Origin of the sequence: Kitasatospora sp. NPDC008115, from assembly GCF_042957205.1 — a bacterium.
Lineage (GTDB): Bacteria > Actinomycetota > Actinomycetes > Streptomycetales > Streptomycetaceae > Kitasatospora.
This window is the reverse complement of the sequence record NZ_JBIBHU010000027.1, coordinates 1-113,068: the sequence shown is the minus strand read 5'-3', so window position 1 is coordinate 113,068 and position 113,068 is coordinate 1. Positions and strand designations below refer to the sequence as shown.

General features: G+C 74.7%; 105 protein-coding genes and 2 pseudogenes (1 of these 107 cut by a window edge). 53 read left to right on the top strand and 54 right to left on the bottom strand.

Features of this window, described 5'->3' with window-relative positions; translation table 11 throughout:
* The 6 genes from ACFZBX_RS29245 to ACFZBX_RS29220 form a co-directional block, all read right to left on the bottom strand.
* Positions 1–487 carry the 5' portion of a response regulator gene (locus ACFZBX_RS29245; protein ID WP_391536810.1) on the bottom strand. 245 nt of this gene lie to the left of the window's left edge, so only the first 487 of its 732 coding nucleotides appear in the window; the start codon lies at positions 485–487; its stop codon lies beyond the left edge, outside the window.
* A gap of 122 nt (positions 488–609) precedes the next feature.
* Entirely contained in the window at positions 610–1,050 is a 441-nt protein-coding gene (locus ACFZBX_RS29240; protein WP_391536809.1) for a nuclear transport factor 2 family protein, read from the bottom strand.
* Positions 1,051–1,167: 117 nt separating this feature from the next.
* The gene (locus ACFZBX_RS29235; RefSeq protein ID WP_391536808.1) at positions 1,168–1,701 is read right to left on the bottom strand and encodes a hypothetical protein; all 534 of its coding nucleotides are present in this window, start codon (positions 1,699–1,701) and stop codon (positions 1,168–1,170) included.
* Positions 1,702–1,815: 114 nt separating this feature from the next.
* The gene (gene ctaD, locus ACFZBX_RS29230) at positions 1,816–3,621 is read right to left on the bottom strand and encodes a cytochrome c oxidase subunit I (RefSeq protein ID WP_391536807.1); all 1,806 of its coding nucleotides are present in this window, start codon (positions 3,619–3,621) and stop codon (positions 1,816–1,818) included.
* 379 nt (positions 3,622–4,000) lie between these two features.
* A complete protein-coding gene (locus tag ACFZBX_RS29225) occupies positions 4,001–4,456 on the bottom strand; it encodes a pyridoxamine 5'-phosphate oxidase family protein (protein WP_391536819.1) in 456 nt (151 codons plus the stop codon).
* Positions 4,457–4,539: 83 nt separating this feature from the next.
* A complete protein-coding gene (locus ACFZBX_RS29220) occupies positions 4,540–5,358 on the bottom strand; it encodes a sigma 54 modulation/S30EA ribosomal C-terminal domain-containing protein (RefSeq protein ID WP_391536806.1) in 819 nt (272 codons plus the stop codon).
* A 513-nt stretch (positions 5,359–5,871) separates the two neighbouring features.
* Between ACFZBX_RS29220 and ACFZBX_RS29215 the strand changes: the two genes are divergently transcribed.
* From ACFZBX_RS29215 to ACFZBX_RS29200, 4 genes are all read left to right on the top strand, one after another.
* Positions 5,872–6,264 carry a class I SAM-dependent methyltransferase gene (locus ACFZBX_RS29215; RefSeq protein WP_391536805.1) on the top strand — a complete coding sequence of 131 codons (393 nt, stop codon included), beginning with the start codon at positions 5,872–5,874 and terminating at the stop codon, positions 6,262–6,264.
* A 280-nt stretch (positions 6,265–6,544) separates the two neighbouring features.
* Positions 6,545–9,562, top strand: a complete 3,018-nt coding sequence (locus tag ACFZBX_RS29210; protein ID WP_391536803.1) for a type 2 lanthipeptide synthetase LanM family protein — start codon at positions 6,545–6,547, stop codon at positions 9,560–9,562.
* 189 nt (positions 9,563–9,751) lie between these two features.
* A complete protein-coding gene (locus tag ACFZBX_RS29205) occupies positions 9,752–9,943 on the top strand; it encodes a hypothetical protein (protein ID WP_391536802.1) in 192 nt (63 codons plus the stop codon).
* Between the two features lie 272 nt (positions 9,944–10,215).
* Positions 10,216–13,260 carry an AAA family ATPase gene (locus ACFZBX_RS29200; RefSeq protein ID WP_391536801.1) on the top strand — a complete coding sequence of 1,015 codons (3,045 nt, stop codon included), beginning with the start codon at positions 10,216–10,218 and terminating at the stop codon, positions 13,258–13,260.
* Between the two features lie 202 nt (positions 13,261–13,462).
* Here the strand turns inward: ACFZBX_RS29200 and ACFZBX_RS29195 are convergent, their stop codons facing one another.
* Positions 13,463–14,338: a virginiamycin B lyase gene (locus ACFZBX_RS29195; RefSeq protein WP_391536800.1), complete on the bottom strand. Its 876-nt coding sequence runs from the start codon at positions 14,336–14,338 to the stop codon at positions 13,463–13,465.
* 135 nt (positions 14,339–14,473) lie between these two features.
* Between ACFZBX_RS29195 and ACFZBX_RS29190 the strand changes: the two genes are divergently transcribed.
* The gene (locus ACFZBX_RS29190) at positions 14,474–15,049 is read left to right on the top strand and encodes a hypothetical protein (RefSeq protein ID WP_391536799.1); all 576 of its coding nucleotides are present in this window, start codon (positions 14,474–14,476) and stop codon (positions 15,047–15,049) included.
* Here ACFZBX_RS29190 and ACFZBX_RS29185 read toward each other — a convergent pair.
* The 7 genes from ACFZBX_RS29185 to ACFZBX_RS29155 form a co-directional block, all read right to left on the bottom strand.
* Positions 15,040–16,185 carry an AI-2E family transporter gene (locus ACFZBX_RS29185; RefSeq protein ID WP_391536798.1) on the bottom strand — a complete coding sequence of 382 codons (1,146 nt, stop codon included), beginning with the start codon at positions 16,183–16,185 and terminating at the stop codon, positions 15,040–15,042. The two genes, ACFZBX_RS29190 and ACFZBX_RS29185, sit on opposite strands and share 10 nt — an antisense overlap.
* A gap of 132 nt (positions 16,186–16,317) precedes the next feature.
* Positions 16,318–16,749 carry a hypothetical protein gene (locus ACFZBX_RS29180; RefSeq protein WP_391536797.1) on the bottom strand — a complete coding sequence of 144 codons (432 nt, stop codon included), beginning with the start codon at positions 16,747–16,749 and terminating at the stop codon, positions 16,318–16,320.
* A 126-nt stretch (positions 16,750–16,875) separates the two neighbouring features.
* Positions 16,876–18,000: a winged helix DNA-binding domain-containing protein gene (locus ACFZBX_RS29175; RefSeq protein WP_391536796.1), complete on the bottom strand. Its 1,125-nt coding sequence runs from the start codon at positions 17,998–18,000 to the stop codon at positions 16,876–16,878.
* Positions 17,997–18,824 carry a glycerophosphodiester phosphodiesterase gene (locus ACFZBX_RS29170; protein ID WP_391536795.1) on the bottom strand — a complete coding sequence of 276 codons (828 nt, stop codon included), beginning with the start codon at positions 18,822–18,824 and terminating at the stop codon, positions 17,997–17,999. Before ACFZBX_RS29170 ends, ACFZBX_RS29175 begins: the two co-directional genes overlap by 4 nt.
* Entirely contained in the window at positions 18,800–19,249 is a 450-nt protein-coding gene (locus tag ACFZBX_RS29165) for a hypothetical protein (RefSeq protein WP_391536794.1), read from the bottom strand. Before ACFZBX_RS29165 ends, ACFZBX_RS29170 begins: the two co-directional genes overlap by 25 nt.
* 66 nt (positions 19,250–19,315) lie before the next feature.
* Positions 19,316–19,732, bottom strand: coding sequence for a molybdopterin-binding protein (locus tag ACFZBX_RS29160; RefSeq protein WP_391536793.1), 417 nt, complete (start codon positions 19,730–19,732; stop codon positions 19,316–19,318).
* Positions 19,733–20,106: 374 nt separating this feature from the next.
* Positions 20,107–21,315: an ROK family transcriptional regulator gene (locus ACFZBX_RS29155; RefSeq protein ID WP_391536792.1), complete on the bottom strand. Its 1,209-nt coding sequence runs from the start codon at positions 21,313–21,315 to the stop codon at positions 20,107–20,109.
* A 151-nt stretch (positions 21,316–21,466) separates the two neighbouring features.
* On the opposite strand from ACFZBX_RS29155, the gene ACFZBX_RS29150 reads away from it, so the two are divergent.
* From ACFZBX_RS29150 to ACFZBX_RS29105, 10 genes and pseudogenes are all read left to right on the top strand, one after another.
* The gene (locus tag ACFZBX_RS29150) at positions 21,467–22,720 is read left to right on the top strand and encodes an MFS transporter (protein WP_391536791.1); all 1,254 of its coding nucleotides are present in this window, start codon (positions 21,467–21,469) and stop codon (positions 22,718–22,720) included.
* Positions 22,721–22,813: 93 nt separating this feature from the next.
* Complete coding sequence (locus tag ACFZBX_RS29145; RefSeq protein ID WP_391536790.1) at positions 22,814–23,611, top strand: dienelactone hydrolase family protein; 798 nt, start codon at positions 22,814–22,816, stop codon at positions 23,609–23,611.
* Entirely contained in the window at positions 23,608–24,168 is a 561-nt protein-coding gene (locus tag ACFZBX_RS29140; protein ID WP_391536788.1) for an RICIN domain-containing protein, read from the top strand. Before ACFZBX_RS29145 ends, ACFZBX_RS29140 begins: the two co-directional genes overlap by 4 nt.
* A 67-nt stretch (positions 24,169–24,235) precedes the next feature.
* The gene (locus tag ACFZBX_RS29135) at positions 24,236–24,772 is read left to right on the top strand and encodes an RICIN domain-containing protein (protein WP_391536787.1); all 537 of its coding nucleotides are present in this window, start codon (positions 24,236–24,238) and stop codon (positions 24,770–24,772) included.
* Positions 24,773–24,886: 114 nt separating this feature from the next.
* Positions 24,887–25,237: pseudogene (locus ACFZBX_RS29130) on the top strand (RICIN domain-containing protein); the annotation flags it as partial.
* A 17-nt stretch (positions 25,238–25,254) separates the two neighbouring features.
* Positions 25,255–25,761, top strand: coding sequence for an RICIN domain-containing protein (locus tag ACFZBX_RS29125; protein WP_391536786.1), 507 nt, complete (start codon positions 25,255–25,257; stop codon positions 25,759–25,761).
* A gap of 71 nt (positions 25,762–25,832) precedes the next feature.
* Positions 25,833–26,546 carry a VTT domain-containing protein gene (locus ACFZBX_RS29120; RefSeq protein WP_391536785.1) on the top strand — a complete coding sequence of 238 codons (714 nt, stop codon included), beginning with the start codon at positions 25,833–25,835 and terminating at the stop codon, positions 26,544–26,546.
* A gap of 351 nt (positions 26,547–26,897) precedes the next feature.
* Positions 26,898–27,290: a cell division protein SepF gene (locus ACFZBX_RS29115; protein ID WP_391536784.1), complete on the top strand. Its 393-nt coding sequence runs from the start codon at positions 26,898–26,900 to the stop codon at positions 27,288–27,290.
* A gap of 147 nt (positions 27,291–27,437) precedes the next feature.
* Complete coding sequence (locus ACFZBX_RS29110; protein ID WP_391536783.1) at positions 27,438–27,992, top strand: TetR/AcrR family transcriptional regulator; 555 nt, start codon at positions 27,438–27,440, stop codon at positions 27,990–27,992.
* Positions 27,993–28,039: 47 nt separating this feature from the next.
* Positions 28,040–29,632 carry an MFS transporter gene (locus tag ACFZBX_RS29105; protein WP_391536782.1) on the top strand — a complete coding sequence of 531 codons (1,593 nt, stop codon included), beginning with the start codon at positions 28,040–28,042 and terminating at the stop codon, positions 29,630–29,632.
* 78 nt (positions 29,633–29,710) lie between these two features.
* Here ACFZBX_RS29105 and ACFZBX_RS29100 read toward each other — a convergent pair whose 3' ends face one another.
* The 8 genes from ACFZBX_RS29100 to ACFZBX_RS29065 form a co-directional block, all read right to left on the bottom strand.
* The gene (locus ACFZBX_RS29100) at positions 29,711–32,176 is read right to left on the bottom strand and encodes a SpoIIE family protein phosphatase (RefSeq protein ID WP_391536781.1); all 2,466 of its coding nucleotides are present in this window, start codon (positions 32,174–32,176) and stop codon (positions 29,711–29,713) included.
* Positions 32,177–32,321: 145 nt separating this feature from the next.
* Positions 32,322–32,942, bottom strand: a complete 621-nt coding sequence (locus ACFZBX_RS29095; protein WP_391536780.1) for a TetR/AcrR family transcriptional regulator — start codon at positions 32,940–32,942, stop codon at positions 32,322–32,324.
* A 134-nt stretch (positions 32,943–33,076) separates the two neighbouring features.
* Complete coding sequence (locus ACFZBX_RS29090) at positions 33,077–34,669, bottom strand: 4-coumarate--CoA ligase family protein (protein WP_391536779.1); 1,593 nt, start codon at positions 34,667–34,669, stop codon at positions 33,077–33,079.
* A 311-nt stretch (positions 34,670–34,980) separates the two neighbouring features.
* Positions 34,981–36,153: an acyl-CoA dehydrogenase family protein gene (locus ACFZBX_RS29085; protein WP_391536778.1), complete on the bottom strand. Its 1,173-nt coding sequence runs from the start codon at positions 36,151–36,153 to the stop codon at positions 34,981–34,983.
* A gap of 13 nt (positions 36,154–36,166) precedes the next feature.
* Positions 36,167–38,095, bottom strand: coding sequence for an acetyl/propionyl/methylcrotonyl-CoA carboxylase subunit alpha (locus ACFZBX_RS29080; RefSeq protein WP_391536777.1), 1,929 nt, complete (start codon positions 38,093–38,095; stop codon positions 36,167–36,169).
* Positions 38,096–38,123: 28 nt separating this feature from the next.
* The gene (locus tag ACFZBX_RS29075) at positions 38,124–39,722 is read right to left on the bottom strand and encodes an acyl-CoA carboxylase subunit beta (RefSeq protein WP_391536776.1); all 1,599 of its coding nucleotides are present in this window, start codon (positions 39,720–39,722) and stop codon (positions 38,124–38,126) included.
* On the bottom strand, positions 39,719–41,368 hold the full coding sequence (locus ACFZBX_RS29070) for an acyclic terpene utilization AtuA family protein (RefSeq protein ID WP_391536818.1): 1,650 nt from the start codon (positions 41,366–41,368) through the stop codon (positions 39,719–39,721). Before ACFZBX_RS29070 ends, ACFZBX_RS29075 begins: the two co-directional genes overlap by 4 nt.
* Before the next feature lie 160 nt (positions 41,369–41,528).
* Positions 41,529–42,173 (bottom strand): SMI1/KNR4 family protein, encoded by a 645-nt coding sequence (locus ACFZBX_RS29065; RefSeq protein WP_391536775.1) that lies wholly within the window; start codon positions 42,171–42,173, stop codon positions 41,529–41,531.
* Positions 42,174–42,480: 307 nt separating this feature from the next.
* On the opposite strand from ACFZBX_RS29065, the gene ACFZBX_RS29060 reads away from it, so the two are divergent.
* On the top strand, positions 42,481–42,852 hold the full coding sequence (locus ACFZBX_RS29060; protein ID WP_391536774.1) for a hypothetical protein: 372 nt from the start codon (positions 42,481–42,483) through the stop codon (positions 42,850–42,852).
* 40 nt (positions 42,853–42,892) lie between these two features.
* On the opposite strand, the gene ACFZBX_RS29055 is transcribed toward ACFZBX_RS29060, so the two are convergent.
* The 3 genes from ACFZBX_RS29055 to ACFZBX_RS29045 are packed head-to-tail and all read right to left on the bottom strand — an operon-like array spanning position 42,893 to position 47,814.
* Positions 42,893–44,650: an ABC transporter ATP-binding protein gene (locus tag ACFZBX_RS29055; RefSeq protein WP_391536773.1), complete on the bottom strand. Its 1,758-nt coding sequence runs from the start codon at positions 44,648–44,650 to the stop codon at positions 42,893–42,895.
* Entirely contained in the window at positions 44,647–46,386 is a 1,740-nt protein-coding gene (locus tag ACFZBX_RS29050; RefSeq protein WP_391536772.1) for an ABC transporter transmembrane domain-containing protein, read from the bottom strand. Before ACFZBX_RS29050 ends, ACFZBX_RS29055 begins: the two co-directional genes overlap by 4 nt.
* Positions 46,387–46,419: 33 nt before the next feature.
* Entirely contained in the window at positions 46,420–47,814 is a 1,395-nt protein-coding gene (locus ACFZBX_RS29045) for an FAD-dependent oxidoreductase (RefSeq protein ID WP_391536771.1), read from the bottom strand.
* A gap of 240 nt (positions 47,815–48,054) precedes the next feature.
* Here ACFZBX_RS29045 and ACFZBX_RS29040 point away from each other — a divergent pair, with 240 nt between their 5' ends.
* From ACFZBX_RS29040 to ACFZBX_RS29025, 4 genes are read left to right on the top strand one after another with little or no spacing between them, the layout of a single operon-like run.
* A complete protein-coding gene (locus tag ACFZBX_RS29040) occupies positions 48,055–48,819 on the top strand; it encodes an SOS response-associated peptidase (RefSeq protein WP_391536770.1) in 765 nt (254 codons plus the stop codon).
* Positions 48,820–48,864: 45 nt separating this feature from the next.
* Positions 48,865–49,530 (top strand): helix-turn-helix transcriptional regulator, encoded by a 666-nt coding sequence (locus ACFZBX_RS29035; RefSeq protein ID WP_391536769.1) that lies wholly within the window; start codon positions 48,865–48,867, stop codon positions 49,528–49,530.
* A 31-nt stretch (positions 49,531–49,561) separates the two neighbouring features.
* On the top strand, positions 49,562–50,059 hold the full coding sequence (locus ACFZBX_RS29030) for a DUF3291 domain-containing protein (protein ID WP_391536768.1): 498 nt from the start codon (positions 49,562–49,564) through the stop codon (positions 50,057–50,059).
* Between the two features lie 15 nt (positions 50,060–50,074).
* On the top strand, positions 50,075–50,623 hold the full coding sequence (locus ACFZBX_RS29025) for a recombinase family protein (RefSeq protein WP_391536767.1): 549 nt from the start codon (positions 50,075–50,077) through the stop codon (positions 50,621–50,623).
* A gap of 40 nt (positions 50,624–50,663) precedes the next feature.
* Here ACFZBX_RS29025 and ACFZBX_RS29020 read toward each other — a convergent pair whose 3' ends face one another.
* The 4 genes and pseudogenes from ACFZBX_RS29020 to ACFZBX_RS29005 all read right to left on the bottom strand — a co-directional run.
* Entirely contained in the window at positions 50,664–50,801 is a 138-nt protein-coding gene (locus tag ACFZBX_RS29020) for a hypothetical protein (RefSeq protein WP_391536766.1), read from the bottom strand.
* Between the two features lie 144 nt (positions 50,802–50,945).
* Positions 50,946–51,305, bottom strand: coding sequence for a hypothetical protein (locus ACFZBX_RS29015; protein WP_391536765.1), 360 nt, complete (start codon positions 51,303–51,305; stop codon positions 50,946–50,948).
* Between the two features lie 3 nt (positions 51,306–51,308).
* Positions 51,309–52,307 carry a transcriptional regulator gene (locus ACFZBX_RS29010; protein ID WP_391536817.1) on the bottom strand — a complete coding sequence of 333 codons (999 nt, stop codon included), beginning with the start codon at positions 52,305–52,307 and terminating at the stop codon, positions 51,309–51,311.
* 87 nt (positions 52,308–52,394) lie between these two features.
* Positions 52,395–52,577: pseudogene (locus ACFZBX_RS29005) on the bottom strand (helix-turn-helix domain-containing protein); the annotation flags it as partial.
* 433 nt (positions 52,578–53,010) lie between these two features.
* Between ACFZBX_RS29005 and ACFZBX_RS29000 the strand changes: the two are divergent.
* The 11 genes from ACFZBX_RS29000 to ACFZBX_RS28950 all read left to right on the top strand — a co-directional run bounded on the left by ACFZBX_RS29000 (position 53,011) and on the right by ACFZBX_RS28950 (position 60,101).
* On the top strand, positions 53,011–53,262 hold the full coding sequence (locus tag ACFZBX_RS29000) for a hypothetical protein (RefSeq protein WP_391536764.1): 252 nt from the start codon (positions 53,011–53,013) through the stop codon (positions 53,260–53,262).
* A gap of 4 nt (positions 53,263–53,266) precedes the next feature.
* Positions 53,267–53,419: a hypothetical protein gene (locus ACFZBX_RS28995; protein WP_391536763.1), complete on the top strand. Its 153-nt coding sequence runs from the start codon at positions 53,267–53,269 to the stop codon at positions 53,417–53,419.
* Between the two features lie 132 nt (positions 53,420–53,551).
* Positions 53,552–53,977: a hypothetical protein gene (locus tag ACFZBX_RS28990; RefSeq protein ID WP_391536762.1), complete on the top strand. Its 426-nt coding sequence runs from the start codon at positions 53,552–53,554 to the stop codon at positions 53,975–53,977.
* 77 nt (positions 53,978–54,054) lie between these two features.
* Complete coding sequence (locus ACFZBX_RS28985) at positions 54,055–54,630, top strand: hypothetical protein (protein ID WP_391536761.1); 576 nt, start codon at positions 54,055–54,057, stop codon at positions 54,628–54,630.
* Positions 54,594–55,442: a hypothetical protein gene (locus ACFZBX_RS28980; RefSeq protein ID WP_391536760.1), complete on the top strand. Its 849-nt coding sequence runs from the start codon at positions 54,594–54,596 to the stop codon at positions 55,440–55,442. The genes ACFZBX_RS28985 and ACFZBX_RS28980 overlap by 37 nt, the downstream gene beginning before the upstream one ends.
* Positions 55,439–56,311 carry a GNAT family N-acetyltransferase gene (locus ACFZBX_RS28975; RefSeq protein WP_391536759.1) on the top strand — a complete coding sequence of 291 codons (873 nt, stop codon included), beginning with the start codon at positions 55,439–55,441 and terminating at the stop codon, positions 56,309–56,311. The genes ACFZBX_RS28980 and ACFZBX_RS28975 overlap by 4 nt, the downstream gene beginning before the upstream one ends.
* Positions 56,312–56,422: 111 nt before the next feature.
* Positions 56,423–56,686 (top strand): hypothetical protein, encoded by a 264-nt coding sequence (locus ACFZBX_RS28970; protein WP_391536758.1) that lies wholly within the window; start codon positions 56,423–56,425, stop codon positions 56,684–56,686.
* A 79-nt stretch (positions 56,687–56,765) separates the two neighbouring features.
* Positions 56,766–57,311: a hypothetical protein gene (locus ACFZBX_RS28965; RefSeq protein ID WP_391536757.1), complete on the top strand. Its 546-nt coding sequence runs from the start codon at positions 56,766–56,768 to the stop codon at positions 57,309–57,311.
* Positions 57,312–57,457: 146 nt separating this feature from the next.
* Positions 57,458–58,525 (top strand): hypothetical protein, encoded by a 1,068-nt coding sequence (locus ACFZBX_RS28960; RefSeq protein WP_391536756.1) that lies wholly within the window; start codon positions 57,458–57,460, stop codon positions 58,523–58,525.
* An 88-nt stretch (positions 58,526–58,613) separates the two neighbouring features.
* Complete coding sequence (locus tag ACFZBX_RS28955) at positions 58,614–58,976, top strand: hypothetical protein (protein WP_391536755.1); 363 nt, start codon at positions 58,614–58,616, stop codon at positions 58,974–58,976.
* Positions 58,977–59,108: 132 nt separating this feature from the next.
* Positions 59,109–60,101: an aldo/keto reductase gene (locus ACFZBX_RS28950; protein WP_391536754.1), complete on the top strand. Its 993-nt coding sequence runs from the start codon at positions 59,109–59,111 to the stop codon at positions 60,099–60,101.
* Between the two features lie 13 nt (positions 60,102–60,114).
* Here the strand turns inward: ACFZBX_RS28950 and ACFZBX_RS28945 are convergent, their stop codons facing one another.
* Positions 60,115–60,957, bottom strand: coding sequence for a class I SAM-dependent methyltransferase (locus tag ACFZBX_RS28945; RefSeq protein ID WP_391536753.1), 843 nt, complete (start codon positions 60,955–60,957; stop codon positions 60,115–60,117).
* Between the two features lie 319 nt (positions 60,958–61,276).
* Here ACFZBX_RS28945 and ddaH point away from each other — a divergent pair, with 319 nt between their 5' ends.
* The 4 genes from ddaH to ACFZBX_RS28925 all read left to right on the top strand — a co-directional run bounded on the left by ddaH (position 61,277) and on the right by ACFZBX_RS28925 (position 65,775).
* Positions 61,277–62,095, top strand: coding sequence for a dimethylargininase (gene ddaH / locus ACFZBX_RS28940; RefSeq protein WP_391536752.1), 819 nt, complete (start codon positions 61,277–61,279; stop codon positions 62,093–62,095).
* Positions 62,096–62,292: 197 nt separating this feature from the next.
* Complete coding sequence (locus ACFZBX_RS28935) at positions 62,293–63,738, top strand: hypothetical protein (RefSeq protein WP_391536751.1); 1,446 nt, start codon at positions 62,293–62,295, stop codon at positions 63,736–63,738.
* The gene (locus tag ACFZBX_RS28930; protein WP_391536749.1) at positions 63,735–64,898 is read left to right on the top strand and encodes a hypothetical protein; all 1,164 of its coding nucleotides are present in this window, start codon (positions 63,735–63,737) and stop codon (positions 64,896–64,898) included. The genes ACFZBX_RS28935 and ACFZBX_RS28930 overlap by 4 nt, the downstream gene beginning before the upstream one ends.
* Before the next feature lie 190 nt (positions 64,899–65,088).
* Positions 65,089–65,775, top strand: coding sequence for a Tat pathway signal sequence domain protein (locus ACFZBX_RS28925; protein ID WP_391536747.1), 687 nt, complete (start codon positions 65,089–65,091; stop codon positions 65,773–65,775).
* Between the two features lie 96 nt (positions 65,776–65,871).
* Here the strand turns inward: ACFZBX_RS28925 and ACFZBX_RS28920 are convergent, their stop codons facing one another.
* A complete protein-coding gene (locus ACFZBX_RS28920) occupies positions 65,872–66,399 on the bottom strand; it encodes a hypothetical protein (RefSeq protein WP_391536746.1) in 528 nt (175 codons plus the stop codon).
* Between the two features lie 106 nt (positions 66,400–66,505).
* Between ACFZBX_RS28920 and ACFZBX_RS28915 the strand changes: the two genes are divergently transcribed.
* The 8 genes from ACFZBX_RS28915 to ACFZBX_RS28880 all read left to right on the top strand — a co-directional run bounded on the left by ACFZBX_RS28915 (position 66,506) and on the right by ACFZBX_RS28880 (position 74,861).
* The gene (locus ACFZBX_RS28915) at positions 66,506–67,864 is read left to right on the top strand and encodes a BTAD domain-containing putative transcriptional regulator (RefSeq protein WP_391536745.1); all 1,359 of its coding nucleotides are present in this window, start codon (positions 66,506–66,508) and stop codon (positions 67,862–67,864) included.
* Positions 67,865–68,008: 144 nt separating this feature from the next.
* Entirely contained in the window at positions 68,009–69,379 is a 1,371-nt protein-coding gene (locus ACFZBX_RS28910; protein ID WP_391536744.1) for a M14 family metallopeptidase, read from the top strand.
* A gap of 236 nt (positions 69,380–69,615) precedes the next feature.
* The gene (locus ACFZBX_RS28905; RefSeq protein WP_391536743.1) at positions 69,616–70,071 is read left to right on the top strand and encodes a hypothetical protein; all 456 of its coding nucleotides are present in this window, start codon (positions 69,616–69,618) and stop codon (positions 70,069–70,071) included.
* A gap of 73 nt (positions 70,072–70,144) precedes the next feature.
* Positions 70,145–71,083, top strand: coding sequence for an NAD-dependent epimerase/dehydratase family protein (locus ACFZBX_RS28900; RefSeq protein ID WP_391536742.1), 939 nt, complete (start codon positions 70,145–70,147; stop codon positions 71,081–71,083).
* A 116-nt stretch (positions 71,084–71,199) separates the two neighbouring features.
* Positions 71,200–71,625 carry a hypothetical protein gene (locus tag ACFZBX_RS28895; protein ID WP_391536741.1) on the top strand — a complete coding sequence of 142 codons (426 nt, stop codon included), beginning with the start codon at positions 71,200–71,202 and terminating at the stop codon, positions 71,623–71,625.
* Positions 71,606–72,160 carry a hypothetical protein gene (locus tag ACFZBX_RS28890; protein WP_391536740.1) on the top strand — a complete coding sequence of 185 codons (555 nt, stop codon included), beginning with the start codon at positions 71,606–71,608 and terminating at the stop codon, positions 72,158–72,160. The genes ACFZBX_RS28895 and ACFZBX_RS28890 overlap by 20 nt, the downstream gene beginning before the upstream one ends.
* The gene (locus ACFZBX_RS28885) at positions 72,160–74,403 is read left to right on the top strand and encodes a putative T7SS-secreted protein (protein ID WP_391536739.1); all 2,244 of its coding nucleotides are present in this window, start codon (positions 72,160–72,162) and stop codon (positions 74,401–74,403) included. Before ACFZBX_RS28890 ends, ACFZBX_RS28885 begins: the two co-directional genes overlap by 1 nt.
* 17 nt (positions 74,404–74,420) lie before the next feature.
* Positions 74,421–74,861, top strand: a complete 441-nt coding sequence (locus ACFZBX_RS28880) for a hypothetical protein (protein WP_391536738.1) — start codon at positions 74,421–74,423, stop codon at positions 74,859–74,861.
* A gap of 56 nt (positions 74,862–74,917) precedes the next feature.
* Here the strand turns inward: ACFZBX_RS28880 and ACFZBX_RS28875 are convergent, their stop codons facing one another.
* The 5 genes from ACFZBX_RS28875 to ACFZBX_RS28855 form a co-directional block, all read right to left on the bottom strand.
* Positions 74,918–76,483 carry a hypothetical protein gene (locus ACFZBX_RS28875; protein ID WP_391536737.1) on the bottom strand — a complete coding sequence of 522 codons (1,566 nt, stop codon included), beginning with the start codon at positions 76,481–76,483 and terminating at the stop codon, positions 74,918–74,920.
* A gap of 69 nt (positions 76,484–76,552) precedes the next feature.
* The gene (locus ACFZBX_RS28870) at positions 76,553–77,452 is read right to left on the bottom strand and encodes a Gfo/Idh/MocA family protein (RefSeq protein WP_391536816.1); all 900 of its coding nucleotides are present in this window, start codon (positions 77,450–77,452) and stop codon (positions 76,553–76,555) included.
* A gap of 69 nt (positions 77,453–77,521) precedes the next feature.
* The gene (locus ACFZBX_RS28865; RefSeq protein ID WP_391536736.1) at positions 77,522–78,706 is read right to left on the bottom strand and encodes a 3-hydroxybenzoate 6-monooxygenase; all 1,185 of its coding nucleotides are present in this window, start codon (positions 78,704–78,706) and stop codon (positions 77,522–77,524) included.
* 283 nt (positions 78,707–78,989) lie between these two features.
* Positions 78,990–79,571 (bottom strand): hypothetical protein, encoded by a 582-nt coding sequence (locus ACFZBX_RS28860; protein WP_391536735.1) that lies wholly within the window; start codon positions 79,569–79,571, stop codon positions 78,990–78,992.
* 114 nt (positions 79,572–79,685) lie between these two features.
* Entirely contained in the window at positions 79,686–80,828 is a 1,143-nt protein-coding gene (locus ACFZBX_RS28855) for an MFS transporter (protein ID WP_391536815.1), read from the bottom strand.
* Between the two features lie 392 nt (positions 80,829–81,220).
* On the opposite strand from ACFZBX_RS28855, the gene ACFZBX_RS28850 reads away from it, so the two are divergent.
* From ACFZBX_RS28850 to ACFZBX_RS28830, 5 genes are read left to right on the top strand one after another with little or no spacing between them, the layout of a single operon-like run.
* On the top strand, positions 81,221–82,375 hold the full coding sequence (locus ACFZBX_RS28850) for a branched-chain amino acid ABC transporter substrate-binding protein (RefSeq protein WP_391536734.1): 1,155 nt from the start codon (positions 81,221–81,223) through the stop codon (positions 82,373–82,375).
* A gap of 13 nt (positions 82,376–82,388) precedes the next feature.
* Positions 82,389–83,318, top strand: a complete 930-nt coding sequence (locus ACFZBX_RS28845) for a branched-chain amino acid ABC transporter permease (RefSeq protein ID WP_391536733.1) — start codon at positions 82,389–82,391, stop codon at positions 83,316–83,318.
* Entirely contained in the window at positions 83,315–84,664 is a 1,350-nt protein-coding gene (locus ACFZBX_RS28840) for a branched-chain amino acid ABC transporter permease (protein WP_391536732.1), read from the top strand. Before ACFZBX_RS28845 ends, ACFZBX_RS28840 begins: the two co-directional genes overlap by 4 nt.
* A complete protein-coding gene (locus ACFZBX_RS28835) occupies positions 84,661–85,515 on the top strand; it encodes an ABC transporter ATP-binding protein (protein WP_391536731.1) in 855 nt (284 codons plus the stop codon). The genes ACFZBX_RS28840 and ACFZBX_RS28835 overlap by 4 nt, the downstream gene beginning before the upstream one ends.
* On the top strand, positions 85,512–86,264 hold the full coding sequence (locus tag ACFZBX_RS28830; protein ID WP_391536730.1) for an ABC transporter ATP-binding protein: 753 nt from the start codon (positions 85,512–85,514) through the stop codon (positions 86,262–86,264). The genes ACFZBX_RS28835 and ACFZBX_RS28830 overlap by 4 nt, the downstream gene beginning before the upstream one ends.
* A 320-nt stretch (positions 86,265–86,584) precedes the next feature.
* Here ACFZBX_RS28830 and ACFZBX_RS28825 read toward each other — a convergent pair whose 3' ends face one another.
* From ACFZBX_RS28825 to ACFZBX_RS28770, 12 genes are all read right to left on the bottom strand, one after another.
* A complete protein-coding gene (locus ACFZBX_RS28825; protein ID WP_391536729.1) occupies positions 86,585–87,637 on the bottom strand; it encodes a RimK family alpha-L-glutamate ligase in 1,053 nt (350 codons plus the stop codon).
* Positions 87,630–88,271: a GAF domain-containing protein gene (locus ACFZBX_RS28820; protein ID WP_391536728.1), complete on the bottom strand. Its 642-nt coding sequence runs from the start codon at positions 88,269–88,271 to the stop codon at positions 87,630–87,632. The genes ACFZBX_RS28825 and ACFZBX_RS28820 overlap by 8 nt, the downstream gene beginning before the upstream one ends.
* Positions 88,261–89,145 carry a S8 family serine peptidase gene (locus tag ACFZBX_RS28815; RefSeq protein ID WP_391536727.1) on the bottom strand — a complete coding sequence of 295 codons (885 nt, stop codon included), beginning with the start codon at positions 89,143–89,145 and terminating at the stop codon, positions 88,261–88,263. The genes ACFZBX_RS28820 and ACFZBX_RS28815 overlap by 11 nt, the downstream gene beginning before the upstream one ends.
* Positions 89,142–92,441 (bottom strand): AAA family ATPase, encoded by a 3,300-nt coding sequence (locus ACFZBX_RS28810; protein ID WP_391536726.1) that lies wholly within the window; start codon positions 92,439–92,441, stop codon positions 89,142–89,144. Before ACFZBX_RS28810 ends, ACFZBX_RS28815 begins: the two co-directional genes overlap by 4 nt.
* Complete coding sequence (locus ACFZBX_RS28805) at positions 92,438–93,853, bottom strand: MFS transporter (RefSeq protein ID WP_391536725.1); 1,416 nt, start codon at positions 93,851–93,853, stop codon at positions 92,438–92,440. The genes ACFZBX_RS28810 and ACFZBX_RS28805 overlap by 4 nt, the downstream gene beginning before the upstream one ends.
* Complete coding sequence (locus ACFZBX_RS28800) at positions 93,850–94,872, bottom strand: DUF6895 family protein (protein WP_391536724.1); 1,023 nt, start codon at positions 94,870–94,872, stop codon at positions 93,850–93,852. Before ACFZBX_RS28800 ends, ACFZBX_RS28805 begins: the two co-directional genes overlap by 4 nt.
* Entirely contained in the window at positions 94,869–96,062 is a 1,194-nt protein-coding gene (locus ACFZBX_RS28795; protein WP_391536723.1) for a radical SAM protein, read from the bottom strand. The genes ACFZBX_RS28800 and ACFZBX_RS28795 overlap by 4 nt, the downstream gene beginning before the upstream one ends.
* On the bottom strand, positions 96,059–97,012 hold the full coding sequence (locus ACFZBX_RS28790; RefSeq protein ID WP_391536722.1) for a DUF6895 family protein: 954 nt from the start codon (positions 97,010–97,012) through the stop codon (positions 96,059–96,061). The genes ACFZBX_RS28795 and ACFZBX_RS28790 overlap by 4 nt, the downstream gene beginning before the upstream one ends.
* Positions 96,918–98,198 carry a glycosyltransferase gene (locus ACFZBX_RS28785; RefSeq protein WP_391536721.1) on the bottom strand — a complete coding sequence of 427 codons (1,281 nt, stop codon included), beginning with the start codon at positions 98,196–98,198 and terminating at the stop codon, positions 96,918–96,920. Before ACFZBX_RS28785 ends, ACFZBX_RS28790 begins: the two co-directional genes overlap by 95 nt.
* Positions 98,199–98,356: 158 nt before the next feature.
* Entirely contained in the window at positions 98,357–98,482 is a 126-nt protein-coding gene (locus ACFZBX_RS28780) for a hypothetical protein (RefSeq protein WP_391536720.1), read from the bottom strand.
* 120 nt (positions 98,483–98,602) lie between these two features.
* Positions 98,603–100,585: a BTAD domain-containing putative transcriptional regulator gene (locus ACFZBX_RS28775; protein ID WP_391536718.1), complete on the bottom strand. Its 1,983-nt coding sequence runs from the start codon at positions 100,583–100,585 to the stop codon at positions 98,603–98,605.
* 1 nt (position 100,586) lies between these two features.
* Positions 100,587–101,165 carry a helix-turn-helix transcriptional regulator gene (locus tag ACFZBX_RS28770; protein ID WP_391536717.1) on the bottom strand — a complete coding sequence of 193 codons (579 nt, stop codon included), beginning with the start codon at positions 101,163–101,165 and terminating at the stop codon, positions 100,587–100,589.
* Positions 101,166–101,311: 146 nt separating this feature from the next.
* Here ACFZBX_RS28770 and ACFZBX_RS28765 point away from each other — a divergent pair, with 146 nt between their 5' ends.
* Positions 101,312–101,842 (top strand): hypothetical protein, encoded by a 531-nt coding sequence (locus ACFZBX_RS28765; RefSeq protein WP_391536716.1) that lies wholly within the window; start codon positions 101,312–101,314, stop codon positions 101,840–101,842.
* Between the two features lie 37 nt (positions 101,843–101,879).
* Here the strand turns inward: ACFZBX_RS28765 and ACFZBX_RS28760 are convergent, their stop codons facing one another.
* The 5 genes from ACFZBX_RS28760 to ACFZBX_RS28740 all read right to left on the bottom strand — a co-directional run bounded on the left by ACFZBX_RS28760 (position 101,880) and on the right by ACFZBX_RS28740 (position 107,509).
* Entirely contained in the window at positions 101,880–102,797 is a 918-nt protein-coding gene (locus ACFZBX_RS28760; protein WP_391536715.1) for a LysR family transcriptional regulator, read from the bottom strand.
* Between the two features lie 527 nt (positions 102,798–103,324).
* The gene (locus ACFZBX_RS28755) at positions 103,325–104,518 is read right to left on the bottom strand and encodes a glycine C-acetyltransferase (protein WP_391536714.1); all 1,194 of its coding nucleotides are present in this window, start codon (positions 104,516–104,518) and stop codon (positions 103,325–103,327) included.
* A 62-nt stretch (positions 104,519–104,580) separates the two neighbouring features.
* The gene (gene tdh / locus ACFZBX_RS28750) at positions 104,581–105,609 is read right to left on the bottom strand and encodes an L-threonine 3-dehydrogenase (RefSeq protein ID WP_391536713.1); all 1,029 of its coding nucleotides are present in this window, start codon (positions 105,607–105,609) and stop codon (positions 104,581–104,583) included.
* A gap of 350 nt (positions 105,610–105,959) precedes the next feature.
* Positions 105,960–106,616, bottom strand: coding sequence for a hypothetical protein (locus tag ACFZBX_RS28745; RefSeq protein ID WP_391536712.1), 657 nt, complete (start codon positions 106,614–106,616; stop codon positions 105,960–105,962).
* Positions 106,613–107,509, bottom strand: a complete 897-nt coding sequence (locus ACFZBX_RS28740; protein ID WP_391536711.1) for an ATP-binding cassette domain-containing protein — start codon at positions 107,507–107,509, stop codon at positions 106,613–106,615. The genes ACFZBX_RS28745 and ACFZBX_RS28740 overlap by 4 nt, the downstream gene beginning before the upstream one ends.
* Positions 107,510–107,792: 283 nt before the next feature.
* Here ACFZBX_RS28740 and ACFZBX_RS28735 point away from each other — a divergent pair, with 283 nt between their 5' ends.
* A complete protein-coding gene (locus ACFZBX_RS28735; protein WP_391536710.1) occupies positions 107,793–109,226 on the top strand; it encodes a serine hydrolase domain-containing protein in 1,434 nt (477 codons plus the stop codon).
* Between the two features lie 26 nt (positions 109,227–109,252).
* On the opposite strand, the gene ACFZBX_RS28730 is transcribed toward ACFZBX_RS28735, so the two are convergent.
* On the bottom strand, positions 109,253–110,314 hold the full coding sequence (locus ACFZBX_RS28730) for an ATP-dependent DNA ligase (protein WP_391536709.1): 1,062 nt from the start codon (positions 110,312–110,314) through the stop codon (positions 109,253–109,255).
* Positions 110,315–110,380: 66 nt separating this feature from the next.
* Between ACFZBX_RS28730 and ligD the strand changes: the two genes are divergently transcribed.
* The 3 genes from ligD (at position 110,381) to ACFZBX_RS28715 (ending at position 112,977) form a co-directional block, all read left to right on the top strand.
* Positions 110,381–111,391 (top strand): non-homologous end-joining DNA ligase, encoded by a 1,011-nt coding sequence (gene ligD / locus ACFZBX_RS28725; RefSeq protein WP_391536708.1) that lies wholly within the window; start codon positions 110,381–110,383, stop codon positions 111,389–111,391.
* A 66-nt stretch (positions 111,392–111,457) separates the two neighbouring features.
* On the top strand, positions 111,458–112,099 hold the full coding sequence (locus ACFZBX_RS28720; RefSeq protein ID WP_391536707.1) for a GNAT family N-acetyltransferase: 642 nt from the start codon (positions 111,458–111,460) through the stop codon (positions 112,097–112,099).
* Positions 112,096–112,977, top strand: a complete 882-nt coding sequence (locus ACFZBX_RS28715) for an aminoglycoside phosphotransferase family protein (protein WP_391536706.1) — start codon at positions 112,096–112,098, stop codon at positions 112,975–112,977. Before ACFZBX_RS28720 ends, ACFZBX_RS28715 begins: the two co-directional genes overlap by 4 nt.
* The last annotated feature ends 91 nt before the right edge of the window (positions 112,978–113,068 follow it).

Here is a 113,068-nt window from a genome sequence, read left to right as displayed (position 1 = left end):
GGCCGCCGGCGGACGGCTGCTCCGGCTCGGCCTCGCTGCGCAGGCGGTTGAGCAGGCGGGTGGCGGCGCCGGGGTCGAGCATCGAGCGGCCGGAGGCGACCGTCCGCACGGCGGCGATCAGGTCGGTGCCGCTGATCTGCTTGAGCACATAGCCGGCGGCGCCCGCCATCACGGCGTCGAGCAGCGCCTCCTCGTCGTCGAAGGAGGTGAGCATCAGGCAGGCGAGATCGGGCATCCGGGAGCGCAGCTCGCGGCAGACGGCCACGCCGTCGCCGTCACCGAGGCGCACGTCCAGGACGGCGACGTCCGGGCGCAGCGCCGGGATGCGGACCAGGGCCTGCTCGGCGGTGCCGGCCTCGCCGACCACCTCCAGGTCCGGCTCGCCGTCCAGCAGGTCGTGCACGCCGCGGCGCACCACCTCGTGGTCGTCCAGCAGGAACACCCTGACCGGTGCCGGCGTCTCGGTCCCGGTCGTCTCGCTCGCCATGTCGCGGCTCCACCCTCTCCGTGCCCGGCACACCACACGCCGGGTCCATCGCATCATGCCCCACCACCCGCGCGGCGCCCAGGGCCGAACGGCCCCAATCCGGCCGCGCCCGCCCGGGAGCGCTACTCCCCCAGGAGGGAGGTGAGCACCCGCTCGACCGCGCCGAAGGCCAGGGCGCTGTCGAGCGGGTTGGAGTAGGTCCGCGACCAGGTGATCAGCCCGCCCCGCACCCGCGCGAACATCACCATGTCGAGGGCGAAGCGCTTGCCGGTGGCCAGGACCTCGCCGTGCAGGCGGTACTCGGCCACGGCCAGTTCGGGGTCGTCGGTGCCGTGCACGGCGACCCGGTCCACGGCGTCGAAGCGCTGCACCGCCGCGCCGCGCCGCAGGTGCTCGACGAAGGCCTCGCGGCCGGGCCGCTGCGGGGGCACGCCGGGCAGCAGGTAGGGCAGTTCGAAGACGGCGTCGGTGGTGACCAGGTCGGCCACCGCCTCGTCGGGGCCCTTTCCCATGAGCTGGACGAACTGCCGGAGCACTTCGCTCGGCGCGGCGGTGGCGGTCATCGGACGCTCCTCTCGGCGGGCCGGAGCGGCGGCGCCCCGGTCGCCTGATTGATATCCGGCCCGGCTGCGGCTCAGCAAGGGTGCAGCAAATGATATTTGACGAACAGTCAGCGATGGTCAGGCGCGCCGGCGGCGGGCGTTGCCGAGACCGATGAGCAGGAAGGCGGTGGAGACCGCGACGGCGCTGCCCGCGGCGGTGGCCAGCCGCGGGGCGAGCGGTCCGCCGCCGGAGAGCAGGATGGACGCGGCGCCGAGCGAGGCGACCGCCAGGCCGACGAGCAGCCAGCCGGACAGGGCCCGCGGCGAGGGGCGCACCGGCACGGGCACGGGGTTCGGGTCGATCAGGGCCCAGCGCACGGCCTGCTCGCGCCGTTCGGCGCGGCTCTGGAGGTGGGCGCGGACCCGCAGCAGGACGCCGGCGACCAGGCCGGCGAGCGCGATCTCGGCGGCGGGCTGCCAGGCGGGGACGGCCAGCAGCAGGCCGCCGGCCAGGGCCAGGCAGGCCCACCAGGTCACGCAGGCGGCCGCGGCGGTGCGGGACGATCGGGGGCGGTCGTCGCCGGACTGGAGGTCGGCGATGGCGGGCAGGTACCAGACGCAGCCGGACGCGGTGATCGCGGCGGTGCCGATGGCCAGGACGATGTGGGACATGGTGCCGTGCACTCCTCAAGCCTCGGGCGGTTCGGAGAGGGGGCCGCTCCCGCCCGCCCGGGGGCTGTGCGCGGGCGGGAGCGGCGTTCTGGGGGTCTGGGCCGTCAGGGCCCGTCAGCCGTCGTCGCCGGTACGGCCGGACGCGGCGCCGCCGCCGAGCGCGCGGGCGCGGCGCGGCGCGGGCTCGTCGTACGCGGCGGGGGCGACCCCGGCGAGGTGCTTGGCGGGCACGCCGTTGTGGTCCAGGTAGTCGCGGGCGGCGATCTCCGGGTGGTGCAGGTCGAACGCCGGCGATTCGGTGCGGATCCGGGGCAGCGAGGTGAAGTTGTGCCGCGGCGGCGGACAGGAGGTGGCCCACTCCAGGGAGCGGCCCCAGCCCCACGGGTCGTCGACGGTGACCTTCTCGCCGTACTTGGCGGTCTTCCAGACGTTGTAGAGGAACGGCAGGAGCGACAGGCCCAGCAGGAAGGAGCCGATGGTGGACACCGTGTTGAGCGTGGTGAACCCGTCGGCGGCCAGGTAGTCGGCGTAGCGGCGGGGCATGCCCTCGGCGCCGAGCCAGTGCTGGACGAGGAAGGTGGTGTGGAAGCCGATGGTCAGTGTCCAGAAGCAGATCCGGCCGAGCCGCTCGTCGAGCATCCTGCCGGTCATCTTGGGCCACCAGAAGTGGAAGCCGGCGAACATCGCGTAGACCACGGTGCCGAACAGCGTGTAGTGGAAGTGCGCGACGACGAAGTAGGAGTCGGAGACGTGGAAGTCGATCGGCGGGGCCGCGAGCAGCACGCCGGTCAGGCCGCCGAACAGGAAGGTGACCAGGAAGCCGACGGTCCACAGCATCGGCGTCTCGAAGCTCAGTGAGCCCTTCCACATGGTGCCCACCCAGTTGAAGAACTTCACGCCGGTGGGCACCGCGATCAGGAAGGTCATGAACGAGAAGAACGGCAGCAGCACTTGCCCGGTGACGTACATGTGGTGCGCCCACACCGTGACCGAGAGGCCGGCGATGGCGACGGTCGCGGCGATCAGGCCGCCGTAGCCGAACATCGGCTTGCGGCTGAAGACCGGGATGACCTCGGAGACGATGCCGAAGAACGGCAGCGCCAGGATGTACACCTCGGGATGGCCGAAGAACCAGAACAGGTGCTGCCAGAGCATGGCCCCGCCCGAGGACGGGTCGAAGACGTGCGAGCCGAACTTGCGGTCGCACTCCAGGGCGAGCAGCGCGGCCGCCAGCACCGGGAAGACCAGCAGCACCAGGACGGAGGTGAGCAGCACGTTCCAGCAGAAGATGGACATCCGGAACATGGTCATGCCCGGGGCCCGCATGCAGATGATCGTGGTGATGAAGTTGACCGCGCCGAGGATGGAGCCGAAGCCGGAGAGCGCGACGCCCATGATCCACATGTCGGCGCCGACGCCGGGCGAGTGGATGGCGTCGGACAGCGGCGCGTAGAGGAACCAGCCGAAGTCGGCGGCGCCCTGCGGGGTGGCGAAGCCGGCGGCCGCGATCAGCGAGCCGAACATGAACAGCCAGTAGGCCAGCATGTTCAGTCGCGGGAAGGCGACGTCGGGTGCGCCGATCTGCAGCGGCATGATCCAGTTGGCGAACCCGGTGAACAGCGGCATGGCGAAGAGCAGCAGCATCACCGAGCCGTGCATGGTGAAGGCCTGGTTGAACTGCTCGTTGGAGAGGATCTGCGTCCCCGGCCGGGCGAGCTCGGCGCGCATGACCAGGGCGAGGATGCCGCCGATCAGGAAGAAACCGAACGACGACACCAGGTACATGGTGCCGATCGTCTTGTGGTCGGTGGTCGTCAGCAGCCGGACCAGGGACGAGCCGGGTCGTTTGACCCGCGCCTCTCCCGGTCGGGCGGCCGACGGCGGCAGCGCGCTGTCGCCCTGTGCCTCGATGGCGCTCAAGGACGCACTCCTTCGAAAACTTCTGCGGATGGATGGCGATCCATGATCGGAACGCACCACCCGTGCGCCCTAGGGCCGTTGGACCCAGCGGGCCGGGGCCGGTGGGCCTCGGATCGGGGCCCCCGGCCGGGACCACCGTCCGCCCGTCCGCCCGTGCCGGCCCGACGCCCCCGGGTACGACGAAAGACCGGCGCGGCCGGGAGAGTTGACGTTCTCCCGGCCGCGTCGGCGGGGCGCGGAAACGTTCTTCCGCGCCCGGGTCCTCAGCGTGTCGGACGCCCAGTCCGGGGAGGGGGGCGTCAGACGCGTCCGGGGACCCGGGTCGGGGCCCGCGAGGGGCGGGTTCGCGGGCCCGTGGTCCAGGAGGCGGCGGCCCCGGTCAGGAGGCGGCGGCCTTACCCGCGATCAGCCGGTAGCCGGCCACCAGGTCGGGCTGGATGGCCACCGTGTGGTCCATCGAGGCGTTCACCCAGGGGCTCAACAGGGCGCGGTAGCGGGCCAGCAGGGCGGGGTCGGTGACCGGCCGGGCGAAGCCGGTGACCACCACGCTCCAGCCGAGCCTGGTCACCGGGTCGATCGCGTCGGCCTCGTAGGCGACCACCACTCCGGTCTCCTCGCTGCCCGCCGTGACCGCGGTCAGCGCGGCGCCGTCGTGGGTGCGGATCACGATCGTGTCGTCCACCAGGAGGTGGTTGACCGGGCGGATCGCGGGAAGTGCCCGCACCGTGAACACGATCCGCCCGAACGGCGCGCCGGCCAGCAGCCGTAGCGCCTCGGCCCGTTCGAGCGGCACCAGTTCGCGCGGCGGCGCGTCGGCGGGCGGCCGGGGCCGCACCACCGGTCCGGGGTGGCCGGCCGGCGGCCTCGGGCCCGCGGCGCGGCGCCGCGCGCGCAGCCGGCGGCGGCCGGACCCGCCGCTCACGAGGCGGCCGCGATCAGGCCGAGGCCGCCGTCGAAGCGCCGGTAGAGCACCCGGCCGCGCCCCGAACCGGGCTGGGCGAAGAACAGGTAGGGCAGTTCGGCGGCGGTCAGCCGGTCGACCGCCTGATCCTCCGTCAGTTCCGGTGCGCCGCACGGGCTGAGGGTCATCGGGACGGCCGGGCGGGTGGGTGGCCCGGCGGCCACGGTGCGGGCCAGCCGGTAGCCGGTCGGGCCGACCCGGTAGACCACCGCGTCGGTCTCGGTGGCCGGGTCGGTGAACAGGTGGATGTCGTAGTCCATCGCGTCCATGGTGCGGGCGGCGGCGTCCGGCGAGCACCACACCAGCTGCGCCCGCTTGCGCCGGACGATGCGCTGCGGCCCTGCCGGGTACGGGAGTCCGGCGCGCGCCGCGGCGGCCTCGGCGAGGGCGGCCGCCGGGGCGGCCGGTGCCTCGGGCCCGGCGTCCGTCAGCAGCGCGCGGGTGCGGGTCCGGCGCGGCCACGGGCGGGGCGCCCAGCCCGAGGTGACGGCGGCCATCCGGGCGCGCAGCCCCTCGGTGAGCCGGTCCATCGCCTCGCCGAGGTCGGCGGCGGCCTCCTGGACGCGGATCCGCCGGCCGTCCACCTCGGCGTTGACCTGGGTCAGCACGCCCGCCCCGGCGGGGGAGCCCGCCGCGCCGATCGTCCCGACCCGCACCCGCAGCGACTCCACCAGGGCGTCCGCTCCGCCCACCACGGCGGCGACCCGGGCCCTCGCATCGGCCGCGAAGCCCCGCGAAATCCCCTCGCACATCCGCACCGTGACCAACTCGCCCACCTCAGGCCTCTTCCCGTTCCGCCACACTCTGGTCCTTCCGCGCCGACCCGCCCCCCGGGCGGCCCCGCACTGCGGCGCGGCGATCACGATCCCGCCCCGGCACCACGCTCACAAGGGCCGAACGGCCCCATCGGCCCGCGCCCACCGGCCCCTTCGCCCCCGGAAGACCCCGGCCGCACCCGGCCCGCACCTCTCCCGCACCTCTCCCGCACCCCGGCCGCACCCCGGCCGCGCGGCGCCCGTTCACCCGTGGCATCATCGGCCCATGTCGGTCCCAGACGACCAGTCCGCGTACGGGAACTCCACCGGAACCACCAGGACCTTCGGCCACCCCCCGCACACCGCCTGGACGGCCCGCCTCACCAGGGACGCCGCCCTGCCCGACCACGGCTGCGGGTACGGCAGGCTCGCCGGCGAACTCGCCGCGCCGGGCTTCACCGACGTCGAGGGCGTGGACGTGGCGCCCGAACAGGTCGCCCGCGCCCGCGCCGAACAGCAGGCCGCCCGCTTCACGTGCCCGCCGACCCGCCGCGGATCGAACGCCCGGACGGCGCCTGCGACGCGGCCGTCCTGTTCGCCGTGCTCACCCGCGTCCCCGACGACGCGGCGCAGCGGGCCCTGGTCGCCGAACTGCACCGGGTGCTGCGCCCCGGCGGCCTGCTCCAGGCCGGCGACCACCCGCTCCGGCCGGACGAGCGCAGCCGGGAGCGCTACCGGCGGTTCGAGGCCCGCCACGGCCACGGGGTGTTCGAGACCGGCGACGGCGCGGTCTGCCGCCATCACACCCGGGAGGGGCCGGACGCGCTGTTCGCCGCCTTCGAGCCGGCCGGCGAACGCGAACCCGCGGTGCTCACCATGAACGGCCGTCCGGCGGTGGCGACCCGGTTGCCGCTCACCCGGAGGTAGCGCGACCGCCCCCGCCGATGGACGGGGGCGGGCGGATCGTGCGGGCCGCGCGCCGGAAAGATGGGGGCCACTCCCCCATGCCCCGACGGCCACCGCGGCGACAGGATCAGCAGCGAGGGCGGCGCCTTCGACGGCAGCGCGGCCCTCTCCCGGCATCGGAGGTGCGGTGGTGGCAGAGGTGGACGCCGTGCGCAGCACGCGCCTCGACGGGGGCGCAGGACCGGTTCAGGGCCCGGTCGCGGCGGCGGTCCCCTCGGCCACACCGTTCCCGCACACTCCGATGCCCGGCGACTTTGCCGCGCAGACTCCCCGCTCCCACCCCGGTCGGCTCCGGTCCCCCCGTGCCGGTGGCCCCCCGTGGTGGGAGCGGGGCCTCACCCCGGGCCGGCCCTTCCCGGCCGCCCGCCCGGACTGGGCCGCCTTCACCGAGGCCGCCGTCGCCGCCGCCCCGGTGCGCCCGGTGGTGCCGCGCGCCGCCTACCCCGGTCTGAGCGGCTTCGCGCTGGTCCTGCAGCCCTTCGCCGACCGCGCGCAGGTGCGGCTGCTGACCTCGCTCTCCCCCGCCGTGCGCGCCGCCGACCAACTGGGCCGGATCGACCTGGCCGCCCTGCGCGCCGAGTTCACCGCGCGGCTGACCGAACGGCTGGCCAGGACCGCCGCGCGCACCCTCGTCCTGGAGCTCCACACGGCCCGCGGCGCCGGGCGGCTGGCGGGCGGCACCCCGCAGGAACGGTTCCGCTCGTTCCTCGCGCTCACCGCCCGCCGGGAGGGCCTGGCGGCGCTGCTGCGCGACTACCCGGTGCTGGCCCGGCTGCTCGCCCGCGCCTGTCTGGACGCCGCCGACGCCCACGCCGAACTGCTCGACCGGTTCACCGCCGACCGGGCCCTGCTGGTCGCCGGGCTGCTGCGCGGCCGCGACCCCGGCGCGCTGATCGGCGTCTCCGGCACGGGCGACCGCCACCGGCGCGGGCGGGCCGTCTCCGTCCTGCACTTCGCCAACGGCGCCGCCGTCGTCCACCGGCCCCGGCCGCCCGCCGCGCACCGGCAGTTCAACGCGCTGCTCGGCTGGTACAGCGGGCGCCCCGGGGTGCCCCGGCTGCACGCGCTCGGCCTGCTCGACCGGGGCTCGCACGGCTGGACCGAGTACGCCGAGTCCCGCCCCTGCCTGACCCGCTACGACGTCGAGCGCTTCTACCGGCGCCAGGGCGCGCTGCTCGCCCTGCTGCACGTGCTGGACGGCACCGACCTGCACTTCGAGAACCTGGTCGCCTGCGGGGACCAGCCGGTGCTGGTGGACGTCGAGACGCTGTTCCACCCGCCGGCCGGCGGCCCCCTGCCCGCCGAGGACCCGGCCGCCCACGCGCTCGGCGAATCCGTCCACCGGGTCGGCCTGCTGCCGCAGTTGCTGATCGGCGACGACGGCGCGGTGGACGTCTCCGGCATCGGCGGCGGCTGTCCCGGACGGCGGCCGTCCCCCGTCGACGGCGTGGACTGGGCGGCGGCCGGCACCGACGAGATGCGCCTGGTGCGCCGCCCCCGCCCGTTCGGCGAGGCGCACAACCGGCCCCGGCTGGGCGGCGCGACCGTCGAACCCGCCGAGCACACCGAGGAACTGGTGGCCGGCTTCCGCGCCGGGTACGCCGCGCTCGCCGACGGCCGGGGTGAACTCGTCGGCCCGCGCGGCCTGCTGCGCTCCTTCGCGGACGCCGAGGTGCGGGTGGTGCCGCGCGCCACCCGCGTCTACGCCCGGCTGCTCGACGAGTCCACCCACCCGGACGTGCTGCGCGAGGCGGGCGCCCGGCAGGCCGTGCTCGACCTGCTGCGCACCGACGCGGTGGACGACCCCGGCCGTCCCGGGCTGGCCGACCACGAGGTCGCCGACCTGTGGAGCGGCGACGTCCCGCTGTTCACCGCCCGCCCCGGCTCGCGCGACCTGTGGACCTCCGACGGCCGCCGGCTGCCCGGCGAGCTGTTCGAGACGGGGCTGGCCCGGGCCGAGGCCAAGCTCGCCGCGCTCGGCGCCGTCGACCGCAAGGACCAGGAGTGGATCGTCCGCGCGGCCATGGCGGGCGCCGCCGGCACCCCCGCGCACCGGCCGGGCCGCCCGGTGCCGGAGAACGTCTGGGCCACCGCCCCCGAGCCCGAACAGCTGCTGGCCGCCGCCCGCGGCCTCGGCGACCAGCTGGTGGCGGCCGCCTACCAGGGCCGCTCGCGCACCAACTGGCTCGGGCTGGAACTGCTAGCCGACCGCTACTGGCGGGTGCGGCCGCTCGGCGCGGACCTCGCCGGCGGCTACACCGGCACCGCGCTGTTCCTCGCCCAGCTCGCCGCGCTCACCGGGACCGACCGCTACGCCGAGGTGGCCCGCCGGGCCGTCGCGCCCGTACCCGGGCTGTTCGACGCGCTGGCCGCCCACCCCGACCACCCGGCCGCCGTGGGCTCCGGCGCCTTCGCCGGACTCGGCGGCATCGCCTACGCGCTGGCCGAACTCGCCCGGCTGCTCGACGACCCGCTGGTCTCCGCGTGGATCGGCCCCGCGGTCGCGCTCACGGCGGCCGCCGCCGAACGCGAGGAGGACCCCGGCGTGCACAGCGGCACCGCCGGCGGGCTCGCCGCACTGCTCGCCGTGCACGCGGCGGGCACGGCGGGCCCGCTGACCGGGGACGCCGCGCTGGCCGCCGCCGCCCGCTGCGCCGGACGGCTCACCACCCGCCCCGGTCCCGCCGCGGCCGGGTTCGCGCACGGCTCGGCCGGGACCGGCTGGGCCCTGCTGCGCTTCGCCGAGGCCGTCGGCGAGCCCCCGGAGGGCCCGCACCACCGGGCCGGCCTGGCCGCCCTGCACGCCGCCACCGCCGTCCGCTCCCGCGAGGGTTCCTGGTGCCGGGGCCGGCCCGGCGTCGCGCTCGCCGTGGTGGACAGCCCGCTCGCGCTCGCCGACCGCGGCCTCGCCGACTGGGCCCAGCGCGCCGTGCGCAACACCGCCCGCGCCGCACCGCTCGGCGACCACAGCCTCTGCCACGGCGAGCTGGGCGTGCTCGAACTGCTCGGCCGGCACGGCCCCGCCGCCGGCCGCACCCCGTGGGTGCGCCGGGCGGGGGCGCTGCTGGCCGCCGTCGACCAGGACGGCCCGCGCTCGGGCACCCCCGACCACGTCCCCCACCCCGGGCTGCTCACCGGCCTGGCCGGGATCGGCCACGGACTGCTCCGCCTCGGCTTCCCCGACCGGGTGCCGCCCGCCCTGCTGCTGCGCCCGAGAGTGCCGGCGGCCTGCCGCTCCGCGCCCGCCGCGTTCGGCTGACCGCTCCCGGCCGCTCCTCACCCGGCCCGCGCGCCCCCACGCGTGTGCGCGCCCTCGTGCGCGCACACACGGCCCGCACCACCCGTCCCGGCCCTCCCTACCGAACCGGCGCCACCCCCGCGACGTCCTCCCCACCGGACGCCGGCACCATCCGGACCATCCACCGCGACCCGAACGGAGCTCCGAACCATGCACGACCACGATGAGCGGCTCACCCCGCCGCACTCCGCCGCCCGCCCCGGCGAGACGGCCGATCACCCGGCCGGCGAGATCCGCCTGCGCCCGGGGAGCGGCCTGGGCCTGCGTTCCCGCCTGCTGGCCGGCACCGGCGGCGCCATCCCGCCGATCGTCGAGTTCCCGACCATGACCACGCCCTTCTGAGCGACGCCCGTACCGCGGGTCGTCGCACCGCCCGCAGCACCGCTCCACCCCCGGCCCTGACCGGCCGGACCGTCCGCCGCCGAGGAACGGGCAGCCCCTCGGCGGCGGACCCGACGAACCGTCAACCCCCGCCCCGGCCCGGCCCCGGGCGGTCGCGGTCACTACAGGACCGCCCGCCCCAGGACGCCCCTGAGGGCAGAGCAGGTTTCGCAATCACGTCACCACCAGGCCGAAGCCCGGTGCACCGCGGCTTGCTCCGGTAGCCTGCGGCCATGCGGACCACGTCGTCGATCACCGTCGGCCGCGCCCCCGAGCTGGCGATGCTCGGCGACGCGCTGGCCACCGCCCGCCAACAGGGCGGCGGCGCGGTCTTCCTGCTCGGCGAGGCCGGCATCGGCAAGTCCCGGCTGGCCGGCGAATGCGCCTACCAGGCGTACGGGCTGGGCCTGCCGGTGCTGCGCGGGCGGGGCAGCTCGACCGGCACGGTGACGCCGTTCCGGCCGCTGATCGAGGCGCTCTCCTCCCGGTTCCGGGCCGCCGGACCACCCACCGACCCCGAACTCGCCCCCTACCGCCCGGCGCTGGCCCGGCTGATCCCGGAGTGGCGGGAGAACGCGGCCGGCCCCGGCGCCTACCCGGAGACCGTCGTCGAACTCGCCGAGGCGCTGCTGCGGCTGCTCGCGGTGCTCGGCCGCGACCAGGGCTGCGTGCTGCTCCTGGAGGACCTGCACGACACCGACGCGGAGACAGTCGCCGTCCTGGAGTACCTGGTCGACAACCTGAGCGGGCTGCCGGTGCTGCTGCTCGCCACGCTGCGCGCCGAACCGGGCCCCGCCCTGGACCTGGTGCGCGCCGCCGAACGCCGCCGCGCCGCCACCGTCACCGAACTGCGGCCGCTGCCGCCCGCCGAGGTGGCCGTGCTGGCCGCCGCGATCCTGGAGGGCGAGCGCGCCGACCTGCCGGCCGCGCTGGTCGAGCACCTCACCGAACGCGGCGACGGCTGCCCCTACCTGGTCGAGGAGTTGCTCGCCGACCTGCTGGACTCCGGTGCGCTGCACCGGGCCGAGGACGGCCGCTGGGCGCTCGCCGACGGCTCGCGCCCCGGAGTGCCCAGCACCATCGTCCGCAGCTGGGGCCGGCGGATCGACCAGCTCGACCCGCAGGTGCGGGACCTGCTGCTGACGGCGGCCACCCTCGGCAGCCGCTTCTCGGTCACCACCGTGCAGCTGATCACCGGCTACGACGACCGCACCCTGTTCAGCCATCTGCGCTCGGCCTCCGAGGCCAATGTGATCGTGCCGGACGGCGCCGCCCCCGACCGCTACGCCTTCCGGCACGCGCTCACCGCCGACGCGGTGACGGCCGCCCTGGCCCCCGCCGAACGCGCCGCGCTGGCCCGCCGGGCGGCCCACGCCATCCTCCGCACCGATCCCGAACTCGCCGAGGAACGCCGCCAGTTGGTCGCCTCACTGCTGCTGGCCGGCGGCGACCGGGCGGGTGCGGCGGTGCATTTCGCGGAGGCCGGCCGGCGGGTGCTGGCGGCGGGCGCGGCGGGGTCCGCGGTGGTGCTGCTGGAGCGCGCGCACGAACTCGCCGGGGACGCCGAACGGGCCGGCATCACCGAGCGGCTGCTGCCCGCGCTGGCCGAGTCCGGGCAGCTGGACCGGGCCTTCGAACTGGTCCGCACCCTGCCGCCGGTGCCGCCCGCCCCGGCCGCACCCGCCGCGCCGGGCGTCGGCGCCGTCCCCGCCGTCGAGCGCCGGATCGAACTGCACACCCGGCTCGCCTGGGCGGCGGTGATGGCCGAGCGCGGCGCCGACGCGGTCGCCCAGGTGGCCGCCGTGCGCGCGCTCACCGCCGGGCGCCCGCGCCCCGAGCAGGACGCCGCGCTGGCCGTCGTCGAGGGCCACCTCGCGCTGCTGCCGGACCACGCGCCACCGGCCCCGGACAGCGCCCCTGACGGCGCGGCGGACGGAGCGGCGGACGGTGCCCAGGGCCGTTCCCCGGGCTGCACCGCGGTGGCCGGCGCCCGCCTCGCCGAGGCCGAGCGCCGCGCCCGCCGGGCCGCCGAGGTGGCCGAGCGCTCCGGCCTGCCGGTGGTCGCCTGCCAGGCCTGGCAACTGCTCGCCCTGCTCGCCCGCGAACGCGGCTTCGACGCCGCCGACGCCTGCCTGGAGCGGATGCTGGCCGTCGCCGAGGCGAACGCCCTGCCGGTCTGGCGGGTCGAGGCGATGCTGCGGCTGGGCGCCAACGCCTTCATGCGCACCGGTGACGGCACCCGCCTGGAGCGCGCCCGGGAGGCCGCCGCCGGGCTGGGCGCGATCGTGCTGACCCAGACCCTCGACGGCCTGCTCGCGATGAACGCGGTGATGCGCGGCGAGTGGCAGACCGCCCGCAGCACCGTCGACCGCTGCCTCGACGCCACCGCCCGGCTGCACAACCTCGCCGCCCACCGCTATCTGCTGCTCTCCTCCGCCACCCTCGCCGCCCACCTCGGCCGCACCCGGGAGATGGAGCGCGAACTGGCCCGCTTCCGGCAGGCCGGCGGCGAGGAGTCCTTCCTGACGCCGCTGCGCTACGGGCTCTGCCGGGCGGTCGGCGCGCTGCTCGCCGAGGACCGCGCCGCGGCCCGGGCCGAACTGGACGCGGGCCTGGCCTGGGAGGAGGAGCACCCCAGCGTGTTCTACCTGGCCGGCCGGCACGGCCTGCACCCGCTGCTGGCGGTAATCGAGGGCCGCTGGGGCCGCGCCGAACTCGACCGGGCCGCCGCCGCGCCCGCCGCCGAACTGGCCTGGAACCGCCAGTTCCTGCGCTTCGCCGACGCGGTGGTGCTGGGCCGCGACGGCCACCCCGAGCGGGCCGCCCGCGCCTTCGCCGAGGCCGGCCCGGCCGCCGCGGACTTCCCGCTCGCGCACCACCTGGCACTGCGGCTCACGGCCGAAGCCGCGCTCACCGACGGCTGGGGCGAGCCGGTGGCCTGGCTGCGCACCGCCGAGGAGTACTTCCACCAGTTGGAGGTCCAGCCGGTGGCCGCCGCCTGCCGCACCCTGCTGCGGCGGGCGGGCGCGAGCGTCGCCCAGCACCGCGGCGGCCGCGACGCCGTCCCGGCGGGCCTGCGCACCTGCGGGGTGACGGTCCGCGAGTACGAGGTGCTGGTGCTGCTCGCCGACCGCCCGGGCAACCAGGAACTGGCCCGCAAGCTGTCCATCTCCCCGCGCACGGTGGAGAAGCACCTGGCGAACCTGCTCGCCAAGACCGGCCGCCCCGACCGCGCCGCCCTCTGCGCCCTCGCCACCGACCTCTGCACCACCCCCTGAGCCGCCCACCCGCCACCGACGGGCCGAGGGCGTGTCCGACCATTCGCGTCGGCTCAGCGTGCGGCGTCCGGGTGCGTGCATCGCAAGGCGGAGGTGGAGGCACCTCCCGGCCGCCAGGCCGGGCGCCGTCGGCGGCCGACGACAACGCGGCGAGGTGCGTGCCCTCGCGTCGCGCGCCCGGCGGAAGTTGCTCAGACGCGCCCTACGGCTCCAGCCGGACGATCTCGCCGATCTCCAGCGCCGCGTACACCGCGCCGTCCGGGGTGACGGTGATGCCGTGCGGTTCGGCGCCCTCGACCGGGAGCGGGTAGCCGGTGTAGCCGCCGTCGGGGGCGAGGGAGCCGATCCGGCCGGCCGCCCACTCGGTGAACCAGAGCCGGCCGTCGGGCCCGGCCGCGACGGCATGCGGGCGGGCGGCGCGGTCCGGCAGCGGATGCTCCGTCACCTCGCCGTCCACGCCGATCCGGCCGACCTGGCCGGCGCCGATCTCGACGAACCAGAGCGCCTCGCCGCCGCGGGCGATGCCGACCGGCGCGGCGCCCCCGGTGGGCAGCGGGTGCAGGGTGATGTCGCCGTCGACGGTGATCCGCCCGATCGCGTGGGCCTGGTTGAGGGTGAACCAGAGGGCGCCGTCCGGTCCGGCCGTGATCATCGACGGGAAGCCGCCGGTGACCGGAAGCGGGTACTCGCTCACCTCGCCGTCCACGGTGATCCGCCCGATCCGGTCGGCGTTCAGCTGGGTGAACCAGAGCGCGCCGTCGGGGTCCGCCGCGATCCCGTACGGCCCGCAGTCCCCGGTGGGCAGGGCGTGGCAGCGGGCCTCGCCGTCGACGGTGATCCGGCCGATCCGGTGGTCGCGCATCCGGGTGAACCAGAGCGCGCCGTCGGGGCCGGCTGTGATCACCGAGGGCCCGCAGCCGGGCGCGCCGAGCCCGTACCGGGTGACGGTCCCGTCGGCCGCCAGCCGTCCGACCTCCCCGGCGTGCACCAGGGTGAACCAGAGCGCCCCGTCCGGCCCCGCGGTGATCCCGTACGGCCCGGCCGCCCCGTCAGCCACCACGATCCGTTCCATCGTCATATCCTGTCCCGCCCTTCTCCGCCGCCCCTCCGGCAATCACCGGCCGCACCCGGAGCACTCTCCCCCACCGGCCCCGCACGGGCAACCGACATCCGGGACGACGCGTTGTCGGTGGGGTCGTCTAGCGTCCTGGGCATGGGTGTCTATCTGGTGAGCGTCGAGGCCGACGACTGGCTCGACGACGAGGAGGGGTTCGGGCCGGTCGCCCGGGCGGTCGACACGGCGCTGGCGGAACGCGGGCTGCCGCCGTTCGTCTGTCCGCCGGTGACGGAGTTCCGGGCCGGGTCGGGGCGGCACTTCGAGGAGAAGCTGTACCGCCCGATCTCCGGCTTCGAGCGGTTCTGCAGCGAGTTGGCCGACGGCACGGTGGACGCGCTGCTCGGCTGGGACGTGCTGCTGCCCGTGGAACTGGAGGCGCCGCTGGTGCTGCCGGTGGAGTGCAGCTACAACGATGTGACGGCGGTCTGGGACGCGCCGCGGGTGCTGGCCGCCGCCCGGCGGGTGGCCGAACTGCTCGCGCTGCCGCCCGGGATACCCGAGCACTGCGACAACCTGGAGATCGGCATCTGGTTCGACCGGCGCGCGGAGGCCGCGGCGGCCTCCTCCCCGGGCCGGTGGACGGAGGACCTGGACGTCGCCTTCCACGCGGCGCTCTTCCTGCGCGCCGCCGAGTACTCCCTGCGGAGCGGCCGTCCGCTCGCCTACTCCTGAGCCGCCTTCGCCGGCGCCCCGGCCTCGGCCCCGCCGCCGTTGCCGCCGTTGCGGCGCCGGCGGCCGGGGTCGCCGCGCAGCACGGAGACGACCCCGAGCCCGGCGGCGCAGACCGGCACGGCCAGCAGGGCGCCGATGATGCCGGCGATCCCGGAGCCGGCCACCACGGCGACCATGATGGTGGCCGGGTGGAGTTCGACCGTCCGGCTCTGGATCAGCGGCTGGAGGATGTTGCCCTCGACGACCTGCACGGCGACCACCACGCCGAGCGCCCAGAGCGCCGTGCCCAGGCCGCCGTCGGCGAGGGCGACCAGGACGGCGACGGTGCCGGAGAGGAAGGCGCCGACGAACGGGATGTAGGCGCCCATGAACACCAGCGCGCCGAGGCCCGGCGCGCCGGGGACGCTGAGCACGAGCAGGCCGACGGTGATGAAGAAGGCGTCGATCAGGGCGATCAGGGTGGTGCCGCGCATGAAGCCGGCCATCGCCTCGAAGGCCCGCTCGCCGCAGGCCACCACCGTCTCGGCGGTGCGGTCGGGCAGGTAGGAGCGGATGGCGTCGCCGGTGCGGTGGCCGTCGCGCAGGAAGAAGAAGACGAGGGCGAGCGCGAGCACCGCGCCGGTGGCGATCTGGGTGGCGAGGCCGAGCCCGGAGAGCACGCTGTCGGTGAGCGTCGTGACGAGGGTGTTGGTCTCGCCCTGGGCGTTGTCCAGCACGTGCCGGATCTTCTCGCCGAAGGGGCCTAGCCATTCGGCGAGGCGGTCACCGGCCTCCTGGAGCGCCGAGGCGATCTGCGGGGCGCTGTGCACCAGGGAGTTGACCAGCAGGGCGAGGACCAGGCCGACGGCGGCCACCAGCACGGCGCAGGTGAGCCCGGCGGCGATGGAGCGGCTGACGCCGCGTCGGACCATCCACGGCATCACGGGCTGGAGCAGCGAGGTGCCGAGCAGGGCCAGGATCACCGGGACGGTGGCGGCCCGCAGTTCGACCAGGGCGAAGACGATGAGCGAGGCGACGGTGATCAGCAGCACGAGCGCGGCGGACCAGGCGGCGGCGGCCCTGACCGGGGCGGGCAGCATCAGGTAGGGGCGCCGGTGGTCGGCGGGTCGCCGTTCGGGCGGAGTCTGCCCCGGCATCCGTTCCTCCGTCCGGTCGATCGGTCCAGGTCTGCCCCATCTCAGCAGATGATCCGATCATATGCCTGCTTTGTTCCCATTCGGCGCGCCCGCCCCGCGGTCACGGCACCACCGGGGCGGGCGCGCCGCCGTTCACTCGTGGGCCTGGAACAGCCATGCCTGCCGCTGGTCCTGAACCTCCAGCGGCCGCAGCGCGGTGCGCTGCGGGAAGATGTCCAGCACGCTCAGGTCCAGCGCCAGCTCCTGGCCCTCGACCGGGCCCCCGGGCAGCACGACATGGAAGGAGAACCGCTCGGCGGCCTGGTACAGCGCCCATTCGAACGCCTCGGCGGTGCCCCGGACCTGCTGGTTCACCTCCGGCGGACCGTCCAGGCCGACGTAGGAGCCGTGCCGCAGGTTCCTGATGACGACGTTCCCGTTGTCGCGGCCGGTCACCTCCCACTCCTGCTCCCCGGGCTCGCCGGTCGGGGGCAGGACCACCACGAACTCCCCCGGGGTCTGAAGGGTGAGCAGTTGCTCGTCGGGCTTGGCGATCGCATAGACGCCATCGTTCACAGGGGCCACGGCCGGCTCCACTTCGCTAGGGTGGGTCCGATTCAAGCCACCCGGGCCGGTTCGGGCGCAGAGCACCGCCGTCGGGCCACTCCAACGAGTCACGGCGCCCGCACATCCGTCCGGGCGCCGAACGCGCTAGCCAGCCTCCTCGAAGCGGACCTCGCCCTCGCCGCCCGCGAAGGCGAGCACCCGTTCGGCCTCGGCCAGCGCGGCCCGCCGGTCGGCCCGGCCGAGCGGCGCGAACGGGCGCACCGTCACGGACCATGCCCCGGCGCCCGCCTCGGCCAGCTGCCAGCTCCCGGCGACCAGGCCGTCCACCAGCAGGCTGCCGAGCACGATGCCGTTCTGGGTCATCACCCGCGGCCGGTACTCCTCCGGCAGCACCCGGGTGCGGTCGGCGTGCGAGAGCAGCAGGTTGTCGAACGGCGCGACCAGCCGGACCGGCGCCGGGGTGTCCGGGTCGGGCCGGGGCGCGTCGGGCAGGTCGTACAGCAGGCGGCCCTGCTCGTCGCGGAAGGTGACCAGCCCCGGGGCGAGCCGCTTCAGCACCGGGGCGAGCCGACTGAGACCGCACCACTTCTGCAGGTCGGCGGCGGTGGCCGGGCCGAAGGCGGCGAGGTAGCGCAGCGCGAGGCCGTCGGGCGGGGGCACCGGGTCCAGCGGCCGGCCCAGCCAGGCCTCGGCGGTGGTGTGCGCGGCGGGGCCGCCGCGCCCCCACAGGCCGCGCGGCGGGACCTGCACCAGCGGCAGCACGCAGCGCGCCGCCTGGGCGAGCGCGGCCGGGTCGCGGTCCGGGCGGGTGGCGGCCAGTTCGGCGCCCAGCCGCTGGAAGGTGAGCGGCTCCGCCTCGACCAGGACGCGGGCCTCGGCGGCGAGCGCGTCGAGGTCGAGGCCGGCCAGCCGCTTGCCGTAGGTGGTGCGCAACTGCTGGTCCAGCAGCGGCTGCACCAGGGGGCGCAGGCCCAGGCAGTCCTCGGCGGTGACCAGGTGGATGGTGCCGCGCTGGAGGGCGATCCGCACCACCCGACGGGTCTCGATCAGCCCGGTGAGCGCGTCGGGGGTGAAGCCGTCGAGCCGGGCGAGCAGGCCGAGGTAGGGCGGCTGCGGGGCGGCCTGGGCCTGGAGGCCGCCGAGGTGCCCGATCATCGCGGCCGGGGTGAGGCCGGCGCGCTCCAGCAGGTGCTGACGGGCCAGCAGCGCGCGGCCGAGCGCCCGTGGGCCCAGGACCCCGCCGTCCTCCCCCGGCGGGCGTCCGGTCACCGGCGGCCGTCCAGGACGGCGCGCAGCAGGGCGATCCGGTTGCTGGTGATCGAGTCGACGCCGGCCTCGTGCAGCTTGCGCATGGTGCGGCGCAGGTCAGCGGTCCAGGTGGAGACGGCCAGGCCTGCCTGGTGGGCGGCGGCGGTGAAGGCGGGGGTGGCCAGGCCGAACGGCGGGTTGACGTAGCGCGGGCGCAGGTCGTCGAGCAGGGCGCGCACGGGCAGCCGGGGCTGCTTCCAGGTGAGCGCGATCTCGGCGTCGGGGCTGAGGGCGCGCACGGCGAGCATGGCGGCGGTGGGGCCGCAGAAGGCGACCCGCTGCTCGGCGCCCAGGCCGGTGACGACCTCCCAGGTGGCGGCGGCCGGGCCGGCGTCGTCGAGGTCGATGAGCAGCCTGGCGCCGGGCGCGGCGGCGGCGGTGGCCTTGAGCGCCTCGGCGAGGGTGGGGACGCGGTGGCGGCCGTCGTCGAAGGCGTCGAGCTGCTCGGCGGTGAGCCGGGAGAGCGGGCGCGGGTCGCCCCAGAGGCGTTCCAGGGTGGCGTCGTGCAGCAGGACCGGGACCCGGTCGCGGGTCAGCCGGACGTCCACCTCGACGGCGTCGGCACCGGCGGCGAACGCGGACTCGACGGAGGGCAGGGTGTTCTCGCGGTGGCGGTACGGGTCGCCGCGGTGGGCGACGGCGAGGACGGGGCGGCGGGCGGCGGACGCGGTCATCGGTCCGTTCATCAGTCCGTTCATCGGTCCGTTCATCGGTCCGTTCATCGGGTCGTCGGAGCGGCGGTGTTCGCGGGCGGCCGGGGTCAGCGGAGCTTCCCGGCCAGCCACGGGGTCAGGGTGTACAGGGTGACGGCCTCACGGTAGCTCCGCTCGCCCGGCACGGTGACGATCATGGTGCAGGAGGGCGGGAAGACCCGCTGCTTGAGGTGGACCAGGCCGGTCCACACCGAGTTCAGGAAGGCCGGGACGCTGTCGCGCGGCACGTCGAAGGCGATCAGGTCGACGGTGACCACGGCGTCGTCGTGGACGAAGAGGCGGACGGTGACCTCGGGGACGCCGGCGATCTCGATCAGCGCCTCGTGGGGTATCGCGGCCAGTTCGTCCGTACCGCCGCCGTCGGCGCCGACCAGGCCGGCGAAGGTCTGGTCGCGGCCGATGTCGTGGCCTGTCCGCACCGGGCGGCCGTGCCGGGCGGCCATCGCCTCGACGGCGAGGACGGCGGCCTGGGTGGACGGCAGCGGGTCGTGGGGCATCGGCGATCCTCTCGTCGGCGCTCGATCACCGGGCGCTCGATCACTCGGCGCCCGGTGCGTCGGCGCTCAGCGTCGTTCGATCATCACATTGGTGGACTTGATGACGGCCGTGGCGGGTGCCCCGGGCACCAGTTCCAGCTCCTCCGCCGACTCCCGGCTGATCAGCGAGACCACCCGGAACGGCCCGGCCTGGATCTCCACCTGGGCGGCGACGTCGCCGAGCACGACGTCGGTGACGATGCCCGGGAAGCGGTTGCGGGCCGAGGAGGGACGGCCCTCGGCGGCGGCGGTCTCGGGGCGGGCCAGTTCGCGCGCGAAGGCGGCCAGCTCGGCGCCGGCGATGATCCGGTGGCCGTGCTCGTCGCGCTCGGCGGCGATCCGGCCGGCGTCCACCCAGCGCCGCATGGTGTCGGCGCTCACGCCGAGCAGCGCCGCGGCCTCGCCGATGCGGTAGGGGTTGGCCGGTGCCCCGGGCTGGCCCATGGTTGCGACTCCTGACGGTGGTGCGGACGATCGGCCGGGGTACGTCGGGCCTTGGCTCGCCCCCGCCCGGTCCCGGCCCCGCGGCCCATCCTGCCGTACCGGCCGGCCCGGCCGGAGCGCAGGCCCCAGGGTCCGTCCTCGAACCCCCGTCGTCCGCCCGCAGGGCGGGCCCGGCGGCGTCCGGATGCGTGCATCGCAAGGCGGAGGTGGGGGCACCTCCCGATCGAAGGGCGGGGGCGGAGTCCATGCGGTGGGGGCACCTCCCGGCCGCCAGGCCGGGGGCCATCGGCGACCGACGACAACACGGCGAGGTGCGCGCCCTGGGGCACCTCCCGGCCGAAGGGCGGGGCGCGTCGCCCGGCAGGCGGGGGTCCCTAGGGTTCGCCGAAGAGGTCCCGGCGGACGGCGTCGCCCGCGGTGAGCACGGCGCCGCCGAGCACCGCGCCGCCGCCCGCCTCGCCGGGGCGGACCTCGGTGCGCAGCGGGGAGAGCGCGACGAGCCGCTGTTCGACCCGGCTGGCGAGTTCGGCGCCGCCCGCCCGGCCGATCTCCCCGCCGAGGACGACGCAGCCGGGGTCGAGGACGACGCAGACCGCGGAGACGCCGAGGGCGATCCGCTCGGCGAGCTCGTCCAGGAACGGCCCGCCGGGCCGCCCCTCCCCGAGGGCGTCCAGGGCGGCGCGGACGGCGGCCTCGGCGGCCGGGGCGTCGTCGGCCGGGCCGGCGGGCAGGCCGTGGGCGCGGGCCAGCGCGCAGACGGCGGCGCTGCCGGCCAGGCTGTGGAAGCCGCCCTCGCAACTGGTCGCGGAGGGCGGGCTGACGGTGCCGGGGACGGGCAGGAAGCAGATCTCGCCGGTGCCGCCGCGGGCGCCGCGGCGCAGCCTGCCGTCCAGGACGACGGCGGCGCCGACGCTGTGGCCGAGCCAGACCAGCACGAAGTCGTCGCGGCCCCGGGCGGCGCCGATCCGGTGCTCGGCGCGCCCGGCGAGGTTGACCTCGTTCTCCAGGATCACGTCGGTGCCGGGCAGTTCGTGCAGGGCGGAGAGGAGTGCGGCGTGCCAGGAGGGCAGTTCGCCGGTGGACTGGAGCCGGCCGGTGGCGGGGTCGACCAGGCCGGGGGCGCCGACGGCGACGGTGTGCAGGTGCTCGACGCCGGCCCGGCGGGCGGTGTCGAGCAGGGTGTGGACGATCCGGCCGGCGGCGGCGCGGTGGGCGGCGGCGTCCTCGCCGGGCTCGGCGACGGCGATCTCGGCGGCGCCCAGGGTCTGCCCGGCGAGGTCGGCGACGACCAGGGTGACGCCGCCCGAGCGGACGTCGATCGCGCCGAGGTGGGCGCGGGAGGCGACCAGGGCGTAGAGCCGGGCGTTGGGGCCGCGCCGCTGTTCGCCGCGTTCGCCGACGACGGCGACCAGGCCGGTCCGCTGCAGCCGGTCGAGCAGGTCGGCGACCGTGGGCCTGGAGAGGCCGGTGAGGTCGCGAAGCTCGGTCGCGGTGAGTGGTCCCTGGTCGAGCAGCAGGTTGAGCGCCAACCGGTCGTTGATCGCCCGGGCGGTGCTCGGCGTGGCCGTACGCACGGTGGTCATGGCCGGACATCCTTCCAGAGTGTTTCTATCAGGGTCCCTTCCTGATAATTTATCGAACCGTCGCCGCACTGCCACGTCGACGGGTACCACGCACCCACCACACCACCCCCAGAGCACCGCCGCGCCGCGCGCGACGGGGAGGGAAGAGCCGATGACCACCAGCCTGACCGCAGCAGGACCCCCCTTCGGCGGCACGGGCGCCGCCCGCCGCGCGAGGGTCGCGATCTCCCTCACCTTCGCGGTGCACGGCGCCGTCGGCGGCACCTTCGTCAGCCGGATCCCGTGGATCAAGGACCACCTCCACCTCTCCGCGGGCCAGCTCGGCCTGGCCCTGGTGATGCCGGCGATCGGCTCCTCCCTCGCGATGCCGCTGGCCGGCCGGGTCGTGCACCGCTACGGCGGGCGGGCGTCGATCGCCGGACTGCTGTCGCTCTGCTGCCTGGGCCTGGCCCTGCCCGTGCTCGCCCCCTCGCTGCCGGTGCTCTGCCTGTTCCTGCTGGCCTACGGCGCGATCGCGGGCATGTCGGACGTGGCGATGAACGCCCAGGGCGTGGAGATCGAGCAGCGGCTCGGCCGCTCGATCATGTCCGGCCTGCACGGCATGTGGAGCGCGGGCGGGCTGGTGGCCGCCGGCCTCGGCATCCTGGCCGCCCACCAGGACTTCGACCCCCGGGTGCAGGTCGGCGTCACCGCCCTCGTGCTGCTCGCCCTCACCCAGCCGGTCTGCGGCGCACTGCCGGACCTGCGCGCCCCCGAGCACGCCGAGGCGCCGCCGCGGTTCGCGCTGCCGCCGCGCAGTTCGCTGGTGATCGGACTGGTCGGCTTCTGCGCGGTGTTCGCCGAGGGTGCCTCGATGGACTGGAGCGGCGTCTACCTGCGCGACGTCACCGGCGCCTCGCCCACCGCGGCGGCGGCCGCCTACACCGCGTTCTCGCTCACCATGGCGGTCAGCCGACTGGCCGGCGACGCGGCGATCCGCCGACTGGGCGCCGTCCGGGCCGCCCGGCTGAGCGGCGCGATCGCCACCACCGGCGGGCTGCTGGTGGTCGTGGCCGACCGCCCGGCGCTCGCCATCCCCGGGTTCGCGCTGATCGGGGTCGGCGTCGCCGTGGTGGTCCCGCTGGCCTTCGCCGCGGCCGGCCGGATCGGCAGCAACCCCAGCCAGGCCATCGCCGGCGTCGCCACCGTCACCTACACCTCGGGGCTGGTCGCCCCCGCGATCGTCGGCGGCCTCGCCCAGGCCACCTCGCTCACCGTCTCCTTCGGTGTGGTCACCGCGCTCGCCGCGGCCCTGCTGCTGAGCGCCGGCGCTCTGCGCCGGGCCGAGCCGGACCGCACCGACCCCGGGAATGTGACCACTTCGGAATCGAATAGGTCTTTCGAAAAAAATACCCCTGCGATATGATGGGAAATTCCTCGGGGAATTCTCGCTAGCATTCCGGACCGCCGGGCGCGCACACCGCGTGCCCGGCGGTTCCGCTGTCGCGAAGGATTTCCCGTGTGCTACGAGGCCGATGCCGCCCCGCCCGTCTTCACTCCCGCCACCCACGCCCTCGCCGAGGCCGCCGACCTCACCCTGACCTCGGCCGACGGCACCATGTTCGGCGCCTTCCTGGCCCGCCCGGAGCACCCCGCCGGGCCCGGCGTGCTCGTCCTTCCGGACAACAAGGGCCTTTCCGCCTTCTATCGGCAGACCGCCGTCCGGCTCGCCGGACAGGGATTCCCGGCCCTCGCCCTCGACTATTACGGCCGCACCGCCGGCGCCGATCCGGAGGACCGCGCACCGGAATTCGGCGAGCTGCCGAACCTGTTGCCGCACCTGCTCGCCCTCACTCCCGAGGGCCTGGACGCCGACCTCACTTCCGGCATCCGCCGGCTGCGCGCGCTCGGCTCCGCCGAGGTGGTCGCGCTCGGCTTCTGCTTCGGCGGACGGCAGGCCTTCCGCGCCGCCGCGCCGCGCTTCGGCCTGGCCGGAGCGGCCGGCTTCTACGGCTACCCCGACACCCTCAACGGCACCCCCGGGCCGACCCAGCTGGCCGCCGGCCTCACCGCGCCGATCCTCGCCTTCTGGGGCGGCGCCGACGAGCACATCCCGCCGAGCGCCGTCGCCGCCTTCGACGCCGCGCTCACCGAAGCGGGATGTGAACACGAGTTCATGACTTTTCCGCAGGCTCCGCACAACTATTTCGAACTCACGGCGGTCCAACACCGCGAAGCCGCAAGGGAGTCGTGGCTCCGACTCCTCGGCTTCCTGTCCGAGCGCACCACCCGTCGCACCTCAGGAGGACACCCGTGACCACCACCACTCCCGCCCGAAGACGACGTCTCGGCGCCGCCCTCGGCGCACTCGTCGCCGCGACGGCGGCCGTCCTGACGGCGCCCGGCACGGCCCATGCCGGGTACGTCATCGCCTACACGCCCGCCTTCGAACTCCGCAACGCCGCCACGGGCAAGTGCCTGGAGGTCGCCGACTGGCGCACCGACGTCGGCGCCCCCGTCCGGCAGTGGACCTGCACCGGCGGCGCCAACCAGCAGTGGAAGGCCAGCAACAGCGGCTTCGTGGTCAACCAGCACAGCCAGCTGTGCCTGGACGTCCCCGGCGGCGACAGGACCTGGGGCACCCAGCCGATCCAGTACACCTGCAGCACCAGGCTGGACGAAAACCAGCGGTGGCGGGTGCCCGGCGCCAGCAGGCCCTCGACCGGCCCCATGACCAGCTTCCTCGGGACGGTCCTCGACGTGTACGGCTTCGACCCCTCCGACGGCGCTCCGGTCGTCACCTGGGGCGCCAACGGCGGCGACAACCAGATCTGGACCGGGCCCGTCCCCCTGGTCTCCCTCCCCCCCTTCTGACCGTGCCTCCCGGTGCCGGGACGCCCGCCGTCCCGGCACCGGGCTCCGAGCGCCCACGAGGAGTCCGATGTCCATCCGCCCCGCCGCCACGCTGTTCGCCCTCACCGCCGGACTCGCGCTCGCCGCGCCGTCGGCGCAGGCCCGCACCACCGGCCCCGCCCCGGTCTCCCCGCCCTTCAGCATCACCAACCTCGGCTCCGAGAAGTGCCTGGAGGTCGCCGACTGGCGCACCGACGACGGCGCCCCTGTCCGCCAGTGGACCTGCCACGGCGGCGACAACCAGCGGTGGTACTGGACCGCCGACCGCGCCCTGGTGAACGTCCACAGCGGGACGTGCCTGGACGTCCCCGGATACAGCACCGAGCCCGGCACCCGGCCCGTGGTGTGGCCCTGCAACCGCGGCACCAACCAGCAGTGGACCGAGCAGCCGATGCACTCCGGGAGCCGCCGCTACGCCAACGTGCACAGCGGGCTCGTCCTCGACGTCGCCTTCGGCAGCACTGCCGACGGCGCGCCCGTCATTCAGTGGAACCCGATCGAGACGCCCGTCGCCTACAACCAGATCTGGTTCCCCTCGGACTTCACCCCGGGCCCGGCCTCCTGATCCCCCGTTCCCGGCCCGGCCACCGCACACGAGCGCACCCACCGATCCCGAAGGAGGACCCATGAGCACACCCCGCCGCACCACCGCCGCCCGCCTCGGCGCCGCCACCGCGGCGCCAGGGTCGTCCAGTGGGCCTGGAACGGCGGAGACAACCAGAAGTGGTACTGGACCGACGCCCACGAGCTGGTCGGCGTCGGAAGCGGCAAGTGCCTGGACATCCCCTTCGGCAGCACCGAGGAGGGGGTGCAGGCCATCATCTGGCCGTGCCACGGCGGCGACAACCAGAAGTGGACCACCGAACTGGTGCACCACGCCGGGCTGTACACCCTGGCCAACGTCAACAGCGGGCTCGTGCTGGACGTCCGCGGCAAGGACCCGACGCCCGGCACCCCGGTGATCCAGTGGCACGCGAACCACGGGTTCAACCAGTGGTGGCAGTACTCCTCCAGGCCGGCCGGCCTCTAGCGACCCCGGAGGTCCATGTGTTCGCCCATCGCACCACCCCGCGCCTCGTGAGCGCGGCCGCCGCCGTGCTCACGGCCGCCGCCCTCGTCCTCGTCCCGGTCCCAGGCGCCCACGCCGACGGCGCCCCGCGCGCGATCCACAGCTACCTCGACTACACCAAGTGCCTGGAGGTCGCCGACTGGCGGACCGACGACGGCGCCCCCGTCCGGATCTGGACCTGCCACGGCGGCGCCAACCAGCAGTGGATCCGCACCGACAACGAAGAGTTCGTCAACGTGAACAGCGGCAAGTGCCTGGACGTCCCGAACTACAGCACCGAGCCGGGCACCCCGATCGTCCAGTGGACCTGCAACCGCGGCCTCAACCAGGCGTGGCAGATGATGCGCTACACCTGGCACACCGAGTGGTTCGGGGTGAACGTGAACAGCCGGCTCAACATGGACGTGTTCGAGGCCAACCCGGCCGACGGCACTCCGGTGATCCAGTGGCCGGGGTACTCCGGCTACAACCAGCGCTGGTCCTGAGCCTAACCGGGCGCCCGGTCCGCCCGGCACCCGTGTGCCGGGTGGGCCGGGGCCCCGGTTAGGCTCGGGCCGTGCCCGAACCCGTGACCTCCCCGCCTGCGCCCGCTCCCGTCGCGGACGGCCGGCCGGCGCGTTCGCCGTGGCCGCGGTTCGCCCTGCTGGTGGCGATCCTCGCCGCGGTGAGCGGCGCGCTGCTGCTGTGGAGCCCGACCGCGCTGCTCGACGGCGGGCTGTCCGACGGGACGCCCTGGTACTGGCGCGTTCCGCTGTTCACCGCGGTGTACGCGCTCGGCACGGTGGCCTTCTTCCCCCGGCCCGCCCTGAACGCGGCCGCCGGGCTGCTGCTGGGCGTTCAGCAGGGGCTCGCGCTGGCCGTGCTGGGCACCACGCTCGGGGCGGCGATCGCCTTCTGGCTGGCACGCCGGCTCGGCCGGGACGCGCTGCGGCGCCTCCTGCGCGGGCGGCTGCTGCTGGCCATGGACCGGCACTTCACCGAGCAGGGCTTCCGCAGCATCCTGCTGCTGCGCCTGCTGCCGGGCCTGCCGTTCCAGGCGGCCACCTACGGCGCGGCCGTCTCCGGGGTCCGGTTCCCGCCGTTCATCCTCGCCACCGCGCTCGGGGTGGTCCCGGTGACCGCGGTCTACGTCGCGGCGGCCGCGACCGCGCGCGAGCCCGGGTCGACGGGGTTCCTGATCTCGGCCGGTCTGATCGGGCTGATCGGCCTGCTGACCATGGTCCCGGTGGTGCGGGCGGCCCTCCGCCGACGGCGCGCGGTCCAGGCCTGAGCGCCGGGCGCCCGAACGGCGCGCCGGGCGCGGGACACGCCGACGCGCTCGGCCGGGCGGGGCAGTTGTCGGTGCCGTGTGAAATCGTTCCCGCATTGTTGACAGAAGGTCAATTGCACGGCGGCCGCGACCGATATCGTCTACGCGCGCAACCGTACGTCCCTCTCCTGCGTCGCTTCCAGTGCCCGGGTCCGCCCCGGCCACCGGCGCGGCGCGACCCGTACGGACGGCGCGAGCGGGCACGAGACCGGTGATCAGTGCGATACTCGGACAGTTCCGACGAGTGGATGACGTGTCAAAAGGGCACGCGCACCGGGGGACCTGTACGGAACAGAGGCAGGGAGGCGCGGCATGGGAGCACTTCGCGACGAGCACCACAACGGGTGGCTGATGCCCTCCGGGAGCTACCCGGCCGCGGTGTACGAGGACGAGTGGGTCGATCAGGAGACGGTACCGTCCTCCCCCGCCCCGGCGAAGATCGTCTCCCTGCGGCCGACCGGATTCGAGGCGGCCCGCACGGTCGGCGAGCACATCCGGGCGAGCACCCCGGTGGTCATGGACCTCACCGAGATGGAGGAGGCCGAGGCCAAGCGCATGGTCGACTTCGCCTCCGGTCTGATCTTCGGCACCCGCGGCGGCATCGAGCGGATCGCCCGCCGGGTGTTCCTACTCACTCCGGCGGACGTCGAGGTGATGGTGATCGACCGCCCGCTCGACGACACCGGCTTCTACAACCAGAGCTGACCGGCCACGACGGACCGGCACGAGAACCGGGGACGGCACCCGCCGTCCCCGGTTCTTTGTCGTCCGGACACCGTACGGCCGTGCCTCGAACGAGACGGCCGGATTAATTCTGAGACATCCACGTCTCATTCGACGTACACTCGTTCCATGGCCACAGATCGTGACTCCGTGCTGGAGGCCGCCGTCGGCGTGCTCTCCCGCCGCCCGACCGCGCACCTCGACGAGATCGCCCGCGCCGCGGGCATCAGCCGCGCCACCCTGCACCGGCTCTTCCCGGGCCGGGACGCGCTGATCCGCGAGGTCGGCATGCTCGCGCTGCAACGCCTGGCCGCCGCGCTGGACACCGCCGGGGTCGACGAGGGCGACGCGCACGCCGCGCTGCGCCGGCTGGTCGACGAGATCGTCCCGGACGCCATGCTCTGCGCCTACCTGACCGGCGAGAGCCAGCTCTACGACGACGAGGCGGTCAACGACCTCTGGGAGGCCCAGATCGCCCGGCTGAACGCGCTCTTCCTGCGCGGGCAGCAGCAGGGGGTCTTCCGGATCGAGCTCTCCGCGGCCTGGCTCAGCGAGGCGTTCTTCGACCTGCTCGCCGGGATCGGCTGGGCCGTCCAGGACGGCCGGCTGGCCCCGCGCGACGCCACCTTCTCACTCGCCGAGCTGTTCCTCGGCGGCGCCCTGCGCACCCCGCGACCGCACTGATCCCCCAATCCACCGCACCTCGGACCGGAAACCGGACACCGATACCCATGAGCAGCACCGTCCACCTCCAGCCCCGCCAGCGCTGGACCGGCCTCGCCGTCCTCGTCCTGGCCGTCACCCTGGTCGCCGTCGACGCGACCGTCCTGTCCCTGGCGATCCCCTCGATCAGCGAGACCCTGCGCCCCAGCGGCACCCAGCTGCTGTGGATCGGCGACGCCTACTCCTTCGTGCTGGCCGGTCTGCTGGTCTCGATGGGCTCGCTCAGCGACCGGATCGGCCGCAAGAAGCTGCTGCTCGCCGGTGCCACCGCGTTCGGCGCCGCCTCCCTGATGGCCGCGTACGCGCCCGGCGCCGGCTGGCTGATCCTGGCCCGGGTGCTGCTCGGCGTGGCCGGCGCGACCATCATGCCCTCCACCCTCTCGCTGATCCGCACGCTGTTCCCGGACGACCGTGAGCGGGCCACCGCGATCGGCATCTGGGGCGCCGCCGCGTCCGCCGGCGCCGCGCTCGGCCCGGTGGTCGGCGGGGTGCTGCTGGAGCACTTCTGGTGGGGCTCGGTGTTCCTGCTGAACATCCCGGTGCTGGTGCTGCTGCTGGTCTTCGGTGCCTGGCTGCTGCCGGAGTCCAAGGACCCGAAGCCCGGCCGCTGGGACGTGCTGAGCGTGCTGCTGTCGCTGGCCGGGGTGATCGGCGTGGTCTACGCGATCAAGGAGGCCGCGGCGCACGGCGTCGCCCGCTGGGACGTGCCGGTCGCGGGCGTGCTGGGCGCGCTGGCGCTGGTCGTCTTCGTCCGCCGCCAGCTGCGGCTGGAGACGCCGCTGCTGGACGTCCGGCTCTTCGGCGACCGGCGTTTCACGGCGGCCGTGCTGGCCTCGCTGATCGCGCTGATCGGGCTCTCCGGCATCGTCTTCGTGACCTCGCAGTACCTCCAGCTGGTCCGTGGCTACCCGCCGCTGAAGGCCGGGCTGGCCGAGCTGCCGGCCTTCGCCGGCGCGATCGCCGGCGGTCTGCTGACCGCCCGGCTGGTGCGCCGCACCGGTGCCCGGGCGGCGCTCACCTTCGGGCTGCTGGCGATGGGCGCCGGGATCGGCCTGCTGGGCTGGATCCAGCAGGACACCACCTATCTGCTGCTGGCCGCCGCCTTCCTGCTGGTCGGCACGGCCGAGGGCGTGGTCTACACGCTCGGCGCGGACCTGGTGCTGGGCGCCGCTCCGGCCGACAAGGCCGGCGCCGCCTCGGCGGTCTCCGAGACGGCGTACGAGCTGGGCACCGCGCTCGGCATCGCCCTGGTCGGCTCGGTGGTCGGCGCGCTCTACGTGGACCGGCTGGCCGTCCCGGCCGGGACCGACCCGGCGGCCGCCCAGCAGGCCGGCGAGTCGCTCGGCGGCGCGGTGGAAGTCGCGCACGGGCTGCCGGACACGCTGGCCGGGCCACTGCTGGCGAGCGCCAAGGAGGCGTTCGTGCACGGCGTGAACGTGGCCGGGATGCTGGCGGGCGCGCTGCTGCTGGGTGCGGCGGTGCTGGCCTGGCGGCTGCTGCGGGGAGGCGACGCCGGGGCTGAGCAGCCGGGGCAGCCGGAGCAGTCCGAGCAGTCGGGACAGTCGGGACAGGAGCGCACGCCCGAGAAGGCCAACGCCTGACCCGACGGAAGACACGACGGTTCCCCGCCACCCCTCGCCGGGGGGCGGGGAACCGTCGTGTACAGCGGTCCCGCGCGGTCAGACGGTGCCGAAGGGAAGCTCCAGCTCCGCCCAGACCACCTTGCCGTCCCTGGTCAGCCGGCTGCCCCAGCGCTGGGCGAGTTCGTTGACCAGGAACATCCCCCGGCCGCCCTCGTCCTGCTCGGCGAAGGGGCGCAGCTGGGGCGTCTGGCCGCCGGCGTCGGAGACCTCGACGGTGAGCACCCGGTCGCGGAAGAGCCGCAGCCGGCGCGGGGCGTCGGCGTGCAGCAGGGCGTTCGTGACCAGCTCGCTGACCAGCAGCTCGGCGTAGTCGGAGAGCGCGCTCAGGCCCCAGCCGTCGAGGGTGGCGCGGGTGAAGCGGCGGGCCTTGCCGGGCAGCCGGCCGCCGCCGGTGAGCGGCAGGGTGGCGACCCGGTCGGCGGGCAGCGGCAGCACCCGGGCCATGATCATCGCGATGTCGTCGTCGCTGCCGCCGCTGACCAGCGCGCCGAGGACGGCGTCGCAGCTCTCCTCCAGGGTCCGGCCGGGGCCCGACAGGGTACGGGCGAGCAGGTCGATGCCCTCGTCGAGGTCCTGGCCGCGCCGTTCGACCAGGCCGTCGGTGTAGAGGGCGACCATGCCGCCCTCCGGCAGGGCGAACTCCACCGACTCGAAGGCCACCCCGCCGACACCGAGCGGGACGCCGGGCGGCATCTCGACCCGGCGGGGCGTGCCGTCCGGGGCGACCCAGACGGGGGGCAGGTGTCCGGCCGAGGCGACCTGGAGGGTGTGCTCCAGCGGGTCGTAGACGGCGCAGATACAGGTGGCGAACTGGCCCTCGCCGATCCCGGAGGCGGTCTCGTCGAGCCGGGTGAGCACCTGCTCGGGCGGCATGTCGAGGGTGGCCAGGGTGCGGGCGACGGTGCGCAGCTGGCCCATGGTGGCGGCGGCCCTGATGCCGTGGCCCATGACGTCGCCGACGACCAGCGCGACCCGGCCGCAGGAGAGCGGCACGACGTCGAACCAGTCGCCGCCGACCTCGCTGGTGACGCTGGAGGGCAGGTAGCGGTAGGCGATCTCCAGGCCGAGGGTGCGGTGGATCTCCTGGGGCAGCAGGCTGCGCTGGAGGGTGAGCGCGGTCTCCCGCTCGCGCCGGTAGAGCCGGGCGTTGTCGATGGCGAGGGCGGTGCGGGCGACGAGTTCCTCGGCGAGCGCGACATCGGCGGCGGTGAACGGCTCGGGGTTGCGCATCCGGATGAACTCGGCGCCGCCGAGGACCATGCCCCGGGCGGTGACCGGCAGCATCAGATAGGAGTGGATGCCGGCCGCGAGGCCGGGGGCGACCCGGTCGGGGGTGGCGACCAGTCCGCGCAGCACCTCGGCGTCGACATGGGAGCGCAGCAGCGGGCGTCCGCTGCGCAGGCACTCGTTGTAGCTGCGTTCCGGGGAGTACTCGGAGACCTCGCCGACGACGTCGACGGCGTGCGCGAGCCCGGTCTCGTAGGCCTCGCCGACGGCGAGGGCGCGCAGCTGGACGGGCCGGTCCGCCGGGACGGGGGTGGGTTCGGCGCCGCGCAGCACGGTTTCCAGCAGGTCGACGGTGGCGAAGTCGGCGAACCGCGGGACGACGGCCTCGATCAGCTCCTCGGCGGTGCGCTGGAGGTCGAGGGTGGTGCCGATCCGGGCGGTGGCCTCGGCGATGGTGGCGAGGCGTTCCTGGGCGCGGGCCGCACGGGCCTCGGCCTGGAAGCGCTCGGTGACGTCGATGATCGAGGAGCAGACGCCGAAGACCCGGCCGGTGGAGTCCTCCAGCCGGAAGTAGGAGGCGGACCAGGCCCGGTCCCGGCGCGGGTCGCCGGGGACGCGTCCGTGCGAGCGGGCGTCGACCACGGGCCGGCCGGTGGCCAGCACCTGCTTCATGAGCTGTTCTATCTCGGTGCTGTTGATGCCGGGCAGGATGCTGCTGATCCGCCGGCCGAGGTGCTCGGCGACGGGCAGGCCGTTCATCCGGGCCAGTGACTCGTTGAGCCGGACGTACCGCAGTTCGGTGTCGTAGACGGCCATGCCGATCGGGGACTGGCCGAAGATGCCGTCGAGGACGGCGAGGTCCGCCTCGACGCGGTGCAGGGCGGCGGTGTCGGAGGCGGTGGCGAGCAGCAGCAGGGTGCCGCCGGGGCCGGCGATCGGGTAGGTGCGGAACTCCAGGTCGACGGTGTGGCCGTCGCGGTGGCGGACCGGGACGACGCCGGACCAGCCCTTGCCGCCGAGGATGCGGTCGAAGAGTTCGAGGATCTCGGGGCGGTCGCTGTCGTCGGTGAGCAGCCGGGCGGCGTGGTTGCCGACGGCCTCCTCCGCGGTCCAGCCGAGCAGGGCCTCGGCGTCCTCACTCCAGTGCAGGATCAGCCCGTCGTCCTGGAGCAGGGCGGTGGCGAGCGGGACGAGGCGATGGCCGTCCAGGCGTGCGGGGCTGGCGCCGGCTCCGGGGCCGGTGGCGTTGGTGGCGTCCCACTCGTCTCTCCGCATGATCAGGCTGTACCCCGGTTCGGCTCGTGCCCGGCCGGGCGGTCCTCGTGGTTCCCTGCGGCCGGGGTTCTTCTCCAGACTGCACGGACATCGGCCGCCCGGCGACCCCTTGGTGAGGGGCACCGGTCGTCCAGGTGTACGGGCGTCATGGGCCTACCGGCCGCAGCGTACTCTCCAGAAGGCCCGCCCACTGCCGGATCACCCGGGATCGTCGGGCGCTGTCGTCGGTGAGCAGGTTGGCGAGGCCCAGTCCGCGGGCCATGTCGAGGGTGGCCTGCACGGTTTCGCGCACGCCGGGGCGGGTCTCGTCGGCGCCGAGGAACTCGACGGCGGCGCGGTGCGCCTCGCGGCCGACCCGGCCCTCCAGCCCGGTGATCCGCTCGCGCAGCTGCTCCTCGGTGGCGGCGGCGACCCACAGGTGGAGGGCGGCGCGGAACAGCGGGCCGGTGTAGAGCCGGACGATCATGCCGACCACGGCCTCGGTGCGGGCGGGGCCGGCCTGCGGCAGCGTGCCGGCGTCCGCCCGGACGGCGGCCAGCCGCTCGGCGGTGACGTGCTCGACGGCCGCGGTGAAGAGGTCCTCGCGGGTCGGAAAGTGGTGCTGGGCGGCGCCCCGGGAGACGCCGGCCCGTTCGGCGACGACGGCGACGGTGGAGCCGTTCCAGCCCAGCTCCGCGAGACAGTCGACGGCCGCCGCCAGCAGCCGGGCCCGGGTGGCGCGGCTGCGGTCCTGCTGGGGGGTGCGGGCGGCCGGGTGGGTGCTCATCTGCGGCGGCGGTCCTGTCCGTGGGGGCTGGCGGCTGGTCGATCCTCGCAGACGGCGGTGGGTGCGGTGCGGCGGCCGGTGGCTGCGGTGCGGCCGGTGGGGGACGGCCGCACCGTGGACGGCTCGCGGCCGGTTCAGCGGGCGGCGGCGGCCTCGCGCTCGCGCAGCTCGCGGCGGAGGATCTTGCCGGCCGGGGACTTCGGCACGGCGTCCAGGAACTCCACCGCGCGCACCTTCTTGTACGGCGCGACCTGGCCGGCCACGAAGGCGGCGACCTCCTGTTCGGTGAGCGCGCTGCCGGGGGCCCGGACCACGAAGGCCTTGGGGCACTCGGTGCCCTCGGCGTCGCACACCCCGATCACGGCGGCGTCGGCGATCTGCGGGTGGCTGAGCAGCAGGGCCTCCAGTTCGGCGGGGGCGACCTGGTAGCCCTTGTACTTGATCAGCTCCTTGACCCGGTCGACGATGTGCAGGTAGCCGCGCTCGTCGACGAAGCCGATGTCGCCGGTGTGCAGCCAGCCCTCGGCGTCGACGGTGGCGGCGGTGTCGGAGGGGCGCCCGAAGTAGCCCTTCATCACCTGCGGGCCGCGGATCAGCAGCTCGCCGCACTCGCCGGTGCCGAGGTCGGCGCCGGTGCCGTCGAGCGCGGTGACCCGCAGCTCGGTGGAGGGCACCATCCGGCCGACCGATCCCGGGGAGGGGTCCGGGTCCCTCGGGTCCATCACGTGGCAGACCGGGGAGAGCTCGGTCATGCCGTAGCCCTGGAGGATGTGCGTCAGGCCGAGGCGGCGGGCGCAGGCCTCGGCGAGTTCGCCGTCCAGCGGGGCGGCGGCGCACAGCAGGTACTCCACCGAGGAGAGGTCGTACTGCTCGACGACCGGGTGCTTGGCGAGGGCGAGGACGATCGGCGGGGCGGCGAGCACGGACTGCACGCGCTGGTCCTGGACGGTGCGGCAGAACTGTTCGAGGTCGAAGCGGGGCAGTACGACGACGGTGGCGCCGCAGCGCAGCGGCTGGTGGAGCAGGGCGGCGAGGCCGTAGATGTGGAAGAACGGCAGCACGGCGAGCAGCCGCTCGCCGGGCTCGGGGCGGAAGACTGCGTCGGTCTGGGCGAGGTTGGTGGCGATCGAGCGGTGGGTGAGCATCACGCCCTTGGGCAGGCCGGTGGTGCCGCTGGAGTAGGGCAGGACGGCGACGGCCTCGGCCGGGTCGAGGGTGATCTCGGGCTCGGGGCCGGTGGAGGCGAGCAGGTCGGCGAGCGAGAGGTGGCCCTCGGCGCCGTCCAGGACGATCGTGCCGGTCAGCGGGCGGCCCTCGGCGGCGAGCTTCCCGGCGGCGGCGCGGGCGGTGGGCAGGAAGGGTGAGACGGTGATCAGCCAGCGGGCGCCGCTGTCGGAGAGCTGGTTGGCGAGGTCGGCGGGCGTGGTGAGCGAGGAGACGGGGGTGACGGTGGCACCGGCCCGGGTGGCGCCGAAGAAGGCCATCGGGTAGCGGATGCTGTTGGGGCTGAGCAGGGCCACCACGTCGCCCTGGCGGACCCCCGCTTCGGCGAGTCCGGCGGCCACCCGCCTCACGGCGTGGGCGAGTTGCGCGTAGCTGACGGTCTCGCCGGTGATCCCGTCGATGAGGGCGGGCCGGTCGCCGTGGCGCTCGGCCTCGCCGAGCACGGCGTCGTGCAGGGCGAGGTCGACGATGCCGACGTCCGGGAACTCGCTGTGGAACACCAAGGCGTGCCTCCTGTGCGGTAGTTGGCGCGGGGCGGTACGGCCGGCTGGAGGTCGTGGGCGACCGGCCGCGCGGCGTGCGGGACAGGAGCATACGGACAGTGGGCGCCCGGTGCGCCCCAGTGACGGACGTTTGGCGGAGCGCGCGGGGCGCAGGGGTGGCGCGGAACGGCGAATGTCGAGGTCGGGAAGGGTCGGCGGGGTACCCGGTCGGGGGACCCGGTCAGATATCAGAACGATGATGCGACGATCCGTTCGAAGCCTCGGCGGTGCCGGTCGCGGAGGACCCGCCCGCCCGTCCGCCGGCCGGCCCGTCAGTAGGACTTCGGCAGGCCGAGGGTGTGCTGGGCCACGTAGTTGAGGACCATCTCCCGGCTGACCGGGGCGACCCGGCCGACCCGGGTGGCGGTGAGCAGCGCGGCGAGCCCGTACTCCTGGGTGAGGCCGTTGCCGCCCAGGGTCTGCACCGCCTGGTCGACGGTCCTGGCGGCGGCCTCGCCGGCCGCGTACTTGGCCATGTTGGCGGCCTCGCCGGCCGCCGCGTCCTCGCCCGCGTCGTACAGCAGCGCGGCCTTCTGGGTCATCAGCCGGGCGAGTTCGACCTCCACCGCGCACCGGGCGAGCGGGTGCGCGATGCCCTGGTGGGCGCCGATCGGCGCGGACCAGACGGTGCGGGTGCGCGCGTACTCGACGGCCTTGCCGAGCGCCTGGCGGGCGAGGCCGAGGGAGAACGCGGCGGTCATGATCCGCTCGGGGTTGAGGCCGGCGAACAACTGGAGCAGTCCGGCGTCCTCGTCGCCGACCAGTGCCGAGGCGGGCAGCCGGACGTCGTCCAGGAAGACCTGGAACTGCCGTTCGGGGGCGACGAGTTCCATCGGGATCGGGCGGTAGTCGAAGCCGGGCGTGTCGCGCGGTACGACGAACAGCGCGGGCTTCAGCCGCCCGGTGCGGGCGTCCTCGGTGCGGGCGACGAACAGCACGGCGTCGCAGTGGTCGATGCCGGAGACGAACACCTTGCGGCCGGTCAGCAGCCAGTCCCCGCCGTCGCGGCGGGCGACGGTGGAGATCCGGTGGGAGTTGGATCCGGCGTCCGGTTCGGTGATGCCGAAGGCCATCCGGCGGCTGCCGTCGGCGAGGCCGGGCAGCCAGTGGCGCTTCTGCTCCCCGGTGCCGTAGCGGGCGATCACGGTGCCGCAGATCGCCGGGGAGACGATCAGCAGCAGCAACGGGCAGCCGGCGGTGCCGAGTTCCTCCAGCACGATGGCGAGGTCGGCGATCCCGCCGCCGCCCCCGCCGTACTCGGCGGGCAGGTTGACGCCGAGGTAGCCGGCCTTGCCGGCCTCGGCCCAGAGCTCGTCGGCGGGCCGGTGCTCCCGGGCGCGGGCGAGGTAGTAGGCGGAGCCGTAGCGGGCGCCGAGGCCGGCGACGGCAGAACGCAGGGCGCGGCGTTCGGGGGTTTCGAGGAGCTGGCTGCCGATGGCGGACATGCGCGGTCCTTCCTCAGACCTCGGGGGACTTCACGACGGCGAGCACGGCCCCGGTCTCCACCTGCTCGCCCGGCGCGGCGCGGAGTTCGACGAGGATCCCGTCGGCCGGGGCGGTGATGCGGTGTTCCATCTTCATCGCCTCCAGCACCAGCAGCGGCCGGCCGGCGCTGACGGTGTCGCCGACGGCGGCGGTGACCCGTACGACGGTGCCGGGCATCGGGGCGAGCAGCGCGCCGGGGTCGGTGCGCACCCGGGCCTCGGGGAAGCGCGGCAGGGCGGTGAGCGCGGTGGCGCCGAGCGGGGAGTCGACGTGCACCCGGTCCCCGTAGCGGGCGACGCGGTAGGCGCGGCGCAGTCCGTCCTCGCGCAGCACGACCAGGCCGGGCGCGGCCTCGACCAGGCCGACGTCCGGGTGGTCCTCGGCCCGCAGGCCGGTGCGGGTGAGCCGGTAGCGGACCTCCAGTTCGGCGCCGTCGTCCGTGCGGTAGCGCTTGAGCTGCGGCTGGGAGGGCAGGTTGCGCCAGCCGGAGGGCAGCGCGGTGCGGCGGGCGGCGGCGTCGGCGAGGGCGGCGGCCAGGGCGGCGCGCGCCGTCCGCCGGGCGTCGGGCGGGGCGGTCAGGGCGTCGGCGTGTTCGGCCAGGAAGCCGGTGTGCAGCCGTCCGGCCAGGAACGCCGGGTGGCGCAGCGTGCGGACCAGCAACTCCCGGTCGGTGGCGGGTCCGTGGATCCGGGCACGGGCGAGCGCGTCCGCCAGCCGGCGGGCGGCGGCCTCCCGGGTCGGCGCCCAGGCGATCACCTTGGCGAGCATCGCGTCGTAGTGCGGGGTGATCTCGGTGCCGTCCCCGACCCCGGAGTCCAGGCGCACTCCCCGGCCGGTGAACTCCTGGTGGCCTACGGTGAGTTCGAGGCGGTGCAGGGTGCCGGTGGCGGGCCGCCAGTCGTGCGCCGGGTCCTCGGCGTAGAGCCTGGCCTCGATCGCGTGGCCGGTCGGCGGCGGGGCGGCGGGGCCGGGCAGGGGCCGTCCCTCGGCGACGGCGAGCTGGAGGGCGACCAGGTCGAGGCCGGTGACCGCCTCGGTGACCGGGTGCTCGACCTGGAGGCGGGTGTTCATCTCCAGGAACCAGCACCGGCCGTCCGCCGTGAGCAGGAACTCGGCCGTCCCGGCGCCGGTGTAGCCGATCGCCTCGGCGGCGGTCACCGCGGCCTCGTGCAGGGCGGCGCGCACCGCCGGGTCGAGCCCGGGCGCGGGGGCCTCCTCGACGACCTTCTGGTGGCGGCGCTGGAGCGAGCAGTCCCGGTCGCCGACCGCCCAGACGGTGCCGTGCGTATCGGCGAGCAGTTGCACCTCGACGTGCCGGCCGGCGGGCAGGTAGCGCTCGCAGAACACCTCGTCGGAGCCGAAGGCCTTGGCGGCCTCGGCGCGGGCGGCGGCGAGCGCGGCCGGCAGCCCGGCCAGGGCGCGCACCACCCGCATGCCGCGTCCGCCGCCGCCGGCCGCCGCTTTGACCAGCAGGGGCAGGTCGGCCTCGGTGGGCGCGTCGAGCGCGTCGAGGACGGGTACCCCGGCGGCGGCGAGCAGGCGTTTGGCGGCGGTCTTGGAGCCCATCGCCTCGATCGCCTCCGGCGGCGGGCCGACCCAGCGCAGCCCGGCCGCCCGGACGGCGCGGGCGAAGCCGGCGTCCTCGGAGAGGAAGCCGTAGCCCGGGTGGACGGCGTCGGCGCCGGCGGCCAGCGCGGCCTCGACGATCAGCGCGCCGCGCAGATAGGTGTCGGCGGGTGCGGCGCCGGGCAGCCGGACGGCGGCGTCGGCCTCGCGGACGTGCGGGGCGTCGGCGTCCGGGTCGGCGTACACGGCGGTGGTGGCGATGCCCAGCTCGCGGCAGGTGCGGAAGATCCGGCGGGCGATCTCGCCCCGGTTGGCGACCAGCAGGTTGGTGATCACGTGGTTCCTCCCGACATCCCTGACAGCCCTACATCCGGAAGACGCCGTAGCCGCGGGCGCCCTCGACCGGCGCGTTGTGGACCGCGGAGAGGCAGAGACCGAGCACGGTGCGGGTGTCGCGCGGGTCGATCACCCCGTCGTCGTAGAGCCGTCCGGAGAGGAAGGCGGGCAGCGACTCGGCCTCGATCCGCTGCTCGACCGCGGCCCGCACGGCGGCGTCCGCCTCCTCGTCGTACGGGCGCCCCTTGGCGGCGGCGGACTGCCGGGCGACGATCGACAGCACCCCGGCGAGCTGCTGCGGGCCCATCACGGCCGATTTGGCGCTCGGCCAGGAGAACAGGAAGCGCGGCTCGAAGGCCCGCCCGCACATGCCGTAGTGGCCGGCGCCGTAGGAGGCGCCCATCAGCACGGACAGGTGCGGGACGGTGGAGTTGGCGACGGCGTTGATCATCATCGCGCCGTGCTTGACGATGCCGCCCTGCTCGTAGTCGCGGCCGACCATGTAGCCGGTGGTGTTGTGCAGGAACAGCAGCGGGACGGCCCGCTGGTTGGCGAGCTGGATGAACTGGGCCGCCTTCTGCGACTCCTGGCTGAACAGCACGCCCTGCGCGTTGGCCAGGACGCCGATCGGGTAGCCGTGCAGCCGGGCCCAGCCGGTGGCGAGGCTGGGGCCGTAGCGCGGCTTGAACTCGTCGAAGTCGGAGCCGTCGACGATCCGGGCGATCACCTCGCGCGGGTCGAAGGGCACCTTGAGGTCGCCGGGGACGACGCCGAGCAGTTCCTCCTCGGCGTACTTCGGCGGTTCGGCGGCCGGGTCCGGGTCCGGCCCGGGCCTGCGGTGGTCGAGACGGGCGACGATCCGGCGGGCCAGCCGCAGCGCGTCCGGCTCGTCGAGCGCGAAGTGGTCGGCCAGGCCGGAGGTCCGGGCGTGCATCCCGGCGCCGCCGAGCGACTCGTCGTCGGCCTCCTCGCCGGTGGCCATCCGCACCAGCGGCGGCCCGCCGAGGAACACCTTGGAGCGCTCCTTGATCATCACGGTGTGGTCGGACATGCCGGGCACGTAGGCGCCGCCGGCGGTGGAGTTGCCGAACACGACGGCGACGGTCGGGATTCCGGCGGCGGACAGCCGGGTGAGGTCGCGGAAGAGCGCGCCGCCGGGGATGAAGATCTCCTTCTGGCCGGTCAGGTCGGCGCCGCCGGACTCGACCAGGTTGACCAGCGGCAGGCGGTTGGCGAGGGCGATCCCGTTGGCGCGCAGGGCCTTGCGCAGGGTCCACGGGTTGGACGCCCCGCCGCGCACCGTCGGGTCGTTGGCGGTGATCACGCACGGAACGCCCTCGACGGTGCCGATGCCGGTGACCAGCGCGGCGCCGACCGGGTACTCGCTGCCCCAGGCGGCGAGCGGGGAGAGCTCCAGGAACGGCGAGTCCTCGTCGATCAGCAGCTCGATCCGCTCCCGGGCGAGCAGTTTGCCGCGCCCGCGGTGGCGTTCGACGTAGGCGGGGCCGCCGCCGGCCAGCGCCTTGGCGTGCTCGGCGTCCAGGTCGGCGAGCCTGGCGAGCATCGCCTCCCGGTTGGCGGCGTACTCGGCGCCGCCCGGGTCCAGCCGGGTCGGCAGGACGGTCACAGCAGGGCCTCCGGGACGTCGAGGTGGCGCGAGCGCAGCCACTCCCCCAGCGCCTTCGCCTGCGGGTCGAAGCGGTGCCGGGCGGCGGCGCCCTCGCCCAGCAGGCCGGTGATGGTGAAGTTGAGCGCGCGGAGGTTCGGCAGGACGTGCCGGGTGATGGGCAGCTCCGCGACCTCGGGGAGGAGTTCGCGCAGCAGATCGGTGGTGAGGATGTGGGTGAGCCAGCGCCGGCCGGGCTCGTCGCGGGCCCAGACACCGAGGTTGGCGTCGCCGCCCTTGTCGCCGCTGCGCGCGCCGGCCACCAGGCCGAGCGGGACGCGGCGGGTGGGGGCGGCCGGCCCGGAGGCCGCGCCCCGCTCGGCCGTCTCCTCGATCGGGGACGGGTCCGTGGAGGTGACGGGCGCGGGCGGCACGGCCACGCGCCGGCCGTCCGGCAGCACGGCGGTGTGCTCGACGGTGGCCGCGTCGAGGTACACGGCCTCGAACACCCCGTACGGCGCGCCCGGTCCCGGCGGCGCGGTGAGGTGCAGGCCCGGGTACCCGGCGAGCCCCGACTCCACGGCGGCCCGCCCGAGCTCACGGCCCACCCGGTCGGGGTCGCGGTCCCGGGCGGTGAGCCGCAGCAGGGCCGAGGCGGCCTCCTCGGTGGCGGCGTCGGCGTGGTCGGTGCGGACGAGGGTCCAGCACAGCTCGGCCGGGCGGCGGCCCGGCGCCAGCGCGTCCTCGAACTGCCGCCGGGCGAGCGCCGCCTTCGCCTCGATGTCGAGGCCGGTGAGCACGAACACCACCTCGTTGCGGTGGCCGCCGAGCCGGTTCAGCCCGGCCTTCAGGGTGGCCGGCGGCGCCTCGCCGCGCACCCCGTCGATCCGCACCCGGTCCGACCCCTCCTCGGTGAGCCGGACGGTGTCCAGCCGGGCCGTCACGTCCGGGCCGAGGTAGCGCGGTCCGCCGGTCTCGTAGAGCAGTTGGGCGGTGACGGTGCCGACGGTGACCGCACCGCCGGTGCCGGGGTGCTTGGTGATGACGCTGGAGCCGTCCGCGCGCAGCTCGGCGAGCGGGAAGCCCGGCCGGGTGAGGTCGTGCTCGCGGAAGAACGCGTAGTTCCCGCCGGTGGCCTGCGCCCCGCACTCCAGCACATGGCCCGCCACCACGGCGCCCGCGAGCGCGTCCAACTCCCCCGGGCCCCACCCGAACCGGGCGATGGCCGGGCCCACGACCAGCGCCGCGTCGGTGACCCGCCCGGTCACCACGACGTCCGCTCCGGCCTTCAGGCACTCGGCGACACCGAACGCCCCCAGATAGGCATTGGCGGCCAACAGCCCTTCCGGTAGCCCGAGTTCGGCGCGGCGCGGCAGCAGGTCGTCGCCCTCGACGTGTCCGACCGCCACGTCCAGCCCCCGGCTCTCGGCCAGCTCCCGCACCGCGTCCGCGAGCCGGCCCGGGTTGAGCCCGCCCGCGTTGACCACGATCCGCACCCCGCGCTCCAGCGCCAGGCCGAGGCACTCCTCCAACTGGTGCAGGAACGTCCTGGCGTACCCGAGCGAGGGGTCCTTCAGCCGGTCCCGCGCCAGGACGAGCATGGTCAGCTCGGCCAGGTAGTCGCCGGTGAGCACGTCCAGCGGACCGCCGGTGAGCATCTCCCGCATCGCCGAGAACCGGTCCCCGTAGAACCCCGACGCGTTCCCGACCCGCAGCACCGGCCCGCCGCCCGCCGCCGTCTCCGACCTCACGTGCACGCCTACCCCCAGAGGTGGCCCAACGTTCGCCGACGGTAAGCAGACTGACACTCTGCGAGAAAGAAAGCAATCACGCGTGCTTGTTTCGCGCGAAGACCCCGCCCCGGGCGAGCCAGGTCAGGGCCGGGGTGCCCAGCTCGTCGAACCACTCCGGGGGCCGCGCGTCGGTGAAGGCCGCGGCCATCGCCCCGAACCAGGCCGCGAACGAGGGGAAGTCGGGTACGGCGTCGTCCTGTTCGTCCCAGGTTCCGTCCGCGAGGCGGCGGGCCCGCGGCTCGTCCTGGTGGTGGTAGTAGACCGGGTACTCGCCGTCCGCGCCGGGCCGTGAGACGTCGAAGCACCACACCGCCTCGTAGCCCGCTTCGGCGAACCCGACCAGGTGGTCGGTCGACAGGTACCGCCCCGGCTCGCGGCACACCCCTTCGGGCAGGTGCACCAGTTCGGCGTTCAGCCCGGGGAGTTCGGTCTCGTCGACGAGGACGAACCCGCCCTCGCGGTCGCCCGCCTCCCGGCGGCAGCTCAACCGGTTGTGCTCCGCCAGCAGCGCCCGGTAGCCCGGCGGAACCGACCAGGAGACGGTGCCGGCGTGCGGCGCCGGGAGCGTCTCGCGCGCCCGCACCGCCTCGCGCGAGGCAGGCGCCGACCCGTCGAGTTCGAGCAGTCCCGCCGAGGCGGCCCGGCGCAGTCGCAGGAGGGCGTCGCGGGGTGTGGCCATGGTCCGGCTCCTATGTCCTCGGGTGTTCTCCGGCGCGGTCAGCCTAGGACCCGGTCCCGGCCCGCCTCCCCGAGCGGGTTCGCGTCACCCGCCTGGCCGGCGACTGACCGATCGGGGGATGAGTCGGCGGTCGCCGCCGTCTCGGCAAGACACCACCTCTCGGGCCTGATCGGTGCCGGAACCGGCCTGCCATGCGGATCGGAAACGCGTCACCACCTTGGCCAGTACTCTACTGGTCAGGGACTCGGCGACTGATCATCATCACTTGTGGCAGAAACCACCGCCCACGTCACGAAAGAGGACCGAGATGCGCCCGAACCCCAGGAAGCCCCGTCTCGCCGCCGGGATCGTCGCCTTCGCCGCCGCGGCGGCGCTGGGCGGCATCGCCGCGCCCAGTGCCCAGGCCGCGGGCAACTGCACCCATTACGGGCAGGCCGGATACGCGCAGGTGTTCACCGACAACAACTACTCCGGCGACTGCTGGGAGTTCCAGCTCGGGACCTGGACCGTCTTCCCCGTCCTGGTGAACCACAAGGTCTCCTCGCTCCGGAGCTGGTCCGCCTTCTCCGGGCAGGGCGTGCACCTGTCGGGCGACGGCCTGACCTTCGACGCGGGCGCGGGCGAGTGGTGGCCGAGCCTGCCCGGCTGGTTCAACGACCGGGCCAACGCCGGCTACTGACGGCCCGGGGCACGGCGGCCGGCGGCGCCCCGGAGCGCCGTCAGCCGCCGTGCCAGGACCTCCAGAGCGCCGCGTATCCGCCGCCGGCCGCCAGCAGTTCGTCATGGCTGCCGAGTTCGGTCACCCGGCCGCCGTCCATGACCGCGACGCGGTCCGCGTCGTGGGCGGTGTGCAGGCGGTGGGCGATGGCGATCACGGTGCGCCCCTTGAGCACGGCCGCCAGGGAGCGCTCGGCGTGCCGGGCGGCGGTCGGGTCGAGCAGGGAGGTCGCCTCGTCCAGGACGAGCGTGTGCGGGTCGGCCAGGACCACCCGGGCCAGGGCGAGTTGCTGGGCCTGCTGGGCGTCCAGGCCGTGCCCGCCCGCACCGAGTCCGGTGTCCAGCCCGTCGGGCAGCTCGTCCACCCAGTCCACGTCGACGGCCGCGAGCGCCGCGCGCAGTTCCCGGTCGGTGGCGCCGGGGGCGGCCAGCCGCAGGTTGTCCCGGACGGTGCCGAGGAAGACGTGGTGCTCCTGGGAGACCAGGAGGACGTGGCGGCGCAGCCGGGCCGGCTCCAGTTCGGTGACGGGAACCCCGCCCACCGTCACCCGGCCGGTGCGCGGCGCCTCCGCCCCCGCCAGCAGCCGTCCCAGGGTGGACTTCCCGGCGCCCGAGGGGCCGACCACGGCCAGCCGTTCGCCGGGGCGGACCGTCAGGTCGACGCCGTGCAGCACGTCCCGCTCCCCCTGGTAGGCGTACCGGACGCCGACCACGTCGATCCGGTCGTCGACGGGCTGCCGGTCGGCGCTGACGGCCGGTTCCCCGATCCGGCCGATGCCCTCGATCCTGGCGAAGGAGGCGTTGCCGCGCTGGAGTTGGTCGAGCCAGAACAGGACCTTGTCCAGCGGCTCGGCGAGCTTCCAGAAGTAGAGGGCGCAGGCGACGACCGCCCCGACGCTCACCGCGCCGGTGCCGTGCAGGGCGCCGCCGGCCAGCAGGACGGCGGCGACCGGGGCGACGTACGAGAACTCGACCACCGGGAAGAGCACGCTGCGCAGGAAGAGCGTGTGGGTGCGGGTGACCCGGCAGCGCTCGATCGCCGCCGCGGCGGCGGCGATCCGGCGATCCTCCAGGCCCAGCGCCTCGACCGTGCGGGCCCCGGCGGCGGTGGAGCCGAGCACTTCGGCGAGCTCGGAGTTGGCGGCGCCCTCGGCGAGGTAGCCGGCGTGGGCGCGGCGCAGGTACCAGCGGGCGGCGAACCAGATGCCGGACAGGCAGAGCACCCCGCACAGGCCGAGCAACGGGTCGACCGCGAGCATCGCGGCCAGGATGAAGACGACCTGGACGAGTGCGACGGAGACCTCGGGCCCGGCGTCGCGCAGGGTGGTGCCGACGGTGGCGACGTCGGCGGTGCCGCGGGTCATCAGGTCGCCGGTGCCGGCGCGCTCGACCACGGAGGCGGGCAGGGCGAGCGCCCGCTCGACGAAGCCCTCGCGGATCCGGGCCAGGGTCCGTTCGCCGAAGCGGTACCCGGTGTACCGGGCGAGGCGGTCGAGCAGCAGTTGCGCCAGCGCGAAGCCGAGGATGCCGAGGGCCAGGCGGTCGACGTGGCCGGCGCCGGCCCCGGCCCTGACGTCGTCGACGATCCTGCCGAGCAGCCAGGGGCCGCCGAGACCGGCCGCCGCGGCCAGTCCGTTGAGGAGCAGCATCACCGCGACCGCGCGGCCGTCCTGGCGGACCAGGCGCACGGCGGCGCGGCGGGCCTCGGCGGCCCCGGCGACCGGGAGCCGTCCCTGGGGCCGCTGCGGCCGAGCGGTCATCGGACGGCCTCCTCGGCGGACCCGGTGGCGGCGGCTTCGTCCGCGCCGCGGGCGACCAGGGCGCGGTAGCCGGCCTCGGTGGCGAGCAGTTCGCGGTGCGGGCCGGCGGCCACCAGGCGGCCGTCGGCGAGGTAGCAGACGGTGTCGGCCCGCTCCAGCAGGACGGGCGAGGTCGAGGTGACGGCGGTGGTGCGCCCGGCCCGCGCCCGGCACAGCCCGGCCGCCATGGCCGCCTCGGTGTGGGCGTCCACGGCGGAGGTGGGCTCGACCAGCAGCAGCACCTCGGGGTCGTCCAGCAGGGCGCGGACCAGCCGCAGCCGCTGGCGCTGCCCGCCGGAGAGGTTGGCGCCCCGGGCCTCGACGGGTGTGTCGAGGCCGTCGGGCAGCGCCCGCACGATGTCCTCGGCGGCGGCGTCCCGGACGGCCCGGGCGACGGCCGTGTCGGTGTGCTCGGACCGGCCCCCGACCACCGCGCGCAGCGGGCCGGAGAAGAGGTCGGCGTCGTTGTCCGCCACCACGATCCGGCGGCGGACCTCGGCGAGGGCGACGTCCGCGAGCGGGACGCCGCCCCAGGTGGCGGCGGATTCGCGGTACCGGCCGAGCCGGTCGGCCACGGCCGCGGACTCGGCGGGGCGGGCGCCGACGATCGCGGTCAGCCGCCCGGGGGCGAGCTCCACGCCGGAGTCGGGGTCGTACAGGGCCGACGGTGCGCCGGGGGCCGGGCGGAGCGTCGCGGCGTCCTCGACGGCCGGCCTCAGGCCGAGCAGGCGGACCACCCGCCCGGCGGCCACCAGGCCCCGGGTGAGGTCGTGGCCGCCCTCGATGAAGAACGAGACCGGCACCACCAGGACGGCGACGTAGCCGTAGACGGCGACCAGGGTGCCGACCGTGATGGTGCCCTCGGCGGCCATCCGGGCGGCCAGCCAGGTCACCAGGGCGAGGAAGAGGGCGGGCAGGCCGACCGCGAGCGCCTGGATCCAGCTGGTCACGGCGCCGACCCGGTAGCCCTCGGCCCGCAGGTCGCGCGAACCGGCCAGGTAGCGGGCGGCCAACAGGTCCTTGCCGCCGATGCCGTTGAGGACGCGCATGCCGCCGACGATGTCCCCGATCCGGGCCGTCAGCACGCCCTGCCGCTCGCGGTACTCCGCCTCCGCGCCCTGCAGCCGCCCGAGCAGCGGCCCGACCACCACCGCGAGCAGGGGCACCCCGAGCAGGACGACGACGGCGAGCAGGACGTCCACCGACAGCAGCAGCACGGCCGCCACCAGGTACGCGATGACGGCGCCGACGCCCGGGCCGGTGATCGTCAGCGTCTGGCTGATCTGCTGGACGTCGCCGGTGCCGATGCCGACCACCTCGCCGACCGAGACCTTCCGGGGCAGCTCCGCCCCCAGCCGGGTGGTGTGCGCGACCACGACCTTGACGGTCCGGAAGGTGGCGTCCATCCGGACCCGCGTCATGGTGCGGTGGCGCATGATGCCCAGCCAGGCGTTGAGCAGCGCGACGCCGACCAGCGCGGCCACCCAGCCGGCCAGGACGCCGGTCCGCCCGGGCTGGAGCCCGTCGTCGATCGCCCGCGCCATCAGGTACGGCGGCAGCATCAGGCAGACCGTCCAGCACGTGCCGAGCACCGCGCCGCCGATGACCCGCCGGCGCTGACTTGTGGTCAGCCACCAGAGGTAGCGCGCCGGACTTCGGTGATCCGGAGTACCCGGATCCGCAGAGGAGTCCATCATGGGCGTCACGCTAGGCCGCACACCAACGGTGGATCAAGGCCTCACCGTGACCGGCCGGCCGGGGAGGAGGGTGTCCCACTCGGCGCGGGTGGGGCCGTCGTGGCCGGGGGTGAAGCCGGGGTTCGCGGCGAGCCAGGCGGTGAGGCGGCGCTCGACCTCGGCGGTGCCGTAGGCCTCGTCCGGGGTGCTGACGAGGTGGCGGACGCGGGCGCGGGCGCGCATCACGACGGGGTCGTCGAAGGCGCAGGCGGCGCGGGCGGCGGCGCGGCGGTCCGGGGGCGGCGGGTCCTCGGTGAGGCGCCGCTCGTTGGCGCGGTCGGCCGTCACCTGCGCGTCGAACCAGGGGCGCAACTCCCGGGCCGTCCAGGCGTGGTACCCGGCGGGGTCGGCCGCGACCGCGTCGGCGTGGGCGGCCAGGTACCGGGCGGCGCGCAGGCCGAGGGCCGCGCCGTGGCCGAGGGTGGGGTTGGTGTGGACGAGGCTGTCGCCGGCGTTGACCAGGCCGGTGACCACGGGGCCGTCGCCGTCGGCGAGGGAGGTCCAGCGGTTGTCCAGGCCGGCCATCGCCAGGACGGGCGACTGCGGTTCGGGGGCCAGGTCGAGCCAGGCGGCGGTGGCGGGGAAGCGGCGGGCGGCGGCCTCGAACACGGCGGGGTCGGTGAGCGCGCCGCGGGTCGGATCGGCCGTGGAGAGCACCAGGTTGACCGCGACGGTGTCGTTGTCGGACGGGAAGACGCCGGCCAGCGCGAACGGCGCGGAGGAACCGGGCTTCACCCGTCCGGGGTTCCGGGGTCCTTCGGGCCGCAGGCGGTACCAGCGGCAGAGGTAGGCGATCCCGGCGCGGTGGCTCTCCACCACGGGCGGGCAGCAGCCGGCCCGCGCGAGCCAGCCGGGGACCGGCGAGCGGCGGCCGGCCGCGTCGACGACGAGGTCCGCCCGGTGCTCCTGCGCGCCCACCCGTACGCCGGTGACCCGCACGGGGCGTTCCGGCGCGGTGGTGAGGCCGCTCACCCGGGTGCCGCGCCGCACCTCGACGCCGGGCTCCCGCCGCACGGCCGCGGTCAGGGCGGCCTCCAGCACGATGCGGCGGGTGCGCAGGGTCACCAGGTCCTCGTCGCCGGCCCGGCGCGGCGGATGCCCGTCGAACCAGTCGAAGTCGTGGTACTCCCGGGCGCCGCGCGCCAGCAGGTCCGCGAGGACGTCGGGGGCCTCGGCGCGCAGCACGGTGCGCACGGGCGCGAGGAACGAGTGGGGCTGGACGGCCTGCGGGACACGGGGCCGGTCCCAGTGGTAGAAGTCCCGGTGCAGGTCCGCCCCGGCCTCCCGGGCGTCCTGGTCGAACAGTGTGACCGTGTGTCCCCGCCGTCCGAGCATCAGTGCCGTCCCCAGCCCGCTGATGCCCGCCCCTATCACCGCAACCCGCGCCACATGCTCCCCTTCGCGTCGTGTTGCAAGATGATCTTACTCGTCGGTGGTCACCGCCCGGCAAGCGGCGCAGTCGGCCGCGCCCGTTGCCGGAGACCTCGGCCGGCCCGGCCCCCGACCGCCCGACCCGGCGCGGCGGGCCGGGTGCCGACCCGGCGCGACGGGCCGCTCAACGGGCCGCTCGACGGGCCGCTTCCGGCGAACGCGTGACGGCCGGCGGGGCGAGCGGGCAGGATGGGGCGCATGTGCGGTCGCTTCGTCTCCACCACCACCCCGTCCGATCTGGCCGACCTGCTGCGCGCCTCCGTGTGGCCCGCGACGGAGGCGCTGGCGCCGTCCTGGAACGTGGCGCCGACGGACCAGGTGGCGAGCGTGCTGGAGCGGGTCGACCGGGAGACCGGGGAGCTCACCCGGCAGGTGCGGTCGCTGCGTTGGGGGCTGGTGCCGTCCTGGTCCAAGGACCCGGGCTCCGGGGCGCGGATGATCAACGCCCGGGTGGAGACGGCGCACGAGAAGCCGGCGTTCCGCAAGGCGTTCAAGGAACGGCGGTGCGTACTGCCGGCGGACGGGTACTTCGAGTGGCGGGCGGTCCCGGCGGCCGACGGGCGCAAGGCCTACAAGCAGCCGTACTACCTGCACCGGCCGAACGGCGAACTGCTGCTGATGGCGGGGCTGTACGAGTTCTGGCGCGACCGCGCCGTGGAGCACGACGACGACCCGGCCGCGTGGCTGGTCACCTGCACCGTGCTGACCACCGAGGCGAAGGACGCGGCCGGGCGGATCCACGACCGGATGCCGGTGACCCTGGGCCCCGACGCGGTGGACGCCTGGCTGGACCCCGCCACCACCGACCCCGCCGAGGTGCGCGACCTGCTGCACGCCCCGGCCGGCGAGGTGCTGGTGCGGCCGGTGGCCACCACGGTCAACAGCGTCCGCAACGACGGCCCGCGCCTGCTGGACCCGGTCGAGGACCCGCTGCCGGAGGTCACCGGGGGCCACTACACCTGAGCCGCCGCTTCTATGGCCGATCCGCGTTGTTCTTAGACTGGCCGGATGGAGGACATCGACGCGATCGCGGTGCTGCAGGATCCGGTGCGCCGCCGGCTGTACGAGTACGTAGCGGCGCAGGGCCGCGAGGTCGGCCGCAACGAGGCCGCCGAGGCGGCCGGGGTGGCGCGCACGCTCGCCGCGCACCACCTGGACCGGCTGGCCGAGGCCGGGCTGCTGGAGACCGGCAGCCGGCGGCTGACCGGCCGCTCGGGACCGGGGGCGGGCCGGCCCGCCAAGGTGTACACCCGGGCGCGGACCGAGCGGTCGGTGTCGCTGCCCGCCCGCGACTACCGCACCGCCGCCGAACTGCTCGCCGAGGCCGCCGAGGAGGCCGGGCTGGACGCCGGGCTGTGCGCGGCCGCTCGCCGCCGGGGCGAGGCGCTGCGCGGGCCGGCCGAGCCCTGCGGCGGGCTCGCCGAGGCGCTGGAACTGCTGGCCGCCCGCGGCTACGAGCCGTACCCGGCGGAGGACGCCGCGGGGCAGGTCGTGCGGATGCGCAACTGCCCGTTCCACGCCGTCGCCGAACACTTCCCGCCGCTGGTCTGCGGCATGAACCTCGCCCTGCTGGAGGGGCTGCTCGGCGCGGACGGCCCGCTCCGCGCCCGGATGGACCCCCGGCCCGGGGAGTGCTGCGTGGTGGTCGAGCCCTCTAAAAACAATATTGATTGACATAGAAATCGGGGTCGTGCTGGGATGGGGCATGACCTCATCCCCTGCCGTCGCCCACCTCGCCCAGCTCAACGTCGCCACGCTCAGCCACCCGCTCGACGACCCGCGGATCGCCCCGTTCGTCGACCTGCTCGCCCCGGTCAACGCCGCCGCCGAGGACGCCCCGGGCTTCGTCTGGCGGCTGGTCGGGGACGGTGCCGCCGACGCCACCGGGCTGCGTCCCGCGGGCGAGGACGTCATCGTCAACATGTCGGTGTGGGAGAGCCCGGAAGCCCTGTGGGACTTCACCTACCGCAGTGGCCACCTGGACGTCGTGCGGCGGCGGCGCGAGTGGTTCGAGCGGCACGTCGAGGCGCACCTGGTGCTCTGGTGGGTGCCCGCCGGACACCGGCCCGGCCTCGACGAGGCGCTGGAGCGGCTGGCGGAGCTGCGCGCGAACGGGCCCTCCCCTCGCGCGTTCACCTTCGCCTCCTCGTACCCGAGCGAGGGGTCGCCCTTGCACCTCCAGGATGCAGGCCCGTGCCGCTGACTGGAGAGTGGAACCATGGCTCGCAAGCCTGCCGGACCGGTGCGAAACCTCGGCCTGCTTCTGCGGAAGTCGCAGGTCGTGAGGGGTACGGCTGCCCGGGACATCCTGTCGCTGAAGGCTCAGGAGACGCGGGGCCGGGCGTGGGGCAAGGCCAACGGCTACACGATCCGGAACATCTACCGCGAGAACCTGTCCGCATACAAGCTGACCGTGAAGCGTCCGGAGTTCGACGCGGCGGTTCACACGCTGCTCGACGGTGAGTCCGACTGTCTGCGGGCGTACGACTCCTCACGGTACAGCCGCAAGGGCGCGGGCGACGTTCTGAAGATCCTGGACAGCCCCGGTAAGCGGCTGGTCTTCGACATCAACGGGCTCGACACGGAGCGGCCGGAGGACCGCCGCCGGATCATTGAGAACGCGGAGCGGGACCGCGAGTCGAGTGCGCCGGAAGGTGGTCGAGCTGGTCATCGCCGCCGGATTCCTCCACCAGGACGAGCGCGGCGACGTCGTGGCCACCCCCGACGGCCACGCCATGCTCACCATCTGGCAACACCACCGCGCTGACCTCGCCGACCCCTGGCCCGCCCGCGCAGAACCCCAGGCCCTACCCCCGCTCCCCGGCGGCCTCGAAGCCGCCCGCCGCCGGGAAGCCGCCCGGCAGAGTCTCCTGGAGCTGAAGCGCCAAGCCGCGCAGTCCCGGGTCGAGTTCCTGCGGCGTCGTGAGCAGGCCGAGCAGCAGCACCAGGCCGACGCCGCCATCCGGCAGCTGCTCGCCGACGGCGTCGAAATCGGGCCGCTGACACCAGGCCCCACCCCCGCGGCCTCCATCCGGCCCGCCCCTGCGGCGGTTTTGGGAAGGCGGACCGGCGGGGCAGAGGCAGGTCGGTCAGGAGGGTGTGCGCTCGATCGCTTCGAAGATGTCCGCGTCAGTCTCCTGTTGCCAGAGCGGCAGGTCGATCCAGTCGGCGACATAGCCAGGCTTCGGGTTCTCGATGTGCTTGTGGATCTGAGCGATCCAGCACGTCGCCACGAACCGGCCCTTCTGTTCCCGAGTGAGCTTCGACGTATTGCCGCCGCTCACAACAATGAAGTCGCGGACCTGGCCGTAGACCGCGGTGGCGCACTCCCGCTCCCAATCCGGGGTCTCGTCCCAGGGCGCGACGTAGCCGGCCTTCGGTTCGCCCGGGAAGTGCTTCCGAACACCCGCGATCCACGCGTCGCGGAAGATCCGCCCATCAGTCGTCATTCGTTACTCCTTCGCCAAGGGGGCACTGTCAAGCGCCGAGATCTGCTGGTGCAGGGCTGAAGCCCGGCCATCGGCCATCAGCGGGGCAAGGCGACTCCTGACACCCTGCATCTTCCTACTAATGAAGCCAGAGCCGGTTTGGTCCACCAGCTCCAGGGCAGCGTGAGTGTAATGGCTCGTCTTGTCGAGGTCGCGGCGCTCGGCACTCAAGGCTGCCAACTCCGCAAGTACCGCCCCGCGACGACGTAGCGAGAGCTTTTGTGAGAGCGCTGCTGTCAGCGCTTGCTCCGCCAAATCCGGCCGGCCGAGCGCGAGATAGCAGGTCCCGCGCTCCTCGGCGAGACGCGAACCGTCGAATCGAAGCCAGCCGCCGTTATGAAGCTGCCCGGACAAGCCGTGTACTTGCTCGGCGTCATCAAGGGCACGCTTGGTGGCATCGAGATCGCCGAGTCCAGCATGAACTTCCGCCTGGACCGCTGCCACCCAGTACCGAGTCGACAGATGGCTGTCTCCTCGTTCGGCGATTTGAGAAGCCGCTGCCAGTATCGGAGCAGCGACGGTGAATCGCCGCTCGTAGAGTTCCACAAACGCGTGCCTGGTTAGTGCGCAAGCCCACATATCGAAAGCGCCGGCCTCCCGGCTGGCGCTGGCGGCCAGGGTGTAGCAGTGTGCGGCATCCGTGTACCGGTTGGCGTCGAAAAAGATCTCGCCGGCTAGCTGATACAGGTCTCCGACCAGCGCGCAGAGCTGCTGACGGGAAGCATCGCTCTGGTTATCTCCCAGCCCCTTGGCCAGGAGGCCTAGTTGGTGCCTGACCATGGGGTACACGGCTTGTTTGGAGTCAGAGAGTACGAACACCTTCCAGAGGTGCGAGTTGAGCTCCGGCCCGGCTTCTGCCAGGGACGCAGCCGTTCCGGACCGGGACAAGGGCCTTTCAGAGCCCGGCAGGGCAATGAGCGCACCAGTCACGGCGAGCAGACTCAGGACGTCGCGGCGCTTCATGTCGTCAGTATCACCAAGAGGCGGGGCAGCGGCGTAGACCACCGAACAGTCCGGGGCTGTCACCTCTGGTGCGAGGAGGTCCGCCAGCCCCTCAGGGGTGACCTTGAGGGCCGTTGCCATCTTGGGGTGTACGTACCCCTGGGGGTCATTCCTGCCGGCCTCCCAGCGGGTGACTGTGGAGACCGCCACTCCCAGAACTTCGGCGAACGCTTCCTGACTGTAGCCCAGCGCTCTGCGGCGCTGCGCGAGTCGCGTCCTTCTCGGAGCCACAACGGCCTCCGCTCGGATCGAAAGGCCCAGGTCAAGCCGGACAGTGCCTCGATTATGCCTGATAGGTGCTCACCTTCTGCTCTGGTTCGGCACAACTCCCAGGTCGTTCACTGGAGTCATCTATTCCAGGCGGCGAAGGAAGTAGAGCGATGGCAAGACGTACCACCCCACGGGTGTACCACGAGGTCGTAGCCAGTCCATCGAAGCACGAACTCTCCCAGCTTCCCGCTGGCTGGAACCCGCTGGACGACTACCGGGCGGCCCGAGCGGCCGATCACGCCCCCTCCGTGGGAATGCTCCTTCAGATCGCCGCCGTGCGGTCCACCTGCACCTGCCGGGACTGCACGGCTCGGCGTACCAGCCTGTCGGCTCATTCGGCCTGATGGGCGCCGGCTTAACCGCCCCCGAATCCACGACGACTGGAGCCCACGGATTGAGCGCCCCACCGCCGCTGCCCGTCCGGCTCATGGGCGACGGGCCCGTCACGGACAGGCCCGACGGCTACCGCCTGGGAACCTGCTGGGCCTGCCAGCGGGACACGTTGGTCTGCGCGGGCGCCTCGCTCCAGGCCCCGGGCGAGGAACAGGGCACCTGCCACCCGATCTGCCAGGACTGCATCATCATCGCCCGCACGCCCCGCCGCCGTGCCGCGCTGCGGGCCGCGCTCGACAAGCGGCCGGCGTAGGCCCGTGGACGACGGCCAGGACGACTACCGAGAGGCGGCCGAGCAGGCCGCACGCGGTGAACCGACCCCCCGAGCGGTCGCCGTGGCCTACACGGTCGCGCTGTTCGCCCTCATAGGGCTGGCAACGGCCCTGATCGCCTCCGGGCGGACCTTCTAGCAGGACCCGCGCGTTGGGCGCCCCATGAACCCCCGGCCCGCCGACGGTGCCTTGTCGGGCCGGGCGGCACCACCCCCGAACGACTGCTCACCCGCACCCGGGCGGGCAGATCCAACCCGATTGGAGAGGCACGTGAGCACCGCCACCATCAAGCCCGGCGTCGAGCTGGACGAGCTGGGCAAGTTCTTCACGATCGCGGCGCGGCGGATCGACGCGGGCAAGACCGCGCCGCAGATGTTCTCCGCCGCCGTCGACTCCGCGTGGCACGCCCTCCTCGCGGACCCCGCCGCCCACGAGGCGTTCACCCTCCGGTACGCCGGCCGCGAGCTGGTCCACGTCGAGACGAGGGGCTTCGGGCCCATCGCCTGGGTGGCCGCGTACGAGGAGGCGTACGGCCCCCTGCCGGAGATCTGGTTCACCAACGCCGACGGCACCGTGAACACCGAAGCCCTCACGCGGTACCGCGAGAGCGGAACCGTCACCGCCGAGTGGGACTGCGGCCCCAAGCCCGGCCCCGGCGACGGCGACGACCTGACCCCGGCGGCGTCCTACCTGTGATCACCGCACCGTTCGACGGAGCGTCCCGGCCGACCGCCGGGGCGCTCCGCCTCACCAAGGCCCGGACGGAGAACCCGGTGAGCGTCGACACGGACGACTACCTCGCCAGGCTCCACGAGCACTGCCCGTTCCTGCGGCCGTCCACCCGGCGGGGCATGACCGGGTGGACCGTGTACGAGATCACGCCGGGCAGCCACCGGTACGCCGTGGAGGCCGAGTTGTTCCACGCCGGGGTCCAGGCCGCGGAGTGGATCCGTCCGCTGATGGGCCGACCGTACGGTGTTCTCGCGTGCGAGAACGTGGTGCTGCGCGGGCACTGCGAAGACGCGGACCACCGTGAACTCCTGGCCTGGCCGCACTGGGCCCTGAAGAACCTCTACGCCCCGGTCGGGGTCATGTTCGGCAAGTTCGCCCAGGGCGCGGTCGAGACCGGCCGGCGCGGGCAGAGCATTCCGCCGCCGCCGTTCTCGTTCCTCCCGGTACGGGCGGGCGTCCGGCCGCTGGACCCGAAGTTCCTGGAGACCACGCCCGACCTCGCCGCGGCGTTGTCCGTGGCGGCCGACGACGGTCGGGACGTCTTCGAGCACATCCCTTGCGAGTGGAAGGCAGTACGAGAATGGGCGAGTTCACTTCCGTTGCCGCAGAAGCGCTGAGCGCCGCAGAGGCGGCATGCGGGACGCTGGAGCTGGAGCTGGAGGAGATCAGTCACCGGCGGGGTTCGGCGGTGTGGAAGGCCAGTGGTCCGCGCGGGGCGGTGAGCATCAAGCTCGGCACCGGCGAGGCCGCCGAGGTCACCGCCCGCGAAGCCTCCGTGCTGGACCAGCTCCCCGGCTACACCGTGACCGTCGGACGCTTCCCCGAAGGCGTCTGGTACGTCACCCCGTGGCTGGCCGGACCGTCCACTTGGGACGTCTTCCGTCCCCTGCGCAAGAAGAACGAGGGCAGGAACGCCGCCCTGGCCGCCGCCGTCGACCTGTGCCGCGCCGTGGCCGACCTGCACCATGCCGGATGGGTGCACGGGGACCTCCAGCCCCAGCACGGCATCCACACCGAGCACGGCGTCCGGCTCCTCGACTTCGCCTGGTCCCGGCGACTCGGCGACACACCATGGCCGAGGTTCGACGGCACGATGATCCACCTCACGGCCCCCGAACTGGCCGCCCGGATCATCAACGGCCCCCAGCCCGTCGACACGACCCAACCCGCCGACGTCTACGCCCTCGCCGGCACCCTGTGGACCTGCGCCACGGGCGCGTGGCCGCTGGACTACGAAGCCGGCGGACTCGACACGGACGCCCCGGTGGACGCGAAGCGCAAGGCCATCGCCCACCGCGCCATCCCGATGTCCACCGCGATGCCCTGGCCCGCCCTCCAGGCCCGGCTGCGCTACGTCCTGACGGCCGCCCCCGACGACCGGCCCACCGCCGCCGAACTGGTCAAGCTCGTCGAAGCGGTGAACGGGTGATCGAGCTGCGGGAGCTGGTCCCCGGCGACGCCGGAGCCCTGCTGCGGATCTACAGCGCGGAAGCGACCAGGTACCTGGGCCGGGCACCGATGGACGCCGCCGAAGCCCGCTACTACGCCCGAACTGCCGCCGCCCACGCAGCCCAGCACCCCCGCGCGCTGTACATGCTTGGCCTCGCCGTGGACGGCGACCTCGTGGGCATTGTCAAACTGCACCGCGACCGCCCCGCCGCCGCCATCAGTTACATCCTGCGCCCCGACGCCTGGGGCCGGGGCTACGCCACCGAAGGCGTCCACAAGATCCTCGCGCTGGCGTTCGGACACCTCGGCCTGCCGGAGGTCCGCGCCAAGCACCACCCGGACAACCCGGCCTCCGGCCGCGTCCTCCTCAAAGCGGGATTCGTACCGACCGGGGAAGACCCCGACTGCCTGACGTACGTCATCCGGCCCTCGCGAACGGTCGGCGGCCCCCTTCTCGAACCCGCACCCCCGACTCACAGGAACACTCCCATGAGCGACACTTCTGGCCCCGGCGGCTTCAATCCGAGCAAGCGTTGGCGCGCCGAGTACACGTTCATGGGACAGGCCGCCGTGCCCGGCCCGGACGGTCTGCCCGGTCTGCGTGGGATTCCCGACAACGTCGGCTGGTCGGCCACCGACGACTTCGAACGCCTCGCCGCACAACTGATCGCCTCCGCCGCACGCCAGTGGCGACCGCTGGAACTCGACCCGAGCGTCTACCACTTCGGAGAGGCCCTGCTGACGCACGCCCGACGGGTCGCCCAGGACACGGGCCGCTGGACGTACGAACCGAGCACGAAGCAGGAGTGGGCGGACGTGATCGTGACCTTCCACCCCACCGGAACCTGACCGTCCCGAACCCCCGCCGCCCTCAACCCCCGGCGGCGGGACCGCCGCCTCCCCGCCGCTGCCCCCGCAGTCGCGGGGAGGTGGCCCCTTGCGCCCCCAACGGAGAAGGCCATGTGGGCCACCACCGCACAAGACCACCAGTACATGCTCAGGACACTCGTGATCGCCGCGCTGCCGGCCGTCGCCGAGCGATTCGCCTCCGGCGTCGGCGTCAGACGACTCGCGACGGTGTACGACTGCGACCCCGGGTGGCTCCGGGACCAGCTGCTCAGGGCCGGGCACCACGTCGGGCCACTTGACGAAGCGGCCGGCCTGCGCCCCGCCCCGTTGCCGTGGGAGCCCATCGCCCTCCCGCGTCGAACGACGATGCCCTGACCCCACCGACCGGCCCCGCTCCGTGCGTGACCACACCACCGCATGAGAGCGGGGCCCTCCACGCCCCGAACGGATCCCCGTGCCACCCAAGATCCCCGAGCCCACCGGCAAGACCCGCACCGACCTGATCACCGCCTACGCCGCCGGAGCCTCGCTGTACACACTCGCGAAACAGCACGGCGTGTCCGACGGCACCATGGGCAAATGGCTCCGCGACTGGGGAGCCACCAAAGCCCCGGTGACCAGCGACCCCAACGTGGACCGCGAGGAGGCAGTCCGCCTCTACACCGGCGGTGCCTCCCTCTCCACGCTCATGCGGAACTACGGCGTCACCCGCCGCCGCATGGAGATCCTCTTCGAAGCCTGGGACGTCCCCCTGCGCACGGCCCCGGACCCGGGAGAGGACCCCCGGGTGGACCGCGAGGAAGCCGTCAAGCTCTACACCGACGGCACCTCCGCCCAGGCGCTCGCCCAGCGCTACGGCGTCAACCCCAACAGGATCAAGCGCCTGCTCCAAACCTGGGGCGTGACCCTGCGCAATCGCAAGCAGGCCGCCCAGTACACCGCACGGGCCCGCCAGGAAGCCCGAGGACAAGCACTCGACGCGTACCGCCTGTTCCCGTGACGGGACTACGAGGTGTAAGGGGCCGCGACACGGTTGTGGCCGCTTACACCTCAGCCCGTTTTCGCAGGTCGGGAACACGGTGCAAGGGTGGCACGTTCTCCCCGGCGGACGAGGCCGTTGTCGGTGCCGCACGCTAGGGTCGGCGCATGTCGATCACCGCACGGTTGCGCGACTCGGTGAAGCTGCCGGGTGGCGCCGCACTGATCAGCGGCTCCGCGCTCGAACGCCGGGGGGACGGCTCGCGCCGCGCGCTGCTCCGGCACGAGGGCGAACTGGAGGTCCACGAGCTGGACGAGCTGTTCGCCGGGGAGCGCGTGCCGGCCGCCGTCTTCCCGCTGCCCTGGCCCGGATGGCGGCACGGCGGCCAGTCGGTGAGCCCCGGCGGGGAGTTCGCGGTGTTCGCCGGCCAGCGCGCCGTGCGGGCGGTGGCGCGGGACGGGACGACGCTGTGGGAGTACCCGCACGCCTGCTGGGGACACCCGTCCGGCCACCCGCACACCGGCGACGCGCAGGAGGTGTGCGCCGGCTGGGAACACGGCTCGTGCCTGGTCTCCGACGACGGCCGGCTGGTCTGGGCGCATGTCGCCTCCGTCTCGGCGGCGCAGAACCGCCGGGAGCACTGGGTCGTCCTGGACGCCTGGGACGGCGGGGAGTTGGCCCGTCTGCCGCTGCCGCACAGCGAGACCTCCGGCTCGTGCCAGCTCTCCCACCCGGACGGCGCGCACATCGGCCTCTCCATCGGCATGGGCCAGGACGGCGTCCTGCTGCACTGGGCCCGCCGGGACGGCGCGGAGCTCGGCAGCTGGGACGTCAACCAGGACCTGGACCGCATCCTGGCGGACGTCCACCCGGGCCACCCGGGGTTCCTGACGGTCGAGCACGGCGGCTCGGACCTGCGGCTGCACGCGCTGGACGGCAGCGTGCTCGCCCGGCGGGAGCCCGAGCAGGGCGAGGACGAGGACCCGCCCTGCTGGGACCACGACTGCGGCTTCGTCGACGCCGACACCGTCCTCGCCTCGACCCTGGACTGCGCCGACGATCCGGCGGACGGGCGGCACTGGCTGCTGGACGCCCGCACCCTGGAGATACGCGGGAGCGTCGACTACCCCGGCGGCCCCGTCGACGGCTACGCGCGCCCGCTCGGGGACGGCAGCTGGCTGACGTACGACGACGCGGACGGAACGCTCAACCGGTGGAGCGTGGCAGGGGCGTGACCGCCGGAAGGCGCCGCGCCCCGGCCTCCCGGGCCCTGCTCCCAGAACCCGTTGGCCCACGGCGCGGTGCCACCGGTACGGTCGGCCCGTGTGCACCTACGCCTTCGTCCACTACAAGCTGCACTACGCGTGCGTATCGTGCCGGATCAGCTTCAAACGGCATCCCGCCGACGCCGGACACACCTGCCCGCGGTGCACCGGGCCGCTGCAGTGCGCCGGCCACGACTTCGCCGCACCCCGCCGCAGCAATCGGAAGGCATGGTCGGTCGTCGCCGCGGTTCTGGGCGCCGGGCTGCGCTACGAGGGCTTCGAGCCGTGCGGGTGCGGGCGGGATCCGAGGTTCCGCCCCCGCACCCGTGCGCAGCTGCGCGCCCGCCGCATCCTCGCCGCTCGCACCGGCGTCCCGCTCGCGGAGCTGCTCGGCCGGGCCGACCCACTGACGGGGCGCTGATCCCGGCGGGACGCTGATCCCGGCGGGACGCTGATCCCGGCGGGGCGTCGGCGCAGGTCAGGGGCGGTGCGGGCGGATAGGATGCGGGAGCGGCGCGCACCCGCCGCCGACAGCCGGCCGAAGGAGCCCGCCATGCCGACCGACCCCGCCGCCGAAGCCGCCGAGCCGTCGATCGCACGGTTCGGTCTGGGCACCGCGGCCGTCGGCCGGCCCGGGTACATCACGCTCGGCCGCGACCTGGACCTGCCCGCCGAGCGCACCGTCGACGCCCTGCGCGAGCGCACCCACACCCTGCTCGACGCCGCCTTCGCGGCCGGCGTGCGCTACTTCGACACCGCCCGCTCGTACGGGCGCGCGGAGGAGTTCCTCGGCGAATGGCTCGCCGCCCGGCCGCAGGCGGCGCAGGAGGTGACGGTCGGCAGCAAGTGGGGCTACACCTACACCGCCGGCTGGCGGGCCGGCGGCGTACCGGTGCACGAGGTCAAGGAGCACTCGACGGCGGTGTTCGACCGCCAGGTGGCGGAGACCCGGGCGCTGCTCGGCGGGCTGCCGGACATCTACCTGGTGCACTCGGTCACCCCGGACAGCCCCGCCCTCACCGACCCCGCGCTGCACGCCCGGCTCGCCGCGCTGGCCGCCGGGGGCGTACGGGTGGGCCTGTCCACCAGTGGCCCCGAGCAGGCCGCGGCGGTGCGCGCGGCCCTGGCGGTGACGGTCGACGGGCGGCCGCTGTTCGCCGCTGTGCAGTCCACCTGGAACCTGCTGGAGCCGTCCGCCGGCCCGGCACTCGCCGAGGCCTACGAGGCCGGGTGGCTGGTGGTGGTCAAGGAGGGCATGGCCAACGGCCGGCTCGCCGACCGCAACGCCACCGGCCCGGCGACCGCCGCGCTGCGGGCGCTCGCGGCCCGCACCGGCGCGTCCTGCGACGCCCTGGCGCTGGCCGCCGTCGCCGCGCAGCCCTGGGCGGACCTGGTGCTCTCCGGGGCGGCCACCACCGGTCAGCTGGCCTCCAACCTGGAGGCCGTCGGGCGTGCCCTGGACGCCGATGACCTGGCCGGCCTGGCGGAACTGGCCGAGCCGGCCGAGGAGTACTGGCGCACCCGCTCGGCGCTGCCCTGGGCCTGACCCGCCCGGCCCCTCAGTGCGCCCGGCGGACCGTCAGCATGTCCTGGGTGTGCCCGATGGCGTAGCCGCCGTCCGGCCGGGTGAAGTGGCGCTCGACGTAGGAGGCCAGCTCGGCGCGTTCGGGCAGCGGGTCCATGGTGGCCAGGTCGGCCACGTTGATCATGAACTCGGCGACGTCCACCGCCTCGTCCAGCCGGTCGGTGCGGTAGTGCAGGTCGAGGGCTTCGATGGCGAACGTCCACTGCGCGGCGGCCCGGTCGGTGGCCCGGTCGGCGTCCTGGGCGGCGTCCTGGGCGGTGTCCTGGGCGGAGAGCTGCTCGGCCAGCGGCCGCAGGTCGTAGCGCACGCCCGTGAAGTGCGCGGCCATCCGCATGCACGGGCTCTCCGGGTTCTGCAGCACCACCAGCAGCGTCCCGCCGGGCGCCACCCAGTCCAGCACCCGGCGCACCGTGCCCAGCCAGTCCGCCGGCGGCACGTAGTACAGCACGTGCGAGAGGTGCACCAGGTCCGCCGGGCCCGGCGGCTCGGCCGTGTCCAGCGGCTCCGGCAGGACCAGCGCCTCGGGGCAGGCCAGACGCAGCTTCTCGCGCATCGCCGCACTCGGCTCGACGGCCACCGTGCGGTCGAAGTACTGCGCCAGGAAGGCGGTGGTCCGCCCCTCCCCCGCGCCCACGTCCAGCAGCACCCGGCGCCGGTCCAGTCCGGCGACCACCTCGCCGAGCCGGGCGTGGGTGAGCGGCTTCTCGTCGGTGCCCGCGAGGAACAGCTCGAACGCCCGGCGGTAGTCCGCGCCGGAGACGTCCAGTACCCGGACCGGACCGGCCCCCGCCGCCCTCGTCCCCGTCTCCGTCCCCATCCGACGACCTCCTTCTCGATGACGTGCACTGCCCGGCCCAGTGCATCCCGGCCCAGTGCATCCCGGCACGGCGCGGCACCGGTGCAGGCACGTTCCTGCCCGCGTGTCGCCGTCCAGGCACCGGCAGCACCGCCCTCCTCCTCCCCCCCCGCCGCCCTCGCCGGACCTCCGGCGTCCGACGGACGTGCACGCGGCGGCCATGTCCACGACCGCCGCGCCCGGCACGCTCGGGGCAGCCGGCGCCGGGCACACCCCGCCACCGCACCGGCCCGCCGCACGACCCCTCCGCCCCACCCCGCCGGAAGGAAGACCACCGCCCGTGTCCCGTACCGCCCGCCCCCGCCACTACCTGATGTGCCGTCCGGCCCACTTCACGGTCGACTACTCGATCAACCCGTGGATGGAGCCGGCCAAGCCGACCGACGCCGCCCTCGCCCTCACCCAGTGGGAGCGGCTGTACGCGCTGTTCCGGGAACTGGGCCACACCGTCGAGCTGATCGAGCCGCTCCCCGGCCTGCCCGACATGGTGTTCGCCGCCAACGGCGCCACCGTCGTCGACGGCACCGCCCTGGTAGCCAGGTTCCGGCACCACGAGCGCGCCGACGAGGCCCCGGCGTACCTGGAGTGGTTCCGCGCCCGGGGCTACCGGACGGTGGTGCAGGCCGGGTTCACCAACGAGGGCGAGGGCGACTACCTCCTGGCCGGCGGGCGGCTCCTGGCCGGGACGGGCTTTCGCACCGACCGCCGGGCGCACGCCGAGGCGCAGCGGGTGCTGGGCCGCCCGGTGGTGACCCTGGAGCTGGTCGACCCGCGCTACTACCACCTGGACACCGCGCTCGCGGTGCTCGGCGAGGACGAGATCGTGTACTACCCGGCCGCGTTCTCCCCGGAGAGCCGGAGCACGCTGGCCGAGCTGTACCCGGACGCCGTGCTCGCCACCGACGAGGACGCCGCCGTCTTCGGCCTCAACGCCGTCTCGGACGGCCGCCGGGTCGTCCTGCCGGAGGCGGCGGTGGGGCTGGCGGCGCGGCTGCGCGCCCGGGGCTTCGAGCCGATCGGGATCGACCTCTCCGAGCTGCTCAAGGCGGGCGGCAGCGTCAAGTGCTGCACCCTGGAACTGCGCGGTGCCCCGGCCTGACCTGCCGTTTCCGCGGCCGCCGGTGGAAAACCCGCTGTGCCCCGCGGCCGCCCGGTGATAGCGTCGACCGGCCGGCCGCGGGACTCCGGTGCGACTTCCGGAACGTGCCCTTAACGCGATGATTCGCAGTTCGCGCCCCCATTCCCCGGCCGGCCCCAGGACACGGCGGCACGCGGGCGGAAGGGCGGGACGGGCCGGTGGAGACGTACGGTGACCTCGTCGCCGCCGAGGACGTGCTGCTGTTCGTCAACGCCGCGATCACCGGCACCGGCCAGCACGAGTTCCACTCCGGGGCGGCCGAGCAGCAGCTCTCGCTGGACTTCCTGCACGAGTACGTGCGCGTCAACTACCGCGGCCCGTACGCCGCCGCGCTCGCCCTCGACATCAACGACCACAACGCCGCCCTGATCGTCCGCCGCCTGCTGGAGACCGCCCGGGACGCCACCGAGGAGCAGCGGCGCACCGAGGGCCGGCTGATCGCCCGCCGGCTGGAGCTGCTGCCGCCGCAGCGGGTCTACCGGCTGATCGGCGAGCTGCGCCGCGCCAAGGTCAACAACCGCCGCACCCGCGCGATCCTGCGCGACTGGCTCGCCGCGCGCCCCGACCAGGCGCTCGACGCCGTCAAGTACCGCGCCGGGCTCAAGCGGGCGCTGCGCCACACCCATCTGCGGCCCGCCGAGGCGGAGACCGGCGACTTCCTGTACGCCCCGCGCCGGCGCGCCAAGTACCGGGCGCCGCTGCTGGACGCCTGGCGGCGCGCCCACCACCAGCAGGCCGCCGTCTTCGAACTCCCCTACACCGTCGCGGAGTCCTTCGCGCAGCGGCACGGCATCCCGCGGGCCGACTTCCTGAAGCGCATCGCACCGCGGCTGACCGCCCTGGAGCGGCTGCGCCTCCAGGAGTCCGCCCGCGCCGCCGGGGCCGGCGCCGTCGCCGCGGACCTGGCGCGGATGCCGCTGACCCGGCTCGCCTCCTATGTGCTGGGCCTGCCGCCCGCCGACCGGGCCGCCCGCCGCGCGGAGCTGACCGGCGCCCTGCGCGGGGCGGCGCGCCGGGCCGTGCGCGCGGCCGGGGCCGAGGAGGGGAGCTGGGGGCGGGTCACGGCAGTGCTGGACGACAGCTGGTCGGCGTACGGCTCGGGCGTCAAGCGCCGCCGGCCGCTGGCCGCCGCGCTCGCCTGCCACTTCCTGCTGGAGGCGCTGGCGGGTGAGTACACGGCGCTGTGGACCTCCGGGCGCACCGACGCGCTGCTCGCCCGCCCGTCCGGCCCCACCCCGCTCGGCCACCGGGTGCTGGACGCGCTCGACACCGCGCCGCAGCGCCTGCTGATCGTCTCGGACGGCTGGGACAACGCCCCGCCGGGCCTGGCCGCCGAGGTGCTGCGGGTGTGGCGCACCCGGCTGGACCCGGAGCGCCGGACCAGCGTCGTGCACCTCAACCCGGTCTACGACGCCGAGGGCTTCGACGTCCGCCGGCTCGCCCCGACGGTGCCCACCGCCGGGCTGCGCGACGCCGAGGACCTGCCGGCGCTGGTCGAGTTCGCCCGCTTCGCCGAGGGCCGTACCGACCTCGCGGAGCTGACGGCCCACCTGGCGGCCCGCACCGCGCGCTTCCTCGCCCCCGTGCAGGTGACCGTCCGGTGAGCGGCACCGCCCTGCCCGGCTTCCGACTCGACCTCACCGGCCTGGAGACCCGGCCCGCCCAGGTGTGGGGCGGCGTGCGGCTGGTCCCGCTGGTCCGCCCGGAGCCGATCGCGGACCTGCGGCTGCACCAGGAGCTGTACGAGGAGGAGTACGCCGCCGTCCCGGTCGGCCGCCGCACCGCCTACCTCTCCTACATCCCGCACGGCTTCGTCGCCGACTGGACCCGCGACGGCACCCCGGCAGCCGCGTACGGCACCCGGCTGGACGCGCCCGGCGGCTCCCCGGCCGACCTCGTCCGGCTCCGGCCGCCGCGCCGCCTCGCCAAGCGCGCGGGCCGCACCCGGCTGCGCTTCCTGCCGCTGCACCTCGCCCTGGACGGCTACCTCGCGCTGCACTTCGGCGGCCCGTCCGTGGCCTGGGAGCAGTGGTCCGAGCGGGCCCTGCGGCGCGGCCTGTCCCCGCGCGCCGAGGAGGCCTACGCCGGCGACCAGGTGCGCGGCCTGGCCGACGCGCTGCGGGTGTTCGAGCTCCACCCCGGCCAGTGCGGCCTGGTCGTGTACGTCGCCGACGCGCTCGCCGCCGCCTTCGCCGTCCCGCACCCCGACGACTACCGCGCCCTGCACCGCACCCTGCTGCTCGACCTCTACGGCGAACTGATCCACCACTACGCCCTGCTGTCCGCCCCCGTCCCGGACTTCCGCGCGGACCTGCGCGCGGCCGGCCCGATCACCTCCACCGCCGAGTTGCGCGCCGCCGTCGCCGCGCAGGAACGCGCCTGGGCCGCCTTCCACGACGACACCATGGCCGGCGGCCTCCTGGACACCGCCTACCGGGCCCGCGTCGTCCGCCGCCTCGACCGCTTCACCCTGGCCCGCTTCCTCCCCGAGTTCCGCCCCCGCCGGGAGAACCACATCGGCGAGGCGATCACCGACGAGCACGGCCGGCTCGCCTACCTCAAGACCTTCCGCCTCTCCGAACCCCAGACCCGCCGCGCCCACCTCCTCGACCGCCTCGCCGCCCACGACTGGCACCTCCCCACCACCGCCACCGCCCTCGGCGTCACCGAGCCACAACTCGCCCTCCGCCTCGACGCCGCCGGCTTCGGCGACCTGCTGCGCCAGGACGTCCTGGACCACTACCGCCGCTCGGCGCGGGGGTAGCGCACGGGGCGGCGGCGGCAAGGCCTCGAACGGGAGTTGCTGACGAATTGTCAACAAGTGCCGCGCCGCTCCTTGACGGTGTGCGGACAGCGCTCTACAAACTAGTCAACTCCCCGGCGCCGGACCCCACTTCTCCGACGGGCCGGGGCGTCCGCCCGCTCGTCACCCTCACCGAGAACGAGGCACCCCCATGCGTCTGCACCCCTGCCTTGCCCTGGCCGCGGCCGCCGCGACCCTCGCCGTCGGCGCCTTCCCGGCCGCCGCCGTCCCCACCGCCGCCACCGCCGCAGGACCCGCCGCCGGACCCGTGCTGACCGCCGGCGGGGCGGCCGTCGCCGTGGGCGACGTCCTGCTCGCGCCGCTCGCCGCGGGCACCCGCGCCACCTTCTCCTCGGACGCCACCGGCTCGACCGGCGTGTTCTGCGCAGTCTCGCCGTTCACCGCGAAGGTACTCGCCAACCCCGCCGCCCCGGGGACCGCCACCAGCACCCTGACCGGCCTGACCTTCGGCTCCTGCACGGCCAACGTCACCGGCGTCACCTCGGTCAGGAGCCTGACGGTCGGCAACCTCGCGTACAACGTGGCGATCGGCTCCGCCGCCGGACACCCGGTCACCCTCACCGCCGGGACGGCCGGCCCGATCCAGGCCTCGGCCGTGCTCAACAGCTGGTTCGGCACCCTCACCTGCACCTACCAGCTCAGCGGCGCCTTCACCGGCACCGCCGACAACACCGCGCACACCCTGGTCTTCCGCAACGCCCGCTTCGTCAGGAGCGCCGGCTCCGCCCTCTGCCCCGGCGAGGGCTACTTCTCCGCCGGCTACGGCCCGCTCACCGACTCCACCCTCCCCGGCGCCCCGGCGGTCGACGTCAACTGACCACCCCACCCCACCCCGGCCCGGCCCGGCCCGGCCCGCGAGCGGTGCACCCCCGCGCACCGCTCGCCTCCGTCGGCCGGACGCCGGGGACCGGGGTCAGGCGACCTTGGCGCAGAGGGGCTCGGCGGAGCCGTGCTTGATCGTGAGGGTGCGGTAGCCGGTGGCGCCGATCTCGATGGTGTAGTCGCCGTCGACGGTGTAGAGGTCGCGGGGCAGGTTGCCCGCGCCGGCGCCGAAGCCGAGGAGGACCGGGCCGTGGGCGCGCCAGGTCTGGGAGCCGTCGGAACGGTATCCGACGTGGGAGCGGCCACCGGCGTCGGCGTCGTGGTGGGCGCCGGTCAGGGTGTTGGTGAGCCGCATGACCAGGGCGCCCCGGTAGGCGACGCGGCGGACCGTGCCGTCCGGGTCGGCGGCCAGCACGTGCCGCTCGACGCGGTCGACCACGGGTTCCAGGTGCACCGGGAAGTCGCAGCGGGCGCCGGCCGGCAGGTCGAAGGACGGCGAGGGCCACGGCTCCCAGCCGCCGCGCCCGGCGGCGACCGCCGTCGGGGCGGCGGCCAGGGTCGCGACCAGGGCGGCGACGGCCGCGACGGCGGTCGTGAGGCGGAGGGGGATGCGGCGCATGCGGATCTCCTGGTGGGGCGTCGGACTGTTCGGCGGCCAGCCTGGCAGGGGCGGCTGACCGGATTCTCACCATGTCCCCCGGACGGGCGCCGTAGGGTGGCCCGCCATGGAGTTCCGACTGCTCGGCCCGTTCGAGGCCGACCACCGCGGCGTGCCCGTGCTGGCCGGCGCCCGCCGCCAGGAGCGGTGCCTGCTCGCCGTCCTGCTGCTGGAGGACGGCCGGGTGGTCGCCACCGAGCGGCTGATCGACCTGCTCTGGCACGGCAGCCCGCCCGCCTCGGCGCGCGGCACCGTGCACACCTACATCGGACGGCTGCGCGCCCGGCTGCGCCCGCACGGCGTGGTGATCGGCACCCGGCACGACGGGTACGCCCTCGCGCCCGGCCACCACGCCCTGGACGTCCGGGAGTTCCTCGACCTCACGGCCCGCGCCTCCGTCACCGGCGACCCCGCCGAGCGGCTGCGCTGCCAGGACCGGGCGCTCGCGCTCTGGCGCGGGCCGCTGCTCGCGGACGTCGCCGACGACGCGCTGCGCGGGCGGCTCGGCGGGCGGCTGCTCCACCTGCGGCTGTCGGCCCTGGAACAGCGCGCCGAACTCCTCCTCACGATGGGCCGGCACGACCGGCTGCTCGCCGATCTCCCGCTGCGCGACGGCGAGTTGGACGGCCTGCCGCCCCGCGAGCGACTGGTGCGCGCCGCGATGACGGCCCTGTACCGGGCCGGTCGGCAGGGCGAGGCGCTCGCCCTCTACCGGCACACCCGGCGGACGCTGGTGGAGACCCTGGGCGTGGAGCCGGGCGTCGAACTGGCCGAGCTGCACGAGCGGATCCTGCGCGCCGACCCCCGGCTGGACCGGCCGCCGGCGCCGCTGTACGCGGTGCGGGTGGGCGAGGAGTGGCTGCCGTGGAGCGCGGGCGGCCACCCGGCGCTGGAGTTCTGCAACACCTTCGCCGGGTGGGGCGCGCCGGCCGCGCCGCCCGGTTCCGACTGGCTGCGCGGCTACTCGACGCTCGCGGTCTGGGCCGGGCACCAGGACCTCGCGGCGCAGCCGCTGGTCGAGTCGCTGCTGCGGCAGGCCGAGCAGCACCCGGACGAGGCGGCGGCCGTGCTGGCCGAGGCCCGCGCGTTCCGCTCGGCGCTGTACGCGTGCCTGACCGATCCGCAGGACGGTGCCGCCTTCGGCGAGGTGGCCGCCGTGGTCCAACTCGCCACCCGCGCAGCGGTGTTCACCCGGGGCGAGGACGGCCTGGCGCAGTGGCGGCTGCCGCCGTCGGCCGGGCTGCGGCTGCCGCTGTACGGCGCCGCCCGGGCGGCGGCCGAACTCCTCGCCGAGCCGCGCCGGCTGACCGTCCAGCGCTGCCCGAGCGCGGACTGCGGCTGGCTGTTCCTGGACGCGGCCGGGCGGCGGCGCTGGTGCAGTCTGGCGACCTGCGGGGCGGCGGCCAGGGCCGCGAGGAGGTCCTGAGCCGGCGTACGGCCGGGCCGGTTCCGCCTCGGGTTCCGCCCAACTCCTTGACGATTGCATGACATTGACGGAGCATCAACCTCGCGGCGCCGCACCCCCCTCCTCCACCGTTCCGTCCCTACGGACCCCCACAGGAGGACAGTCATGCGACTGCCCCGCCGAGGGAAGCCGGCCGCGGCCACCGCCGTCCTGCTGGCCCTCGCCCTCGCCGTCCCGCTCACCACCGCCCAGGCCGGCGCGCAGCCGGCCGCCGGCTCCGCCGCCTCCGCCTCCGATGCCGATGCCGATGCCGACTCCGCGCGGCAGTACCGCCTCGACGGCCCCCGGACCGTCGCCGAGCGCACCGCCGTCGCCGCCACCGGCGCCTCCGTCGACGCCGTCAGGACCGACTCACTGACCGTCACCGCGACCCCCGCCGAGGCCGCCCGGCTGCGCGCGCTCGGCTGGTCGCCCGTCCCCCTGCCGGGCCCCCTGTACGGCGCCGTGCCCGGCCAGGAGGGCATCGGCGCGGCGCTCTACGACTTCCCGTCCGCCGACTCCGGCTACCACAACTACGCGGAGGCCGCGGCCGACATCGAGGCCGTCGTAGCCGCGCACCCCGACATCATGAGCAAGCGGGTGATCGGCACCTCCTACGAGGGCCGGCCGATCGTCGCCGTGAAGATCAGCGACAACGTCGGCGCCGACGAGAACGAGCCCGAGGTGCTCTTCACCGCCCACCAGCACGCCCGCGAGCACCTCACCGTCGAGATGTCGCTCTACCTGTTGCACGAGTTCGGCGACAAGTACGCCACCGACGCCAGGATCGCCAACGCGGTCAACAGCCGGGAGATCTGGGTGATCCCGGACCTCAACCCGGACGGCGGTGAGTACGACATCGCCACCGGCCGCTACCGCAGTTGGCGCAAGGACCGCCAGCCCAACCCGGGCAGCAGCTACGTCGGCACCGACCTCAACCGCAACTGGGACTACAGGTTCGGCTGCTGCGGCGGCTCCTCCGGTTCCACCTCCAGCGAGACCTACCGGGGCAGCGCACCGGAGTCCGCCAAGGAGACCAAGGTGGTGGCCGACTTCGTGCGCAGCCGGGTGGTCGGCGGCCGGCAGCAGATCACCGCGGCCATCGACTTCCACACCTACAGCGAGCTGGTGCTCTGGCCGTTCGGCTGGACCACCGCCAACACCACCACCGGCATGACCGCCGACGAGTACAACACCTTTGCCACCCTGGGCCGTTCGATGGCCTCCACCAACAACTACACGCCCGAGCAGTCCAGCGACCTCTACATCACGGACGGGTCGATCGACGACTGGCTGTGGGGCGCGCAGCGGATCTTCGGCTACACCTTCGAGATGTACCCCGGACCCAACGGCGCCAGCGGCTTCTACCCGCCCGACGAGGTGATCGGCCGCGAGACCAGCCGCAACCGGGAGGCCGTGCTGCGCCTGGTGGAGACCGCCGACTGCGTCTACCGGGCGATCGGCAAGCAGCAGCAGTACTGCGGCATCGCCAACTGAAGGATCGGGTCGGCCCGTTCGGACCCCAGGGATTCGAACGGGCCACTCCGACCGCTACGGGAAATGGACATGACACCCCGTTCAAGCCAACGGCCTGACACCCGCCGGTCATTCACCCCGACGGCCGGACCGGATCACCCCTCCCCGTGCCACGATCACCCAAAAAGTGATGTGACATGTCACATGCGCCTCTGGCAACCCCGCCGGACGCGCGCCCACCGGGAGGGAACCCACTCATGCACCGTCCCCGCACCGCCGCCGCCCTGGCCGGCGCCGCGGTCCTCGCCGCACTGACGGCCACCGCCGCCCCGGCCGCCGTCGCCGCCACCACCGGCCCCGCCGGTCCGCCCGGACCGATCACCTCCTGTGGCACCCCGGGCGCGCCCGGCCTGCTGCAGACCCGCGCCTGTATCGAGGTCAACGGCACCCAGGTGCGCCTCTTCGGGCACGCCTACCCGACCAACCCGGCCTGGGTCGCCCAGAACGTCGGCTTCAAGATCTCCGGCAGCACGCCGGCCCTGCCGCCGATGGCTCCGGTCTACACGACCGCCCTGGTGCCCTCCGGTGGCAGCTACGTCGGCGGGATCACCATCACCGTCCCCTGCGGGACCTCGGTGACCTCCAACTTCAGTGTGGACAACGGCGGTTGGCCGCCCTCCCCGGCGACGCACACGATCACCGTCCCCTGCTGACACCGCCCACGGCACCACCCACGCGGGCCGGCCCCACCACCCGGGGCCGGCCCGCGCCCTCTAGGGTGTGCCGATGAGCCTTCACGTGATCGTCGGATACGGGCCGGCCGGTGCCGCCACCGCCCGCCTGCTGGCCGACCAGGGCCACGAGGTGCGGGTCGTCACCCGCACCGGCCGCCCGGCCGAGGCGGGCATCGAGCACCTGGCGCTGGACGCCACCGCCGGCGGACCGCTGGCCGAGGCCGCCCGCGGAGCCGCCGCCCTGTACAGCTGCGCCGCCCCACCGCTGCCCCGCTGGACGACCGACTGGCCGCCGCTGCACGCCTCGCTCTGCGCGGCCGCCGAGGCGAGCGGAGCCGTCCTCGTCATGCTCGGCAACCTCTACGGCTACGGCCCGGTGGACGGCCCCCTCACCGAGGACCTCCCGCTCGCCGCGACCGGGCCCAAGGGGCGGCTGCGCGCCTCGCTCTGGGAGCAGGCCCGGACCCTCCACGAGGCGGGCCGGATCCGCGCGGTCGAGGTCCGCGCCTCGGACTTCTTCGGCCCCGGCGTGACCGAGGGCGGCCACCTGGCCTCCCGCGCCGTCCCACGGCTGCTGGCGGGCAGGCCCGTCTCCGTCCTCGGCGACCCGGACGCCCCGCACAGCTGGAGCTATCTCCCCGACGTGGCCGGCGCCCTGGCCGAGGCCGCCGCCGACGAACGCGCCTGGGGCCGGGCCTGGCACGCCCCGACCGCCCCCGCCGTCCCGATCCGCCGCATGATCGACCTGCTCGCCGCCGAGGCCGGCGTCCCCCCGGTCCCCGTCCGCCGCCTCCACCCGGCGGCCCTCGCCCTGGCCGGCCTCTTCTCCCCCCTCCTCCGCGAACTCCGGGAAACCCGCTACCAGTTCGACCGCCCGTTCACCCTCGACAGCACCGCCTGGACCGCCACCTTCAGCACCCGCCCCACCCCCCTGGACACCCAACTCCCCGCCACGATCGCCTGGTGGCGCGCCCGCCCGGCCGCCGCCTGACCCGGTGACAGTTCCTCTGCCGTCCATGCCGCCTCGCCCGGCCGCCACGCCGTACGTGTACCTTCAGTGCGGCGACGGCGCCAGCAGAGGAGCCGTCGCCGGCAGAGGGGGAAGCGATGACGAACGCCGGTCTCGTCCATCAGGTGAGGATGCTGCGGGCGGGGGTGGGCGATCCGGCCGTGATGCTCGCTCAGTTCCGGCTGAGCGCACTCCTGGTGCCACGATGGGGGGAGGAGTCCGTATGGACTGCCGACGGAGACGGTCTACGGTGGATCCTCGCCTTCACATCAGAGGCCGAACTGGCCACCTTCGCACAGGCGAAAGGCCTTCCGGTCGAAGGGTTTCCCTATATAACGGTCCTGGGCTCACGGCTGCTGGACGTAGCAGTGCCGGAACTGGGAAGGCCCGGTGGGATCGCACTGGACGTGACGGGTGCCGAGCCGATGCTCTTCCCTCCGATGAGAGGCGTCGTGCCGGACATCGCGGCCATCGACGGGCCACCGATGACGACAAGGGGGATTGATGGCCGCGTTCGGGGTTGATCCGCAAGCGCTGAAGCTCGCCGAGGAGGGTATCAATGGGGCGATCGCGGAGCTACAGGGATTGGGGATCGCCGGCCTCGCGGAATCGGGCCGCGGCTTCTCCGAGCTGGAGCTGACCGGCACGGAGGCAGGCCACCCCGACCTCCACACCGTCTTCACGGCCTTCTGCGAACGCTGGTCCTGGGGCGTTCGGGCACTGCTCCAGGATGGCTCCGAACTCGCGATGAAGCTAGGGCTCTCGGCGGGCTTCTACCACGAGCAGGAACGCTACGCGAACGGGCTGTTGAAGAACGTCGTCGCAGCGAGCATCGGCAATCCCCACCAGACCGAGGAGCAGATCGAGGGCAAGTCCTGGAACCAGATCTGGGGCGACAACCACTACACCCAGCTGACCAACCCGGACTTCTCGCCACAATCCGCGGACAAGGCCCTCGACGGGATCGAGAAGTCCTGGAAGGACATCGCGAAGGAGAAGCTCGAAGGCCCCTTCGGGATCAACAAGAAGATCGCCGAAGCCTCGGCGGGTGACCACTGATGGGCCTGCACTTCAGCATCACCGACGCGGTCGATGCCGCCGGCAACTTCGTCGACGCCAATCTCAAGGCCGGGGCGAAGGTCGTACAGAAGGGCTCCCACCTGGTCGGGGGCGCGCTGAACGGCGTCGGGCTCCACGGCGCCGCGCAGGACGTGAACGGCTGGGGCGACGGGGTCGCGGACGAGGCCGGGTTGAAAGTCCGCGAACGGAGCCTGGACCAGAGCGACGACCCCAAGGAGCTCGTGCACGGTGACGCCAAGAGGATCAACGAGGCCGCCGCGCACCTGAAGAAGTTCCATGACGCCTTCGAGAAGACCGGCACCGGTCTGACCCGAATCGACCACGACCACTGGACCGGACCGGCAGCGGAGGCGTTCCAGAAGATCTTCGACCCGCAGCCCAAACGGTGGCTGGCCGCAGCCGATGCCTGCGGCCAGGCCGCCGCCGCGCTGGAGGCCTTCGCCCACACCGTCGTATGGGCCCAGGGCGAGGCCGGAGAGGCCGCACGTCTCTGGAAGGAGGCGAAGAAGAAGCACGACTCGGCGGTAAAGGCCGCCATGCAAGCGGCCCTCACCTATGACCTTCAGGTCAAGGCCTACAACGCCACCCCGGCCGACCAGCGTCCCGCGAGCCCGCCCACCAAGCCCGGCGAGTTCCGCAGCCCCGCAGAGGAATCGTTCCGGCAGGCCGAGGAGAAGCTCAACGCCGCACGCACACAAAGGGATTCCGCGGCGCGGACCGCCGCCACGGCGATCTCGGCCGCCACCCGGTCGGCCCCGCCCATGCCGAGCCGAACGGAGATTCTCAAGGCGAATGTGAAGGACGGGATCGCCGCCGCGCCGGTGTCGCTCCTCCACTTCACCGGAGGCGCGGTCAAGAGCGGGACCGATCTCATCAAGCTCGGCCGGTCGCTGAACTTCTTCGACCCGTACAACCTCTCCCACCCCAGCCAGTACCTCCAGGGCCTGTCCACGACGACCGCGGGTCTGATCCAGGCCGGGGACCACCCGGCCGACCTGCTGAAGGGTCTGGTGGGCAGCGGCTGGGGCAGCGACCCCTCCGAGGCCGGCGGCCGCCTCACCGGCAACCTCCTCCTCGGCGGCGGAACCGGCGGCACCGGAGCCGCCGCCTCGATCGCCGAGCGCGAGGCCGCAGCCGCAGCCAGGGCCGCGGCCGAGAAGGCGGCCCGCGAAGCCGCAGAGCAGGCCGCGAAGGAGGCCGCCGAGAAGGCGGCCAAGGAAGCGGCGACGAAAGCCGCGAAGGCGGCGGCGGACAAGGCCTCCAAGGAGGCTGCCGAGAAGGCGCTCGAGGAAGCCGCCAAGAAGGCAGCCGCGGTCAAACCCGTCCTGCCGCCGCCGACGAATCTGGCCGGTCTCCCCGAGGGCTGGACCCTCAAGGCCCCGCCCCACCCTCCGGCCGACACCTTCACCACCGGCCCCGTCAAGGTGCCGCCACAACAGGTCCCGCACCCCGAGCCCATACCGCCACACGCGGAGCCCGCTGGGACACCCCCCGCTTCACACCCCGCGGATGCCGTGCCGACCAGGCCCGGCGATCCTGCCCCGAACAGCGGCGTCCAGGCCGATCCGGTGCGGAGCGACGCACCACCGCTTTCGACCGAAGACTTCAACAGGCTCGATCTCTCCGACAAGATCAAGGTCGCCGAGGCGGAAACGTCGAGAAATGCCAAGACCTTCGAGAACGACGCGGCGGCAGCGAGGTACGGCGCCGACGAGTGGAACGACTATGCCGTGACCCTGCCCGAGCCACAGCGGAGAGCCGTCCACGACTACACCTGCGAACCGAATGCCACCACCGGGCCGACCTACCACGAGCTCAACGGCTACCTCCGCTCCGGAAACGGCGAGACTCCCGAAATCCTGCAGCACATCGCCGAGATCGACAAAGCGCTGGCAGGGCACCCGACCCCGGAGGCCGTCATGGTCAGTCGTGGGACAAACCTTTACCACATCCCCATGGACCCCTCCCAGATGGTCGGAAATATCTTCACCGAAAATGCTTTCACTTCAAGCTCCCTGGGCACGGCCGCTTTTGCCGACAAGCAGGCCGTGCTTCACCTTCGGGTCCCCGAGGGCACACCGGCGCTGTGGGTTGAGAAAGTATCCTTCTACGGCATGGGGGAACGGGAGGTCCTCCTGGAGCGAGGCCTGAGATGGCGTGCCGATCGTGTTTTCATGGACGACAATGGTCAGTGGCAGATCTATGGGGATATCAATCCCTGATTGAGAGAAAATTCACCGTGGACCGTGACCGGGAAAACCCTCGCCTTCGCGAGGACATGCAGTTCGAGGTGATCGACGGGCCGGTCGACTATGCGTACCGGACCGACAAGCCTGTCGAATACATGACGATCGCCAACGAAACCAGCGGAGTGCTCGGCTATCTCTGGGCATCCGACGCGGACGACGCGGCCGGCTGGGTGGGGCGGCCCGCCGTTGCGGTCGAGGCATCGAACAGTGCCGGATACTGGCTGATCAGGATGCGTGCGGCCAAGGCGCGCGACCTGCCCCCTTCGCAAGCCCTGGCGGAACTGTCAGACGACCGGCCCGGTGGGCAGATCGGATTCGTCGTGCCGGGTTCACGGTCGAGGGCCGAGTCGGTCGGTGACCTGCGGGAGAAGGCCCAGGAGGGGTGGCAGCCCCCGGCCCGCACCGCGCCTTCACCACGCGGCCGCGGCTGAGCGGCTTCGGGTGGCGGCTCCTTCTCCGGGGGTCGCCACCCGGCCAACAGCATGTTTCAGCACTGGCTCCGGGCCATCCCCATGACGCGTCCCAGATCACGCAGCGGGAAGCAGAGCGAAGTCGCACTGGCGGGGTTGAGCCGGATGTCGAGGTCGTGGAACGCGGTGGCCACGCTGCGGCCGGACATGGGCACGGTGTCCGCCCAATGGCTCGGGACGTGGTCCTGCGAGGTACAGGCGTCCAGGCCGTCCCTTCCGTTCGCTCCGGGTGTCACCAGTGGTTCGCCGGTTCCAGCATCGGGACAGACCAACACGTCGGCTTCCAGCAGTGCGGTCAGGAGGTCCAACGGGTCCCCCGTACCGGAGGCGAGCCGGCTCAGTGCCGCCTCGACGACTGTCGGAATCCGCTGCCCCATCTGCGTGCTGCCGGCCTGAGCCCCGAGACGGCCGCGCGCACGGAGGAGACGCGCACGGACCGCCGGATCCGGTTCATCGATGAGAGCGGGTCCGGCAAGACGCCAGGCGGTCGCGACCGGTTCGGACGACGTCGAGAGCGCGGTCGTCACGGCCACGGGGTCGGCGTGGGTCAGCAACTCGAAGTCGTCGAGCACTTCTCCGGCGAGGCCCGCAAGGACCGCCTGGCGCAGGACGAGGCCGAGGTCTTCGGGGTCGGCACGAGTGAAGTCGGGTGAGCTGTCGGGGAGTCGGGGGATCGTGTCGGCCAGGGCACGGGCCAGTCGTGCCGGGTCGGCGGGGACGGCCTCGGCCGTGACCGTGTCCCGCAGCGGACCGGGCGGCAGCCACCACGCCTTGCCGTCGGCCTGGTCCGGCGGCAGGATCCGGGCCGCGGCCACGGCGGCTTCCGTTCCCGCCGCGGCCGACCACTGTGCCAGGGTGAGCGGCTGGACCGCAGCCGCGAGCACACCGAGTGCGGAGCGCGCCAGGTCGCCCGCCGCGGCCCACCAGGCTGCGTGGACACCGCCGCTCCGTGCGCCCGGCGCGTCGGCCGCGATGCCGAGGGCGAGCAGCGCCGAGCCGGGGCTGGGGTAGACGTCGGCTGCCTCGAATGGTGACGGTCCGCGTTGCCTCCCGTACCAGAGGTCGAAGTGGCCGGGGTCGGTCCACTCGGGCTTGGTGAGGTCCAGCACCGCGGCCGCGGGACCGGGATCCCACAGGCCGTCCGTGCCCTCGGCGACCAGCCGCAGGTTCGGGTCCTCCAACAAACGCCCCAGCACCCCGGCGGCGATGGCCCCGGGTTCGGCCGAGCGGTCCAGGTCCCGGAGGAAGAGCAGCCTCGGGTAGGGGTTCTCCCCCAGCACCCGCACGAGTTCGGCCGGTCCCCGTGCCGTGACGCCGAGCCGGGCGGCCAGCCGCCAGACCACGGACTCCGCCGTCATGCCCGCCAACGAGAACGCCGCGTCGGGCCGGCGGGCGGGCGGGCCGCCGGGGGTAGCGCAGGCTTCCCCGAGCCAGGTCAGCAGGTGGGACTTGCCGATGCCCGGCGGCCCCGAGAGCACACAGAGCCGCGGGGCCTTCGGATCGTCGAGCAGGTCGAGCAGCGCCAGTCCGGCGGGCTTCCGCCCGGCGGCCGGCGGCGGCGGCCGGCGTCCCGCATCGCTCATGGTTCCCCCGATTCCCCGCCTCGTGTCGGCGAGGAGTCTACGCGGCGCCGGCCGCCTCCTGGCGGAGCGTCAGGGGCCCTCGATGCGGGTGACGACGAGTTCGCACAGTTCGTGGGTGCGCAGGGCGTCGTGGGCGTCGAGGGTCCTGGCGGTGCGGACGGCGGTGAGGAAGGCCTGGACGACCTGCTCGATGCCGCGCTGGCGGGCCACCGAGACCCAGTCGCCGCGGCGGCGGGTGGTGGGCTGGCCGCGGTGGTCGACGACCTCGGCGAGGTTGCGGACCTCGCGCTTGGAGTCGGCGCCGGAGACCTCCAGGATCTCCTCCGTCGATCCGGAGCGGCGGTTCATGATGCCGAGGGCCGTGAAGCCGTCCCCGGCGAGGGTGAGGGCGACGTGCTCCACCAGGCCGTCGCGCACCCGGGCGCGGACGTCGACGTGCTCGATCTCGCCGGGGGCCAGGAAGCGCAGGGTGTCGACGACGTGGATGAAGTCGTCGTAGACCAGGGTGCGCGCGGTCTCCGGCAGGCCCTCGCGGTTCTTCTGCAGGACGATGAGGTCCCGCGGCCGCTCCAGGGCCTGGGCGTAGCCGGGGGCGTGGCGGCGGTTGAAGCCGACGGCCAGCGAGCGGCCGGTACGGTCGGCGAGGGCGACCAGGTGGCGGGCGCCGTCGAGGGTGTGGTCGAGCGGCTTGTCCACGTAGACGTCGACGCCCGCCGTGAGCAGCTGCTCGACGATCGGCACGTGCTGGGCGGTGGAGGCGTGCACGAAGGCCGCCCGGATGCCGCTGTCGATCAGCCGGCCGAGATCGGTGAAGCGGTGCCGGGGCTCGATCCGGTACGCCTCGCCGATCCGGTCCAGCTTGGCGCCGTCGCGGGTCATCAGCCGCAGGTCCAGGCCGGGCAGCGTGCCGAGCACGGGCAGGTAGGCCTTCTGCGCGATGTCACCGAGCCCGATCACCCCGACCGGGATCGGGGTGCCGGGAACAGCGGACGGACTCATCGGATCTCCACGGGTACGCGGGCGGGTGTCACCCCCACCCTATGCACCGGGCCCGACGGGGGTGGAGTGCAGCCAGGAGACCTTGTCGTGGAGGTCGTCCTCGGTGAGCGGGCTCAGCATCGCGTTGCGGGCCCGGGCCTCCTCCCCGGCGGGGTGGTAGAGCGTGTCGCCCATCTCCCGGGCGAGCAGCTGGACGCGCCCGGCGCGTTCGCGGCGGGCCTCGACGTACTTCTCCAGACGGCCCGTCACATCGTCGGACGGCGCGTGCGCCAGGAGGTCGCCGAGGACGACGGCGTCCTCCAGGGCCTGGCAGGCGCCCTGGGCGGCGTACTGGAGCATCGGGTGGGCGGCGTCGCCCATCAGCGTCACCCGGCCGCGGCTCCAGTCGTCGACCGGGTCGCGGTCGCACAGGACCCACTCGCGCCAGTCCTCGCCCAGCCGCAGGAGCTCGGCCGGGGCCGGGTCGAGCTCGGGGAAGCGGGACAGCACGGTGTCGCGCTCGGTCGGACGGCCCGCGACGGCCTCGGTGGCGCCGTCGTCCAGCACCGCGGCGAGGTTGAGCTGCTCCCCGCCCGCGACGGGGTAGTGGACGATGTGCCAGCCGGGGCCGGCCCACAGGGTCACCGCGTTGCGGCGCAGCCGGGACGGCACCCGCTCCATCGGGACCAGGGTGCGGTAGATGGTGTGGCCGCAGGGCCGCAGCGGTCCGTCGTCCAGCAGTTGCGCGCGGACGGTCGAGCGGATGCCGTCGGCGCCCACCAGCAGGTCGCCGGTGAAGGTCCGGCCGTCCGCGGTGGTGACGCTCACGCCGTCCGCGTCCTGGGTGAACCGCTGCACCGGGGCGCCCGGCACGAGTTCGACGTCGCCGCTCTCCCGGCAGGCCGCGAGCAGCGGGTTGTGCAGGTCGCGCCGGTGGACGACGGCGTACGGGCCGCCGAAGCGCTCCCGGTAGCGCTCGCCGACCGGCATGGCGACGAGCGGGCTGCCGTCGAGCGCGTCCATCAGGCGCAGTTCGTCGACGTGGACGGCGCGCTCGCGGACGGCGGCGCCGACGCCCAGCAGGTCCAGGGCGTGGAAGCCGTTCGGTGCGATCTGGACGCCGGCGCCGACTTCGGTGAAGACGTCCTGGCGCTCCAGGACGGTGACGCGGTGGCCGCCGTTGGCGAGGGCCAGGGCCGTGGCCAGGCCGCCGATGCCGCCACCGGCGACGAGTGCGTGAAGCATGTGGTTCCCCCGTGGGTCGTTCCCCCAAGTCATGAGCAGCTTATGTGCCTGCGTGCCGCAAGCGGAAGGTTTGCCGCCGTTCGGATCGCACTGCTGTGACGGCTGGTTCGGGCGCCGCCCCGGGAGGCGGGCGAACGGTTCCGGGACGTCACCGGTGGTGTCCACGCGCACCACCGGGAGCGGTGTGAACGGGCGGACGGGGGACGGGGGACGGACGCGGACCGCCGGGGCCGCGTCCGGTGGGAGGCGCGGCCCCGGCGGTCACCGGCGGCGAGGACGGGGGCTACGGGCAGAGCTGATGGGTCGTGGGGACGCACTCGGGGTCGGTCGGGTCGATCGGGCCGGTTCCTCCGCCGGGGCGGTAGTTGGACCACCACAGCGGGGTGCTGCCGTAGTAGACGACCAGGTTCCCGCCGTTCTGGATGGCGAGGTAGGCGCCGGGGTGGCGGCCGGTGCGGCTCTCCCAGAGGGGGCGCCAGGCGGCGTCGTACGCGGTGAGGTTGCCGTCGTCCTGGACGTAGAAGTAGGTGCCGACCCCGTAGGTGCCCACGGCGGTCCAGATCGCGGCGCCGTTCTTGTAGAGGACGACGTGCCCGTCGTACTGCTGGTACAGGACGGTGCTGCCGTCGGGCGAGGACCAGCTCTGGCCTCGGCTCAGGCCGGCCGTGGCCCGGATGACCGTCTGGTTCGCGTCGGAGGCGGGGGCCGCAGCGGCGGGCGCCGCGGCGGCCGGGGCTGCGGCCGACGCGGCCGGGGCGGGGGCGCCGTCGGCGGCCTGGGCGGGACCGCCCAGCAGCCCGGTCGCCATCAGTACGGCGCCCAGCGCGACGCCGGCGCGTGGAACGAGGGAACGCGCGATCCTCATGACGGACACTCTCCTCAAGTCACTTCTCCGGATGGCCTGTTGCCTCGGAGAGTCTCACCGGGCGGGCGATGGCCGGGCAAAGCCCTTCGACCCACCCCGAAAACGGGCACACCGTCAGCCGGCCCCGCCCGCGTCCGTGCCCGCGCCCGGGCGGCGCAGCAGGTAGAGGCCGGAGGCGGCGGCGAGCACGGCCATGCAGCCGGCGAAGACCAGGCCCGCCTCGGACAGGCCGAGGGGTCCGGCGAGCAGGCCGATGCCGATGACGGGGATCGAGATGCCGAAGTAGGCGACGACGAAGAGCGCGGAGAGCGCGCCGCCCCGGTGCTCGGCGGGGGCCGCGGCGGCGATCTCGCCGACCGCGCCGCGCAGGCCCATGCCCTGCCCGGACCCGCCCACCAGGGCGGCCAGCACCAGCGGCGGCAGGGTGTTCCAGGCGAGCGCGGCGGCCAGCAGGGCGAGCCCGGCGATCAGCACCAGGCAGCCCAGCGGGATGGCCCGGGCGGTGCCCAGCCGGGGCACCACGAGTTGCCCGAGGGTGGAGCCCAGGAAGGCCGTGAAGACGATGAGGCCGGTGACCGCGTGGTTGTGGACGTCCAGGTCCTCCGCGAGGAAGGCGGGGCTGACCGAGGTGAAGACGCCCAGCAGCGAGAACCCCGCGAAGGCGGCGAGGCCCGCCGGGACGAAGACCCCCCGGACCTGCGGCGGCAGCGAGGGCCGCCGCGGCCGGGCGGTGCGCAGCGGCCGGGCGCCCTCGACGGTCTCCGGCAGGAACCAGGTGACGGCGAAGGAGGCGGCGAGCAGCACCAGGTGCACGGCGAACGGCAGGACCAGGGGGTTCGGCGCGTACTCGGCGAGCAGGCCCGACAGCAGCGGGCCGCAGCCCAGGCCGCCCATGTTGGCGGCGGTCGCGGCGAACGCGGCGCGGGCCCGGTGGCCGGGCGGGGCGAGTTCCAGCACGTAGGCGGTGGCGGTGCCGGTGAACAGGCCGGCCGAGAAGCCGGAGAGCAGCCGGCCCAGGCAGAGCAGCGGCAGTCCGCCCTCGGCCAGGAAGGCGACGGCGCTGGCCGCCGCGCAGGCCAGTCCGCAGAGCAGCACGGGCCGGCGTCCGACGGTGTCGGAGACGTTGCCGACGAGCAGCAGGACGCCGATGACTCCGAAGGCGTAGACGGCGAACACGACGGTGACCATCAGCTCGGAGAAGCCGATCTCCTCCTGGTAGAGGCCGTAGAGCGGGGTGGGCAGGGTGGTGCCCGCCATGCAGACGGCGAAGGCGGCGGCGGCCCCGAGGTAGGCCGGGCCGGGCACGGCGGGCGGCCGCCCGGTCGGACGATCGGTCACCAGCCCACCGTAGGCGCGCGGCCCGGCCGGGGGCGGGCCGGCGGCGGCGGGCTGCGCCGAATGGCCGCGCGGGTCCGGTACGGCGCGGGCGCACCGCCCGTGCGCGGCCCGGTTTCCCGAGCGGCCGGTGCGGGCGCTCGCACGTACAGTGGGGTTCCACGACGCGTTCGCCCACCGCACCGCGGTCAAGCGGATACGCGGGGTGAGCCCTTCGCCCTGGTGGCGGCGCAGCGCCGGACGGCACGCGCAACCGAGCGTGATCCGGGCAGGCGCCGCCCGAGAGGTGCATCATGCGCAGAAGAATGATCATCATGGCAGGCGTCCCGGTGATGGCCGGGGCGCTGGCACTGTCCCCGCTCGCGCACGCGGGCGCCGTCGCGGCGGACAGACCCACCTACACCATCGGCTTCCAGGGGCCGCTGACCGGGCCCAACGCCCAGCTCGGGATCAACATCGACTGGGGCGTCAAGCTCGCCGTCCAGCAGGCGAACGAAGAGGGCGACCTGCCGTTCACGCTCAAGGTCAAGGAGGCCGACGACCAGGGTGATCCCGCCAAGGGACCGACCGCGGCCCAGCAGCTCATCGGGGACAGCAGCGTGGTCGGCGTGGTCGGGCCCACCTTCTCCGGCGCCACCAAGGCCGCCGAGCCGCTGTTCACCCAGGCGAACCTCGCCTCGGTCAGCGCGTCGGCGACCGCCTCGGCGCTCACCGATCCGGCCAACGGCTTCAAGACCTTCTTCCGGGTCGTCCCGCCCGACTCCGCGCAGGGCGTCGCGGCCGCCGACTACCTCACCAAGGTGCTCCAGGTGAAGTCGGTCTACCTGCTCGACGACAAGTCCGACTACGGGGTCGGCCTCGCCGGGAACATCAGGGACCGGCTGACGGCCAACGGCGCGCAGGTGACCGGCGACAGCGTCGCCGCCGGGACCAACGACTACTCGGCGGTCGCCGTCAAGATCGCCAACTCCGGTGCGCAGGCGGTCTATTACACCGGCTACTACGCCGACGCGGCCCCGCTCGCCAAGGCCCTGAAGAACACCTCGTTCACCGGCAGGGCGATGTCCGACGACGGCACCAACGACCCCAAGTTCATCCAGCTCGCCGGCCCCGCCAGCGAGGGCTGGCAGATGACCTGTGCGTGCCTGTCGGCGGCGGCCTCCGCCGATCCGGCGGCCAAACAGTTCGTCGAGGACTACACCGCCCTCGCCCATCAGCCCCCGGGCACCTACTCGCCGGAGGGCTACGACGCCACCAACGCCCTCATCCAGGTGATGAGGGCGCTGGGCACCGACGTCGACCGCCAGAAGGTCGTCGAGGGCCTGCGCACCGTGGACCACAAGGGCCTCAGCAAGGAGATCAGGTTCCAGCCCAACGGCGAGGTCACCGAGAAGGGCGTCTACGTCTACGAGGTCAGGAACGGCCGGATCGCCGCGCTCGGCACCGTCGACAAGCTGATCGCCGGATGACCCGCGCTCTCCCATGTGCCTCACCGACCACTTCTGGCAGTTCCTGGTTCCCGGGATCACCCTGGGCGCGCTCTACGCGCTGATCGCCATCGGCTACACGCTGGTGTACGGCGTGCTCCAGCTGATCAACTTCGCGCACAGCGAGGTGTTCATGACCGGCGGCTTCGCCGGCCTGTTCATCGCCCAGGCGCTCGCCGCCCCGGGAACCACGCCGCACGGCGCGCAGTCCGTCCTGTTCACGCTGGCCGGGCTGCTCGGCGGCGCGGCGTTCGGGGCCGTCGTCGCCTTCCTGCTGGAGCGCGTCGCCTACCGTCCGCTGCGACGGCGCGGCGCGCCCCGGCTGGTCTACCTGATCACCGCGATCGGCGCCTCGCTGTTCCTGTTCAACCTCGCCGGGAAGCTGTTCGGCCGCGACCGCACCGACGTGCCCGCGCTCTACTCCAACCGCGTGGTGTTCACCCTGTTCGGCGCGCAGGTCCGGGTCCAGCAGCTGGTGATCGTCGGCACCGCCGTCGTCATGATGCTGCTGCTCGACCGGGTGGTGAACCGCACCAGGCTGGGCTCGGGCATCCGCGCCGTCGCCCAGGACGCGCAGACCGCCAGTCTGATGGGCGTCAATATCGACCGCGTCGTCTCGCAGACCTTCGTGATCGGCGGGCTGCTCGGCGGCGCCGCCGGCTTCCTGTTCGGCACCTACCTCAACGTGCACTACCAGATGGGCTTCCTGCCCGGCATCAAGGCGTTCGCGGCGGCGGTGCTCGGCGGGATCGGCAACATCCGCGGCGCCATGATCGGCGGCCTGCTGCTCGGCGTGGTGGAGAGCGTCAGCCAGTCCTGCATGTCCAGCCAGTGGATCGACGTCGTCGCCTTCGTGGTGCTGATCCTGGTGCTGATGTTCCGCCCGACCGGCATCCTCGGCCGGGGCCTGGGGCGGGCGGCGTGAGCGGCGGCGCGACCCCCGTCCCCGCCGCGCGGCGCCGGCGGCGGGTCCCCGCGCCGCTGGTGCGGCTGGGCGGCTGGCTGGCCGCCGGGGTGCTGCTGACCGTGCTCACCTCGACCGCCCAGGGCACGCCCACCGACCACCTGCTGGTGCTGCGCGAGTCGCTCGGTTCGGCCGCCCTGGTCCGGTGGTCGGCCGCCGCGGTCGCGGTGTGGGCGCTGCTGGAGGTCTGGCGCGCCCGCGGCCTCGGCCCGGACCTCGCCCGGCGCACCACGGGCGTGCGGGCCGGCTGGCGGCGGATCGCCGAACGGCGGCTCACCCGACGGCTGTTCCTGCTCGCCGCGGCGGTCGCGGCGATCGTCCTGCCGCGGTTCGCCGGGGAGTTCTACCAGCGCGTCCTGGTCGACCAGGTCGCGGTCTTCGTGCTGCTCGCCGTCGGCCTCAACGTGGTGGTCGGCTGGGCCGGCCTGCTGGACCTCGGCTATGTGGCCTTCTTCGCGATCGGCGCCTACACCTGCGCCTTCTTCACCCGGGCGCTGCCGGTGAAGCCGCCGTTCGCCCTCAACCCCTTCGTCGTCCTGCCGGTCGCCGTCGTGGTCTGCCTGCTCGCCGGGCTGCTGCTCGGCGCGCCGACGCTGCGGCTGCGCGGCGACTACCTGGCCATCGTGACCCTCGCCTTCCACGGGATCGTCCAGCTGTTCCTGGTCAACAAGGACACCTGGACCGGCGGCAACCAGGGCGCGGGCGGCATCCCGCACTTCTCCGTGCACGTCGACGGCGTGCACTACGCCTGGGGCCTGGACTCGCTGCCGTACTGGTACCTCTTCATCGGCATGCTGACCGTCGTGCTGCTGCTGTTCTCCCGGCTGGAGCACTCCAAGGTCGGCCGCGCCTGGACCGCCGTGCGCGAGGACGAGGTCGCCGCGGCCGCCACCGGCGTGCCCACCGTCCGGTACAAGCTGATGGCCTTCGCGATCGGCGCCTCGGTCTCCGGCCTGTCCGGCGTCCTCTACGCCTCCCGGATCGGCTACATCAACCCGGCCAGCTTCCCGATCGTGCTGTCGATCAGCGTGCTGTCGTACGTGATCTTCGGCGGCATGGGCTCGCTGATCGGGGTGGTGGTCGGCGCGGCGCTGCTGACCTTCCTGCCCGCCGTCTTCCAGCAGCAGGAACTCGTCCGCCAGGAGGACATCCCGATCTGGATCGGCGGGATCCTGGTGGTGATGATGATCTTCCGGTCGCAGGGGCTGATCCCCTCGCGCCGCCGCCGGCGCGAGCTCGGCCTGGCCGCCCAGGGCATCGCGGACGCCGACGCGATGTCCGAGAGCCCCGAGGGCAGGTCGCCGTGACGGACGGCCCGCCCGCCGGCGCACCAGACGGCCCGCTGCTCGCCGTCCGCGGGGTCACCCTGCGGTTCGGCGGCCTGACCAGCCTCAACCGGGTCGACCTCACCGCCGGCCGGGGCGAGATCCTCGCCGTCATCGGGCCCAACGGCGCCGGGAAGACCTCGCTGTTCAACTGCCTGACCGGCGTCTGCACCCCCCAGGAGGGCACCATCGCGTTCGCCCCGCCCGGCGCCGGGCACCCCGTCCATCTGGTCGGCGGCCCGGCGCGCCGACGGCGCGGCCGCAAGCCCCACGTGGTGAACCGGGCCGGCATCGCCCGCACCTTCCAGAACATCCGGCTGTTCGCCGCCCTGTCCGCCTACGAGAACGTCAAGGTCGCCGCCGAGACCAGACAGCGCACCGGCCCGCTCGCCGCCATGCTGCGGCTGCCGCGCGCCCGCGCCAACGAGCGCTCCAGTGACGCCGCCACCGCCGCCCTGCTGGACTTCACCGGGCTGCGCGCGGTCGCCGACGAGACGGCCTCCGCGCTCCCGTACGGCGTCCAGCGGCGGCTGGAGATCGCCCGCGCACTCGCCACCGAACCGGCGCTGCTGCTGCTGGACGAGCCCGCGGCGGGCACCAACCCGACCGAGAAGCGCGAACTGGAGCGGCTGATCCGGCGGATCAACGGCGAACTCGGGGTGACGGTGCTGCTGATCGAGCACGACATGCGGCTGGTGATGTCGGTGGCGGACCGGGTGACGGTGCTCAACTTCGGCCGGGTGATCGCCGAGGGGCGGCCCGCCGAGGTGCAGCGCGACCCGGCGGTGGTCCAGGCGTACCTGGGCACCGCCGGGCCGCAGGAGGAGCCGTGACCGGGGCCGACCGGCCGGCGCCGGAGGAAGGGCCGGCGCCGCTGCTGGAGCTGCGCGGCCTGCACGTGGCCTACGGCGCGATCGAGGCGTTGAAGGGCGTCGACCTGGTGGTCCGGGAGGGCGAGGTGGTCACCCTGCTGGGCGCCAACGGGGCCGGCAAGACCACCACCCTCCAGGCGGTGTCCGGCCTGCTGCGGCCCAGGGCGGGCGAGATCCGCTTCCGCGGCGCCCGGGTGGACGGCGTCCCGCCGCACGAGGTGGTCGGCCTCGGGATCGGGCACGCGCCCGAGGGGCGGCGGGTGTTTCCCGCGATGACCGTCCGGGAGAACCTCGACATGGGCGCGTACCGCTTCCGCCGCACCCCGAAGGAGGACCTCGACCGGGTCCTCGGCCTGTTCCCGGTGCTGGCCGAGCGGCGCGGGCAGGAGGCCGGCACGCTGTCCGGCGGCGAGCAGCAGATGCTCGCCATCGGGCGCGCGCTGATGGGCCGGCCCGCACTGCTGCTGCTGGACGAGCCGTCGATGGGCCTGGCCCCGTTGGTCGTCACGCAGATCTTCGACATCGTCCGGGAGATCAACGGCCAGGGGACGACCGTCCTGCTGGTCGAGCAGAACGCCGCCCAGGCGCTCAGGCTCGCCGACCGGGGCTACGTCCTGGAGACCGGCTCGATCGTGATGAGCGCCCCGGCGGCCGAGCTGCTGGACGATCCCCGGGTGCGGGCCGCCTATCTGGGCGAGACGGCGGACTGAGCGGTCCGCCCCCTCACGGCCCGGGTCACCGGCGCGGGGGCGGGCCCCGGCCCGGGCAGCGGTCCCGGGTGCGGGTGCGGGCGCGGGTCCGGACGGGGCGCGGGCGGGGGCAGCGGATCGGGTTCCGGCTGCGGCGGGGCGGGCGGCACGGGGTCGGGCCCGCCGGGACCGGGCACCGGTCCGGGCAGCGGACCCGGTCCGGGCCCGGGTCCCGGTCCGGGAGCCGGGGTGGGGCTGGGCGGCACGGGGTCGTTCGGCGGGGTTCCCACGGCGGATCGCTCCTCTCGTGTGCCACTCGCGGCTACCCCGTCCGCCGCCGCTCACGCCGTCCGGGTCCGGTCCCCGTGGACGCGGAGGTCCCGGACCGCCGCGCGGTGCAGCGCGGCGAGCATCGCGGCGACGGCGGCCGTGACCGGGGTGCCGCCGGCCCGGCGCTCGGCCCAGCGCCAGTCGCCGTCCGGGTTGACCTCCAGGAAGACCGGGGCGCCGGCGCCGGTCAGGAAGTCGAACGCGCCGTAGCGCAGGTCCAGCGCCGCCGCCAGGGACCGGGTCGCGGCGGCCACCTCCGGCGGCGGCGAGGGCAGCGCGCGCACGGTGAGCCGTTCGGGGGCGGTCCACGGGTCGGCGGGGTCCGCCTTGCCGACCTCGAAGGCGTGCAGCCGCCCGTCGACGAAGTACACCCGCAGCTCGGCCTCGTGCTCGATGTACTCCTGGACGAGCACCGGCGGGCCGGGGCGCGGGCCCCCGGTCAGGGCGGCGCGGTCCAGGACGGTCGGGAAGATCCCGTGCAGCCGGCCCGGCACCGGCTCGACGAAGTGGTGGTGGGCCGCCTTGACGACCACCCGGGGCCCGTCGAAGGCGTCGCGGACCAGGTGCGGGTCGGTGGTCAGCACGGTGCGCGGGACGGCGACGCCGTGCCGCCGGGCGAGCCGCAGCTGACAGAGCACGCCGGGGCGGTCGGGGCGGATCGCCGTGCCGGCGAGCGCCGCCAGCTGTCCGGCCGCCGCCGACCAGGAGTCGCGCAGGAAGGCGCCGCGTGCGGTGCCCGAACCATCGGTGACAGCGTAGGCATCGTCGGTGACGGCGGAGGGCGCGAAGTGGCGGATCCAGGTGACGGTGGGCGCCAGCGGTCGTCCGTTCAGACGCACCGAGCGGCCGTCGGCGGTGACGGTGAGGGAGGTGGCGGCCAGCTCCTCGGCGTTCAGCCGGACGGTGCGCACGCCCGCGCCGGCGAGCAGTCGCGCCACCGGGTCGAGGTCGCTGTCGCAGGCGCGGCTGAGCAGCAGCACGCACGGCTCCGGGCCGCCCGGTCGCGCGTCGAACACCCGGGCCGGGTCGTCGAGTTGGGCAAGGAAGGGCGAGGCGTCAGGCATCGGTGTCGACGGTGGCGAGCAGGTCGTCCGCCATCGCCAGCAGCTTGGTGACGGTGGCGGCCACCTGGTCGGGGGCGTGCGGCAGGCGGTCGGCGACGCGTTGCAGCACCGCCAGGTCGAGGGCCGGCGGCTTCGCGGGCACCGGCCCCGGCGCGGCCGAGCGCAGCACCACGAGGAGCTCCAGCACCGTCGCCATCTCGGTGGCCAGCAGCCCCAGCGAGGCCAGGTCGCCGAGGTCGCAGCGCGGCCGGCTGTCGCGGTCCAGCACGGACAGCACGCCGATGCAGTCGCCGTCGCAGATCAGCGGCGCGGCCATGATGCCGCGCGGCACGTAGCCGGTGGACTCGGCGGCCGAGCGGGCGAACTGCGGGCTCTGCGCCACGTCGTCCACCACCACCGGCTGGCCCGTCATCAGCGCCCAGCCGGCGATGCCGGTGCCGGCCGGGAAGCGGGTGCCGAGCAGATGGTGCTCGCCCTCCCCCGCGACCGCCTCGAACACGAGGTCGCCGTCGCTCTCGTCCACCAGCAGCACGGAGGCCGCGGCGGCGCCGAACACGCTGCGCGCGACCTCCACGATCGACTGGAGCAGTCTGCGCCGGCGGATGTCGGCACTCTCCAACGGGTCAGTCGACACGCGCACCTCCATCGGGTACGGCTACGTTCTCAGCGGCCAGGTAGAGGACGGACTTGAGCTGGAAGGGGGTGAGCGAGCGGTGCTTGCTGAGAATGAGCGCGCAGATGCCCGCGATGTGCGGGGTCGCGAAGCTGTTCCCGGTGCTGAGCAGTTGCCGGCCACCGGGGCCGGCCACCGGCACCCGCACACCCCGGGCGTAGAACTCCACCGGCGGTGAGGGGTTGTAGTAGTAGGTCATCGGGTCGGGGCTGTCGTGGCTGGCCACCGAGATGACCGAGGCGAACGGCCACGGATAGCTGCGCACCGGCATGTTGTGCGCGGAGGCGACGATGACGCAGCGGCGGAAGTAGGCGGAGTCGGCGAGGTCGCGCAGGGCGTCGCAGAACTCCGTCTTGGTGGTGGACAGGCTCAGGTTGATGACGTCGTAGCCCTGCTCGATGGCCCAGGTGAGCCCGGCGAGCAGGGCTGCGCCGCTGCCGTGCCGGCCGCCGGACAGCACCCGGACCGAGGTGAGCGCGGCGGCGGGGGCGAGGGAGCGGATGACGCTGGCGCAGGCGGTGCCGTGGCCGGCCAGGTCGCCGGGCTCGGTGGGGACGACGGCGAGCGCGCCGTCCTCGTCCCTGACCACGTCCATCGACCGGTCGAGGCCGCCGACCAGCGGGTGGTCGGCGTCGATGCCGCTGTCGAGGACGCAGACGCGCACCCCGGAGCCGTCCGCGCCGCCCCAGGCCCAGTCCTGGGTGAGGTGGCCGCCGAGCGGGCTGATGTCGAAGGGCTCCTGCGGGACGGTCGAGACGGGCAGGCTCCAGGCGGGCACGCCCGGGAAGTGGTCGCGGGCCGGGCGGCGCCACGGCGGGAGGCGGAGGTCGGTCATCGGCCCTCGCCCCCGTCCTGGTGCTGCGCCCGTCCCGCCGGTCCGGGCGCCCCGGCGGCCAGCCAGGCGCGGACCCGTCCGGCGGGCAGGGTGGCGCCCTTGGCCTCGAACATCCGCAACGCCTCGGTCCCTTCAGCCGTCGCCCGCTCGGCCAGGCCGGCCGCCCGGAGCACGATCGCCCGGTCCAGGAGCGTCTCCCCGACCAGGCAGGGGTCGTCGCAGCCGGCGCTCAGCGTCCGCGCCGACTCGGCCGCGGCCAGCGCCTCGGCGTGCCGGCCCCGGGCGGAGGCGATCCGGCCGCGCAGGGCGGCCGCGCCGAGCCGGGCTCGCGGGTTGCCTCCGCCGTCGCCGCTGTCCTCGTCGTCGCCGTCGCCGTCGCCGTCGTCCAGCGGCATCATGGCCTTCAGGGCTGCTGCGGCGGCGGCCGTGCGGCCCTGGGCGAACAGCTCGCGGGCGATCGCGACCTCGGTGGTCCGGGTGTCCGGGACGTGCCCGGCGGCGCGCAGCACACCGAGGCTCTGCCGGTAGCGCGCCTCGGCGGCGCCGTGGGCGCCGGCCAGCGACTCGACGAAGCCCGCGGCGTCCAGCACCACCGCGTCCGCGAGGTCGGCGTGCACGTCGTGCGAGTAGGTGAGCGCCTCCGCGAGGGTCCGCCGGGCGCCCGCCACGTCGCCGGCCAGCGCCTCCAGGTGGGCGCGGGCGACGAGCACCGGGATCAGCAACGAGCGGTTGGCGGCGAAGCGCCGGCCGAGCAGGGCGCACAGCTCCAGCGAGGCGGCCACCGGGGTCGGCGTCCACTGCGCCAACTCGCAGACGGCGCAGAGCAGTCGGTCCTCCTCGTAGCCGTCGCCCAGGGCCCGGGCGCGGGCCAGCGCGAGGCGGAAGGACCGCTCGGCGGAGGCGGTGCGCTCGGCGGCGAGTTCGAGGTGGGCGCGCAACTGGTGCAGCCGGCACCAGCTGAGGTCGTCGCCGGGGTCGCGGTCCAGCAGCTCGGTGAGGCGGCGCGCGTCGGCGGCGACCTCGGCGGGCGCGGCGAGGCCGAGCCGCAGGGCGACGATGCCGCGCTGGACCGCGCGGGTGGCGGCGGCGCGCGGGTCGTCGGGCAGCGCGGCCTCGGCGGCGGCGAGCGCGGCCCGGCAGCGGGCCTCGTCCTGCAACCAGATCCCGGCGTCGCAGACGTGCAGTGCCAGCGCGGTGTGCGCCGGGTCCCCGCCGGGCAGCAACGCCCTCCCGCGTTCCAGGAGTTGGACGGCGGCCGGAAGGTCCTTGCGGGCCAGCGCCCGCATCCCCTCGGCGATCAGGGTGCCGGCCGCGGGGCCGGCCAGATCGGGCAGCCTCTGGTCGCCCGGCCGCAGTTGGCGGCGGAGCAGACTGGTGGCCTCGACGTGGTAGGCGACGGCCATCGGGTCCGGCGGCAGCTCCCGGGAGAGCCGGTCGGCGAGGAAGTCGTGCCAGCGTTCGCGGCGGGTCTTCGGGGTGAACTCGTAGGCGGTGTCGCGCAGCAGGGCCTGGGCGAAGCGGTAGGTGCCGGCCGGGCCGGGCTCGAAGACCCGGCGGCGGGCGAGGCGGGCGGTCACCTCGTCGGCGGCGGGCGGGGCGGTGCCGTCGGCCTCGGCCATCGCGCGCAGCTGGGCGCGGGTGAACTCGCGCCCGACGACGGCGGCGAGTTCCAGCACACCACGTTCGGTGCCGGGGAGCCGGTCGAGGCGGGCGCCGAGCAGGGCCTGCACGGTGGGCGGCACCTGGGTGCCGGGGGCGGTCTCGGCGAAGACGTCCATCAACTGCTCGGCGAAGAGCGGGTTGCCGTCGCACAGGGCGATCACCCGGCCGGTCAACTCCCGGTGCTCATGGGCCCGGTCGTGCTGCGGATGGACCTCGTCCCGCAGCGCCAGGGCGCCGACCAGCTCGGCGGTCTGCTCCCCGGTCATCGGCCCGAGGTCGACGGTGAGGGCGTGCGGTGTGCCGGCGCCCCAGCCCGCGCGCAGCTCGAACAGCTCGGGGCGGGCGAGGCAGAGCAGCAGCACGGGCACGTCGCGCAGCCAGGTGGCGATCTCCTCGACGAGGTCGAGCAGGGTCGACTCGGCCCAGTGCAGGTCCTCCCAGACCAGGACCACCGGGCGGGAGCGGCCGAGCACCGCCAGCAGGTGGCGGACGGCCCAGGCGATGTCCGCGACGCCGACGGCCGGCTCCGGGTCGTGCTCCCCCGGTCCGTCGGCGGCGGGCGCGGACCCGTCGACGGCGGCGAGGGTGCGGGCGACCAGGCGCCGGGTGCGGGCGGACTCCGCGCCGTCGACGTCACCGTTCTCGCCGTCACCGTTCTCGCCTCCACCGTCCCGGGTGAGCAGGCGGGCGAGGGCGGACCGGCCGCCGGGCAGCGAGTCGAGCATCCCGGCGAGCGGCCGGTAGGTGATGCCCCGACCGTAGGCGGAGCAGCGGCCGGACAGCACCACGGCCTCGCCGTCCGGCAGTGCGGCGAGGAACTCGCGGACCAGCCGGGACTTGCCGATGCCGGGCGCGCCGACGACGGTGGCGAGGCGGACCTGCCGCCGCTCGCGGGCCTGCCGGTAGCCGTGCGCGAGCGCCGCCAACTCCTCGGCGCGGCCGATGAACGGGGTGAGCGGGGCGGGCACGTCGGCCGCCGCCCCGGGGGCGGTGATCCGCCAGGCGGGCACGGGACGGGACTTGCCCTTGAGTTCGAGGGGTTCGACGGGTTCGACGCCGACCCGCGAGCGCACCATCGCGGCGGTGTCCGCGCAGACCAGCACCTCGCCCGGCCGGGCGGCGGTCTGCAGCCGGGCGGCGGTGTTGACGGAGTCGCCGACGACCCGGAAGTCGTCCCCCGGCCGGGTGATCACCACGACGTTGCCGGTGCAGATGCCGGCCCTGGCCTCCAGCCGGACCTGGTACTCGGCGGCGAGTTCGGCGGTGAGGCCGGCCAGCGCGTCGAGCGCGCCGGTGGCGGCGCGGACGGCGCGCAGCGCGTCGTCCTCGTGCGCGACGGTGGCGCCGAACGCGGCGAGGATCGCGTCCCCGATGAACTTCTCGACCACACCGCCGTGTTCGGCGATGCGGGCGCCGCAGCTGGCGAAGTAGCGGTCCATCACGCGGCGCAGCGGCTCGGGGTCGAGGCGTTCGGCGAGGGTGGTCGAGCCGACGATGTCGAGGAAGAGCATGGACACCTTGCGGCGTGACTCGCGCGGCTCGGGCGGGGCGGCGGCGGCCGTGAGCGGCGCGCCGCAGCCGGCGCAGAACCGGTCGGCCTCGGCGGTGCGGTGGCCGCACGCGGCGCAGCTCACGGCCGGCCCTCCAGGGTGGGTTCGGCCGGCTCGGCGGGCGCCGCGGGCTCGGGTGCCGGGGACTTGTCCGCAACCGGCAGCGCGAACCGGGCGTAGACGCCGGCGAGCACGATCAGCAGTCCGGACACCGCGAAGACGGTGTCGATCGGCCCGAACCGCAGCCCGGCCGCCGAGCCCGCGAAGTCCCGCAGTCCGCTGCCCGCCAGCCAGCCGGACAGCACCGCCGTCAACATCGCCGCGAGCCGGGTGACCGGGTAGAACACCGCGACCACCCGGCCCCGGAACTCCTGCGGGGTGGCGGCCAGCAGCAGCGGCGCCATGGCGGTGTTCAGCATGGTGATCGGCACGATGAAGACGAACAGCAGCGCGACGCCGCCCGGGAAGCCGGTCTGCCGCGAGTACAGCACCAGCAGCGCGCCGCTGGCCATCAGCCCGATCCAGGTGGTCCGCCGGGCGCCGATCCACTGCACCACCCGCCCGGCGGCGAGGGCGCCGGCGATTCCGCCGATGCCCATCGCCATGCCCAGGTAGCCGTAGAGCTCTGCGGAGGCGTGCAGGTTCCGGGTGGCGAAGAAGACGTTGAGGGTGCTGAGCGCGCCCGTGCCGAGCTGGCCGATCACGGTGAGCAGCAGCAGGGCGACCAGGAAGCGGCTGCGGGCGAAGAAGCGCAGTCCGGCGGCGAAGTCCTGGAACAGGCCGGGCCGTTCGGCGGCCTCGGCGGCCTTGGCAGCCTTGGCGGGCGGCTTCGGGCCGGCGGGGGCAGTGGAGTCGGCGGGGGCGGCGGCGGGCGTGAGGTCCGCCCCGCGGATGGCGAGGTAGGAGACCAGGTAGGAGAGCGCGTTGAACAGCAGCGCCCACTGCAGGCCGACCGCGAACAGCAGCGGCGCGGCGAGCGGCGGGCCGATGATCCAGGCGGTCTGCCCGGTCGCCTGGGCGAGCCCGGCGGCCCGGGCGCGGTCGGCCTCGTCGGTGACCAGTTCCGCGATGACCGAGAACCGGGCGGGGGTGAAGAACTGGCTCGCCGCGTTGAGCGCCAGCACCGTGGCGTAGACGAGGGCGAGCCAGACGCCCGCCGGCAGGTCCTCGACCGGGACGAAGGAGACGGCGGTCAGCGCCGCCACCAGGACGCCGCGCAGCACCTCGGTGCCGAGCATGGTGGCGCGCTTGTCCCAGCGGTCGACGAAGACGCCCGCCAGCGGCCCGACGAACATCACGGCGGCGCTGGTCGCGAGCACGACGCCGCTGACCGCCTGCGGGCCCCAGGACCTGCCCTCGGCCAGCACGGTGGCCACCCACAGGACGAGGGTGGTGCTGAACACCGCGTCGCCGACGGAGGAGACCGCCTGGCCGAACCAGAGGCGGGTGTAGGTGGGGCTGATGAGGGTCGGCCGGAGCCTGGTGAGGGCGTTCATCCGGCGTCCGCCTTGGCGAGCAGCAGCGTCATCAGGGCGGTCACCAGGGTGGTGTGGTACGCCTTGGCGAAGTACGCGGCGGGCGGGTCGGCGGCGCCGGCGCGGGTGGCGGCGGAGCGTCCGGGCAGGGAGCCGTCGGGGCGCTGGGCGCGGGCCAGCAGGTCGACGGCGGCGGCGCCCCCGGGTGTGCCCAGGGCGTCCAGGCCCAGGCAGACCTGGGTCATCACGAGTTCGGCGGCGAGGTCCCACCAGTCGTGCCGCACGCAGTGGTCGAGCAGCCGGGCGACCAGGGCCGCCGCGTCGGCGACGGCGCCCTCCGGCAGGCCGGGGCCGGTGCGGGCGAAGTCGCTGAGGTAGAAGCCGGAGTGGGTGAGCGCGTACGCCTCGGGCACGGTGACGGGAGGTTCGTCGGGGCGGGCGGCGGCGTCCGCCCGCCCCTTGTGGAGGTCTCGGCGCGCCGCGCGGGCGAGCGCGGTGGCGGGGAGTTCGACCAGGACGTTGCGGGCGGCGAGGTCGGCGTAGGGCTCGACGGTGTGCGGCACGCCCGCCTTGTCGGCGTAGTAGCGCAGCTCCAGCCGCTGGTAGGGCGAGCGCCCGGCCGGGGAGAGGTCGGCCGGGGTGAGCAGGGCGAGGTCGGCGCGGAAGGGCGCGTCCGCCGTCCCGGCGGGGGCGAAGGCGGCGCAGGCGAGCCGGTACTGGACGGCGGCGCGCGGCTCGGCGGTGAGCAGGGCCGGGAAGCCGGGGTGGCGCCAGATCTCGCGGACCCGGGCGGTCGCCTCGGCGCGGCGGGGGTCGGCGCCCCCGTCGAGGCGGGTCCAGCAATGGGTGAGCAGGGCGAGTTCCAGCGCGGCCTTGGCCGGGCGGTGCGCGCCGCCGGGTCCGGCGGCCGGCCGCTCGGACGCCGGGCCGCGCGCGGTGAACGGGTCGAAGTGGTCCAGGTGGCGGCCGATCCAGCCGAGGGCCCCGTCGGAGAGCCGTCGCAGCCCGCGGGCGTGGTGGAGGGCGGATGCCGTGGTCACAGGCGCCCCGTCTCGTCCAGGTAGTCGAGCAGCGCGGCGTCCACCGTGTCGTGGAAGGCGGCGAGGGTGCGCCGGTCCTCCTCGCGCCGGTAGAGGTCCTCGCAGCCGACCCAGCGGTCCCGGGTGAGGGCGGCCGGCAGGTAGCCGCCGGTGACGGTGCCGACCTCCCAGTCCGGCTTGCCCGCCGTCTCCCAGCAGCTGGCCAGGGTGCCGTCGGCGCTCACCACGGCGCCGTAGCGGCCGTCGCCGTGGCCGCAGGTGGCGCACGGCCGGTGGGCCTGCGGGCGGGCGACGGTGAAGCCCGCCTCCAGCGCCCGCCGCTGCCAGCGGCTGAACCGCCCGGACAGCTCGCGGGTGTGCCGCAGGTCGTTGCCGTAGCCGACGCCGACGTCGCCGACCTGGGCGAAGTAGAGGGTGCAGCGGGCCGGGTCGAGGGCGCCGGCGAGCCGGTCGACCAGCGCGTCCACGCCCCGGTAGGTCTCCTGGGAGACGTTGACCCGCAGCTGCCAGCGCAGCGGGGAGGCCTCGGAGGCGCGGGCGAGGTTGCCGACGATGGTGTCGAAGGTGCCGCCGCCCTCGGTGCGCCGGATCCGGATCCGGTCGTGGTCGGGGCGGTCGCCGTCGAAGGTGACCTGGACGGAGCGCAGGCCGCGCTCGGCGAGCCGTTCGGCGAGCGCGGGGGTGAGCAGGGTGGCGTTGGAGATCATCCAGGCGGAGGCGAGACCGTGGCCGGCGGCGCGTTCGAGGAGTTCCAGGCAGCCGCGCGGGTTGAGCAGCGGCTCGCCGCCGAACAGCAGGATGCGCAACTGCTCCAGGCCGGCTTCGACCATCCGGCGCTCGGTGAAGTCGAGGATGTCCGTGATGGTCCGCGAGGTCAGGCGGGTGCGGGCGATCCGGGGCGGGCGGCTGCCGCCGTCGGCGTCCTGGCCGGTGTTCTGGAAGCAGTAGCCGCAGCCGAGGTTGCAGTGGGTGCTGGTGAGGACGGTCAGCGCGTAGCTGCGCGGTGCGGGGGCGGTCAGCAGGCCGTGTTCGCGCAGCCGGCGTTCGGTGCCGGGGCGCAGCTCGCCGTCGGCGGTCAACTGGCCCGGGCGCAGCCGGGCGAGGCCGCCGCCGGGGCCGAGGAACCACCAGTTCCGCTCGCCCCGGAGCAGGCGGGCGCCGCTCCCGGCGGCGGTCCGCGCCGGGCTCACCGGGCACCCGCCGTCGCCGGGACGGCGTCCCGGGTGTGCAGCAGGACCACCGTCGCCAGTGCGACGACCAGGGTGGACTGGTAGGAGGCCCGGAAGTGGGCGACGGGGCCGGCGTCGGCGCCCGCCCGGTCGTCGGCGGAGCGGCCGGGTATGGCACCGTCGGGTGCCTGGGCCTCGGCGAGCAGCCGCAGGCCGGCCGCCCCGGACGGGGTGGCCGACGGGTCGAGGCCCAGGCAGTACTGGGCGAGCAGCAGCTTTCCGGTGAGGTCCCACTCACCGCGCCGCACGCACTGCTCGGTGAGGCGCTGGACCCGGTCGCGGACGTGCGCGAGGTCGGCGGCGTCCAGGCCGGGGTTGCGGAAGCCGAAGTCGGCAAGGTGGAAGACGGTGTGGGTCACGTTGCACACGTCCAGCTCGGCGAGCGGCCGTTCGTCGGTGTGGGCGGCCAGCCGGCTCATCCGGTACAGCTCCGGATAGTCGGCCAACCGGTGCGGCGCACCCGCCAGTTCGGCGTAGTAGCGGGTCTCCAGCTGCAGGAAGGGCGACTTGCGGCGCGGGGTCAGGAAGTCCCCCGCGACCGCCTCGGCGAGGGCCGCGCGGTGCGGGCCGTCGGCGGCGAGACCCGCGGGGGCGAGCGCGCCGTACATCAGCTGGAACTGCCGGGCGTAGCGCGGCTCGGCGGTGAGCAGGCGCGGGTGGTCGGGGCTGCGCCAGACCCGGCCGAGCGTGGCGGCGACCCCGGCGAGGTCGGGGTCGGCCGGGTCGGCCTTCGTCCAGGCGCGGTGCAGCAGGGCGAGTTGCAACAGCGCCTTGACCCGGGGCGTCAGGGGGAGTTCGGCTCGGCCTGACGGGTCGTCAAGGTAGCCGCAGTGCCGTCCGATCCACCGCCGCGCTCCCGCCGACAGGCTCGTTACGGCCGCGAGGTCCGGTCCGGCTGGTCGAGTACCCATGGTTCTCCCTTGAGGTTGCGGGCTGCCGGGCGGTGCGCTCGAGGAGGTCGGCGGCGCGCCGGGCGCTGTCGGCCTCGGCCGCGGCGAGCCGGTGGCCGAGGCGGCGGGCGCGGGCGCGCAGGTGGTCGTCCCGCCAGGCCGCGTCGAGCGGCCCGGCCGGGTCCGGTCCCGGCGCGCGCGGGAGGTGGACGGCGGCCCCCGCGCGCAGCAGGGCGCCGCCGAGCACCGGCTGCTCGGAGCCGTTGGGCGTCACGCCGAGGGGGCGCCCGCGCAGCAGGGCGCCGAGCACGGGGGCGGAGGTGCCGGCGGTCATGACCAGTCCGGCGCGCTCGACCAGCGGACCCAGCCAGGGCTTGCGGACGAGCAGGATGTCGGCGTCCGGACCGGGCCGCGGGTCCCCGGTGCGGCCCTGCTCCACCACGGCCTGGTAACGGCCGCCGGTGAAGGTGGCGTTGAGCCGGGGCCAGGGGGTGCCACCGCCGAAGAAGCGGCCGAGGTGGACGTAGACGACGGGCTTGCCGGTGCGGCCCAACGAGGCGTCGACGGCGGCGAGTTCGGCCGGGTCGGCGGCGGGCTCCCAGGCGAGCGGGCCGACATGGTGCACCCGGGGAGGCAACTCGGCTCCTGGGTACTCGAGTTCGGGGACGCCCCGGAGCAGCGTCGCGTCGCCGAGCAGCGGGGTGTCGGCGGGTGTCGTCCCGTGGGGTCCGCGGCCCCGGAGCCCGGCCCGCTCGCGGGTGGCGGCGTAGAGCGCCAGGGTCTCGCGGGTCCGGTTCTCCCGGCTGCGCCCGTACTGCGGTTCGTCGGCGCCGCCGGAGCGGTAGGTCCACAGGTGGATCGAGAGTCCGAGCACCACCACCGGGACGTCCAGCGCCTCGGCGGCGAGCAGGGCGCCGTTGCAGAGCACCGAGGTGAGCAGCAGGTCGGCGCCCGCCTGCCGGGCGGCGCGCACGGTGGCCCGGTACTGTTCGAGCCCGGTGACGCCCCAGCGGGCCGCATCGAAGGCGCCCCCGCCGCCGAACCCCTCCGCCGCCGCGAACGGCAGGCCGGCCTCGGCCGCGAACGGCGCGGCGGCGGCCCGGCCGAGTACGGAGACCCGGTGGCCGCGGCGCCGCAGTTCGCGCCCGGCGGCGAGCGCCGGGTAGAGGTAGCCGCCGTCGCTGAGCGGGCAGAGCAGGATGTTCACGGAGCCTCCGGGCCGGGGCGGGGGTCGTGCCGGACTCGGGCGCGCGGGTCTGCTGACGGCCGGACGGGAGGCGAGCGGACCACCCGGCCGCCGGCGGCTCGGGCCGGGGGCCGGGTGGCCCGCTCGGGCGTCAGAACGCCAGGTCCCTAGGGACCGCGTCAGAGCGCCGCGCTGTTGTTGATGACGCAGACGTCCTCGACGAGGCCGTCCTCCTCGATGCCGTGCGCCACGACGTCGACGTCCTCGTCGGCCTCGGTCGGCTCCGGGTTGATGGACTCGGGCATGCTGTCCTCCCTCTGCAGTGCGGCGTCCGCTACGCCGGCCCGGGGCCACCGTAGGGAGCCCCGGTATGGCGGCGCTTTTCCGGTGGTTCGATTTCGGTATGACGGTTGGTCAGCTACCGTTCACCGGTGGCGCACCGGCACCCGCTCGGCCGCCCGGGCGGCCCGCTCGCGGGCGTACGCGTAGAGCAGCGCCGGCATCGCGAAGCGCACGGCGCCCGAGGGGGCGGACGCGGCGCCGTCCGGGTGGCCGTCCGCCGGGCCGCTCGCCGGGCCGTCCGCTCCGGCGACGGTGAGCAGACTGGCCTCCAGGAGACCCTCCAGGGTCCGGGCCGCCGTCCCCGCGTCGCAGTCCAGCACCTCGGCGGCCTGCTCCGGCGTGAACACCGGGCCGGGGAGCAGCCCGAGCCGCAGCACCGCGCGGTGCCCGGCCTCCGGCAGCTCACCCACCGACCCGGCCAGCCGCACCCGCACCAGCGGGTCTCCCCCGCACAGTTCGTCCAGCAGGGCGCGCCCGCCGGTCAGCCGGGCCCCGTACTCGCTCAGCGGTACGTGCCGCAGGAAGGCCAGACGGTCGGCGACCAGCCGCACCCCGAGCGGCAGCAGCCCGGCGGCGCGCACGATCCGGGCGGCGGAGTCGCGGTCGGCCTCGACCCGGTCGGCGCCGATGGTCCGCCCGAGGAACTCCACCGCCTCGTCCTCCGAGAACGGCGGCAGCGAGAACCGGTGGGCGCCCTCCAGGCCGATCAGCCGGGGCCGGGCGGTCACCACGACGGCGCTGCCACCGGCCTCCGGCAGCAGCGGCCGGACCTCGGACTCGCGCCGGGCGTCGTCGACCACCACCAGGGCGCGGCGGCCGGTCAGCCAGAGCTGCCAGGCCCAGCGCGGGTCGGATCGGTGCGCCGGCCCGGGGGGTGCGCCGCCGCGCCCGGCGGCGGCCAGCAGTTGGCGCAGCACGTCCTCCAGCGGGCGCAGCCGGCCGTCGTCGCCGCGCAGCCGCACGAACAGCCGGCCGTCCGGGAAGCGCTCGCCGAGCCGGTGCGCGGTGTGCACGGCGAGCGCGGTCTTCCCGGCGCCGAGCGGTCCGGTGAGCACGGCGAGCCGGCCGGCGTCGCCGGTGAGCGCCTCGGTCAGGCGGTGCACGGCGGCGGTGCGGCCGGTGAACGCGGGCGGGTCGGTGGGCAGCAGGTGCGGTGGCACCTCGCCCTCGGCGGCGGGCGGCCCGGCAGCTCCGACCGCTCCGGCGGGTCCGACGGCTCCGAGGGCTCCGGGGGGTCCGACGGCTCCGGGGAGCGCGTCCGGGGCGGCGGCGGGGACGGTCGGCGCGGCGGGTCGCGGCAGCACCGGGCCTGCGTCGCAGAGCAGCGCCCGGTAGAAGCGGGCCAGCGCCGGGCTGGGCGGCAGGCCGAGCTCCTGGGCGAGCAGCTGGCGCAGCTCGTCGTAGACGGCGAGCGCCTCGGAGCGCCGCCCGGCCTGGCACAGCGCGGTCATCTGCAGCATCCGCAGCCGCTCGCGCAGCGGGTGGCGCTGGGCGGTCTCGGTGGCCCGCTCGATCGCCACCGCCCCGCGCCCCGCGGCGAGTTCGGCGTCCAGCCAGTCCTCGAACACCGAGAGGTGCCGGCGGTCCAGGCGCTGCGCGGCCGCGTCGATCAGCGGGACGTCCCGGAACCCGTCCAGGGCCGGGCCTCGCCACAGCCGCAGCGCCTCGTCGAGCGCCCCGGCCCTGGCCCGCCGCTCGAAGCGGAGCGCGTCCAGGCCGTCCTCCGCGGTGTGCAGGACGTAGCCGCCGGCCTGGTGGCTGATCCGCGCAGCCGGCGCGGCGGGCTCCGGAACGTTCCCTGGCGGCCCGGCGGGCTCGGTGGTGCTCCCCGGCTCGGCCCCGACCAGCCGGCGCAGTCCGCAGACGTACACCTGGAGGTTCTTGCGGGCGGTGCGCGGCGGCGCGTCGTCCCAGAGCGCCTCGACGAGGGCGTCGGCCGACAGCCGGGTGTTCGCGTGGGACAGCAGGGCCGCCAGGAGGATCTGTTGCTTCCGTGATCCCGGGTCGAGTTCCCGGCCGTTCTCCAGCACGCGGAGCGGGCCGAGAATCCCGAATCCGACCGCCATTTCACGCCAACTTGATGACGAAGGAATGCCCTTCCACATCGGCGTCCGAAACGGCGTCCAGCCGTTGTTTGACGGAATTGAGGACGGCCACCTCGTCCTCGGTGAGCCGGGACAGCACGTCCCGCTGCTCCAGGGTCAGCAGGTCGACCGGGTTGCCCGCCTGCCGGAGGGCCGCGAGGGCGTCAAAGGTCATGGTCCCCTCCTTGTCGGGTGCCAGATCATCATCACCGCCGCCCGGGGGGCCGTCCATGAGACCTTTGGGCCAGGAATCCGCGCCGTCCGAGGGCTCGGGGACGGCGGCCGCGAGAAGCAGCGCGAGCAGTCCCGCCTGCAGTCTTGACCGGAGTCCCAGTTTCGCCAGAATGGCGGTGACGAACCGTTTGACGGTGCGTTCGCTGATATGCAGTTCGTAGGCTATCGATCGGTTGTCGTATCCGAGGCCCAGCAGGTGCAGCACCGCGCGCTCGCGCGGGGTCAGCGACCCGGTCAGCGACAGCGCCGCCGCCGTCGGCCGCGGCGGCAGCCCGTGCGGTACGCGGGGCGTACCGCACGCCGGACACACCGGATCCCCACCACCCATCGACAGGATCCCCCCTCCGGCGACACATCACTGCGGTGCCCTCATGCTGACGCCCGCACCGGGCACCGGCAAGAGGGCGGACGTGCCCGGAGCATGCCACCGCCGCACCGGTTCCGCTGTCGGTGCCGGCGGGTACCGTGCCCGGCATGTCGTCACTCATCACCGCCATCACCCGGCACGCCGAGGCCGCCCGCTTCCTCGACTGGCCGGGCGACTTCGACCTCGCCCGCGGGGACCACGGCGAGGAGGTCCACCTCGCGTCCGGGGCGGCGCTGGAGGGGTTCGCCGGGGACGGGGCCGGGGGCACCTTCTTCTTCTGCGGCGACGGCGGCGAGGAGCGTCCGGTCCTGTACGCCGACTCCGAGGGCCGGGCCGCCCTGCTCGCGGCCGGGCTGCCGGAACTGCTGCGGCTGCTGCTGGTCGTGCCCTGGTGGCGGGACTGCGGCGGCTTCTCCCCGGCGGAGAGCGCGCGGGCGGCCGCCGAGTACCTGGAGGACATGCCGGACCTGGCCGCGCGGCGGGACCGGGCGGCCGCCGCGCTCGGGCTGGCCCTGCCCACCGAGGCCGAGGTCCTGGCGCGGCTGCACGAGGTCGTCACGGGCGTCGGCTCCGGCGAGGAGTACGTCCTGGTCCACACACCGGAGGACGCGCGCTACGAACCGTACTTCGCCGGCTGACCGCCCGCTTGCCCGTCGCCCGCCGAATCAGCCCCGATCAGCGCCGGTCGGCGGCGGGGGCGGCGTCGGCCAGCGCGTCCAGCACCGGCCGGATCAGCGGGTGCCCGTCGGCACCCGCCCGCACGGCGGCGAACACCCGGCGGGTGGCGAGCGCGCTGTCGACGGGGCGCACGGCGACCCGGCCCAGGTCGACGCCGAGCAGCGCCGAGCGCGGCACCAGCGCCACACCCGCACCGGCGGAGGCGAGGGCGACCACGGCGCGGAAGTCGTCCGAGGAGTGCACCAGCCGCGGCTGGAACCCGGCGTGCTCACAGGCCAGCAGCACCACGTCGTGGCACGGGTTGCCCGGGTAGGGGCCGATCCACGGCTCGTCGGCGAGGTCGGCCACCGCGATCGGCCCCTCCTCCGCGGCCAGCGGGTGCGCCAGGGGCAGCACCGCCTCGAACGGCTCCGCGTAGAGCGGGACGCGCGTGAGCCGGGCGTCGTCGGCACGCGGGGCGCCCCGGTACTCGACCGCCACCGCGAGATCGGCGCGGCCGTCGAGCACCATCGGCAGGCTGGCGTCCCCCTCGGCGTCGAGCACCTTGAGCCGCACACCGGGGGCCCGCGCGGCCAGCGTGCCGATCGCCGGCGCGAGCACGAGCGAGATCCCGGTCGCGAACGACGCGACGGTCACCTCACCCGCCACGCCCGCACTGTAGGCGGCCAGGTCCGCCTCCGCCCGCTCCAACTGCGCGAGCACGGCGTCGGCGTGCCCGAGCAGGATCTCCCCGGCCGCCGTCAGCCGCACCCCCCGCCCCTCCCGGGCCAGCAGATGGTGACCGGTCTCCTGCTCCAACGCGGCCAACTGCTGCGACACGGCCGAGGGCGTGAGATACAGCGCGGCCGCCGCAGCGGTCACCGTCCGGTGGTCCGCCACCGCTCGCAGGGTCCGCAGCCGTCTCGCGTCGATCACACCCCAATTCTGCCAGCGCCCCCACACCCCCCGGCCCACGGGTGACGATCCCGTGAGGACGGGACAGGGAGCAGGAAGTCGGCCGGTCCGACTTCCTGCTCCAGCAAGGCAATCCGCCCAACCCCTGCGACTCCCCGGCACCACACCCGCACGGCGGCCGGCGACAGCGGCGCTCCGGGCAGGGCACAGCCCGGAGCGCCCCGAACTTTGCAAAGTATGCACTTTGCAAAGTCTGAGGACCCGGGAGTCATACGGGGCCCTGTGCCCCCAAGGGCTCTCGGCATCTCAAGGGCGTTTGCCGAGTACTTTGCAAAGTTTCTGTGACTTTGCAAAGTACTCGGCAGAGCCGTGGCCGAGCGGAGGGAGACCGCCCTGGAAACCGCGAACGGGAGTGGGAAGTCGGGTGGGCCGACTTTCCACTCCCGTCGGCGGGAGGGTGGGGCAGGTGGTTCCGGGGGGTGAGGTGGTGAGCCCGTGGCGCGGCCGGTTCCGAGCGGGCGCGCCACGGGCGTTCGGGGGGTGGGCGGTTACTCGCCCAGGGCGGCGCGGGCGTCGATGAAGGCGGCGATGGCGCGCTCGACGTCCTCGGTGGTGTGCGCGGCGGAGAGCTGCACGCGGATCCGGGCCTGGCCGTGCGGCACGACCGGGTAGGAGAAGCCGATCACGTAGACGCCGCGCTCCAGCAGGAGCTCGGCGAGGCGGCCGGCCTTGGCGGCGTCGCCGATCATCACCGGGGCGATCGGGTGGTCGCCGGGCAGGATCTCGAAGCCCGCCTCGGTCATCTTCGAGCGGAACAGCGCCGTGTTGGCCGCCAGCCGCTCGCGCAGCTCGTTCGACTGCTCGACCAGGTCCAGCACCTTCAGCGAGGCGGCGGCGATCACCGGCGCGAGCGAGTTCGAGAACAGGTACGGCCGCGACCGCTGGCGCAGCAGCGCGACGATCTCGCGGCGCGCGGCGACGTAGCCGCCGGAGGCGCCGCCGAGCGCCTTGCCCAGCGTGCCGGTGATGATGTCGACCCGGTCCAGCACACCGTGCAGCTCCGGCGTGCCGCGCCCGTTCGCGCCGACGAAGCCGACGGCGTGCGAGTCGTCGACCATGACCATCGCGTTGTAGCGGTCGGCGAGGTCGCAGATCTCGCGCAGCGGGGCGACGTAGCCGTCCATCGAGAAGACGCCGTCGGTGACGATCAGGCGGCGGCGGGCGTCCTGGCTCTCCTTGAGCTGCTGCTCCAGGTCGGCGAGGTCGCGGTTGGCGTAGCGGTGGCGGCGGGCCTTGCAGAGCCGGATGCCGTCGATGATGCTCGCGTGGTTGAGGGCGTCGGAGATGACGGCGTCGCGCTCGTCGAGCAGGGTCTCGAAGACGCCGCCGTTGGCGTCGAAGCAGGAGGAGTAGAGGATGGTGTCCTCCTGGCCGAGGAACGCGGAGAGGCGGTCCTCCAGCTCCTTGTGCACGTCCTGGGTGCCGCAGATGAAGCGGACCGAGGCCATGCCGTAGCCCCAGCGGTCGAGGGCGTCCTTGGCGGCGGTGAGCACCTCGGGGTGGTCGGCGAGGCCGAGGTAGTTGTTGGCGCAGAAGTTGAGCACCTCGCCGGGGGTGCCGCCGGCGGTGACCGTGACGGCGGCGCTCTGCGGAGTGCCGATCACCCGCTCCGGCTTGAAGAGGCCGGCCTCGCGGATCTCGTCGAGGGTGGCGGCGAGGTCGTCGCGCACGGTGTCGAACACAGCTGCTCCTAAGCGGGGTGGCAACGCGGGGGTGGCGAGGGTGTCTGGCGAGCGAGGGGGGATCAGGCGGTCCAGTCGAGGATGACCTTGCCGCAGCGGCCGCTCGCCGCCTCGTCGAAGGCCGCCTCGAAGTCGGCGGCGGGGTAGCGACCGGTGATCACGGGGCTGAGGTCGAGGCCGCCCTCCAGCAGGACGGACATCGCGTACCAGGTCTCGAACATCTCGCGCCCGTAGATGCCCTTGATGGTGAGCATCGAGGTGACGACGGAGGCCCAGTCGACCGGGAACTCCTCGGCGGGCAGGCCGAGCATGGCGATCTTCCCGCCGTGGGTCATGTTGGCGATCATCGACTGGAGCGCCTCGGGGCGGCCGGACATCTCCAGGCCGACGTCGAAGCCCTCGCGCAGGCCGAGCTTCTGCTGGCCCTCCTCGATGGTGTGCTCGGAGACGTCGAGCGCCAGCGAGACGCCGACCTTGCGGGCGAGGTCGAGGCGGTACGGCGAGACGTCGGTGATCATCACATTGCGGGCGCCGGCGTGCTTGGCGACGGCCGCGGCCATGATGCCGATCGGGCCTGCGCCGGTGACCAGCACGTCCTCGCCGACCAGCGGGAAGGAGAGCGCGGTGTGCACGGCGTTGCCGAAGGGGTCGAAGATCGCGGCGACGTCGAGGTCGACGGGAACCCGGTGGACCCAGACGTTGGAGGCGGGCAGCGCGACGTACTCGGCGAAGGCGCCGTCGCGGTTGACGCCGAGGCCGACGGTGTTGCGGCAGAGGTGGCGGCGGCCGGCCAGGCAGTTGCGGCACTTGCCGCAGACCAGGTGGCCCTCGCCGCTGACCAGGTCGCCGACCGCGATGTCCGCGACGCCCGCGCCGATCTCGGCGACCTCGCCGACGAACTCGTGGCCGAGGACCAGCGGGGTCCTGATGGCCTGCTGGGCCCAGCCGTCCCACTTGCGGATGTGCAGGTCGGTGCCGCAGATACCGGTGCGCAGCACCTTGATGAGGACCTCGCCGGGGCCGATCACCGGGGTCGGGACGTCCATCAGCCAGAGTCCGGGCTCGGCGTTCTGCTTGACGAGTGCCTTCACGGCGGTGGCTCCTGACGCACGGTGGGGGCGGCCTGGTGTGGGCAGGCCGGCGGGGCCCGGTCGGTGGCGGTCGGCGGCGCCGATGGCGTCCGCATTCCGGGCAGGCAGAAATCTGCCTGGTGGGAGGGGGTGCGGTCCATCGAGGAATTCTTAAGGGCCGCGACAGCTCGGCTAAACGATCGTGCCCGAGCAGGCGTCCGGGGCCGTCGCGGCGTGCCGGTCGGCACTCCGACGGCGGAGCGCGCGGGGCGCGTTCGGGGCACGCGGGGCGCTGTGCCGGTGGGCGCGCGCCCCCGGTGCGGTCAGCCGTCGTGCCGGGTCGTCCGCGGTCGTCCCGGATCAGTCCCGGATCAGTCCCGGCGGGCCGCGACGGCGTGGGCGAGGGCCGCCGCAGCGGCGAGGAGGGCGGCGGCGAGCGCGAGCAGCAGGGCGGTGGAGGCGAGCAGGTCCGCCGAGCGCTGGTGCGCGGAGAGCCGGGTGAGCAGCAGGTTCACCGGCGGCAGGCCCTTGCTCACGGTGAGCGCGAACAGCAGGCCGAGGGCGAGCAGCAGGCCGTGCCCCTGGCGGCGGACCACCGGCCGGGAGGCGAGCAGGCCGACGGCCGTGCCGGTGAACGCGCAGGTGAGCTGGGCCTCGGTGCCGAGGAGCAGGTCGGCGGCGGTGGGGCTGTGGGTGCCGACGAGCAGCGGCAGGGCGAGGCCGAGGGCGGTGAGCGGCAGGCAGCCGAGCAGCGCGGTGAGCACGGTGCCGGTGAGCAGGCGGCGCGGGCCGCCGGTGGCGGCGGTGAGCAGCGCGCGGTGGGGCCGGTCCTCCAGGCCGCCGAGCGCCATGGTGAGCCAGGTGGCGGCGAGCAGCATCGCGGCGGCGGCCGCGCCGTGGGCGGCGGTGAGCGGGCCGGTGTCGTTGCCGGTCAGGACGGCGACCAGGGCGGTGAACAGGAGCAGCGGGGCGAGGTAGCGCTGGGAGAGCAGCAGGGTGGTGAGCCGGTAGCGGACGAGGGCGGTCATCGGGCGGCGGTCCTCGGGGCAGGGGCGGGGGCGGGGGCCGGTCCGGTGCCGGCAGCGGCGGGCCGGGAGACGGCGCGGACGGACCACCCGTGGCGCAGGGCGGCGAGCAGCACGGCGTCGGCGTGCGCCGGTTCGACGCGCAGGTGCAGTTCGGAGCCCCGGCGGGTGAGCGCGAGGACCCCGGGCAGGGCGGGCCAGTCGGGTGCGGCCGTGCCGGGGCCGCCGAGGACGATCTCCGCGGGCGGCGCGGACGAGGCCCCGGACGCACTCCGGGCCACCCGGCCGTCGGCGATCGCACGGGTGGCGGTGGCGTGCGCCTCGGCGAGGGCTTCCCGGTGGTCGGTGAAGACCACCGCCCCGCCCTCGGCGGCGGTCTCGGCGATGAGTTCGGCGAGCACGGTGTGCGCGGAGGCGTCCAGGCCGGACCAGGGTTCGTCGAGCACCAGCAGGTCGGGCGGCACGAGCAGCGCCTGGGCGAGCGCGACCTTCTGGGCGTTGCCCTTGGACAGGGTGCGCAGCGCGGCGTCGGGCCCGCCGACCAGCGCGAGCCGTTCGAGCAGCTGCCCGGCGCGGTGGCGGGCGGTGGCGGTGGGCAGGCCGCGGATGCGGCCCAGGTGGGTGAGGTAGCCGGCGGCGGTGAGGCGTTCGTGGGCGGTGAACCGGTCGGGGACGTAGCCGACGGCGGCCCGGCCGGTGGTGACGGCTCCGGTGAGGCGGCCGGTGGTGGGGCGGGTGAGGCCGGCGAGGATGCGCAGCAGGGTGGATTTGCCGGAGCCGTTGGCACCAAGGACGGCGAGCACGTCGCCGGGGGCGAGCCGCAGGTCGACGTCGCGCAGGATCCAGGGCCCGCGTCCGTAGCGTTTGCCGACGGCGACGGCTTCGCAGTGCAGCACCTCGGTGTTCCCCCTCCCGTCGGGTCCGGCGGTGGGCACCCTACCCGCCCGCCGGTAGGGGGCGGGTAACCGTGGCGGGGGCGCGCGGTGACGGCGACCGGCGCCCGGCGGCAGCGCGCGAGCGGGGTTGCGGCGGGTGGCTGACGCGTGGGGCCGTTCGGTCCAGCGGGCGGGCGGTGGGCGCGCGCGGCGCGACGGGCGCGCATACGGTGGCGAACGCTCCCCCTTGCGGGCCCGTGGAGCGCTGCTCCGGGCCCGTCCGGCCCAGAGAGGCGCCCCGAAGATGACGAACCGTGCGACGGCCCGAGCCACGACTCCCCGGCGGCGGCCCGCCGTTCCACTCGCGCTGCTGCTGGCGCTGTCCGCACTGGCGGCCGGCGCCGGGTGCTCGGCCGGCTCGCCGTCCGAACCTCCGCCGGCCGGGGCGGTGACGGCCGCAGCGGCGGCGGCGAGCCCCACGCCGACGGCGAGCGCCTCCCCGAAGGCGACCGTCACACCGGTGAGCCCGTCGCCGCCGACGCCCACTCCCCCGGCCGCCACGGCGAGCGGGACGACGGTCCCGCTGACGCCGGAGGTGACGGCGAAGCTGGACGAGGCGGTGCAGCGGGTGCTGACGCAGGCCTCGGTGCCGGGCGTGATCGTCAACGTGTCGACGCCGCAGGGCGAGTACCTGAAGGCCTTCGGGGTCTCCGAGCGGGTGCCGGGCACGGCCATGGTGACCGGGCTCAACATGCGGGTCGGCAGCCTGACGAAGACCTTCACGGTCACCGGTGTGCTCCGTCTGGTGGACCAGGGCAAGGTCGGCCTGGACGACCCGGTCGGCAAGTACCTGACGGGCGTGCCGAACGGCGAGACGATCACGCTGCGCCAGCTGTCGGACATGCGCAGCGGCCTGTTCTCGTACACCCAGGACGAGGACTTCGTCCGCACCCTCCAGGCCGATCCGCAGCGCGCGTTCACCCCCGACCAGCTGCTCGCGTACGCCTTCCGGCACCCGGTGAACTTCGCGCCGGACGCGGAGTTCGAGTACTCCAACACCAACACGGTGCTGCTGGGGAAGGTGATCGAGAAGGTGGCCGGGCAGCCGCTCGGGGAGTTCCTGAGGAAGGAGGTCTTCCAGCCGGCGGACCTGGACCGCACGGTGTTCCCGACGGACAACGCCTTCCCGCAGCCGCACGCGCGCGGCTACACCGACCAGACGGCGGACGGGACGATCACGGACGCCACGGACTGGAACCCGTCCTGGGGGTGGGCGGCGGGGGCGGCGATCTCGGACCAGGCGGACATGAAGAAGTGGGCGAAGGCGCTGGCCACCGGGTCGCTGCTGAAGCCGGAGACCCAGGCGCAGCGCCTGGAGCCGCAGCCGTCGCAGGTGCCGGGCACCTGGTACGGGCTGGGGGTGTTCTACAACCACGGGTGGATCGGGCACAACGGTTCGCTGCCGGGCTACCAGTCGGTGGTGGTGTACCTGCCGTCGGCGCAGGCGTCGTTGGTGGTGCTGCTGAACACGGACGTCGAGTACCGGGGTTCGGCACCGTCGACGCTGTTCGCGAAGGCGATCACCGAGGTCGTCTCGCCGGGGAACGTCTACGACCTGCCGGCCGTCCCGGCGGACGCGGACGACCCGGACGCGGACGGGCCGGGGACGCAGGAGCCGTCGGAGTCGCCGTCGGTGAAGGCCTCCTCGACGGTGAAGCCTCCGCAGGAGTCGGCCTGAGCGCGCTCGGCCGCGCTCGGCCACGCTCAGCCGCCGAGCACCCGGGCCAGGTCGTAGGAGACCGGCTCCTCCAGCTGCTCGTAGGTGCAGCCGTCGGGCGTGCGGTCGGGGCGCCAGCGGCGGAACTGGGCGGTGTGCCGGAAGCGGGTGCCCTCCATGTGGTCGTAGGCGACCTCGACCACGCGTTCGGGGCGCAGCGGGACCCAGGAGAGGTCCTTGCCGCCGGTCCAGCGGCTGGTCGCGCCGGGCAGCCGGGCCTCGGCGTGGGCGGCCTCGTCGGCCCAGGCGCCCCAGGGGTGGCCGGCCAGGTCGGTGGTGCGCAGCGGGGCGAGTTCCTCGGCGAGTTCGCGGCGGCGGGCCATCGGGAAGGCGGCGCAGACGCCGACGTGCTGGAGGCGGCCGTCCGCGTCGTGCAGGCCGAGGAGGAGGGAGCCGACGACGGGGCCGCTCTTGTGCTCGCGGTAACCGGCGACGACGCAGTCGGCGGTGCGCTCGTGCTTGATCTTGTACATGGCGCGTTCGCCGGGCCGGTAGGGCTGGTCGAGGGGTTTGGCGACGATGCCGTCGAGGCCGGCGCCCTCGTACTGGGAGAACCACGTCCCCGCGAGCTCGCGGTCGGTGGTGGTGGGGGCGGTGAAGACCGGGTCGGCGGCGTCGGCGAGGGCGGTCTCCAGGGCGCGGCGGCGGGCTTCGAGGGGCCGGTCGAGGAGGGCGTCGTCGCCGAGGGCGAGCAGGTCGAAGGCGACGAAGGAGGCGGGGGTGCGTTCGGCGAGGGTCCTGACGCGGCTGGCGGCGGGGTGGATGCGTTCGAGGAGTTCCTCGAAGCGCAGCCGGCCGTCGCGGGCGATGACGATCTCACCGTCCAGCACGCAGCGGCCGGGGGTCTCGCGGCGCAGGGCCTCGACGAGTTCGGGGAAGTAGCGGGTGAGGGGTTTGCCGGTGCGGCTGCCGAGTTCGACCTCGTCGCCGTCGCGGAAGACGATGGTGCGGAAGCCGTCCCACTTGGCCTCGTACTGCATGCCGGGCGGGATCTTCGCGACGGACTTGGCGAGCATCGGGGCGACGGGCGGCATGACGGGCAGGTCCATGGTCCCGATCCTCGCGCCGAACGCCCCGGGGCGCGCGGCGGGCTGGGCGCGCTTAGCGTGAGTGGCATGGGCTCTGCCGTGGAACTGGATGTCGCCGGGCGCACCGTCCGGTTGTCGAACCCCGACAAGGTGTACTTCCCCGAGCGCGGGTTCACCAAGCTGGACGTCGCGGAGTACTACCTGGCGGTGGCGGACGGCGTGCTGCGCGGGCTGCGGGAGCGGCCGACGACGCTGCAGCGATTCCCGGACGGGGTGGAGGGCGAGTTCTTCTACCAGAAGCGGGCGCCGAAGGGCCTGCCGGAGTGGCTGCCGACGGCGCGGATCGCGTTCCCGAGCGGCCGCTCGGCGGACGAGATCTGCCCGACGGAGCCGGCGGCGGTGCTGTGGGCGGCGAACCTCGGGTGTCTGACGTTCCACCCGTGGCCGGTGCGGCGCTCGGACACCGAGCACGTCGACGAGCTGCGGATCGACCTCGATCCGCAGCCGGGCACGGACTTCAAGGACGCGGTGCGCGCGGCGCAGGAGCTGCGGGCGGTGCTGGAGGAGCAGGGGCTGCGGGGCTGGCCGAAGACCTCGGGCGGGCGGGGCCTGCACGTGTACGTGCCGCTGGTGCCCGAGTGGTCGTTCACGGACGGGCGGCACGCGGTGATCGCGCTGGGCCGGGAGCTGGAGCGGCGGCTGCCGGGGCGGGTGACGACGGCGTGGTGGAAGGAGGAGCGCGGGGAGCGGATCTTCGTCGACTACAACCAGATGGCGCGGGACCGGACGATCGCCTCGGCGTACTCGCTGCGGGCGCGGCCGCGGGCGACGGCGTCGGCGCCGCTGCGCTGGGAGGAGCTGGACGACGTGCTGCCGGAGGACTTCGACCTGCGGACGCTGCCGGCCAGGTTCGCGGAGCTGGGGGACGTGCACGCGGGGATGGAGGACGAGCCGTTCCGGCTGGAGGGCCTGCTGGAGCTGTACGAGCGGCAGGTCGCGGAGGGCGCGCACGGCGAGCTGCCGTACCCGCCGGACCACCCGAAGGCGGCGGGCGAGCCGACCCGGGTGCAGCCGAGCCGGGCGCGGAAGAGGACCTGAGGACGGCCTTAGGCTGGGTGCCCACGAAGATCACGGAGGGGTGGGCGCGCAGTGGGTGCACGGGGGTTGCGGGAGATCCTGGAGGACGCGGCGGGCGGGGTGTTCCCACCGGCGGACGGGTCGGTGACGGTGGTGGCGCAGCCCTCGCCGCGCGAGGCGGGGGTGGTGTCGTTCTCCGCGCACGCGGTGGTGTTCACGGACGAGGACCCGGCGTGGGTGCGGGCCGCGGTGGCGGCGGTGCCGGGCGACCCGCTCGCGGCGCCGCTCTGTCCGCCGTTCCTGAGCGCGTTCGCCGAGCGGACGGGGCGGGTGAACGGCAACATCGACCTGCTGACGGTCGCGGACCGGCTGCCGGGCGCGCCGCCGCTGGAGGTGCGGGCGGTGGAGGACCGGGAGCATCCGCGGGTGGTGCGGGCGCTGCGCTACCGCGAGGACGTCCGGGTGTTCGAGGCGGACGGCGGGCTCGGGGTGCTGGTGCTGGGACGCGGGGTGGCGGGGCGCTGGGAGTGCGCGATCGAGGTGGACGAGGCGGCGCGCGGGCGCGGTCTGGGGCGGGCGCTGGCGCTGGCGGCCCGGCACCTGCTGCCGGAGGGCGAGCGGCTGTGGTCGCAGCAGGCGCCGGGGAACGCGACCAGCGTGCGGGCGTTCCAGGCGGCCGGCTACCGGCCGGTCGGCGCGGAGACGCTCCTGGTGGTGGGGCGGCCGTGAGCGCGTCGGCGGTGGTGTCCGAGGAGGTGCGGGCGCGGCTGGTGACGCGCTTCGGGCCGTCGGCCGAGGCGTGGTGCGCGGGGCTGCCGGACCTGGTGGAGGCACTGGCGGCCCGCTGGGGGCTGGCGGTGCGGGCGGCTGGCGGGGGCGGCACGGCGCGGGTGTTCCGCTGTGCGCGGCTCGCCGACGGCGCGGCGGTGTGGCTGAAGCTGACGCCGGACGCGGCGGTGGCCCGGCAGGAGGCGGCGGCGCTGTCCGCGTGGCGGGACGTGCCGTCGGTGGTGGGGCTGCTGGAGTACGACGCCGGGTCGGCCGCGCTGCTGCTCGCGGACGTCGCGCCGGGGACGTCGCTGCGCGAGCGCGGCTGGCGGCCGGCGGAGGTGGCGGGCGTGCTGGGCGCGCTGCGGTCGGTGCCGGCGGCGGGGGTGGACCTGCCGTCGATGGCGGAGCGGCTGGACTTCCTGTTCGAGCTGACCGGGCGCCGGGCCCCGAGCGTGCCGACGGCCGACGCGCGGGCGCTGGCCCGTGAGCTGACCGGGGCCGGGGGCCCGGTGGCGCTGGTGCACGGGGACCTGCACCCGGCGAACGTACTGTTCGGCCCGGACGGTCCGGTGGCGATCGACCCGCGCGCGTGTCTGGGCGACCCGGACTTCGACCTGGTCGACTGGGTGCTCGACGGCGTCGCCACCCACGCCGCGCTGGCGGCCCGGATCGCCGGGCTGGCGGCGCTGGTGCCGGGCGCGGACGCCGAGCGGGTGCTGGCCTGGTGCCGGGCGACGGCGGTGGTGATCGCCGCCCCGCGCCTGGCCGCCGGCCACCGGGACGCCGCGACGCTGTTCCTGCGGGACCTGGCGGGGCTCCAGCGGGCGCGGCTCTAGGTGTTCTGGCCCGTGAGGTTGGGAACGCGGCTGGTGGGTGGTTTGCCTGCGAGTGCGGTGTGTCCGCGGTGGTGATTGTAGGTGTGGAGCC

Bases quoted from the DNA above. Each gene is read 5' to 3' on its own strand.
- ACFZBX_RS29155 (WP_391536792.1), bottom strand. From the start codon at position 21,315: ATGACCACCGTGCGTACGGCCACGCCGAGCACCGCCCGGGCGATCAAC.
- ACFZBX_RS29010 (WP_391536817.1), bottom strand. From the start codon at position 52,307: ATGAAGCGCCGCGACGTCCTGAGTCTGCTCGCCGTGACTGGTGCGCTC.
- ACFZBX_RS29060 (WP_391536774.1), top strand. From the start codon at position 42,481: ATGCGCCCGAACCCCAGGAAGCCCCGTCTCGCCGCCGGGATCGTCGCC.
- ACFZBX_RS28925 (WP_391536747.1), top strand. From the start codon at position 65,089: ATGCGTCTGCACCCCTGCCTTGCCCTGGCCGCGGCCGCCGCGACCCTC.
- ACFZBX_RS28860 (WP_391536735.1), bottom strand. From the start codon at position 79,571: ATGAGGATCGCGCGTTCCCTCGTTCCACGCGCCGGCGTCGCGCTGGGC.
- ACFZBX_RS29050 (WP_391536772.1), bottom strand. From the start codon at position 46,386: ATGATGGACTCCTCTGCGGATCCGGGTACTCCGGATCACCGAAGTCCG.
- ACFZBX_RS29025 (WP_391536767.1), top strand. From the start codon at position 50,075: ATGGCTCGCAAGCCTGCCGGACCGGTGCGAAACCTCGGCCTGCTTCTG.
- ACFZBX_RS28895 (WP_391536741.1), top strand. From the start codon at position 71,200: ATGACGAACGCCGGTCTCGTCCATCAGGTGAGGATGCTGCGGGCGGGG.
- ACFZBX_RS29195 (WP_391536800.1), bottom strand. From the start codon at position 14,338: ATGACGATGGAACGGATCGTGGTGGCTGACGGGGCGGCCGGGCCGTAC.
- ACFZBX_RS28790 (WP_391536722.1), bottom strand. From the start codon at position 97,012: ATGGGTACTCGACCAGCCGGACCGGACCTCGCGGCCGTAACGAGCCTG.
- ACFZBX_RS29205 (WP_391536802.1), top strand. From the start codon at position 9,752: ATGCACGACCACGATGAGCGGCTCACCCCGCCGCACTCCGCCGCCCGC.
- ACFZBX_RS28915 (WP_391536745.1), top strand. From the start codon at position 66,506: ATGGAGTTCCGACTGCTCGGCCCGTTCGAGGCCGACCACCGCGGCGTG.
- ACFZBX_RS28780 (WP_391536720.1), bottom strand. From the start codon at position 98,482: ATGCCCGAGTCCATCAACCCGGAGCCGACCGAGGCCGACGAGGACGTC.
- ACFZBX_RS29135 (WP_391536787.1), top strand. From the start codon at position 24,236: ATGTCCATCCGCCCCGCCGCCACGCTGTTCGCCCTCACCGCCGGACTC.
- ACFZBX_RS29035 (WP_391536769.1), top strand. From the start codon at position 48,865: ATGGAGGACATCGACGCGATCGCGGTGCTGCAGGATCCGGTGCGCCGC.
- ACFZBX_RS28855 (WP_391536815.1), bottom strand. From the start codon at position 80,828: ATGGCGGGCACCACCCTGCCCACCCCGCTCTACGGCCTCTACCAGGAG.
- ACFZBX_RS28885 (WP_391536739.1), top strand. From the start codon at position 72,160: ATGGGCCTGCACTTCAGCATCACCGACGCGGTCGATGCCGCCGGCAAC.
- ACFZBX_RS29150 (WP_391536791.1), top strand. From the start codon at position 21,467: ATGACCACCAGCCTGACCGCAGCAGGACCCCCCTTCGGCGGCACGGGC.
- ACFZBX_RS28945 (WP_391536753.1), bottom strand. From the start codon at position 60,957: ATGGGGACGGAGACGGGGACGAGGGCGGCGGGGGCCGGTCCGGTCCGG.
- ACFZBX_RS28910 (WP_391536744.1), top strand. From the start codon at position 68,009: ATGCGACTGCCCCGCCGAGGGAAGCCGGCCGCGGCCACCGCCGTCCTG.
- ACFZBX_RS29040 (WP_391536770.1), top strand. From the start codon at position 48,055: ATGTGCGGTCGCTTCGTCTCCACCACCACCCCGTCCGATCTGGCCGAC.
- ACFZBX_RS28850 (WP_391536734.1), top strand. From the start codon at position 81,221: ATGGCAGGCGTCCCGGTGATGGCCGGGGCGCTGGCACTGTCCCCGCTC.
- ACFZBX_RS28805 (WP_391536725.1), bottom strand. From the start codon at position 93,853: ATGAACGCCCTCACCAGGCTCCGGCCGACCCTCATCAGCCCCACCTAC.
- ACFZBX_RS29160 (WP_391536793.1), bottom strand. From the start codon at position 19,732: ATGGGCCAGCCCGGGGCACCGGCCAACCCCTACCGCATCGGCGAGGCC.
- ACFZBX_RS28920 (WP_391536746.1), bottom strand. From the start codon at position 66,399: ATGCGCCGCATCCCCCTCCGCCTCACGACCGCCGTCGCGGCCGTCGCC.
- ACFZBX_RS28770 (WP_391536717.1), bottom strand. From the start codon at position 101,165: ATGGGTGGTGGGGATCCGGTGTGTCCGGCGTGCGGTACGCCCCGCGTA.
- ACFZBX_RS29030 (WP_391536768.1), top strand. From the start codon at position 49,562: ATGACCTCATCCCCTGCCGTCGCCCACCTCGCCCAGCTCAACGTCGCC.
- ACFZBX_RS28730 (WP_391536709.1), bottom strand. From the start codon at position 110,314: ATGGACCTGCCCGTCATGCCGCCCGTCGCCCCGATGCTCGCCAAGTCC.
- ACFZBX_RS29165 (WP_391536794.1), bottom strand. From the start codon at position 19,249: ATGCCCCACGACCCGCTGCCGTCCACCCAGGCCGCCGTCCTCGCCGTC.
- ACFZBX_RS28825 (WP_391536729.1), bottom strand. From the start codon at position 87,637: ATGCCTGACGCCTCGCCCTTCCTTGCCCAACTCGACGACCCGGCCCGG.
- ACFZBX_RS28735 (WP_391536710.1), top strand. From the start codon at position 107,793: ATGACGAACCGTGCGACGGCCCGAGCCACGACTCCCCGGCGGCGGCCC.
- ACFZBX_RS29235 (WP_391536808.1), bottom strand. From the start codon at position 1,701: ATGTCCCACATCGTCCTGGCCATCGGCACCGCCGCGATCACCGCGTCC.
- ACFZBX_RS28970 (WP_391536758.1), top strand. From the start codon at position 56,423: ATGTGGGCCACCACCGCACAAGACCACCAGTACATGCTCAGGACACTC.
- ACFZBX_RS29210 (WP_391536803.1), top strand. From the start codon at position 6,545: ATGCCCGGCGACTTTGCCGCGCAGACTCCCCGCTCCCACCCCGGTCGG.
- ACFZBX_RS29100 (WP_391536781.1), bottom strand. From the start codon at position 32,176: ATGCGGAGAGACGAGTGGGACGCCACCAACGCCACCGGCCCCGGAGCC.
- ACFZBX_RS28865 (WP_391536736.1), bottom strand. From the start codon at position 78,706: ATGCTTCACGCACTCGTCGCCGGTGGCGGCATCGGCGGCCTGGCCACG.
- ligD (WP_391536708.1), top strand. From the start codon at position 110,381: ATGGGCTCTGCCGTGGAACTGGATGTCGCCGGGCGCACCGTCCGGTTG.
- ACFZBX_RS29065 (WP_391536775.1), bottom strand. From the start codon at position 42,173: ATGGCCACACCCCGCGACGCCCTCCTGCGACTGCGCCGGGCCGCCTCG.
- ACFZBX_RS28960 (WP_391536756.1), top strand. From the start codon at position 57,458: ATGTCGATCACCGCACGGTTGCGCGACTCGGTGAAGCTGCCGGGTGGC.
- ACFZBX_RS29015 (WP_391536765.1), bottom strand. From the start codon at position 51,305: ATGACGACTGATGGGCGGATCTTCCGCGACGCGTGGATCGCGGGTGTT.
- ACFZBX_RS28845 (WP_391536733.1), top strand. From the start codon at position 82,389: ATGTGCCTCACCGACCACTTCTGGCAGTTCCTGGTTCCCGGGATCACC.
- ACFZBX_RS29055 (WP_391536773.1), bottom strand. From the start codon at position 44,650: ATGACCGCTCGGCCGCAGCGGCCCCAGGGACGGCTCCCGGTCGCCGGG.
- ACFZBX_RS28875 (WP_391536737.1), bottom strand. From the start codon at position 76,483: ATGAGCGATGCGGGACGCCGGCCGCCGCCGCCGGCCGCCGGGCGGAAG.
- ACFZBX_RS29070 (WP_391536818.1), bottom strand. From the start codon at position 41,368: ATGCGGGAGATGCTCACCGGCGGTCCGCTGGACGTGCTCACCGGCGAC.
- ACFZBX_RS28980 (WP_391536760.1), top strand. From the start codon at position 54,594: ATGGGCGAGTTCACTTCCGTTGCCGCAGAAGCGCTGAGCGCCGCAGAG.
- ACFZBX_RS28765 (WP_391536716.1), top strand. From the start codon at position 101,312: ATGTCGTCACTCATCACCGCCATCACCCGGCACGCCGAGGCCGCCCGC.
- ACFZBX_RS28745 (WP_391536712.1), bottom strand. From the start codon at position 106,616: ATGACCGCCCTCGTCCGCTACCGGCTCACCACCCTGCTGCTCTCCCAG.
- ACFZBX_RS28950 (WP_391536754.1), top strand. From the start codon at position 59,109: ATGCCGACCGACCCCGCCGCCGAAGCCGCCGAGCCGTCGATCGCACGG.
- ACFZBX_RS29240 (WP_391536809.1), bottom strand. From the start codon at position 1,050: ATGACCGCCACCGCCGCGCCGAGCGAAGTGCTCCGGCAGTTCGTCCAG.
- ACFZBX_RS29190 (WP_391536799.1), top strand. From the start codon at position 14,474: ATGGGTGTCTATCTGGTGAGCGTCGAGGCCGACGACTGGCTCGACGAC.
- ACFZBX_RS29200 (WP_391536801.1), top strand. From the start codon at position 10,216: ATGCGGACCACGTCGTCGATCACCGTCGGCCGCGCCCCCGAGCTGGCG.
- ACFZBX_RS28890 (WP_391536740.1), top strand. From the start codon at position 71,606: ATGGCCGCGTTCGGGGTTGATCCGCAAGCGCTGAAGCTCGCCGAGGAG.
- ACFZBX_RS29095 (WP_391536780.1), bottom strand. From the start codon at position 32,942: ATGAGCACCCACCCGGCCGCCCGCACCCCCCAGCAGGACCGCAGCCGC.
- ACFZBX_RS29110 (WP_391536783.1), top strand. From the start codon at position 27,438: ATGGCCACAGATCGTGACTCCGTGCTGGAGGCCGCCGTCGGCGTGCTC.
- ACFZBX_RS29115 (WP_391536784.1), top strand. From the start codon at position 26,898: ATGGGAGCACTTCGCGACGAGCACCACAACGGGTGGCTGATGCCCTCC.
- ACFZBX_RS28905 (WP_391536743.1), top strand. From the start codon at position 69,616: ATGCACCGTCCCCGCACCGCCGCCGCCCTGGCCGGCGCCGCGGTCCTC.
- ACFZBX_RS28775 (WP_391536718.1), bottom strand. From the start codon at position 100,585: ATGGCGGTCGGATTCGGGATTCTCGGCCCGCTCCGCGTGCTGGAGAAC.
- ACFZBX_RS29185 (WP_391536798.1), bottom strand. From the start codon at position 16,185: ATGCCGGGGCAGACTCCGCCCGAACGGCGACCCGCCGACCACCGGCGC.
- ACFZBX_RS29085 (WP_391536778.1), bottom strand. From the start codon at position 36,153: ATGTCCGCCATCGGCAGCCAGCTCCTCGAAACCCCCGAACGCCGCGCC.
- ACFZBX_RS28815 (WP_391536727.1), bottom strand. From the start codon at position 89,145: ATGACCGACCTCCGCCTCCCGCCGTGGCGCCGCCCGGCCCGCGACCAC.
- ACFZBX_RS29105 (WP_391536782.1), top strand. From the start codon at position 28,040: ATGAGCAGCACCGTCCACCTCCAGCCCCGCCAGCGCTGGACCGGCCTC.
- ACFZBX_RS28900 (WP_391536742.1), top strand. From the start codon at position 70,145: ATGAGCCTTCACGTGATCGTCGGATACGGGCCGGCCGGTGCCGCCACC.